Raw genomic sequence first — 98,210 nt, 5'->3', positions numbered from 1 at the left:
CCCGTTTGGGGCGGAGGCGGCGGCAACTCGTTGAGATACGAGAGCGGGTCCGCGCACCCGGTCACGTCGACGAACCGACCGCCCACCGAACCGCAGAGCGTCGCCTCGGCGCTCGGCGGATTCGCGTTCACCAGTCCCGCGGCGAAGAGGGCCGCAGCAGCGCACAGCAGTACCTTGCGCACATCTTCTCCCTTCGGCGACGTGCCAAACGCCGTCGCCGACCCCGATTGTGGCAGTCACGCGCACGCCTCGGGGGCAGAACAGCGGATCGGCGAGTCGCCGTAACGAACCCCTCTGCCGCATCGATGTCTACTGCGATGCCCGAACCATTCCTTCCTGTATGGTGGCCGCATCCGGCTCCGGACAGGGTCATCAATCGTACGTCTAGACCGACTATTCACCATTTGCTCGACTTTCGCGCTCCCGTGCGGTGCGCCGTTGTGACGCCGGGCGCCACACACAGCCCTCACCCGCGCAATCCGTGGCACCAGCGGTAATTCGATGCTAAGCTCGACGAGCGTCGTGACTCTGTATTTGCGTTGTGGCAAAAGAATTCTCACGCCTCCCCGCGCTCTTGATCAACTCCTGGTCAATGCGCCGATGCCTGGACGACGCGTTCATCAGGCATGCCGAAGCAAAGCATAGGGAAACACCTGATTGCGGGTGACCTGTCACTGACTAGGTTTGCTATGGCGTCCGGTGCGCGACATCCGAACCCGATCCGTCGATGGTTTCCAGCAGAGGGGACTAGCAGTTGTGACCGTGAACACCGAGCTGTCGAGCGACCGGCACCGCGTGCGCAGGATTCTCAGCCGGATGACGGCCGTACCCCTCGCCTTGGCGGCGGGTTTCGCGATCTGCGCGGCCCCGGCGAACGCGGCCGAGGCGTGGCAGCGCAAGAGCCCGCCATTGTCGACACCGTGGACGCATCTCGTCGGCCCCAACAACGCGCTACCGGAATACCCTCGTCCGCAGATGGTGCGGGCGCGGTGGCTGAACCTCAACGGGGTGTGGGCCTACACCGGCCGATCCCAGGCGACGGCGCTGAGCACACCGCCGTCGGCCGACAAGTTCGAGGAGAAGATCCTGGTCCCCTATCCCACGGAGTCGGCGCTGTCAGGGATCAAGCGTCATGACGACCAGATGTGGTACCGCAAGAAGTTTCAGGTACCCGGTGCCTGGCGCGGGCAGCGGGTGCTGCTGCACTTCGGCGCGGTCGACCAGACCGCCACGGTGTGGGTCAACAACAAGCGCGTCGCGCACCACGAGGGTGGTTTCACCGCGTTCAGCGCGGACATCACCGATGCGCTGCGCTGGACGGGCACCCAGGAGATCGTCGTGCGCGCCGAGGACCGCAACGAAGCCGCTCCGTTTGCCGTCGGCAAGCAGCGCAACCGCCCCGGGGGTCTGTTCTACACCGGCGCGTCCGGCATCTGGCAGACCGTGTGGATCGAACCCGTGCGCGCCGCCCACGTCGACAAGCTCGATGTCACAGCGGATCTGAAGGGTTTCACGGTCACGACCCGTGCCACCGGGACGACTGACGAACGCGCCGAGGTGATCGTGTCGGCTCCGGACGGTCCGACGCTGGCCCGCGGCTCCGGTGCACCGGGCAAGCCGGTGCGTGTGCAGGTACCGGACCCGCACCTGTGGACACCGGATGACCCGTACCTCTACGACCTGAAGGTGCGGCTTGTCACGCCCGAAGGCAAGGTCGTCGACGAAGTCGCCAGTTACGGCGGTCTGCGGACCATCAGCACGGTCAGGGATCCGCAGGGCCGTCCGCGGATTGCGTTGAACGACAAGATCACGTTCCTGCACGGCCCGCTGGACCAGGGTTACTGGCCGGACGGCATCTTCACCGCCCCCACCGACGACGCGCTGAGGTTCGATCTCGAACGAACCAAGGCGCTCGGCATGAATTTCGTCCGTAAGCACGCGAAGGTGGAACCGGCGCGCTGGTACTACTGGACGGACAAGCTCGGGTTGATGGTGTGGCAGGACATGCCGTCGATGGACGTCTCCCTCGACGTTCCGGTCGGCCCGGCGCCGGAACCGCCGCCGCAGGCGAAGGTCAACTTCGAGCGCGAACTCGTCGAGATGATCCATCAATTACGAAGCGTCACTTCGATCGTCGGCTGGGTCCCGTTCAACGAGGGGTGGGGCGAGTTCGACACCGCGAGGATCGCGGGTGTGACCAAGGCCGCCGACCCGACCCGGATGGTGAACGCCAACAGCGGGGTGAACTGCTGCAAGTCGAGGCCCGACAGCCGGGCCGGCGACGTCTACGACGACCACACCTACGTCGGCCCGGGCCGCCCGGTCCTGCACGACAACCCGGCGACCCCGCGCGACGAACGGACAATGCTCGGCAACCGTCCGATCCCGCTCGAGCATCGGGTCGTGGTCAACGGCGAGTACGGCGGCCTCGGGTTGCTCCCCCACGGCAACCGCTGGCCGGGCAGACCGCAGGCCTATGAAATGACCGACAGCAGAGCACGATTGACGGAACGCTATGTCCAGGTGAGCCGCGACCTCGAGGACGAAATCCGCAAGGGGGGACTGTCCGGCGCCGTCTACACCCAGACCACCGATGTCGAAAACGAGGTCAACGGGTTCATGACCTACGACCGTTGGCTGGTCAAGATGTCGCTGCGAACGGTCGCCGCACGCAATCGGGCCGTGATCGCCGCGGGGGCTCAGGTGAACGAACCGGTCGAGCGGCGTTGAGTCACAATGTCCGGATGCTGACGAAGTCGCGTTGACGGCCGCTCACCGGATCACGAAACTCGAACCGCTGCGCCAGAAGTTGCAGCGGCCGCGAGAAGTCTTCCGGCGCAACGTCGATCACCTGCGGGTACAGCGGGTCGTTCACGATCGGCAGACCCAGCGACGCCATGTGCACCCGCAGCTGATGTGTGCGCCCCGTCCGCGGCGTCAACCGATACCGTCCGTCGCCAAGATGCTCGACCAGCGTCTCGGCGTTCGGCTCACCCGGCTCCTCCACCGCCTGTAACTGTCCGCGCCGCTTGCCGATTCGGCTGCGCACCGTTATCGGAAACGCCAGCTCCGGATCGACGCCTGCCCGCGCCAGATACGTCTTGTGAACTTCGCCGCGCGCAAACATGGTCTGATACGCGCCCCGCACCTCGCGCCGCGTCGTGAACAGCAGCACGCCCGCCGTCAACCGGTCCAGTCGATGCGCCGGCGACAACTCCGGTAAGTCCAATTCACGACGCAGCCGCACCAGCGCCGTCTGGGCGACATGGCGCCCCCGCGGCATCGTCGCCAGAAAATGAGGTTTGTCCACCACAACGATGTCGTCATCGCGATACAGGATCGGCATGTCAAACGGCACCGCAACCTCTTCGCGCAGTTCGCGGTACAGATAGACGAACGACCCCGGCGGCATCACCGTGCCCGCGGTCACGACGTCGCCCTCGGCGGTCACCACCTCGCCCGCAAGCACTTTGGCGGCCGCCGCGTCACCGAACCGGCTGGCCAATTCGACCAACACCGCACCGCCGCGCAACCGCACCCGCGCCGGCCCCAGTCCGTCGCGCACGGGCAGTGGCGGCGGGCGTCTCAAAGTCCGGGCCTCAATTCAGCGGCACCGGTTCGAGGATCTCAGCGCGCGCTTCCGGCGCCGCCACGCGCAACGCATCGGCCGATTCGTCATCGGGTTCCTGCTGCGAACGCTTCTCCGCATCCACCCGCGCCAGGTACGTGTTCACCTCGCGGTCGACGTCCGCCTCGCTCCAACCCAGCACCGGCGCAACCACTTCGGCGACCTCGCGGGCACAGTCCACGCCGCGGTGGGGATACTCGATCGAGATTCTCATCCGCCGGGCCAGGATATCCTCCAGATGCAACGCGCCCTCGGCGGCCGCGGCGTACCACGCCTCGACCTTCAGGTATACCGGCGCCTCGGTGATGGGGGTGAGCAGTTCCGGATTACCCTCGGCCATCTGCAGCACCTCGCCGATCAGCGAGCCGTACCGGTCCAGCAGGTGCCGCACCCGATAGGGATGCAGATCGTAATGCTTTCCGACACTCTGGGTTTGATTGATCAGCGCGAAGTAGCCGTCGGCGCCCATCAGCGGTACCTTCTCGGTGATCGACGGCGCCACCCGCGCCGGAATGTACTCGGCTGCAGCATCGATGGCGTCCTCGGCCATCACCCGGTACGTCGTGTACTTGCCGCCGGCGATCGCGACCAGCCCGGGAGCGGGCACCGCGACGGCATGCTCACGCGACAGCTTCGAGGTCTCCTCGCTCTCCCCGGCCAGCAGCGGCCGCAGGCCGGCGTAGACGCCGTCGATGTCGTCGTGACTCAGCGGCGTCGCCAACACCGTGTTGACGGTTTCGAGGAGGTAGTCGATGTCGGCCTTGGTGGCCGCCGGGTGGGCCAGGTCGAGATTCCAGTCGGTGTCGGTTGTGCCGATGATCCAGTGCGTTCCCCAGGGGATCACGAACAGCACGGACTTCTCGGTGCGCAGGATGATCGCCACCTCGCTGACGATCCGGTCGCGCGGCACCACAATGTGCACACCCTTGGAGGCGCGCACCCGAAAACGCCCGCGCTGCTTGGACAATGCCTGAATCTCGTCGGTCCACACGCCGGTGGCGTTCACGACGACATGCCCGTGCACCTCGGTCACTGCGCCGTTCTCGGAGTCGCGGACCTCCACGCCGGTGACACGGTCACCCTCCCGAAGCAACGCGACCACCTGTGTCGATGTTCGCACCACGGCGCCGTAGTGCGCGGCCGTGCGGGCCACGGTCATCGTGTGGCGTGCGTCGTCGACCACGGTGTCGTAATACCGGATGCCGCCGATCAACGACGACCGTTTGAGTCCCGGCGCCAGGCGCAACGCCCCGGACTTCGTCAGATGCTTCTGCGCAGGAACCGATTTCGCGCCGCCCAGCTGGTCGTAGAGGAAGATGCCCGCAGCGACGTACGGACGCTCCCACCATCGATTGGTCAGCGGAAACAGAAACGGCAGCGGTTTGACCAGATGCGGCGCCAACGTCGTCAGCGACAGCTCGCGCTCGTGCAATGCCTCGCGCACCAGCCCGAACTCCAACTGCTCGAGATAGCGCAGCCCGCCGTGGAACATCTTCGAGGACCGGCTCGATGTGCCCGATGCGAAGTCGCGCGCCTCGACCAGCGCGACCTTCAAACCGCGCGTGGCCGCATCCAGCGCAGCACCCGCGCCGACGACTCCCCCGCCGATCACGACGACGTCGAACTGCTCGCTGCCGAGCCGCTCCCAGGCCTCGGCCCGCTGCTGGGGCCCCAGGAGCGTCTGCCCGTTCGCCGGGATCGGGTCACTCACCGGATTGGCTCCTAGTTACTCGTCGGTACGCTCGCCCATCCAGGCTACGTGGAGTCAGTCCAGATCGTCGTGCGCCATCAGGCGGCGGCCCGCTTCGGCGATCGAACCCGACAGTGACGGGTACACCGAGAACGTCTGCGCCAGATCCTCGACGTCGTTGCCGTTCTGCACCGCCAAAGCGATCGGCATGATGAGCTCCGACGCGATCGGCGCGACCACCACACCGCCGATCACCACGCCCGTCGCCGGACGGCAGAAGATCTTGACGAAACCGCGCCGCAGGCTGGACATCTTGGCGCGGGCGTTGGTGTTGAGCGGCAGCGTGATCGTTCGCGCCGCGACCGACCTGTCGTCGATCTTGGACTGCGGCACTCCGACGGCGGCGATCTCGGGTCGGGTGAACACCGCCGCGGCGACCGTCCGCAACCGGATCGGTTCGAGCCCCTCGCCCAGCACGTGATACATCGCGATACGGCCCTGCATGGCGGCCACCGAAGCGAGCAGCATCAGGCCGGTGCAGTCACCGGCGGCGTAGATGCCGGGCACGCCGGTGCGCGACACCCGGTCGACCTTCAGATAGTCACCCTCACCGAGCTCGATGCCGACCCGTTCCAGGCCCAGGCCGCTGGTGTTGGGCACCGACCCGACCGTCATCAACGCATGGCTGCCCTCGACAGTGCGGCCGTCGGTCATCGTGACCAGCACGCCGGAGCCGTTACGCGTGACCGACTGGGCACGCGCATTCTTGACCAGTGTCACCCCGCGTGAGATCAGCGCGTCCTCGAGCACCGCGGCGGCGTCGGAGTCCTCGTGCGGCAGGATCTGGTCGCGGCTGGCCACCACCGTCACCTTGACCCCGAGCTCGGTGTAGGCGTTGACGAACTCCGCGCCGGTCACCCCGGAGCCGACGACGACGAGATGTTCGGGCAGGTCCTCGAGGTCGTAGAGCTGGCGCCAGTTCAGGATGCGTTCGCCGTCGGGTTCGGCGCCGGGCAGCACGCGGGGGCTCGCTCCGGTGGCGATCAGCACGACGTCGGCCTTGATCGTGCTGACGGTGCCGTCGTGCTCGGTCACCTTGACGGTGTGCGTGGCCATCCCCGGCATGTCGTCGACGAGTTCACCGCGGCCGGCGATCAGTGTGACGCCGTCGTTGCGCAGCCGTTCGGCGATGTCCGCCGACTGCGCGGCCGCCAGCCTCTTGACCCGCTGGTTGATCTTGGGCAGCGAGATCTTCGCGTCTTCGAACTCGAGCGCATACCCCAGATCCGGGGCGCGGCGCAGTTCGGTGCGCACGCCCGTCGACGCGATGAACGTCTTGGACGGGACGCAGTCCCACAACACGCAGGCGCCGCCGATGCCGTCGGAGTCGACGACGGTGACCTCGGCAACTTCGGGGCCGCTGTTGGCGGCGACCAGTGCCGCCTCATAACCGGCGGGCCCGCCGCCGATGATCACGATGCGGGTTGCCACGCCCCCAACCTAACGAAGCGGTAGGTCGATCGCCCAGGCGGCGCGCGAACGCTTAGTCTTTCTGGGTGCCGCTCTACGCCGCCTACGGATCGAACATGCATCCGGAGCAGATGTTGCAGCGCGCACCTCATTCTCCGATGGCAGGAACGGGCTGGCTGCACGGCTGGCGTCTGACGTTCGGCGGGGAGGACATCGGCTGGGAGGGTGCGCTCGCCACAGTCGTCGAGGATCCGACGTCGAAGGTCTTCGTCGTGCTCTACGACATGACGAAGGACGACGAGGCCAACCTGGACCGGTGGGAAGGATCGGAACTCGGTTTCCACAAGAAGATCCGCTGCCGGGTGCATCGCATCTCGTCGGACACCGACTTCGAACCCGTGCTCGCCTGGCTGTACGTCGTCGATGCGTGGGAGGGCGGCCTGCCGTCGGCACGCTACCTCGGAGTGATGGCCGACGCCGCCGAAATCGCAGGCGCCCCACCGGAGTACGTGCACGATCTGCGCACCCGGCCCGCACTCAACATCGGCCCAGGCTCCTAGCTCTCCTTTTCCGCGAGCGACCGCGTCTGTGCGCCGACACGCCGTATCTCGCGGACATGCTGCGGTCGCTCACGCCGCGCGAGCGCGCCGAAGCTGTCTGTCGATGCGGCCGACGAACTCCCGCGGCCGCTGACGGACATCCTGGCTAACGATGGGGATGACCACCCAGTCGATGTCGAGCAGCGCTGCATTGCGCCTGCGGTCGCGCCGCATCGCCTCGGGGTCGCTGTGCCAGTCGACGCCGTCGTACTCCGCGGCCACGCGCTCGCCGGGCCAGGCGAAGTCCAGACGGCGTAACTCACCGTTTCCGTCGATGACCTCATACTGCAGTTCCGGCGCGGGGAGCCCACCGTCGATCATCGCGAGCCGCGCTTCGCTCTCCATCGGCGATTCCGCGCGGGCGTCAGCCAGGGCGATCAAGTCCCGGACGGCGACGATCCCGCGCCGCCCGGCCTGGGCGACCGCGGCGCGCCACAACTCGGTCCGATTGCAGGAGCCGCTTCGGAGCGCGGCATCCAAGGTGGCCAGCGCCCTCGGCCGGCGCTGCGACCGGGCCACCTCCACGGCGGTCCAGGCCGGCGCGGTTGCCGGCCTGCCGTCGACGACGGTCAGCGGGGCGCCCTCACGACGGTGTACCACTAGCCCGTCCGTGGACCGCAGCCGGGAACCCGGTGGGCTGAGCACATGGAGATCGGCCGGCTCCTCGGTATCGAAGCCGTACATCGCCGCCGCGGTGTGAAGGCAAGCAGCGACCGGCTTTCCGCAGCGGAAGTCCAGTCCTCGCAGTCGCAGCATGTCGTCGGGTTCATCCAGACAGTAGATGCCCGGCCAAAGTCGTTGCAGTGGACCGGTTTCGAGTGCCGACTCGAAGCCCCGTCTCGTCATGTGTTGCAGGATCTGGTTGGTGGTCGCCAGTCCTGCCTGGGCGCTGAAGAGTCGCAGCAACTCTGGGTTCACACGCTGATCGTCAACGACGGTCGACCACTCACCGCGTGTGTCGCACGCGATTGTGGATGAAGCGCGGTTTGGGGACGATCAACCCGCGCGAGCGACCGCGAACTGTCCGGTCAGGACGGCGTGTCGCGGTACAAACACGGTCACTCGCGGGGGAGAAGGGAGGCAACCGTAGCTAGAAAGCGGCGGCCTGGTCGACGATGTTGACCAGAACGCGCACTCCGACCGCGAGCGACCGCTCGTCGAGGTCGAACGTCGGCTGGTGCAAATCCAATTGGGGTCCACGGCCGGTCCAGACACCCAATCGCGCCATCGCACCGGGAACCTCCTCGAGATACCAGGAGAAGTCCTCGCCGCCGCCGGATTGCCGGGTGTCGGCCAGCACGTCAGGGCCGATCGCCTCGATCGCGTGGGTGAGGATGCGCGTCGAGATCTCCTCGTTGACCACCGGCGGCACGCCGCGACGGTACTGCACGGAGTAGTCGATGTGCAGCGGCGCCAGCAACGACGAAATAGCTTCCCGCACAATCGATTCGAGGCTATCCCAGGTGTCGCGGCTCGCGGTGCGGATGGTACCGGCCAGCGTGCCGGTCTGCGGGATCGCGTTCGCGGCGACGCCCGCGTTCACCGCCCCCCACACCATCACGGTGCTGTTGCGGGGATCGATGCGACGCGACAGCACGCCGGGCACACCGGTGATCAACGTGCCGAGCCCGTAGACGAGGTCGCCGGTGAGATGGGGCCGCGAGGTGTGACCACCCGGCGAATGCAACGTCACCTCGAGTTGATCGGCGGCCGAGGTGATGGGCCCGGGCCGCATCGCCACCTTGCCGACGGCCAGCCGCGGGTCGCAGTGCAGCGCGAAGATGCGCGACACCCCGGTCAGCGCCCCCGCGGCGATCGCGTCGATCGCGCCGCCCGGCATCAGCTCCTCGGCGGCCTGGAAGATCAGCCGCACCCCGACCGGGAGTTCGGGTACCGACGCCATCGCCAGCGCGGCGCCCAGCAGCATCGCCGTGTGCGCATCGTGCCCGCACGCATGCGACACGTTAGGCACCAGCGACGCGTACGGCGCGCCGGTCCGGTCGGCCATCGGCAACGCGTCCATATCGGCGCGCAGCGCGATCCGCGGCGCGTGCTCTGGCCCGAAGTCGCACGTCAACCCGGTGCCTCCGGGCAGCACCTTCGGGTTCAGGCCCGCATCGGCCAGCCGCGACGCGACGAACTGAGTGGTGCCGAACTCCTGGCGTCCCAACTCCGGATGCATGTGAATGTGGCGGCGCCACTCGACGAGATCGTCGTAGTGGGCCGAGAGCCACCGGGCGGCGGCGTGCGGCAGCACGCTCATGACGCGCGCCTCGCCTGTGACTCCAGCACCCGGTCGCGTTCGTGCGGCGTCTCCGCCAACCGCACGACGGTGCGGGCCAGCATGATCGCACCCTCGACGACCGCCTTGTCGGCGCTCGGGCCCGCCGCGGCCTCGGCGAACGCGGGTTGATGCACCGACGCGCCGCCCGCGTCGATGCCGACGATCGGATGGATGCCGGGCATCACCTGGGTGACATTGCCCATGTCGGTGCTGCCCAGCGGCAGCGCCGCCTCGAGCTCGACCGACACCGGCTCGCGGCCCACCCGCAGCATCTCGGCGCGAAACGCCTCGGCCAGCCATCGGTCGGGAGTCAGTTCGGAGTAGCTCGGTTCGGTCTCGGTGACCTCATGGCCGCAGCCGGTAGCCACCGCGCCGGCCAGGAAACAGTCCGCCATGCGCTGTTCGAGTTCGCGCAACGAAGCCGCGTCGTTGGCCCGCATCGTGTACTGCATCTCGGCACGCGCCGGGATGACGTTGGTGGCCTGACCGCCGTCGGTGACGATGCCGTGCGCCATCTGGCCCGGTGCCATCTGTTGGCGCAGCAGTCCGATCGCCACCTGCGCGACGGTGATCGCGTCGACCGCGTTGAGGCCGAGGTAAGGCGCCACGGCGGCGTGCGCTTCCCTGCCCTCGTACCGGACGGCGACCTGCGACAGCGCCAGCGACCGCGCGGCGGCGATGTCGAGGGGGCCCGGGTGCAGCATCACCGAGGCGGCGATGTCGTCAAACGTCCCGGCGTTCAACAGCAACACTTTTCCGCCACCGGCCTCCTCGGCCGGTGTGCCCAGGAGCACGACCGTCAACCCGAGGCGGTCGGCGACGTCCGCCAACGCCAGGGCGGTGCCGACGGCTGAGGCCGCGATGATGTTGTGCCCGCAGGCGTGGCCGATGCCGGGCAGCGCGTCGTACTCGGCACAGACGCCGATGACCAGCGGCCCGCTGCCGTAGTCGGCTCGAAACGCCGTCTCGAGCCCCCCGGGCGCCTGCGTGATCGCGAACCCATACTCGGCGACCAGCGCCTGCGCCTTGGCGCAGCTGCGGTGTTCGGCGAACGCGAGTTCAGGCTCGGCGTGAATGGAATGGGAGAGTTCGACCAGGTCGTCACGACGCCGGTGGACGGCGTCTTCGACGGCGTCCGACGCGGTGGGTGCTGGCATCCTGGCAGTATCTCACTGCGCCATCTCATTCGGGTCGGGCGCTGGTTGCGACAGATAGGCTCGCCCACTGTGACCGATGCGCAGGCACTGGCCGCCGAGTCGGCGGAAGCACTCGCCGAGCGCACGGGCGTCGACCACCATGACGTCGCGGTCGTGCTCGGTTCGGGCTGGGCGCCGGCGGTGCAACGACTGGGGGATCCGGTCGCGGTGGTGCCGGTCGACGAGCTGCCGGGGTTCAGGCCGCCGACCGCCCGGGGCCACGGCGGCCAGGTGCTCTCGATGCGCATCGCCGATCACCGTGTGTTGGTGTTCGTGGGCCGCATCCATCCCTACGAGGGGCACGACCTGCGCCACGTCGTGCACCCGGTACGCACCGCCTGCGCGAGCGGCGTGCACACGGTCGTGTTGACCAACGCCGCGGGCGGCCTGCGCGAGGACTTCACCGTCGGCCAGCCGGTGCTGATCAGCGACCACCTCAACCTCACGGGCCGATCGCCGCTGGTCGGGCCCTGCTTCGTCGACATGGTCGACGCGTACGCGCCGCGCCTGCGCGACCTGGCCAGGGAGATCGACCCGGCGCTCGCCGACGGCGTCTACGCCGGGCTGCCCGGACCGCAGTACGAGACACCCGCAGAGATCCGGATGCTGCGCACCCTGGGTGCCGACCTCGTCGGCATGTCCACCGTGCACGAGACGGTCGCCGCGCGCGAGGCCGGGGCCGAGGTGCTGGGGGTGTCGCTGGTGACCAACCTCGCGGCGGGCATGACCGGGCAGCCGCTCAACCACGAAGAGGTGCTGGAGGCCGGGCGTCAGTCGGCGACCCGGATGGGCGCCTTGCTCGCGGCCGTCGTCGCCCGGCTCTGAAGTCCCGCGCAAGCCGGAATATGCGGCAGTGAAATTGGGCACACTACCCGCATGACTGCGTCGCCGGCCACAAGTACTGCGCAGGAGTGGATCGCTCACGACCCGGATCCCCAGACCGCCGCCGAGCTGTCGGAGTGTTCCGAAGAAGAGCTCGAGCAACGGTTCGCACGCCCCTTGACGTTCGGCACCGCGGGTCTGCGGGGCCCGTTGCGAGGGGGACCCAGCGGAATGAACCTCGCCGTCGTGCTGCGCGCCAGTTGGGCGGTGGCCAAGGTGCTCAAGGATCGGGGCCTGGCCGGGCAGGACGTGATCGTGGGTCGCGACGCCAGGCACGGGTCCGACGACTTCGCGTTGGCCGCCGCTGAAGTGCTTGCCGCACAGGGCTTTCCCGTAACCCTGTTCTTCACCGCCGTGCCGACTCCCACTCTCGCGTTCGCCGTGCGCCACCGCCCCGCGGCGGCGGGCATCCAGATCACCGCTTCGCACAATCCGCCGTCCGACAACGGCTTCAAGGTGTACTTCGGCGGCGGCTTTCCGATCAACTCGCCGACCGATCGCGAGATCGAGGTCGCCATGGCCGAAGCCCCGCACGCCGACGAGATTCCCCGCGCGGCGGTCACCCCCGGCGGCGTCGACGAGGTGCAGCGCTATGTCGAGCGCGCGGCGAATGTGCGGCACACCCACGGTTCGGTGCGGATCGCGTTCACTCCTCTGCACGGCGTGGGCGGAGAACTGGCGCTCGACGCGTTCGTGCGTGCCGGCTTGAACGACGTGCACGTCGTCGAAGACCAGTTCGCGCCGGACCCCGACTTCCCCACGGTGGGCACGGCCAATCCGGAAGAACCCGAGGCGGTCGAAGCTGTCCTCAGATTGGCCGCCGGCGTCGACGCCGACGTCGCAATCGCGTTGGATCCCGACGCCGACCGGTGCGCGGTCGGCGTTCCCACATCAGACGGGTGGCGCATGCTGTCCGGCGACGAAACCGGTTGGCTCCTCGGGGATTACATCATCTCCCAGGTCGAGCCCGGACCGGTGAGGGAGACGACGGTCGTAGCCAGCTCCCTGGTGTCCTCGCGCATGCTCTCCGCGATCGCGAATGAGCACGGCGCGCGACACGTCGAGACACCCACCGGCTTCAAGTGGCTGTCTCGGGCCGACGTCGATCTGCCCGGCTGCACGCTGGTGTACGCCTACGAAGAGGCGATCGGGCATTGCGTCGATCCGTCCGCGGTCCGGGACAAGGACGGCATCAGCGCGGCGGTGTTGATCTGCGACCTGATCGCCGCGTTGCGCGACCGCGGACACACCCTGCTCGACGCGCTCGACGACCTGGCACGCCGCCATGGTGTGCACACCACGACCGCGGTGTCACGCCAAGTGGAGGACGCCGACGAGGCGGCCGCGGTGATGACACGTCTGCGCGAAACACCACCCGAGCGCCTCGCCGGATACGACATGACGGTCACCGACCTGCTGAGCGACGACGGCACCGACGCACTGATCATGTCCGGCGGCGACGACGACGTCTCGGTGCGCATGGTGGTGCGCCCCTCCGGTACGGAGCCAAAGGTCAAGTCCTACATCGAGGTTCGCTGCGGTCAGGTCACCGATCTTCCCGCCGCCCGGGAGCGGGCGCGGCGGGTACGGGACGAGGCGGCCGACTTCGCCGCGCACCTCTAACGGGGACCGAACTGGCGGTCCCCCGCGTCGCCGAGACCCGGCACGATGTAGGCGATGTCGTTGAGACACTCGTCGATGGTCGCGGTCACCAGCCGAATGTTCGGAGCCGCCTTCTCCAGTGCGGCAAGGCCTTCGGGGGCGACGACGACGCAGACCGCCGTGATGTCAACGGCGTTGCGGCAATACAGCAGTTCGACCGTGTGCACCATCGACCCGCCTGTCGCGAGCATCGGGTCGAGCACGAAGACCGGCCGCGCGCTCAAGTCCGCGGGCAGCGACTCCAGATACGGCGTCGGCTGATGCGTCTCCTCGTTGCGCGCGACCCCGACGAAGCCCACGCGCGCTTCGGGTATCAACGCGTGCGCCTGGTCCACCATGCCGAGGCCGGCGCGTAAGACGGGCACGAGCAACGGCGGGTTGGCCAGCCGGCACCCGGTCGTCTCGGCCAGCGGCGTGCGCACCGCAACGGTTTCGACGGCGGCGTCACGGGTGGCCTCGTACACCAGCATCAGCGTGAGATCGCGCAGTGCGGCGCGGAACGCGGCGTTGTCGGTGTTCTCGTCGCGCAGTGTGGTCAGTCGTGCCGCCGCCAGCGGATGATCGACGACGCGCACGTCCATGGGCTGACCATAGCGGGAACCGAGGCGCGTCGCGCCGCGTCCTATCGACATGCACGCTGACACCGACGCCGTGCGGGTACTGGCCGCGACGGCCTCCGCGCACGCCGACGAACTGGGCGCCATCGCCGCGACGCTGGCTGCGCTCCCCATCTCCGCGACCGGATTGGGTCCCGTCGCCCAGCCGTTTCTCGCGGCCTTGGCCGATGCCGTCGCCGATGAGGCCCGCGTAGTGGCCTCGCTGCGCGATGACGCCTCGGCGAGCGGTGGCGCCGCATACCGGGCGGCCCTGGCCTATGACGACGCCGACGACCGCGCGGGCGCACGGGTCCTCGGCGTCTGACGATGCCGAGTGCGTTGGTCGCCGGTCTTACCGCGCCGCTGCGGGAGGTCCAGTCGCTGGTCGGCTCAGGTTCTGGGGCCGAGCTTGCGACCGCGCTTCGCGATGTGCACAACGCGCTGCGCGAGGTATCGGCCTCGACCAGCCAGGCATGGGGGCGTGCAGCGCAGCACTGGACGGGTGCGGGTGCGGACGCGGCGGCAGGCGTGTTCACCGGGGCCGTTGCGCAAACCGAGGACCTCGCGGAGCGGGTTGGGCGACTCGGCGCGGCGGCTGAGGCGGCCGGCGCCGCGGTGGCGCGCGCTCGTGAGCGCCTGAGCGACATCGTGGACACCTTCGAGGCGCGGGCGGCCGCGCTCGAGCCGTTTCTCGACTCGCCCGGTGTGGCCGAGGAGCTGGTCGCCGAGGCGCGGCGCTCGCTCGCCGAGGCCGTCGCGGTGGTCGACGAATTGCGCGCCGAACTGGACGGGCATGCCGCGGGCCTACCCGTCGCGGGATCGCCGCCCGCCACGGAAGCAGCGTCCACGGCTCCCGCCGGGTTCACCGCCCCCATGACGTCGTCCCCGGGATTCGGTGGCGGCGCTGGACTTCCGAGCGGCACCGGTGGGTTCGGCTCGAGCGCCGGCGGGCTCGGTGCGAACACGGCCGGGCTCGGCTCGCTGGTGCGTGACGTCGCGGAGCTGTCCCGCCCCGGGACGCCCACCCCGGACGCGGCGATTTTCGGCGACGGCGTCGCGGTGCGGCTGCCGGACGGCAGCACCGCAACGGCACCGAACGCGACTGCCGCGAGCGCCGTCAGGTACGCCCTGACCCAGTTGGGAGTGCCGTACGACTGGGGCGGCACCACGCCGGGCGTCGGCCTCGATTGCAGCGGGCTCACCCAGTGGGCGTATTCCGAAGCGGGACTCAACCTTCCGCGGTTGGCCCAGGAACAGGACGTCGGTGCCCCCGTATCGGCGGGCGACCTCCGGCCTGGCGACCTCGCGGTCTGGGACGGCCACGTCGCGATGGTCGTCGGCAACGGCCAGATGATCGAGGCTAATCATGAATAAGGGTGCATAATGGACCCGTGCGCGCCATCATCTACACGCGGGTTTCCAGTGACCCGAAGGGCGACGGGCGGTCTGTTGAATCTCAAGAGTCTGAGTGCCGCGCTATCTGTGAACGCAACGGCTGGGAAGTCGCCGAGGTTCTTGTCGACAATGACCTCGGCGCGTCCCGACACAGCGCCAAGGACCGGCCTCAATACAAGAGGCTGTTGAACGTGCTCAAGCCTGGAGACGTTCTCGTGACATGGGAGGCGTCTCGGGCGCAGCGTGACCTCGCCACCTACGTTGAGCTGCGGGAAATCTGTGCCGAGCGCGGGGTTCTGTGGTCGTATTCTGGCCGTACGTATGACCTCCGACAGGGCGACGCTCGTTTCTCCACTGGTCTAGATGCGTTGCTTGCCGAGCGTGAAGCGGAGCAGATCCGTGACCGTGTTCTGCGAGGCAAGCGTGCCGCCGCACTCGCCGGTCGCCCGGGAGGTCGTCCCGCGTGGGGCTACAAACGGGCTATCAACCCCAACACTGGAGCAACGGACGGGTGGGTCATCGATACCGAAGCCGAGCCGCTGGTGCGCGAGGTCTTCGATCGCGTCTTGGCGGGCGAGTCCCTGTGGGCCATCACCCGCGACTTCACCGCCCGGGGCCTCAAACCTCCGCAGCTGCAACGTAATGCCCGGCAGGAGTGGAAGCCCCAGGCGCTGCGGGTGACCATCTCTTCGCCCACCTACGCGGGGTGGAGGACTCATCAGGGAGAGCCATTAATCGACGCCGACGGCAACCGGGTAAGGGGCAGGTGGCAGCCGTACATCACCCATGCCCAGCATGAACGTCTGCTGGCACTCTTCTCCGATCCTGTTCGCAGGGCTACGAGTCACCGAGGACACGAGCCTCGCCACCTGCTCACCGGCATTGCCAGATGCGGCGTTTGCGGCTCGGGCATGCGCTACTCCAACCCGCCTAGCCATCGCTCCCGCGCCGGGAGGTACCTCTGCGAGAAGCGCACGTGTGTTGGTAGGCGGGCAGATGCAGTAGATCTTCTTGTCGAGGAGACGATTCTGGAACGGCTCGGACGACCCGACGCAAGGAAGTTGTTCGCAGACGCCGGGAATGACGCGGCGGTCCAGGCCCTGGAGGAGGCCGACACGCTACGCAAGCGCCTGGCATCCTTCCTCGACGAAGCCGCTGACGGCAAGATTTCAGCGGCATCACTAGCCGCCCTCGAAGCAAAGCTCCTGCCCCAGATCGCGGCCGCAGAAGCCAAGGCGCGGGCGACGAGTTCATCACCCCTGGTGGTGAAGGTGGCCGGACCGGAGGCCCGCGAGCAGTGGCAGCAGTTCTCGGTTAAGGACCGCCGCGCCGTCATCGCCTCGCTCCTCGACATCACGATCAACAGAGCCGTCTACGGCAATACGCGGCGATTCGACCCACGTGACCTCGACATTAGGTTCAAACGGCCCAGGTCAGCGCATAGAACTGACCATGCGGTCAAGCTATAGTCATCACAAAGAGGAATGAAAATTGTTATGGCGCAGGCTCTTACGCTTCCGCGCGGTTGACGGGACGCAGTTCGCGGCCTTACTCTAAGTAGAGTAAGGCGCTGTTTAACCGCCATGGCAGCGCTCACTTATCACTCTCGTTTTCTGCGACGGGAACCCGCGCTCGCGGCGACACACAGACACTCACGGCCAACTCATGGCGTTGACCGAGAGGTCGTGGTGTGTCCGCCTTTACCCGTGCACGTGCGCGTGTAGCCCTTCTCAGCCAGTCGCTGCCTCCCGACGATCCCGTCGTGGTGGAAGCGCGGCGCTTGATGCGCGAAGCTTTCGTCGTCGAGAAAATTTCGGCAGTCCTTGGGGACGGCCCTACGCTCACGCCAGAGCTTCGTTCTCAGATCGATGAGGTGTTGTCCAGCCGCGAGAAGCAGGTGCTCGCGTGATGGACGCCGAGGTCGTGGCCGCAATCCGCGCACGCGCCAAGGAGTTGGCCTATGCCGCGCCACCGCTGACCACGGAGCAGGCGGCACTGCTCGTCTCCGTGGTTCGTCGTCATCAGGACCCATCGGCCTCAGTGGGTGCCGCATGACCGCGCTCACGTGTCCCCGGCACCGGCGCTGCGCCTACACGGGCGACGAGCCTGAACTCTGCGCGATCTGCCACGCCACGACGGCTAAGTGTGCCGGTTTCCACGGCCAGGTCCCCTCAGATGGAAGCTGGCGGCGTGGGGTTGCAGCAGGCAAGACTCATGGCACCTTGTGGCCGGGTCAAGCCCTCCACCCCGACGACGTCGGTTCGTCGAAGCTTTCAGTGCGTCAGCGTCCGCAGCGCCGTTTGCAGCGCCCGGTCGACAACAATCAAGGGTGACTTGTGAGTCGCCGTCTATTCGACGTCATCGCCCCCTTTAAGGGTGAGCACAACCCGCTGCGCGGCGGGTGGAGCGATGAACAACTGGAGATAATGCGCAAGGGTTTGAATCTGACCGGTCCTGGCTCACTCGACACCGCATTGGTGGCCTGCTCATTGGTAGCGGAGAAGCGGACCACTGACATGCCGTTGCGCTACTCCCGATCACCGAAGAGTTATAGCTACTTCCATGCCTATCAGGGCGACCCCATGTTGACGTATCGACGCGTGGTGCGGGCCGCAGACTGGTTGATGGCTAATGGGTACGCCGATGGCCACACGGGCCTGTGGTGGTTCAAGAAGCAGTCCATCATCCAGGCCACCGATAAGCTCATGTTGCTCGCGCACCTGGTTGACGTCAGCAGCCGCCGGGGCGCGATGCTCAAAGACGAGATCATCCTGCGTGACAAGGACGGCAAGTCGATCGGTTTTAGGGACACCTCGACGATCCAGCGCATGCGCCGCGACATCAAGTTCGTCAACGCCCACCTCGCCAGCCAGCGGTACTTCCTTGACGACACCGAGTTATACATCCCGCCCGCAGCCCGCATCTTCAACCGGACCTTCCGCAGGGGCGGACGCCTTTATCACCAAGGCAGCAGCTATCAGCAGATGCGCAAAGAGGTGCGGGCCAGAATCGTCATGATGGTCGACGGCGAGCAGTCGCAGATGGTGGAGCTGGACTACACCAGCTTGCACATGCAGCTGGCGTACCAACGAGCCGGGAAAAAGATGCCCGAAGGCGACCTCTACGAGATCGACGGTTTCTCCAGAGCACTGGTCAAAGTCGCCACCCTGGTGGCGCTGAACGCTGACGGCGGCACCGAGGTTGGTGCGGTCACCGCCTTACTGACCGACAATGACGATCTGGCCCTGGAGAACGGCCTCTACGGACTGGCCCGGTCGGAGCTGTCCGTGGCCGTGGAGAGGCTGATCGCGGCGATCAAGCACAAGCACTACAGGATCTCCGAGGCTTTCGGCACAGGCATTGGTGCTCAGCTGATGCGCACCGACAGTGACATGGCTGTGAAGGTATTGCTTGCCATGATCGACGAGACCGGTCGGTGTCCCCTGATCGTGCACGATAGCTTCTTAGTCCCAGTCTGCGATAAGCAACAGCTACAGGAAGTAATGGACAAGGTTCTGTCTGATGCTGTTCGTACTCCCTCTAGCAAGAGCTATCAAAGCAATCCACCCCTGCTCCCTATCCACTTGGGGAAACACACTGTTGACCAGGGACGACTTGTTCCCTCCAAGCTCTTGATGGAAAGGGCATATCTCCACTCGCGCGTCGACCACCGATATGCCGGACTCGACCCGCCAGGACACGACCCGAAAGGAATGGCGGAGGGCCATCATGAGGGGCCGGATGAGCCGAAACACGCCGAGGACCAGCATCTCGGTCGGGAAGCTGCGGGCGTCGCGGCACAGCTAAGGCTTGCACGCGCGCCCACGCCTACGTGAAGGCTCACAGGCGGGACGCCCGCTGGTCGCCCGTATAGGGGCGGGGGGTAGCTGCGCGAGGCGCGTCGGTGGGGCGCGCCGTGACCCCTGGAGCAGGGTCTAGCACCCGCTCGATACCGACGGCACGGGGCCGGATAACGCTGCAGCCCATCGCCCAGCGCTGAGGCTCTCGACTCATCAAATTGGTTCGGGGACAAAGTCATAACGCTCTGAGATATTTGTGCCCACGTGATGGGTAGGTGTACTGTTGTGGACGGAACACCGGCAACGGTGGACCAGATCATCGAGGCCTTGACATGCCCGGTCGGCACTCGATGGCGTGAATCCCGAGGACCGTGGCGACCAGATGACTCGCCCTGTCCGGTTTAACTCTCGGGAGTTTCATGTCCACGTCTCTGTCCTTTACGCACGGTCAACTGGCGGCGTTGGCTCGTCACCGCGCTGCCGATGATCCCCACCTCCTCGCCGCCCGCACCAGGCTCCGTGCGGAGGTGCCACTCCGCGCCCTGGAAAAGGCCCTCGCCAAGGCTGCACCGCTGACTGTTGAAGCTCGTCAGCAGATCCACACGCTGCTGGCAGATCTGCCGAGCGATCCGGCATGAGGAGGTACCGCGCCAGGGAGCTGAGCGACCAACAGCTTCTGGCTGATGCATGGCGTGAGCTTCGAGACGCTCCGAGAGCTACCACCGGGCGAGCCTCATCGACGCGCACGAGAGCGTTCAGCGCCCGCTATCGCAGTCTATGTGGGAGGTGTGGACGCTGGATCAACCGTGGTGACGATGTCCGCTTCCATGAGGACTTCACCGGGGTCGTCCATTCCGGCTGCCGCGCACCATCGGTCACTGTGAAGCACGTCCAGAAGCCCGTGGTGCCGAAGGAGGCGAAGGTTCGGGGGTCGAGGCTCTGCCGCGACTGCCACCTGGAGCATGCGGGAGAATGCTTGTAACTAGTAATCGACAGTGGCTCAGGCCGATTCACTTCAGCCTGTAGAGGATACAAAGTGGATGACGCGCAGGTAGGTCATCTACAACCGCACCGAGAGGTTGCTGCTAATGCACCTAGCTGCTGAACAGTTGGTATGCGCAAATGCCGGTGCACATGAAGTACCCGCCAGTCCAGCACTCGCTTTCGGCTTTAGGCCGCTTGGTGTCACATCGCTTGACGCGCACCGTGATCGAACCTTATGCGGCTCTGCTCTCGCGGCGCACGCACCGTTTCGCGGAGCACCGCGTCATGCCCAGCAACCACGTCATTCCGAGAGTCTCGAACCCAACGTCACCGTGGCCTGAGCGTTGATCAGCGCGGCGGGGACACACCACTCTCGGTAAGGCTTGCCGTCTTCAATCACCTCGAACTCATCGAGGTCAACGTCGTCGCCGAATTCGACGCGAAGAACCTCGTCACCTTTTGCCCCCTCATTGATGTCCATCGGCCTGTCTCCGAGCCATACACCGGTCAGTTCGAGGCCGATCAACGTGTACGAGCCAGTGGCATCCCGAAATCCGGCTGAGGATGATATCGGCTGCGTCGGTGGTGTGGTAGTAGATCATTGTCGGTCCTCCGAGAAGCTCAGGGTCAGTAGCCCTGCTTCGGTGAATGATCCCGGCCTGCGGGATTGACCTCCGGGGCGACCACCTGCCGCAGAACATCGGCAAGTCTCACGCAGCTCCGGCGCTGGGCGGCAGCAGAACCCCGCGCACGTCCGTGACGTCGTGCCTTATGCCCTTCCAGGAGGGATGCCGCAGGAGGCCGGTCAGCTGCCGATACTCGACATCGCCGATGAGTGCTGCGGACACCCATCGTGCATGACTGGCTATGGAGGGCGGCAGGGTGCTGTCAAAGGGCGACTTCGTCGCCGCCAGGGGCGTGAGGAGCCTCCCAAGGAACCGGCGATGCGCGGCGCTCAAGCCGGTCCCGACTGCCCCGCAGAAGATCAACCGGCCCTCGTTGTCATGTGCACCGACCAGCAGCGCACCGATCGTGTGCCGGTTGATCCTCTCACCCGGTAGCCAACCTCCAATAACGAACTCACTCCGGAGCCGGTGACAGGTCTTGATCCAGTCCCTGGACCGGACTCCTGGCATATAGGGAGAGTCCAAACGCTTACAGACAATGCCCTCCAAACCCGCGTCCGCTGAGGCCGCCAGCACGACATGCGGGTCGACGCCGCTCCAGTGCGGGGGGAACTCGATGATGCGGCTCCGTACTGGCTCTGCAAGATCCATCAGAAGGTCGCGACGCTCGGCGTACGGCTTGCGCTTGGTTTCGTAGCCGTCGAGCTGCAGCACGTCGAAGGCATAGAACTTCACCGGGACATCGCGCAGCAATGCGGCATGGGGACGGCGGATCTGCGGCCACCGGCGCTGTAGTCGGGAAAAGGAAGGCACACCCTCGGCATCCAGAGCGACGATCTCCCCGTCAAGGATGACGCGTCGGCGACCGAGCGCCCTGGACAGTGCAGCTGCAACTTCGGGAAAGGTCCTCGTGATGTTCGCGCCGTTGCGGCTTTGGAGGGTGACGCTGGCCTCGTCGCACACGGCGATCCCGCGTTGGCCGTCGTACTTCGCCTCGACCGCGAAGTCGGTGAACCGGGAGGGCGGCTTGCCCAGCGTGGCCAGCATGGGGCTGATTGATTCGATCTTCATGAAACCGGACCGAGTCTAGTTGGCTGCGACAGCGCGTCAGCTCTCAGCCTGCTGTAGACCACTCGGGCCAGGCGGCGCTTCAAGCGGCGCAAAGCGGGCATGGGTGGTTCTCCGGCCTCGATGCGCTCGCGATAGTAGGCGCGGGCTGCTCCGTCTCGTCGTATCTGGGTCAGGGCGATTCGGTGCAGTGCGGCGTTGACTTGGCGGTTGCCCGTCTTGACGTATCGCCACCGGCCTCGGGTCGATCCCGACCACGCCGGTGATGGTGCGACGCCAGCGAATCGGGCGAAGGCGGCCTCAGTTGGGAACCTCTGCACCCCTGCGGTTTCGGCGACAATCTTGGCCGCCGACAGCGGCCCGCAGCCCGGAACAGCTAGGAGACGCGGGGCGGCTTGTTCGACGAGATCTTGGATCCTTTTCTCAAGGGCACGCGCATCTTCGGACTGCCGGTCAATGTCGGCCAGTTCGTCGCGGGCTATCTCGGCGACCAGGCCCTGCTGACCCGTGAGCCACGAGGCGGTGGTGTCGCGGTTGACCCTCGAAGACAACGCCTTTGGCTCGATGATGCGGTCAGGGTCTAGCTCGTGCAGCCGCCACAGCAGGCGACAGGTCGTTGCGTTGCGTTGGTGGATGAGGTCCTCGCGGCGGTCAACGAGCAACTTCAGGTTTCGGGAGGTCTGATCGGTGTAGGCAGTCGGCAAGTTCGGCTCGCGCAGCGCGGCCCGCGCTATCGCCAGTGCATCGATGGGATCTGACTTGCCGACGGTGCGTGCAGAGGCACGAGTGCGAGCCATCAGCCGGGTGGGGACTCTGATGACGGTGTACCCGGCGGCCAGTAGATCTTGTTCGAGGAGCCTCGACACGTTACGGCAGTCTTCAACGGCCCACGTGATGTCAGCGCCAAACCGGCTGCGTGCCCACCGAATTGCAGCCAAGTGTCCCAGGCTGTTTGTGTCCGAGACCTTCTGGCCGATCTTGCGGCCCGAGTCGTCTATTGCCACGAAGGTGTGGCTGCGCTTGTGTGCATCAATTCCCACGACGGCCACAGCGATCGCGTCCTTCCGCGCGGACCGAGCGCCGGACACCGGTCATATAGAGCCACCTGCTGGCGGCAGCTTCCTGCGAAAGTCAGGCGCTCGGTGATGCGCACATTCGACCGATTCACCGGTCGAACACATCATGAACCCGTAGTGGGTCCTGCACTTAGCGCTGTCGACAACTGCCGTAGCTAGCCTGCACAGCGGCGGGCAAGTTTTTATCAAGAGTCGATCAGCGCGAAGCACTTCGACCGTACCCCCGGATTGGACGTTCGGGTAGTGGCACCTGGATGCCGAGGCCCCCTTGCTCTCCAAGCGAGCACGCCCTGACCCTGTACCAGAGCGAAGCAGCGAACCGAGGCCGCCAGCTGATCTGATGAGCCAGCGAGCGTCTCAACGTAAGGGGATGAACCCCGCTGGCCGCCTTGGAAGAAACGTCAGAGTCGTCCCTTTCCGCCGTCGCCCACTGCGGGAGTTGTGCCCACCCGCTTCTGAGCGAAACAGGTCAATCACGAAAACAGAGAAGGCCAGTGCTGTAGATCACACAGCCACCCTGAACTCGGGTAATCAGCCCCCACAGTCATCACTTAGCTGGTCAAAGAGGTTTCACTTTGGCGCGCCTTGGGCAAAACAAGCCTCCGCAACGAGTGCGTCAGCAAACCTGCTGAGTCTGGCGACTAGAGCGCCCTGGTCCCCGTTTCGCATGCGGCGGTCTTTCGGGACCGACCAACACCTACATGGAGAGAAAATGCAGAAGCCACTTGTCATCGGAGCCACGACTTTGATCCTGCTGTTCGGCGGAGCCGGTATCGCCAATGCGGACATAGTTGAAGGACCCACGACCACGACGACAACGCTCGCCCAGGAGCAGCAAGCTAACGATGACAGCGGCGACAATGGCCTGTGGGGCCTGGCCGGGCTGTTGGGCCTGCTTGGCCTGGCCGGTCTGAAGCGGCGCAAGGACGCCGATTACCCGGCCAATCGCGGCGGTGGCACCATCACGAATCCGCGCACCTAAGCAAATCAATTACTCCACGACCGACCGGGTCCCCCGTCAGCGATGCTCCCTGGCGGGGGACTTCGGTCCCCAAGGCTTATCGCCGGGGCTGTACTCACTTCGGCGAGAGGGTCAGGACTCGGTGGGCACGGGATCTTCGATCGCTTGGCTTGGCCTGCGTGTCGATCATGATGTCGTGTGTTCCCCCTGCCGCCGAGTGAGGCGCTCGTTAGGCTGTGCCGCTCAACGCTTCCGGGCAGCGCTGAGCCTGGCGTGACGGGCTACCTGACCTGAACGGAGTGCACGAGTGCGTCGCAATTGGCCACCGTGAGTGTGAGATTTGGGTGCAGTAGCAGCCCGAAAGGGTCGATACCGCGTATAGGTTCAACCATGGTTAGGCAGACGCCGCGATCCCCGTTGGTCGCGAAGGTCAGTCCTCTGTCGGCGAGAGATAAGTGTGCGGGACCGGCGGTCTTGATGAAGGTGTAGGGGCCGGTGATGGACGCATCGGCGATGTTGTCTAGGGCAGTCTGAACCTGCCACGGGCCGAACCGGGCAGTCAGCTGACCGGCACTCAGTCGGACCTCACACGTCGAAGGCCTGATACCGAATGGCAATCCCGCCAACCGGTACGGAGTGGTGAAGCGGAACCCGAAGTTTCGGTCAGGCACGCCGCCGGTCTACCCCTGCTGAGGTCGGTTGAAAACCGCAACCGTTCCGTTCCGAAGCAGGCGGTGGCATGCCAAACCACGTCTCAGCGCGGATACCCACCCGTCAGCTCTCGCAAGCGACGCCATCGCTGTCTCGGTCCAGCGCGGGGCGATATCCAGGTTCTCCCGCCATCAGGGGTGCCGCGCCAGCTCGACGCGCTGCAGCACAATTGGAGTAATACACGGTCGAACTCTGTGGTGGCGTTACGTCACCGGCTGGCGGTGGCGCTGCAATCAAGGGAGCAGACGCTGGGGGCACGGCCTCTGTGGCATCGACCGATGCAGTGTTCCCGTTGCACGGTGGACCCCACAGTCCGCGGAGAGCGCCTCGAGCTTCAGCTTCAGCCGCCGCTATCGCGTCTTGACGGGCGACTGGCGTCCCGCCGTAGACATAGGACCTGGCCGCACCGGCGCGGGCTGCTTCGACTGAGTAGTCCCACCCATCTGCCCGCACCAGATATGCCAGTGTGCGGCCATAGCGGTCTGTCCGGTCCTGCGTGGGGTCGATGACTAGCGCGATTCGTTGCCCGAGCAGATTCGACTCCGCGAACCGGGTGGCCTCTGGTCCCCAGCATTCCACTGGCGTGCCGGGTTTCTTCGTCTCGGGCGTGTCGATGCCGAGTGCCCGTATGCGAAGCCGTCCCCGGACATCGTCCCGGATGTCGATGGTGTCGCCGTCAACCACCCTCAGCACTTCGGCGGTCGTGGTCACCGGATCGGCTTGGGCCGCGACGCACGGCAGTCCGATGATGGCAATCACCACGCCTGCTAGGGCAGCAGCAAGCCTGCAGCGTGTGATCTTCATGAGATGGCACATCTATGGGCTGAGGTTCTCGGGGCAGTAGATCACCCTGCCCGCCGATACGATTCTGCTCGCAACGTCGAACGAGTATGCGCCTTCGCGCATCAGGTCAATGACGACTAGCGCCCCCCGCATGCCTTCGCTGCTGCGTTGGCATGCCTGTAACGCCTGCGTCCGCACAAGGGGCCGATCCGTCACGGTGATGCCCGGCGAGTTCTCAAAGTCTTCAGTTAGCAAGCGATAGAAGCGTTCGTCATCACCCGGTGAGTACGCACCGGGTTCGGAATGTGCAACCGGAGCAACCATGAGCGCGGCGAGGATCAGCGCGGCGCAACCAAGTAGCTGCCGCGTCACGACTCGCAGCCGATGCCGTCCAGGTCCCGGTCCAAGTGCTCGCCGTAGTACTCGGAGGTAGACGGGATGTCGGTGTCACCGTTCGCGCGAGCCTCGCTGCAGTTCTTGTAGGGCACATTTGCGACGGCCATCGGCGAGATAGCGATAGAAGCCCCGGCAATGGCTCCGGCAGCGGCGGCGGTGAGAACGAAGGCGCGAAACATGAAGGCACTCCTAGTGGTAATAGTCGGCGATCGCCGATCCGGAGGCAGACTAGCTAACAACTACTTTGGGACACAAGTCCCATTTTTGGGAGAATCGCACCGCCCCGCCAGACTCGCTCTCGTGAGCGAGCGCTGAAGACTGTCAAGCCACCGGCAGGCAGCTTTCCCGAGCCAGCAATTGACCCCCTGCCGGTGGTGGTTGGTGATTATTCCTCAGTGGTGCCTACGGCGGCTGGTGTGCGGCCTGGCCGGGTCTGGCGGCAGATACCGGTCGCAACTCGGCCACCCGTGACGAGAGCACTCGGATGGAGCGCTGCCAGCCGATCCGCTCGGCGCTCACCCTGGCCGGGCATGGTCGGATAGACCTGCAGCAGCTCGCGGATCCGCGGCTCGACCGCATCGACGATCGAACCCCGCGGCGGTCGTTCGTATTTCGGCGGCGCATCGTCAGCCAGCGCCGACTTCACGGTCCTCTTCGAGATCTTCAACGTCCGCGCGATCACCTTGATCGGCAGGCCCTCGGCCCGACGCAGCCGGCGAATCTCCGCCCAATCCTCCACAGTAATCACTCTCCAATCAGACGGGTGCTCACTTTTCGACCGGAACTACCTGCTCACTTTTCGACCGGAGCCGACATGTCCCCACAGGACGCCGGGGTCATCTTCGACGCCGTCACCACGTACTTGTGCTGACGCGATACGAAGCGACGTCCGTACTAAGGTCATTCGGCCCACCGGTCCACCGCAGAGGCCTAACGTTTACACCACTGCAAAAGCTGAGGGTTGGTTGAGGGTCTCCATGAAAACTCCTAGGACCACGCGGACATACTTGCTACCGACCGTAGGGGTATTAGCACTCCTGCTCGCCTCGATGGCCACCTGCCCGTCACCAGCGGCACAACCTAACCGCTGTCCAGCTCCGTCTGGCTCGTCCACCACTGCGGTAATTGGCTGTTCCTGCAATTGGGGAAGTGACCCCGCCCAGACCGCAGGCGGGGCCTCCGCCTTCTGTCGGTATGTCGTAGGAGTGGACACGCCGGTAGGTTTCTGGACATACACCGACGTAGACATCTTCCTGCCGCCAGGTCCGATCGACATCAACATGTACGTCTGCCAGTCGCAGACGAACCGTTCCCCGGATGAGTGCGCGGTGTCCCTGTCGCAACCTAGCTATGCGGGCAACGGGGTTGCTCACTACTGAGGCAGGCGAGCCACCGACTCGTGAGGGACGACTCCGGTCGCACCAGGTCGCGCGCCCTCACCTCGGTGGCCTCCATTCCGCGCGCGTGTACTCGGTCGCACGGCCCTGTACGGAGCGCAGGAAGGCGAGCCGTGCCTCTGGTGTCTTCCCGGTCACCGCAATGACCGCTTCGCGCAGAGGATGATGACTGGAGATGAGCGTCTCGTTGCGCCGCCATAGCCGTTCAAGGAAGTCGCCGTGTGGAAGTCGGTGGAACTTGCCTGCCTCACCCCGGTTGCATACGGCGCAGGCCAGCACAAGGTTCCAGACGTCGTCCAAATCGACAAACAGACCTCGCGCCATCAGGGAGTGCGGAAAATAGTGGTCGACATCAGCGGAGTGTTCGAGGCCCAGAAGAGGTGTCACCGGCGCGCCGCAGTAAAAGCATGTCCCGGCTTGGTATCCGCTTAGACCCGGTCGCACCCAGGTGATGGAGCGGCGGTGGCCGAGCATGCCGCGCACGATCATCTCCGAGGGCCGGTCGTAGGCCACCCGCAGGAGCGAGCCGGTCGATCGCTTTTCGTGCCAGGTGCTCTCGACCAGACGCCAGCGGGACTCCGCTTCGGCCTCCAGCGGCTGTTTCGCGTGTTGGTTGGAGGCTAGGGCGAGCAACTCGTCGGTGAAGCGGATCCCGCGCAGCGACTGCTTGCGCTCGTCGTGGAAGAAACGGGTCTCGACATCGCTGGTGCCGACCACGTGGAAGGCGTCGATGACGTTCTCGAAGCCGAGCAGCGTAGTGGTGGTCACCAGTTCCTCTTGGGTGATGATGCCCGCGTTGAAGTGACGGCACGCATCGAGGAATCGGCTCGTGGCAGCGGTGGACTGTGTGTCCACCCGCTGGATGTGGGCGCACAACTCACGACTGAACGGGACCGCCAGTTCCTCCAGCGATGCCGACGTCGCGCCCGACTCGGCCAACGACAGGATGGACTTCGCCAGGGCGAACTTGAAGGAGGCCACATTGCGGCCTCGGAGGACAACACTGCGGAAGTCCTCCGAGGAGGCCGAGGTACTAGCCGCCATGAAGGTGACCGTACCGGTTTATCCAGACAGATCAGAGACGCGGCAATCGAGGCCACCACGCTGTGGTGCGGCGCTGCTGGAGGAGGACAGGAAGCAATCTCGGCGGCTGATCAGAATCAATGTCGGTGTCCGTCGTTAACCTGAGGAACATGGGGGACTCGACCGACGGCTTCACAAGGCCACCAGATCAATCCGAGCCGGGAGCAACGGGCGAGCCGAAGAATGTGAGGGCCATCGTTCGCACCGTCGCTCGCGCCCACGGGTGGCAGGTGCTTACTGCTGACGAGATCGAAGACACGTACTCGCTTCCCGGTGCGCCTGCCAAGAAGATCAGGCTGCAATGGGCCTTAGGCGGCCATGTCCTCCTAGCGTACGGAGGTGGTGGCGTCAAGAACTGGCTGACACGATTCGACGGCTACCCTGACCACCTAGCTAAGACGGAAAGCGTCCTGCGAGCCCTCGCGGGCCGAACTGACGTGTTCCCTGCGCCATCCTCGTTGGACGCAGCGGTCAGGTACGTCATATCACCGAGCCTGCTGCTTCCACCCGCCCCGGCGGTGCCCATGCGTTGGTACGCCCGGCCCGAGGGTGAAAGCTGGGAGCTTTCGGCCAAGCCGCGTCTGGCGTCGTGGGAGAAGGCCGATAATCCAGCTCAGGTGTGCCTGCAGGCGTACCTCGACGACACCGAGGCGCTGCTTGCGGACTCGCGCATCGATGGCCCTTGGGCACTTCGGCTCGACGTCGGTCTTCCGCCCGCACGAGATCTGCTCAACTTGGCAGACCTCGACAACTACGCATACCCACTCGCCCGCCGTCTACAGGACTCCGGCCTGGTGTCGGTGTGGTGCACCAAGCAGCACGCTGAGCACTCCTTCGTGCGGATTGAGCCTGCCAAGGAAGTGATCCAGCCTCCGACCGATGTGCTCATAGCGCCAACTACGGCTTCAGCCTCGACTCTCGCCTTTAAGGAGCAGGTCTACACCGCCGTTGCCGGGGCCGCCGAACTTCCACCCGGCCCCGTCAGGCTGGAACTCGCCTTCGTCGTCGATCCCAGGACCAACTGGCTGAACCTGTGGAAACAAACGATTGACTCCCTCGACCCAATTCTCGGGCGCACCACCTCGGACCGTGACTGGCATCCGCTCGACGGCAGGATCACCGAGCTGGGAATGCACCTCACCGTTGACTCCACTCTTGGCTACAACCGTGTGATCGGCATAGCCGCCAGCCCGGCGCGGCGCGCAGGCTCGATGGAGGAGATTGCATGAATCCCGGTCTCGACGAAGTCTTCCCGCCGACGCCGGAAGCGTGGACGGAGTTGGCGCGGCACGAGATGGTTGGTGATCACCAGTTCGGTAAGGCGGTTCGGTTCATGGAAGAGGGTGGCACCGACGCGCGTCTGCTAGCGGAGCGACTAGGCATCAAAGTCGACTACGCCAACTGGCTTCTGACCCACGCCCGGAAGATGAAGCGCGGAACTATCCGCGTCGTCGTCAGCGAGAAGAACAACGGTGGAGAGACGGCGAGTATGCAAGCTCACCACTATCGCTACGTGCTCGACGACGACCTCAGCCCTGAAACCAGGCACTATGTCGAAACGGTGATACGGAAGTTCCGGACCGTTAACCCTCACATTCCCATGAAGGCCGCGAAAGCCCAAGGCGCTCAAGGGGTCTTACGAGCGAGAAGACAAACCCGAACCGGCGCAGTGCATGAATCCTGATTGTGAATGGGCTTGGACTCGGCACAGTGGTGAATGCTCATGAACTCACACCAAGCACCGGACAGGGCGCGCCCCTCGCCCGTCGCGTCACGGGCCGTCTTGGGATGACGCCATGCGGTGCAGACTGCACCACCATCAGAACCCCATTCTGGACCGCCGATGCCCACCTACAAGACAGCAATTGGGTCGCTACCTACCCGCAGGTGCCGTGTGTCACTCCTCTATCGAAATCGTTTGGGCCAGGGACGATAACGACCACTTTCGACAAGAACACCCTCGCTGGAACCCTGTCCACGGTCCATGTACCAGGATCGTGCCCGGGAGGGTCTGAAGCGCCGATGACCATGAACATCGTTCTGACCAAACGTTGACGTAACCCGTCCGAGGCCCGGTCATGCCCCAGCTGCGTCAGCAGGGCCGTACTGCGACTTCTTCGACCCCCGGGTTCTGCGATGTTGCGACGCGCTGGGGCGCGCCAGGCGTACCCCGCAGGAGTGCGAGAGGTATTCGCAGGACCCGTCACGGTTGCATGCCAGCTGATCGCGCGCAGTCGCCGCCACCGATGTGGACGTGGACGGGTTCACGAGGACGACCGGGTCTAGTTGGCTGCGCGAGCGTCATCTTTCAAGCTGCGGTAGACCACCCGGGCAAGGCGGCGCTTCAAGCGGCGTAAGGCAGGCATGGGCGGTTCTGGCCTCGATACGGTCGCGGTAGTACTGGCGCGCTACCGCGCTCCTCGAAGCGAACCTTCTTCCCGCAGTCTGGCTCGCGTCGAGTCTCATGCATTATTCGTCCGCGACAGGCCTAATAAGCGGCTACGCCCCGCCCCGCGCTCACGACATAGCGTGGACGGTGGATGTCAACAACCACCTGCTAGCACCGGCGCTCGTATTCGCTGACCGGGTAAGTATAAACTGCCGGGTCTTTGAAGCCTTCGCATCGTTCGGTGATACAGCGCCAGCGCTCCTGGCGCTTCTCGACGGGATCGCAGTAGGTCACGCGCGACTCAAGCTTCGCCAGCCCACCGCAGTGTTTGCACATCGGAGCCGGTTTGCCATCGCCCGCAAGTGGCCTGCTGACTGGTGGAATGGGCGGGGCTTGTCGTGCGGCAGTATTTTCAGCTCCGCGCGCGGCACTGACCGACGTGTTGTTGCGTTCCACCTGAGATTGAGTTTCGACCTGACTAGATGGGTGTCGTGTTGACCGAAACCCAGCAGCGATTCGCGCTAACCGTCTCTCTAGACGGGGTCGGCGGCGCTCCAAGAGGGCCAACTCTTCCGTACTCAGGCAGGACTTTCGGTCGTACGACGCGGGTGTCCACCCTTTGTGGACTATCTGGCCAGGCGTCGCCAGAGTGCCTTCGGCACTGCTTCGCAACCTTCCCGGCGTGTCACGGACACGACTTTGAGCCTTCTTCTGGTGGCGTCGTGCCATGTCGTTCCCCTGTCGTCACGAGCTGACTGTGAACCAGGTTACACAACCCGCTCGACTAGCGGTCTGGGTAGTTTCCTGGAAAGCGTCGTGCCAACGAGCTGAAGACGAGGCGGCGGATTCGCATTAACCACGGACCCGGATCGGCGAACCCTTTTTCTGCAGCGGCCTCGAAGCGCTCCTGCACCAAGGTATAGGAAGCGCAGTCCACTCATACCGTTCCTCACGGGAGTGAGGCTTTTTTCCTACCTATGTCCTTTCCGTACGGGCGCAAGGTTGGGTCCGTGCCCGCAATGAGAGACAAGGTTGAAAACTCCGGGTTCCGGGCAGTGAGTTCGAGGGTCATCGTGTTCGGTACTAGTGCTCTGACCAACGATCTGTTCCCATTTGCGAACAGAGGCGAGTGGCTGGAAGATCGGTGAGCGTCGGTTCGCGTCTGGCGGGGATCTCGCCCTGCGTGCCCGTGTCGTCTATGTATGTGAAGTGTTGCTCCACATAGTCCACTCGAGCTTGTCTCGCTCATGTATCGCGAGGGTACGCGTGCTCCGGCGCGGGGGACTTCTTCACCGAGCCGTGAGTGTTCACCGCAGCGTATACGACGAACCCGCCATCGCTCCGGTGGCAGTGAGCCATATCGCGGTCAGCCATTTCAGAGATGAAGTGGTCGCTCGGCTGCTGAGAATTAGGCACACTTCACCGCTGCGCGTGGGGCACGTCGAAAGTGTTGTGGCACTTCGAGCAAGTAAACGAGCGGTTAATTACGGGCACAAGGTTCGGCGCGTTGCACTCGGGGCAAGACACCTCCCGATGCCCTGGTACTGGGGCGGGTTTCGTCCTTTGTACGTCTCCCACCGCCTGGGACTGCGCTTTACGTCTCAACCTCGTGTTGCATTGTCCACATTGCCAAACCTGTTGACCGCCAGGTACCTGCTGCGTGTGGTCGCACTTATAGCACCGCATATTCTCCGTGAGAAAGCGGTATCCGCAGTGCTTACACACCTTCGCATCGGCGAGGATCGCCTCCGCGCAGTCGGGGCACTTTTTCGTACGTGATTCCGCCGAGGCGCGGTCAACGAACCCATCGGCAGTTGACGTGTGGATCGCGTGATACGCGCTATAAGCCAACACCCCCGATCCAAACACGGCTGCGGCGACTCCAACGCTAGCGACATAGATCGCGATACCGAAGCTAGCTAGTTCTCCCGGTTGGGTGGTGTCAGCCACTCCGTCCTTAACCGGATACAGAGTACGCGACTCTTTGTTGTTGGCCCAGTAGATGAGATACCCCGTTGCGATGACGGAATTGATGATGGGGTAGCCCCAATTGGTCGGCTTGTGGAAGCACACCTGATAGCCCGTACCGGCAATGAATGCTGCGAGCACGATGAACCACCAACCGCCGCCCTGAATTATCGTGTTTTCTTGGACAGTCGAGAAGGTGCTCGTCGGTTCGATGAACGGCAAGAACGTGGCGATGACCATTGCAACGGCTCCAACGATCAGCAGCCCGAACCCGACAGGCCCCTCAGCTCCCACTTTGCTCTTCATCACCGGCCCTGTCGTCCCTCGGGGATCAACCCGCCCGGGATCGATCCGACCGCTGCTACCCCCGGCGGACCCCGACGGCGGGTCCGTAACCCTCTGGTTGGTGCCGGTTGAGGTTGCGGATCTGTTGTTACCGAACGCGCCAGCGAAATTGCTGTCGCCCCGTGCAAGTGCGCGGCTGTTACTGCCGAACACTGAGGCCCGGTTGTCGGTGCCGTACGCATCCGCACGGCTGTTATTTCCAATCGTAATGGCCTGGTTGCGATTACCATTTTCGCCGCCTGAGCCTGCGAGGCTGCCGTTGCCGAACACAACCCCCCGGTTGTTGTTCCCGCCCCCTGCAATTACTTGGCTACCGTTGCCGAAGGTGAATGCTCGGTTGTTGTCACCGCCTCCTGCCGAAGCACCGGTTGAGGTGCCGCTAGGGAAGGCGGCATTAGGTGGTCGGGCTAGACCCTGCAATGGGTAAGGCGGCCTGGGTCAGCTGTGAGCTGTTCCTAAACGGCAGCCCGACAATGAGCGACGCCGCCCTTGCTGGTGACGGATCGGACGTCACCTGTTTCACGGTGCTGTGATTAGGTTTATCCCACCCTTGCCCACCTTGCGCCTCTAGTAGCCCGAACCGCGAAGGATAAGCACTATGATTTCGATTCCAACTCCCTTCGCTTCACGCCTTTCAGCCCGACGAGGTGCCGCAGCAATAGCCGCGGGTCTTGCCGCCCTCGCCATCGGAGTGGGACTTCCAGCCCAGGCCGAGGCCAGTCCGGTGCCCGACGACTGGTTCATGGACGACGGCATCGGCGTCGGCCTGCGGACGACCGGAGCGCCCTGCTCCGAGATGCACGTGTGGGCCAGTTCCGGTGGCCGCTGGGCACTCTGGTGCAACCCCAGAACAGGCGTCTGGGAGCAACCGCGATAAACGGGCAGACTCCGGCACTGCGGGTATCAGCAACTTACGGTTCGACATTCTTGCCCATTCCCTGCAGTAATCGGTCGCGACTAGTCGGGCCGGAGCGGCGCAACGACTTCGGGCCGGAGCAGGTAGCGCTTGAACCTCAAGAGCAGGCCATGTCCTGAGCGTTGATAAACAGTCCCTGGCCTGCCTTGCTTTCGCTTATCCCGAGGTCTTCAGCCAGGAATTTGACGATGTAATTGGGCGACGTCCCGCCCGCCAGCGACTGACAGATCCCACGCCCGATTTGGAGCAGCCGGTCACGATCACTTGGGATGCCTGCGATGTTGTAGCTGAGCGTTTCGTTGATGAACGCTACCTCGCCTGGACGCGCTGGGCTAACGTCAGACCAGCAGTTCCACGAGCTGGTATGAGCGCCGCAAAAGCCTGGGTCATCGGGACCAGGAGGTACCGCGGGCGGTGCGGCAGCGGCGACTCCGCCTGCTGCCAAAGCAACAGCCGCCATGGGAATGGTCAGCAAAATTCTCCACGGATGTCTTGCCATGGTCTCGTCCCCTCGGAGCGCGTCTCCATAAGCCCATGCATAGGCAATAAGCAGCAGTCTCGCATGTTTGATTGGGCACCACAGTGACAACAGCCGCGATGGTTCCCTAACACACGGGGCAATGGAGGCTGCAACCGTTGAGCTGTCCCGGCGTCGACTTCTGCAGGCCAGCAAACAAGTTATAGGGAAACACCCGATTTCTTTGCGCTGACCGCCGCCATATCCTCAGGCAAAAGGACACGGGGATTAGGAATCATGATGAACAGGACGGGGACTTTACTCGCTAGCACGTTGACTGCGGTCGGACTCGCAGCGCCAGCGCAGGCGCAGGACGACTGGGGAACCATTGACAGCGGCCAGCCTGCGGTGACCTACGTCTACTGGACTGGAGCGCCGTGCATCGCAGTGGTAGTGGCTGCACGTCATGACCCGACGCAGGTGGAGGGTCGGTCGGTATGCGGTGGCGAGTGGCGGTACTCAGAGTCCAATATCTGGCCCGGTGATGCGTTCGGCGTCGACCCCGTCATGGGTGCCGCCAACTTCATCGAATGCGCCATATTCCGAGGCGGTGGCCGCGTCTGGTATGACTCTGCCGTCCGCGGCGACGGAAGCGACGTCAACTGCCTACGGCGGGCAATGTGATGGGCACTGGATCGCCCCACCGGCTTCTCGGGAAGACAAAGCTGACCGTCATCGCAGTGACATTTTGGTGGTGTACCGCTCTTTCGATCGGAGCCGTAATGTTGGCAGCCCCAGCCGCCGCCTGTACAGACTCCGACGACGTAAACACCTTGTGCGTTAACGAGCAGGCGTTCGTGCATGATCTGGCCGCAGCCGGTATCACTCCTACACAAACACCAAGGATCATGCTTAACCAAGCAAATGGATTGTGCGGCCTGCTCGCAAATGGAGTCCCCCGCACCGTCGTGGTTCAGAAGGTGTACGGCAGCGCGGCGATGCACCTGAACCAGGCTGAGGCCATCGTCACCGCAGCCCAGAAGCACCTCTGCGCCTTCACCCTCAACGGAGGATGATGACACCGCGTTTCAATGGCCGTAGTGCCGCCGCTGTTCGTCTACGACCTCAGCAAGTGACGAGTATGAGAACTCACAGGGCGACTGCATCCTTCGACCCGCGCGGACTCCTCGCAGCCCCCCGAGGGCGCGACCTTCGTGTGTGAGGACGCGGGTTTCCTCGCCCAGGCGCGCACCCTGCCGGCCTACGGCCTGGTGACGAAATCTTCTGACTGTTCCCGCTCCGACTGCAGCAGCATGCGCCACCGACGACAACGTCCTCGCGCTCGGAAATCAGGCATGCAAGGCAATGGACCTCTATCCCCACGACAGCGTCGCCGCGACCAGTCTGGTGTGTCCGAACTATCCCTCTAGCTCCTCCTACGACCAGTCTCTGTTGATGATCTACACCGCCGACTATCTGTGCCCCGAGCACGCGAACATGTGGGCGGACTTCTGACGCCTGGCTATTCGGTTGACGGCTGCGAGAAGCCTTGCTGCGAGCGGACGGAGACTAAGGAAGACGCCCCGCTCCTCACGGAGGTCCGGTTGAAGGCGGGGCGTGGTCTTTTTGAGATCAGTAGTACTCGTCACTGCCTCTCGGAGCGTGCGGAGGCTTACCCAGTTCGGGGATGTGGGCACGGGAATAGACGCTGCGTCGGACCCTCTCGTGACCAGCAGCGTGCTGAGCACCGTCGTCGCACCGACCACTGCTCTGGTGCCTCGAGGCGGTCGCCAGTCCGCACGCGCAGGTCATCCAGTGGCTCGGACTGGTTCGACCCCAGCATGAACCGACAAGAACTTCGCATCCGGCGAATACGCAACGTGCGACCCACATCGCTGTAATCTCTCACTCTGTCCAGGTCACAGCGCAAGACGGATCGGTGGGGGCGCATGACTTCAGCAGGACCCGAACCCGGCTGGTACCTCGATCCCGACAACAACGACCACGAGCGTTATTGGAACGGCGACGCCTGGACTGAGCACCGGCGGAAAGCGATTTACGACCACTCCCTGTCCACGCGGACGGAGAACGTCGGCGGGCGTGGAGATGCGTCGCCAGGCGAAGCCACCGGTCCTGTGACGCCACCGGACGTGTCATCGCCCCTCAACGATAAGCAAGGACTCGTCAGCATCGACGCTATGGAGCTGTACAGACTTGTACAGGCTCAGCAACACGAACTTGCTCGACTGCCGACCGGGCAGCCGGTGAGCCGGTCTTTTCTCGACCGCCTCGCTATCGGTGTGGCGGTGCCGCTCTCACCATTCGCTGCTGAGATTGCGAAGGATGCCGCGATTTTGTACGCGAGTGCCCAGCTTTATCAACTGGGCCAGCGTCTGGAAGATCGCGAGATGGGGGTGCCGGAGCTGTATCGGTATCCGCGTGAGGTACGAAAGCGGGTTCGCGCAGCGTATCCAGCACTCAAAGCGGAGATGCGCCGCCAGGAAGCCGAAAAGCGCCGCCAGGAGAAGGAGGAGCGTCAACGACACGAGCAGCTCTTGACGCAGAAATACGGCAAGAGATGGCAAACCCACGGCAAGAAGTGGTGGCAGGTATGACTTGGCCGACGTCATGGCGCTGAAGACCGGGAAGACGTTCGCGGAGTACAAGGGCCTGCGCCTCTTTCGGATCAGATCCGCGCTACGAACCGGGAATGCCCGCCGGTCCACCCGACCCGCTCGGCGATCACCGGCGCTGGCATCCCGGGATACACCGAAAGCAACGCCCGGATCCGCGCGGCTCGACCTCGTCGATCTCCGAAGGCGAGGAGGGTCGCACGTACTTCGGTGGACCCTCGCTGGCCAGCGCATTGGCCACCGTGTCTCGCGCGATGCTCAGTTGCCGTGCGTTAGCCCGCTGCGACATTGCTTCGCTGCGGTGAAGAGGCCTGGCAGATCGCGGCTGCCGACAAAGCGCCGACGATGGACATGATACAGCGCAAGTACGCACACCTCCGAGAGGCCAAGCGCCGCGCTGAGGCCGAGGCCGCCGGGCGAGCTGCTGTGGCCGATCTCTACGAGTGATACGGGAGTCATCCGCTCGCGGAGCGGGCAAGGTCGGGATCGTCGCAACACGAACTTTGCCCATTGCGCAGTGATCAAACCCTATAGGCGGTCAGGATGATGCCATGGGGAGAACATCAGCGGTTGCTGCAGCCTTGTTATTGGCGGTGGCGGTGTCGCTGGGTGTCCTAACCGGCGCTCAACCCGCCTGGGCCGATATGACACAGGAGGACTACAAATTCCTAACGACATTGGAGTCCATCGGTTGGACGATCCACGATCCGGCAGTTCTTATCAGCCAAGGCCACATGGTCTGCAACGAGGGCTTAGCGCACGGGGTGTCGTGGCTTGAGATGCGGTCGACGCTTATGGGCTATGGATACTCGCGGGACGATGCCTCACTCCTGATACACAACGCGGTCCTCGCTTACTGCCCGACCTACAGCCACGTTTCGGACGAGATCTACGAGGACCTAATGGGAGGCGGGCGTTGAGTCATTACTCGGAACACTGCACGCCGACCGGGGGATGTCGTCTTTGCTCTCCTGGTCCGCTCGTCCAAGCATGCGCGTCGACCGCGCCTGCCCGGCTAGCCAGGTGGCTGACATTAGCCGGAGGCCTGGCTTTCGTGGCGCTCACGCTGGCTGCATGCGGACGCTCTCGTGACGAGACGTCTTATCAGCTCGGATACGAACAGAGCAATATGGCCGAAATCTACTTCAAGGGCAAATGCGGGATGCTCGGGAACTGTGACTACCCCGCCGCAGCCGAGGATTCATGCCGATACTTGGTCAAGCAAGAACGCGATAAGAGTCCGAACCGGGAAGACCTCGTTCTTGAGGACATGGTCGCCGGCTGCATAGATGGCCTTCCCTCGGAGCCAAGGTGAACAGCGGCCTGCGACTTGCCTCCAAAATGTCTGGCAGGAAGACGAAAACTTCACTCTGGCAGGTCGCGGTGGTCAAGGGGTCCTACGCCGCCCTAATCCTGACAATTGTCGTCTGTGGGTTCAGAACGGGCCAGGCATCTGCTGACCCCTCCGTTATTGCTGACCGTTGCACGAACCAGATCAACTATGTGTACGACCTCCGCAACAACGCCGAGATCAACAGCATTGGTGCCAGCACGGGCATCTGTCCTCGCCCGCAGATGTACGGGCCAGATGCCTGGTCCGACCCCTTCATTGTCGGGCAGTCCTACATCGCCTATTGGGCACGGCAGTTGCAGCGGCTGGACCCGAAGTACGGTGATGGCGCGGTGGATAGCTCTGACTCAGGGGTATGCACACGTGCGGTGCACGCGACAACCATTCCTCAAGTCGCCCGTCTTGACGATGACGAGATGGTCGCGGGGTGCTTAGACGCCTTGAAGGTGGGTTAGACCGTTCTCATCGAACGAGCGTCTTAACGACTTCAAAGAGCGTTTCTGCGGGTCGGACGGTAGTCGGCGATGCTGCCGACATACGGTGGCCGTCTCCGTCTATAGGACCGCGTCTGACAGGTGGTCCCAGAGACCAGCAAATAAGTCATAGGGAAACGCCTGATTGGTCCCCGGCTGTTGTGGCCATATCGTCGCTCGAAGAAGGCGGGGCGCAGGCGGGGCTGGGCGCGCCTCGACGGACTACGTCACTTCCGGTACGAGCATCGCCCGAGGGATTCGGGCCGGGGAGGGTTCATTCCATGAAGAATTTTTGGTGCAAGCTTCTCTTGTTAGGCGCTGCGGCAGCAACCGCTTCGACGGTTAGCGCAGCCGTCGCCAACGCCTACGACAGCATCGACTTCGGTACAAGTAAGGCAGCCTGCCAGGCTGCAGAAAAGCAGGCGAGGGCCGCTGGTATCCGGTATGCGAACTGTCACGAAACCGGGCCTGGACATTACTCGCTCTCATGGGATGACTGACTGCGTCGATGACGTGCATTCTTCGTATCGGCCCGAGTGTGGGTCTGCCGCCAGGTCGACCAACGAGGCAGCCGGGGATGGTGGATGTCGGTGACCGATGAGCGCTTTGGGCCGGCGAAGGTTAGCGAGCACACATCGCAGTTGCTGACGATTCTGGAGGAGGCAACGGGGCTTCCGGGAGAACTCCACAAAGGCGGCGGAATGATGTCCCCTCGTGGCACGCCCTTGTCGCCGTCAGCCTGTGTCAAGTTTCCAGAAGATCAGGTGTTCATTACCGACCGGGTCAGCTTCTGGGTTGTCGGGGGGCATACCTACCTGGGTATGTGGCCCGCAGAGGTCCAGACCCAATACACACGATTCTATTCAGACCCGATGAAAGTCGAGGCTGTCATTGCCCTAGGCGGCAGTGAGGGCTGGCAGGTCAATTCGAACTTCCATATCGCGTACTGGCATGCCCAACCAGCACACCGTTGGTACCCAGATCTGAGCGAGTCAGGAAATATTCGCCGATGGATTGTCGACTTTCGTCGCGGATGTGCCAGAGCGCGAAGCCGCGATGAGGTTGAAGAACCGAGTTTTCGCCGGTGGCTCGTAGAACGGGGATATGTCAGCGAGAGTGAAATCCCGACGCTCGACAGTTGGCTGAACGATCATCCCACTGTCGAACAGTTCTTCATCCGCCCGGGTGTCCAGGTACTGAGAACCTGGGTTGTGACCGACACGGTCTCCCCGGAGCGAAGGAGTGAGTTCGTCGCCGAAGTCCGTGACGCGGTTAATCAGGTCTTGTCCGCCCTCGGTGAGCCAAAGCTCTCGGCCCTCCAGCCGTACACCAGAGTGAAGAAAGCCCGGGCCAAGCTTGAGCCGCTCAAGGTGTGCCCGACCTGCTTCACGGTCCTGCCGGTGACCGGCATATGCGACAACTGCGCATAGACGTCAAGCGACTTGGAGGAACCCGGTGGGGTTATCAGATTACGAACGGCAAGAGTTGGAAAAGGTTCGCGAGCACCGAGAGCGCGAGCTGTGTCGGTCCCCCCGTCGGCTAGTACCTGAATCCGTGAAGGACAAGGGGCGCGACTGGTATGGCAGGGCGCTCAACGCACCCGGTGCAGCCAAGGTCAAAGATGGCGGAGCGGCAGCGTTGAAGGCGACCGCTGAGGGGGCGGGCAAGTTCATGACTCGCACGGGTCAACTGACGACATCAGAGGCCCGGGTCGTCAAGGCCTATGCCAAGCGGGGCCATCTTGTCGATCACCTGGACGACATCCGCAAGCTGGACCTCCGGGCCATCGACAAGACCGCCTCTTTCACCCGGCTGCACTATGCCTACTCGGTGTCCGCCGCTGCAGAGGGAGCCGCCGCCGGATTGGCGGTGAGCGGTGGTCAGGCACTAGCAGCAGCCGGTGGCGCAGCAGGAGCAGGAGCAGGTGCCGCAGCAGGAGCGGGAGTGGGTGGGATAGCAGGAATAGGAGCGGGAGCCGCACCTGGACTGGGTGCCATTGCGGCTGCAATGGGCGTGGATGCCGCCGCGCTCCTGACCATATGCAGCCGAGTCATTGCGCACGATGCGCTTTACTACGGATATGACCCTCGTGACCCCGCTGAGGAAGTTTTCATGATGCAGGTCATCGGGCTTGGGCTGGCGGTGACGCCAGCCGCGAAAGCTGTTGCCTACCAGCAGCTTGCCATTCTGACGCGCAGCCTCGCGACAAACATGGCATGGCGGCAGCTCAACCAGCAGACCCTTGTCAAGGTCGTGCAGAAGTTCGCCACCCAATTTGGACAGAAGCTCACCAAGAAGAAGCTCGGGCAGTTCGTGCCCGTTGCAGGCGTTGGTATCGGTGCCGCCCTGAACTGGAAGATGGTCGACGACGTGGCCAATGCTGCCTACTGGGCATACCGGGAGCGCTTCCTCTACGAGAAGGGCGGGACCCTTGAGCCGATCATCGTCGACGTCAAGGCAGATGACGATGCCGACCAGGGTGATGCGGAGTCCTCAATTGATGTGATCGGCCTCCTTGAATCCGAAGGCATGGTCCTCGAAGACGAAAACGACTCCCACACCAGTGACGCCGACGAGGACGAGTAGGCCTGGAAGCAAAAGTGAGTCCGGGAGTCAGGTCATACAGGATGGGTAGTCGGGAACGCAGGCCAGTCGGTTCGAAGTCGTTTCTTTCTAATTGACGAGGTGGTCATCCAGTGACTGATATTGATGGTTTCGAGGCCGACCTGTGGGAGGGCATCGAGGAGTCAAAGCGGCTTGGCTACAACCCAACCCGTTTCGTTCAGATGGTGAAGCAGTACGGACCTGTGGCGGCAACGAATAAGGTCGTGGACACCGACCAACCAAGCGATGGTTTCGTCAAGCTGGCCTATCTCATGAAGCCGCCTCGGCCCGACCTAACCAGTGAGCAGCTTGTGCTGAACTATCCCCAGCTTTTCGACGATGCTGTGGTGCAGAAGGCAGGGCGGAGAATCGGTCGCTCATGACAGAGGGGCTGCTCAGATCGCCCGGTTATTATGCCGCTAAGAATCGGTGAGACCTTCGCCGGGTACCGGGTCCTGCGGCTGCTCGGCTCCGGAGGCATGGGCGAGGTCTACTTGGTCCAGCACCCCCGCTTACCCCGCCAAGAGGCCCTCAAGGTCCTCCGCCCGGACATATCCAGCGACCCCTCTATCCGGGAGCGGTTCATCCGCGAGGCCGACCTAGCCGCAGGACTTCATCACCCCCACATCGTCGGGATACACGACCGAGGTGAGCATGACGGCCAGTTGTGGATCGCCATGGATTACATCGACGGCACCGACGTCGCTCACCTTCTGGAGCAGAAGTATCCGGCGGGCATGCCGGTCGATCTTGTCCTGCCAATCATCACCGCAGTCGCCAGTGCGCTGGACTACGCCCACAAGAAGGGGTTGCTCCACCGTGACGTCAAGCCCGCCAACATCATCGTCGCCGAACTCTACACCGATGGCCCAAGTGTCTTCCTCGCAGACTTCGGTATCGCCCGGCCTCTCGATGACATCAGCGGCATTACCGCGACCAACATGACGGTCGGCACCGTTGCCTACGCCGCTCCAGAGCAGTTGATGGGCGAGCAGATGGATGGGAGGGCTGACCAGTACGCCCTCGCCGCCACTACCTACCACTTACTGACCGGCCAGCAGCTGTTCCCACACTCCAATCCGGCTGTAGTCATCAGCCGACACCTCAACTCACCGGTGCCTGCCCTTGCTGAGAGACGACCCGAACTAGCCTCGCTCGACCCGGTTCTGGCTGCCTCACTGGCCAAGAATCCGAAGGACCGCTTCGCATGCTGCACGGACTTCGCCCGTGCGTTCACCGAAACCGCTGCGACGACCCCGCGAGTTGCTGCAGCGCCGACCACCCCGGCCCCGGCATCTCGCAGGCCCCACGTCCCGCGTACCCCTTCGAGAACCAGTGGTGTTACCGCCGACCGCGACTCTGATGCCTCCGTCAAGCGGTGGCTGATTGGAATCTCGGTTGCAGCGGTAGTGCTACTGCTCATTGTGGCTGGGGTGCTGTGGCGGCCATGGCAGCACTCGCAGTCTGAAACCAGCGCCACTTCATCGAGTAATGCACCGACTCCACCCGCCCCCAGCGCGAGGACGACGCCACCCGCGCCGTCTCCGGCCGTCCCGCCACCGATGACAATTACGGCATTACCGACGACAAGCACCGCTGAGGTTCCCAGTGGCCCGACCATTGGTGACGAGTGCGACGACTGGATGAAGTTTTCCATCGACCCGTTGTCGGGCCAGGAAATGCTGTGCAGCGGCTACTCGGGGGTTCTCAGCCGCGGTGAACCCATGAGGTGGTTTTCCGCCGAGGAGGGTGCGGTGGGGCCGTCACACGGGACGGCTGACTTACCCCGTGTTGGCCGGCTCGGCAGTTCTTGTGATGGCGAAGCGTCACTCACGATGGGACGGTCCAGCGATGGATACATGGTGATGTGCGTAGGCGGGGGGCCTTACGACAGGCCCGGCACCAGACCGGTGTGGACCAAGTACAGCCCTTAGACGCTCGTCTCGAAAAGGATCTTCGCTTTCGAAATGGCCAAAGGCATCTGCCGACATACGATGCTGAGTGTTTTGGAGGCAACCGGGGAACGGGGTGTCGTGAACGGACCGAGGCCGGGCGCAGTGGTTCCGCCGCAGTGAGGGGACGCGATTGATGGACGACGTTCGTGGCAAGTGGCCACACGACTACCGAAGGCTGCCCCCCTAGATCGGACAAGAGATCGCCGCCACCAGGCCGCCGAATGTCCTGACGCACAATGCTCGGGCGTTCTGGAAGCTCACCGAGGCCGACAGTGGCGAACTCACCTGGCTCGCATTCACCCGGCCTGATGCGCGGTCGGCACTCGCGCGGCGCAAGGTCTGGACTCTCATCCCGCCCCTGCAGGAATTCATGGCGAACTGGTTCGTGAGCGTCGACCACGAGTCTCATCGATCAGAACCAGTGGATACACACCAACATCGACGTTTATGAGGCACGAAAACTGGCGCTGCTGGTGCCGCAGCCGAAGGTCGAGGATATAAAGCGGATCACCCGACCTGAAGCGGTGCTGACCCTCGACGACATCGACCGGCACAAAGTGACGACCGTGTTGGGCAAGGGAACTGCTCAAGCGATGAGGACTCGACGATGACTCGCCCGAACAAACAGGGATTCTGGGAGTGGGCGTACGGCGACCTGCTGTCTAACACCAACCGCGGCGTGCTGGCCGAGTACATCGTGGCGACAGCACTCGGCATTCACAACACGACGCGCGTGGAATGGGACCGGTGCGACCTTGTCATCGGTGATATCGGTGTCGAGGTGAAGTCGGCTGCGTACGTGCAGACGTGGAAGCAAACCCAGCTATCAAAGATCGTGTTCGGCGTCCGCCCCGCAATGGGCTGGGACGCCCGCACCGACACCTTTGCGGAGAGTGCGGGGCGAAGCGCCGACGTGTACGTATTCTGTCTGCTCGAAGGTGACGACCACGATGCCATCAACCCGCTCGATGTCGCACAATGGACCTTCTATGTGCTACCTACCAGCAGACTCCCCGAGCAGAAGACGATTCGGCTCGGACCGCTGAAAGCCCTCGGCCCGTATGAATGCGCCTACGACGAACTCAAGTCCGCCATTCACGGGGCAGCAGCGGAGAATCGCGGCGAGGCCCAAGGCGTCGTCCGCCGTCAGCATCGACGCCCATAGAGATGCGGTGCCGGCGTTGCGGGCCGCGGCGTGACTCGGGCCGGAAGGTGACAAAATGCCGCTATCCCCGTGTCTCGAAAACGATGCAAGAAGCCTTCGAGGCCGAGGAGATCACAACTTTCCCACTCCTGACCGACCTTTTCTCAAGCCGCAGGACCGAGTTTGCATGCTGGACGCCAACAAGCCTATTGCGGGGTTGGCTCCGCAGCGTGAACTCCTGCCCACCGAGAAGGGTCTGCAGGCATGGATCTAAAAACGGCGGGATCACCTGGAGGAGTTCCGGAAGCGCGGCCTGACGCGGTTCCAGCAGCAAGCCACCCTCGACGGAGGTCGTCGCGTAGACATGTTGTGCAAGAGGCCAACTCAGAACCAGTTGGTGGCCATCGAGCTAAAAGCCGCTACTCAACCCGACGATCGCTCCACCGGTCAGATCCAGCGCTACCTCGACGATCTGGCTCGTCACGCCGAACGACGCGGCTACGACGCCCACCAGGTCGTCATCTCTGGGCAGCCGGACACCTCGGTTCGAGAGCTGGTGGAACGTCATGCCCAGTCACGCGGACTTACCGTTGAGTTCCTCTTACCGGGTGCAAACCAAACTCCTTCCACACCCCTGAGGGCCTCGGCTACCGCCCACCTGTTCCCCGGCATTCGCAGGATGAGGCTGCGCTTTAAGGGTGCATTACCAAAGTCGACGCGGGCGGCGCTGAACGACCCGCTATTGATCGCTCAGTCCACTACTACTCCGCCAGTGCCATGGCGACGTCCTCCACGTCCAAGCCCCAAGCCACCAGGCAGCCGTTCTGATCAGCCAAGGCATAGGGGCCGTAGTCACCAAACCAACGACTGTCCTGGCGATACTTCACCAACTTGAGTCCCTGCGCGTGGGCGCGCCGTCGAAGCGCACGTTCTGAAGACATAGCTGATCCCTTCGGGTCGAGTGACTGGAGTCGATCCCTAGCCAAGCCATGTCCAGTGTTGAAGGAGCAACCGAAGCCGCTCTTCCACCTCAACGACGTTGATGATCAAGTTTGTTCCTGAAGGCATGCCCGTTCTGCCTAGCCACCCAAGCCGCAATAGGGGTTCCGGCCGATGGGCCGCGCTGGGACGTGAAGAGACCCCGCCCAGATCAACTGTGGCGGGGTCCTAATGATGGGTGCTAGCTGCGGCTACATGAACGTCCGGATCAACCGGTAGGTAGTCCCGAGTATCTTGATGGCGAGCATGCCGAGCAACACCACCGTCAGCTTCTCGGCCGTGTGCTCGGAAAGGTCGCCGAAGTGGAGTGCCGTGGCGAGACCGAGCGTCGCCCAGTCGGTGACCCGATGTACGAAACGGAACACCTGCCCGACAGTGGACTGGGTAGCCGGGTCATTCTTGCCGAAGAACAGGCAGACCACGATGGCCAGTTCGAGCAGGAAGAGTCCGCCCGTGATCAGGGGTGGAAAGTGCGCCAGGTGACCGATCAGCACGACGGCCGCGATCAAGTAGTGAACGATGTTAGCGCAGATGCGGAGGCGCGGACGCCGCGTGAACTCGCCGATCTCCTTGAGGTGATAGGCGAGTGGATTTCGTCTACGCTTCATAGTGAGAGCCTCGATTCGGAGTTTGGACGCTGCGGGTTGGGTTTCTCACGGAATGCGCCGCCGGTTGCAACGGGGGCGTGTCGATCAAGTGGCGGGCGGCCTCGGTACCAGCGAGGTCGCCCGTCGTCGTGTTCGGCGGATCCATCCGGTCCCTCCACGGGAAGTTGGTGCAGTAACAACTTCAAAGCTACCGGCGATTCAGCCTTTGTGTGCGGTGTAAGAATCCGACACACCAGCATCACTGTTATGTCTCGGATGCGTCGGGCCGATCGAAGGGCCACTGTCGCACAACCGACATATCCAGGTCACCGCGTCACGGCAGCTCTTGTTGCCTGGCGGTGTCGCGGCCGGTTCTGACGAGCCCAACGGGATCCTTGAAGTACATGACTTGCCGCTAAGCGCTGTTCGTTCGGTGTAGGCGTAACTGAAATTGACCCTCCGGGCGGGTGTTGGCGTAGATGAAGCCACCAGCTCGACGTCGTCAGGGGTCAGGTCGAGGACTCGCCCACTCCAACTGCGAGCGAGTACTCGCGGTACAGTTCCTCGTGGAGCGGCCCCCGCTGCGGGAGATCAAGTACATCTCGTCGAAGAGCACGATCACCGGGAGTGCCCTCCGACGTCGCTGCCCGGCACCGTGCGGGAATTCGCAGGACAGGAAGCGGACCGAGGCTAGGAATCGCCAAAATCATGGACTCGATCGGTAGAGTCCTCGTTCCCGACGGAGACGCCGAGGCGGACGCATGACGTCGAGACGTAGAGACGAAGGACAAGGTCACCCTGCGTGTAACAAGCCGCCCATCGAGTTCCGAAACGCACCGTCTGCGGCAGGCTCGGCGGCTTTATTGGCGCTTTGGGTGGGCGTCAACCAATGGCCGGGTACAGCCAGCGGCGGTCAGGCGAAGAGCCACCGCCACAGGCTGTCGTGCCCGTGCGTATCGGAGACCAAGTCAAGCTAGGTCGACTAACCCGTATTCGCCGCGCATAGCGTGTTCTTGGACGCGTAGCGGGCTCGCACGGAGGTCGTTTAGGAGTTCAACCGACGGACCACAGACCTCTATGTGAACCCATCGCTTCCTCCAGCATGATTTCTTTGATCTTCATCCCGGATGGCACATCAAACCCGACCTTGCCCCTAGTCAATTGCCCTTGGGAAAGTTCCCCAGACATTAGTATTGGTTCGACTAGAGCCAGCCCTGCTGACAGGTTGGTCCCATCTACTGTAAGTGCACTGAAACTCAATGGACTGACGTTGATAGTCCCCTCCAGCACTTGGATCGTCACGTCGATGGAAAATACGGTTCCTTGAACCGGCACGTACGGGTCCGATATCTCAACCGGTCGCAGATTGGCTACGGTATACGCGGCCTTGGTAGGAACGTCGGTAAAGAGGTTCGTTCCGCTCACTTCCAGAGTCGCACCTATCGGAGCTCTCGACTCGCTCGGCGGAGTCATAGACACGCTGGGAACTCCAGTTGTGGCAATGACTCTGCTGGAACTGGAGCTACCGTGATCGGTCGACGTGCAAGCCACTGCAGAGCCGATGACTAGGGCAGCGAGTGTTAAGGCTTGCGACCGCATCAGTCAGACATTACGCGAATGACGGTTTATCGACTCGGCGAAAAGGCCGAGGCCGCGCAACTGCTCGTCTGTGGACGGTGGCTGGTTCATCGACTGAAGCATTTGGTCCGTCAGCCCCGTTCAGGGGGTCGCCACGCGCCGGACTTGAAGCATCCCCTGCAGCATGCGCGCTCATACTGCCCGGTCGGCAGGTAAGGCGTTGGCCCGCACGGTGTTGAGGATGTCGACGATGTTGTCGACGTCGCCTTCGGTGAACATCGACTCGGGTCCGGTGGCGGCGTAGTCCCGGTAGGGGGACTCGTAGAGCCGGGCTGCTTCCATGACACCGTTGGCGGTCAGCTCGTCGACGATGAGGTTGATGAAGTGCAGCTGGTTGGTGTTGAACTTGGTGCCATCGAGGTAGCGCGCGAAGGCCTCTAGAGCGGCGTGGCGGTCCAAGCCAACAAGAGACCGGATGAACAATCCAAGGCCGTGTGACTGTTCCTTGGCTCGGGCGATGACTTCGGCATCTCCCGCCCCACTATCCACCAGCATCTGTTCAAGGGCCGCCAAGTCCTCCGGGGTGAGCGCCTTATTGCGGCGCAGTCTCTGAAGTGCCATATGGTCCTGGTGCTGCTTCAGGTATGCAGCGGCCTTGGCGCGGAATCGCTCCCAGTCTGTGCCGGGGGTAATGCCGGGCAGCTCGACGATCGTCGACTCGGTCAGCTCGTCCTGGAAGGACGTGTAAACCACGTCCTTCCTGCCCTTGTCGAGGAACTGCAGCAGGCCGCGCAGTCGTCGGCGGGCCACTTCCAGCATGGGCAGCGTGACGTCGACCCACCACTGGTCGCTGGCTACCTCGTCGAGCAGCTCCTGCTGGCCGGCCACCGAAGGAATCGTCGTCTTGCCCAGCAAGCCGTTGGCGATGTTCTGCACTTGTTCACGTAACCGTTCGGCGGCCCCGCTGTCACCCTGAAGCTGAGCGAGTTGGCGGCGAAGGATCAGTAGGTCGAACCGTTTGGCGTCCTCCTCGTCGTCCTTATGCGTCGAGGGCAGCCCGGCCAGATTCTGCGCGATCATGTCGGCGGCGTCGGAGGTCATCGGAGTCCAGGCCGACCACTGGGCGTAATGCTCGACGAGCTTGCGGTGTGGCCGCACCAGAAAGTTTTCCAAGTTCATCCCGGCCACGGTGGTGTGAAGCTGGCGAGCGATGTCGAAGCGCAAGCCGCGTTCGGTTTCGATGCCCGACCCCTCGGGCGGCTCCTCGCCCTCAGGCTTGTCTCGAGCATCCAACTCGGTGATCAAGCCCAGCCGGGTCTCGAACAGCCGCTGGTTCAGCGACTTCTGCAGTGAGCCTTCTGATCCAGGTAGGTCTTGACTGAAGAACTCCAGGTTCCCGCAGAAGTCGAAGACGTAGAAGTTCTGCTTGTCCTTGCCGGGGCCGAACAGGTCGGGGCGCAGCCGGGTACCACGTCCGATCATCTGCCAGAACTTCGTCTTGGACCGCACCGGCTTGAAGAACACGAGGTTGACCACCTCGGGCACGTCGATGCCGGTGTCGAGCATGTCAACCGAAATCGCGATGTGGGGTGCCTTCTCGGGGATCGAGAAGTCGTCAATCAGACTCTGCGCGTAGCTCATCCCGTGGGTGATTACCCGCGCGAAGTGTCCGGCGTACTCGGGGTACTGGATGTCGAACCGCTGCTGGATGAACTCCGCGTGCCGCTGGTTCTTGGCGAAGATGATGGTCTTGCCCAACCGGTCGCCGTCGCTGACCTTCTGCCCCTTGTCCATCAGGGTGGCCAACACCTGGTCAACGGTGTCCTCGTTGAACAAGAAGCGGTTGATCTCGTCCGCCGAGACTTCGTCGGGTGGGCCGTCCTCCCCCCACTCCAGGGCGTCCCATTCGTCTTTTTCTTCCTCGGACAGGTCGGCATACTTGATGCCCTGCCTCAGGAACTTCGTGCCGACCGAAACACCGACCGCTGGAACCAGAAACCCCTCGTTCACGGCGTCGTCGAGGCTGTAGGCGTCGGTAGGCACCCCGTCTTCGAGGTTGAACAGCCGGTAGGTGTTGTGGTCGACCTCATCTTTCGGGGTGGCCGTTAGTCCGACGAGGAGGGCGTCGAACCAGGAAAAGATGGCCCGGTACTTCTGGTAGACCGAGCGATGCGCCTCGTCGATGACCACGAGGTCGAAATGGCCGGGTCCGAAGATCCGAGTACCGGCGTCGGTGTTGTTGATCAGGTTCATCATGGTCGGGTAGGTGCACACGTACACTCGCCCGTCGCTCACCTTTTCGGTCAGAAGATTCACGGTGGTGATGTCTGGTAGGTGCGCTTTGAAGGCGTTGCCGGCCTGGACAACTAGAGCGGTGCGGTCGGCTAGGAACAACACGTTCTTAACCCAGCCGGCCTCCATCAACTGTTTCACCAAAGCGATGACAGTCCGGGTCTTCCCAGCCCCCGTAGCCATTACCAGCAAGGCCTGGCGCTGCTTGGCCGTGAAGGCGTCGTCGATGGCTCGGATGGCGTGGTGCTGGTAGTGCCGCTCCACGATGGCCGAGTCGATTAGCGCCTCGGTCAACGACTTTCGGGCATGGCGGCGGTGCAGCAGCAGCTCCAGCTCGTTGCGGGTGTAGAAGCCGTGGACCTCACGCGGCGGGTAGCCGCCCGCGTCGTCCCACAGCCAGTGTTGGTAGCCGTTGGTGTAGAAGATCACCGGACGCCGCCCGAATATCGCCTCCAGCCGGTCGGCATACAGCTTGGCCTGCTGCTGGCCTAACTGGGGACTCTTGCTGGTGCGCTTGGCTTCAACGACCGCCAGCGGCAGGCCGTCGGCACCCCACAGCACGTAGTCGACGTAGCCCTTGCCGTCCTGCGTGGGCATGCCGGTGACCTCGAACTCCCGGTCCTGCTTGTCGGTTAGTGGCCAGCCCGCCTCGGCCAGCAGCACGTCTATGAACCGGTCGCGGGTCTCAGCCTCGGAGTAGTCGCGGTCGTCGACTTTCTGGTTGGCGGCCTGCGCCGCCTTGATCTGCTCACGCAGCGCAGCTATCTCGACGTCCTTGGCTACCGCCAACTCGTCCTTCTCTGCCAGCGCCTTGGCGTACGCCTCGTCCTGCTCCTGGAACTTCTTGGCCAGCTGGGCCACCTCCTGCCGAGTCAGCGGGGCCGCCTTCTTGGCCAGCGCGGGATCGAACACCGCCTTCAGCGGCACCGCCTGCGGGTTGGTCGAGTGGTGAAAGGCCGCCCAGACCATCACATGGTGCAGCTCGCGAAGCGCGTCTAGGGCGGCCCGACGCGGGATCGGCTTCTGATCGTGCACCGCGTGGTTGCCAAGCTTGCGGATCAGGTTCAGCTTCGTCGCGACCCCAGTCCCAATCTTCGCCTTGAAGCGCGCGTCGTTGATTCGCGCCGACAGGTCGTCCTGATACGGCACCGGCAGCGCCAAGACGCCGTATAGGTACTTCACCAGGTGCTCAACCGCCCGGCGGCTGTAGATGCAGGCCGACCGGGGGTCGCCGAGAGCGTAGCTTTCGGCGCGGGCGCAATCAGCATGTACCTCCAGCCAGCCGACCCTCTCAAGGAAGCCGAAGTTGCTCATCAGTGCCCCGCTGCGCACAGTCGGCCTGAAAACGCAGATGAGCAAACAGACTGGAAGTGGTAATGCAGCAGTGATAACGACTCTTCTGCTCGAACTTTGGCACGAAGTACGGACTCAATGCGTGCACTGAACTCTGTCTGAAGTTCGATGGGGGGCCAAAGTAGATCAATTTCCGCAGCCTTTGCACTGCTGAAATAAGAGATTGTTGAAGTCCCCGCAAGTGACGCGAAGAAACTAGGGTGCTTGGCCTGGAGACTTACAGCAATGTAGAGAGTCGACGCACGATCGGCGGGAACGATTCCATAAAATTGCTGATTTACGAACACTGGCACACGATTCACCGCAACCCGACCTAGCGATCCCGCACAGCTTAGCAACACACTGTCCGGCGGAATGAGTCGGTTCGAGCGCACACGAACACCGTCGATATCGACTTGCAACTGCGATCTTGATATTTCGAGACCCTCCAGGTCAGGAAGCGTGACCCATGGAACAGCACCACCGAACTCCAGCGGCTTATCTCTCGTAGGGACAATGATTTTCGCGACTTCGCCAATCGTGGTTTTCGGAAACCCGAAGCTGTTCGACCGGTCGTCGTTGAACATGTCGTAGTAGATCGACGAAACAAGGCGATCAAACTCGACAAGTGTCTGGCGACGTTTGGCCCTGAGGGCGTCGGCTTGGTCGAGTATCGTGGCGATCCGCCGCTGCTCGTCAAGTGGTGGCAATGGAATGACGAAGTTCTCAAGTGCTTTAGGGCTGAGGCGGGGCAGGTTGGCACCCGTCGCCCGCGAAGCTGCGAAGGCGACAATGTCGGGCTGGTTCAGGTAATGGAACAGAAAGTCTCGATCCAGTTCCGGACCGGGAAGCACTGGAAGGATGTCAGTGCTGCACACTCCGGATTCGTTGGGCCGCGCTATTTTTCCAAGGTTTGGTCGTAGCTTCCCATAAAGCAGATGCTCGGGGGAGAATCGAAACTTCGTACTCTTGATGCCGGCGCTCCCTAGCGTCTCGTCGCCGAGGATGCGGCCACCCCGCTCAATGTGTTCCAACCCGATATAGCGGGTCGCAGGATCAACCTTCCTGGGATCAACCGCGCTTCGGCTGATAGTCGCGACCTGACCCAGAGGAAGTCTTTTCACGACAACATCGCCTTCAAATCAGCGAGGCCCTGGATGATCTCCTGTTCGAGCTTCTCGATGTCGGTGATGATTTCCAGGGGTGGTCGATACTCGACGTCGTCGTAGACGGTCTCCTTATAGCGGCTGATGGATAAGTCGTAGCCCTCTGCCACGATGTCGGCCTTTGACACGCAGAAAGATTGCTCGGTGCGCGCCCGGCCCCGCTCGGCGGTTGTTCGCTGCTTCCAGCAGGTGAGGACGTCCGGTAGGTCATTGGTCTCCACGGGGGTCCGCTTGTCGTCGAGGGAGTAACCGTCGGCTCGGACGTCGTAGAACCAGACGTCCTCGGTGCCGCCAGAATTGGTCTTTGTGAACAGCAGGATGGCGGTCGACACTCCCGCGTAGGGCCTGAAAACCCCGGACGGCAGCTTGACCACGCCATCCAATTTCTGATCCTCGACGAGGGTGCGCCGCAGTGCCTTATGGGCACCCGTCGATCCGAACAGGACACCCTCGGGGACGATGACCGCCGCTCGGCCTCCCGCCTTCAGCAACCTCAGAAACAAAGCAAGGAAAAGAAGCTCGGTCTTCTTGGTCTTGACCACCCGCTGGAGGTCCTTGGACGTTGATTCGTAGTCCAGGCTCCCGGCGAAAGGAGGGTTGGCCAGGATCACGGTGTACTTCTCCGCCTCGCCACTGGCCCCCTCGGATAGTGAGTCGCGGTAGCGGATGTCAGGAGCCTCTACTCCATGCAGCAACATGTTCATGCTGCCGATCCGCAGCATGGTGGCGTCGAAGTCGTAGCCGTGGAACATACTGCGGTGGAAGTGCTGGCGCTGGGCGGCATCGGTCAAGACATTGGAGTGGTTGTCGCGCAGGTACTCGGCGGAGGCCACGAGGAAGCCCGCCGTGCCGCAGGCTGGGTCGCAGATCTCGTCCGTCGGCTGCGGGGCGACCATGTCGACCATCAGCTTGATGATGTGGCGTGGGGTGCGGAACTGGCCGTTCTGACCGGCGGTGGCGATCTTGGACAGCATGTACTCGTAGAGGTCGCCGTTGGTGTCGCGCTCGGCCATCGGGATCTCGTCGAGCATGTCGACCACCCGCGACAGCAGCTGCGGGGTGGGGATGGTGAACCGGGCGTCCTTCATGTGCTCGCCGTAGGTGGACCCGTCGCCGCCGAGGGTGCGCAGGAATGGGAACACCTTCTCGCCGACGGTCTTGTACATCAGCGCCGGTTCGTTGTTCTTGAACACCGACCAGCGCAGGTTCTGCTGATCGGGGCCGAAGGTGAGGCCCTCGGCGGCCTTGCCGGTGCGGCGGGCTTTCTTCTCGGCCAAGACGTCGAGGTCGTCGAGGCGGCGAATAAAGAGCAGGAAAGTGATCTGCTCGATCACCTCCAGCGGGTTGGAGATGCCACCGGACCAGAAGGCGTCCCACACCCGGTCAACCTTGTTCTTCAGCTCCCCGGTGATCACCCCACCACCCCCATGTGTCTAATAGGCATTGAACCGGACTTTATACATTGCGTGGGCGACAGATGGGCGTGCAGGCCGAACGATGCGAAGCATTCGCATCCATCGACAAGGGGCGGTTTCGACAGCCACGGGGAGGCCATTCAGGCCCACTTGTTCTGGGTGTCACGACGTTTTCAATATGTTGATTCGCCAGCACCCTGCTTCTCGCCTATCTGATACTTGCCGCGCTGGCCCAACTTTCTCGGTGGAGGATAGATGCGAGACGCCAAAGGCGGCACCGACAAGTGGTGCCCCTCCTGCGAAAAAGTACGAGTCGTCAAAGCGGTAGACCCCACGACCCTGTTCGAGGATCGCGGCCAGCACAGATTCTTCACCGACCATCCCGATATTCACTGGTTCAGGCGAGGCCAGATTTGCCAAACGTGCGGGCTTGATTGGACTTCAGCTGAACTTCCAGAGTCTTTCCTCGACGAACTCGTTCGCCTCAGGGACATGGTTTCCAAACTGAAGTCAAACATTGAAGCGTATGTCGAAGCCGCCGATCAAGCCGAAAGCAGATTGGCTGATGTACGCGCAACGATGAGCGACCTGGACAGAGCAACGGAAGCGCGACTGATCAAGATCAACCCCTAGGCGTGACCGTGTGATGAGCCGCTTGACAATCGGTCGATGTGATTCGCCCCCATCCGCAATGACACGAGCATCGTGTGACAGATGTCGTCGATCATGGACGGTGGTATTCGAACGCCTGGTTGTCCCTCTTCTTGATGAGGACTCCCACTGGGATGGGACGGTCGAGTCGACCGGGATGCGGCTCCGCAGGACGGCGCGCAAGCGCACCCAATGACGCCTGCGCGATCGTGACGAGGTACCGGCTGCCGTCGCCATACGGATCGATCGCGAGCCAGAAGGGGCTGGTGTCCTTACGCTTCCGAACCTCGACCACCCACGGGCTGTCCTCGTGCCCGTCGACGTAGAAACCGTTGAGCCGTGGCGCGGACCGGCGCAGGCCGAGGTAGACCTGAACGTTGTTCCACAGGTCCTTCTCGTAGGTGGTGTTGATGGTGCCCACCTCCTGCCAGTGCGATCCAGGGCTGGCACTGCCGAGGACGACGTCACGGGTGGTGGTCGAAATCCAGACTTTCGGGGTGGTCATGAACCCATCATGCTGATCCAGCCCGACACGAAGCCGCGTCTCGCAAACGATCACATCTGAGACTGGGCGGTCCCAGATCCCGCATCGCTCGGAGCACCAGGTCGTAGTGTCTTAAATGTTGGTCTCAGAAATAGATGTCTCGATACGCGCGTTGCGACCGTTATGAGTCAGGGCGAGAACGGGTCCCGCAAGCCGACGGGGACCCGCATCGGATACACCCGGGTCTCGACCGTCGCCCAGACGCTTGATCAACAGAACGAGGCCCTCGCCGCCGCTGGGGTCTCCAAGGTTTTCTCTGACGTCATGTCCGGCGCACGTGACGACCGGCCAGGCCTCACGGCACTCCTGGGCTACGTCCGCGAGGGCGACGCGGTCGTGGTGTGGAAGCTCGACAGGCTGGGGCGCAACATGCTGCACGTCTTGCAGACCGTCAAGGCGCTGACGAATCGAGGCGTCACCCTCGTCTCGGTCACCGATGGCATCGACTCCTCCACTCCCGCCGGGCGGATGATGATCGGCGTCCTTGGGTCGCTCGCCGAGTATGAGCGCGAACTGGTCAAGGAGCGCACGGCGCTGAAGCGGACAGCATCGCGGGCCAACGGGACGAGGTTCGGTAGGCCTCGCAAGGTCACCGACGCCGAGCACATCGCCACTGCGAGGCGGATGAAGGCCGATGGTCACACCGCCCGAGACATCGCCAAGTACCTCGGGGTCAGTCGAGCGACCTTATATAGGTATCTAGACGAATCCCTCGTGACAAAGGCGTAACGGGCTGCATTCAGCCGGGGGCATGTCCGACATGAGCGTGGGCCGCGTCGCTCGTGACCGTTCGGCACGGACTCCTCACACCACTAACCCAACTCGCCTTTCAGCAGTCCCATTGATTCCGTCGTGGAAGCGAGTCAACCTGCGGGTACCTTCGTTTAGGAGGGAGGGAACTACGACACCGCCGCCTCTTTCCTCAGGTGAGCGACCCTCGCACGGGCGGCAGGAAAGCCTCGTCCGTCTTCAGCCCTCGATTTTGGTCAGCCGGTTGTCGTCCGCTCTAACCCGAACGGGTTCCTGAATGTGGCTGCCGAACTTGATGACCGCAACGGCGTCATGGCCCTGCCCATCAACTTCGATTACTCGACCGTCCCCAAAGGACGAATGGGATACTTCATCGCCTGGCGCTAAATCCAACGGACGTTCCCATCGCGGGTGTTGACCCAAGCGTTCAGCCGATCGCGGGGCGAAGAATACGTCGAAAGCTCGGTCTCCTGCCCTAGGCGCTTCGCGCTGCATCCACAGCCAGTTCACGAGATTCTGCGTATCGGACTGGCTGGCGGCCGCCCCCTGGTCTCGTGCGATGTCGCGCACCAAGGTGAGTATCTCGTCGAGGACATCGTCCCTGTTTCTTGGCGGCGTCGGGGTTTCTGCCTTCACGGCGACCCTGGCTTCGTTGAAGCGTTGCTCGTATTCATTCCAAGAACGGCCAAAGCGCCGCTTCACCGAGTCAACGTCCACGCCTACAACCTTCGCGACCTCGGTCAAGATGTACTCGACGCCGTCCCTGTTGAGCAGGCTCGCCTGGAATTGCGCGAGTGGTCCCGTGACCTCACTCTTGCGCTCGAAGTCCACTAGACACGGCGCAACTCGAACCGCTGCGTTTCCAAGGTTCTTAGAAAGCGCTCCGGCCTCGTAGTTAAGCCACTGTGAAGTCTGATTTTGCTGAGTGACGACGATGATGCCGAACGACGTGCCGTCCAACTCCTCTGCTATTTTGGCCAGGTTTCGCTCGCCAGCCCCGATGTTCTCCTCGCTCATGAACGGCTCTACGGCATCGAAGGTTTCTTTGATCAACTCCTGCCATATGCGAGCAACCCCCTTTGCTAACTCCCCCGACCACGAGATGAACACCTTGAACTTGTCTCCCGCCACGGGGAGAAAGTACAACGCGAGAGCGGCTCAGAAGCGAAGACGGGCCGGTCCTGGTTGATCTGCTTCCAATGCCGGGGTCACGGCAGCGGCTACACAATCTGGCACTGCGGACCTGCGCACCTGACGATATTGCTATCTACGGTCCGCCGCTGCGGGCCGCATTGCTGTAATTTGAGGCGGCGACGTCTAGAACTAATGCACACTCAGCAGTTGTGCGGGGCGATGTCCCTGACCATGTAGGGGTCGTAACCGCCACTTACGACGTACTCAGTCACGGAACTGATGCAGTTGGTGTCGTCACTGGTCAGCGTAAGGTCAGCAACTATTGCGCAGGAAGCGTCGCGGTAGGTGCCCGCATGGTCCACCACCTGTCGAATGAGCAGTTGCCAAGTTCGCAGTAGGCATCAGCATGGGCAGGGGGAACCGCCCACGGCGACGGCATCAACAGGGCAGAATCGGCGGACAAGAGTTAGACATCAGAAGTTTTCGTCATACTCACAGTTCCCGGGGAGGCGCATTTCAGTGATGACCTGCAACGCCTCTTGACTGGAAACGCCATATCGATTCGAGAGATTGTCGAGGATTTGGCCATCCGACCAGCCCAGCAGGATGTCCTCGCAGGCGTTTGTGGTGATCATGCTGTCATGGTTGGGAGTGATGTCAGCGTGAGCCGAGGCAGGTAGACCCAGGCCAATTACCACAGCCGATATCGTCCCGGCTACAACAACTACCGCCTTCATGAGCGTGGCCCAACCCTTCGCCGTGGCAAAGGTGGTTACACCGGATTGACAACCCACTGACCGTCCTTCCAATAGATCTCCACCGGGTACGAGTCAACGCCACCGCCCAGCCCAGCCGGACGGTAGTGCCGGGCGGTCCCGTGTCCAAGCGGCATCCACCTATTCTCCGCGTGGGACCAATGCGAGACGCCGTCCCAACTGATGTTCTCCACCGTCAGCTCGCACATGATCTGAACATGATCGGGATAGTCGAGGGAGGTGGCGTAGTAGTTCGACTCGACCGTTGGTGTCCATGCACATGCCACCGCTGGCGCACTTGTGGAGATCAATCCGCCGCCTACTGCTACAAACATCATCGCGGTAGCGACGGTTCGATTGACCAACGTCTGATTCACTGGGCCATCTCCGGGCAGACGTCGAGGTAGACAGCGCGAGCGATCTGTTCAGCGGTTGCGAGGCCGAAGTCGTACTCATCGGCGATGCCATAGGCCGACGATCCCTTGCATACGGCTTCGGCGGCCAGCGCCACAGGGATGCCGCGACTATTGACCAAGTAACCCAGGTCGTGGTTTCTCAGCGCATCGACGTATGGGTCTGCCCAGTCGAACTCGCCTTCGCAGCAGTTCCCCTGCGCTACCGGAGCGAGCCACAGAGAAAGAGATGCACCGGCGAGCGCCATGATGGACAAGTTCTTCATAAGCAGTCCCCCCTTTGCCGCGAGCACGCTTGGCGGCCTTGCAGCAAATTCAAACAGTCCCCGTATTAATCGCCCCCCGACAATTTCATGTTACGACCGTCGCCAGCGAAGTTCGAGGACTCGTATAGGAAGCACCTTCGCATCTGACCTTCGATGTCGTCAGGGTTCGCTACATTCCCGTCGTGGCACTTTCCGACATCACTCGCGAAGCCGTCCTCCGAGCGATGGACGAGTACGACGAGCTAGGTGCCGATCAGTTCCTAGCCCGCTACGGGTTCGCAGCCGCGAGGCTGTATCGCGTCGCCGAGCACGGACGACAGTACGACTCGAAGGCGATCGTAGGCGTCGCGCACGGCTACGCCACCGGGCAGTTCCTTACGGCGAGCGACTTCTCTGGCGGTCAGCAGACAGTCGTAAAGACCCTGCGAGCACTTGGTTTTAGCTTCTCGCCCGCTAGGGTCGACGACACCCGCGCCTGGCTGGTGACCACCAAGTCGGATTACCGACGCTTGGGCGGCTACACGAAGTACGACGACGACCCGTCCAGCCACTACAGCTACGACAGCAACGTCGCCAACTCGAAACAGGTAGCTGTCGGCGACCGCTTGGTCTTCTGGGACGAGGTGAGCCTCATCGGCGCTTCAGCAATAGCCAGCATCCACGAATGGCCAGGCACCAAGATGATTAGCCGATGCCCGAACTGCTCGACGACGAACATCGCGGCGCGCAAGACCAAATCACCGCGATTTCGCTGCGATGACTGCCGCGCCGAGTTCGAGGTGCCCGTCGTTGAGGAGGTCGAGGTAACGCGATACCGGACCGATCACCAGCAGGGCTGGGTTGACCTGGCCGGTGTCTTGGACGGCTCGACACTGAGAGAGTTAACTGGCTACTCGCAAAACAGCATCCGACGCATCGACTGGAGCCTATTCGCAGCAGCTGTTGAGGCGGGCGCTGGACCCAGCGCCCTCACTCCAGTAACCATCGCTCACGCTCAAACCATCAGCGGCGGGCACACCGTCCGTCAGGTGAGCGTGCGCATTGGCCAGCCCGCCTTCCGAGCGGAGCTGGTGCGCAAGTACGGGGCAGTCTGCGCCTTCTCCGGACCGACTCCCGCTGAGGCGCTGGAAGCCTGCCATTTGTACAGCTACGCCGAGATCGGGCGTCACGACGTCGAAGGCGGGTTGCTGTTGCGCCGCGACCTGCACCGCCTCTTCGACCAGGGCCTCCTCGCCGTCACGAGCGACGGCACTGTTGATGTGGCGGACTCGCTCAAGCCCTACACGCTGTACTACGAGATGCATGGCAAGAAGCTCCACGTCGCCACGACAGCACGCCAGCGTGTGTGGCTCGCCCGGCACTGGGCCGAGTGGAGGAACCTGTCCAGCGTGCTGTCGCCTATGACGGCCTTAAGCCATTGACAGACGGCAGCAGATGCTCAAGTACTCACTATCCGATTGCGCTCGTCGAGGAGCTGGTCGATGACGGTGGAAGTCAATGGACCGCCCTGCTCAACGATGGAGCGCCGGACGAGGGCAACCAGCCGGATCTCGTTGTCGACCGCCTCAACATCGCGCACCCTCCGAGCCTACGATCAACGTGAGCGGGTAGCGCGCACCCTGTCGTCCGCCAAGGTTCGAAGAGTGCGGAACCGTTATTGACACCCAGTCGAGGCGGGCGACCCGGTGCAGCTTTCGCCGATCCGAACGACCAATCTGAACCAAGGTTTTCAGGGCTTTTGGCGACCCACGGCGTGATCGCCGACATCACGCCATCGTCACCGCAGCCGATGGACCGCGGCGGCCAGCTCGTCGTATACCGACAGCTCCGCCCGTAGCGGCGAAAGGACGAACTCCTCGCCGACCGCCTCGACCCGCCGGCCCAGTTCGGCTCTCGCACGTCGCCTGCGCCGGGACGCGCCGAACGCGACGAACGGTCTGATCAGAATACGCAGCGCCAAGCCCGCCGCGAGTCCTCCGACCAGCAGCACTGTCGGCCAGGAGAACGGGCCGAGGAGGGGCGCATCGAGATCGATCTGCAGGTATGCGAGGACGGCGAGCACCCCGAGCCACACGGCGCCTGCAAGTGCAGCCACCAGGAGCACCCACTGGACCGCCCCCGCCGCACGCCACCATCGCGGCGGCCGATTCGAGCCGAGGTCCGCGCCACCGACCGCTCGGTCCAAGGCATCAGGCACGGCACCCACGTGTGACTTGGCCGCTTCGAGAAGTAACCGCGGCCAGGGTGCCGGTAACCCGCCCGACGCGGTGTCGGCGAGTGAGCGGACAGCGCTGTCCACGCCCGCGCGCGAGACCGCAGATGCCGAAGGCAACGAGGTCCGGCGGAGTATTTCATCTCCGGCGCTTGACTGCCCTATGCCCAAGCGACGCAACGGGTCCGGCCGCAGATGATGTATCCACCGCAGCGGCGGCCAGCCAACCGCCGCCAGACCGCGTCGCTCGTAAGCGCGGCCAACGGCACCGACTACGACGGGAACGCCTGCAGCCTCGGCGAGGGCGGCTTGCAGGCGCTGCTCGCCGTCGCGCAGTCTGGGTACGGATCTCCGCTGCGGTACCAGCGGTGCGAGGCGTGCAGCCTTCGAGTCCAGATCTGCACTCACCCTTGCCGTTCGCACCTTATGGTCGGCCACGGTCGACGCAAGAAATTCGCGCAACGGCGCCACCCCATCCGGTGTTACCGCCGACGTCGCGAGGACAGGCACGCCGCCCAGCCCGTCTTCGCCGAGCAGTCGGGTGAGGTCTCGTATACACGCAGCCAAATCGGTGTCGGACAGCCGATCCGACTGATTGAGGGCTACGACCATCACGTCACGGTGTGCGGCCAGCGGGCGCAAGTAGTCGTCATGGAGGACAGCGTCGGCGTACTTCTGCGGGTCCAACACCCAGATGAAGGCGTCGACGAGACGGACCAGCCGATCCACTTCAGCCCGGTGCGAGAACTGGGTGGAGTCGTGGTCGGGTAGATCGAGAAGCACCAACCCGGCAAGCTCCGGTGCAGCTGCTGGATCGCCATACTGCCGGGTCTTGATCTCCAGCCAGTCCAGGAGTTCCGTCGCACCATCGCGGCCGAAGACAACCGCTTGAGTCTCGGAGGTGGTCGGCCGTCGAACGCCGACAGCGGCCAGCTGCGCGCCGGCAACAGCATTGAACAGAGAAGACTTTCCGCTGCCCGTCGCCCCGGCCAGCGCGACGACGGTGTGCTCGCCCGACAGGCGCAGTCGGCTGCCGGCCCGCTCGTCCAGATCGCGCAGCTCGGAAAGGACATCGTCGGAGAGCCGACCGGACCCCAGTGTCACTACCGACGACAGCGCCGCCAGCCGGTCGACGAGCGTCACTGCAGCACCGCCGCGACGCGATTTGCGGCCGCCCGCAGTTCGTCGCCCGACACCAGCGCCGAGGCGGAACTCAGCACGTCGCCGTAGCGGGCGGCGTCTTGGCGCAGCAGCCCGTCGACTCGAGCCAGGAGTTCCTCGCGGGCCTGGCGGGCCAGTCCGCGGACCGCTTGTTCGCCGAAGATCGCTTCCAGCACTTTCTGACTGGCGACGGTCGTTCCCCCTGCGACCGCGATTTCGGCGCCGGTCAGTCCGGCTGTCTGGCTGAAGACTGCGAGCATGACGACCAGCCCGGCGCCGTTCACGCCGTACGAAGCCAACCGCGCCCCCGAGCGCTTCGACGCGCCTTCGGTGCGAACAAGCTCCAGCACGAATTCCTGCCAGTCGCGGACGAGCCGCTCGACAGCATCCTCGAGGCCGGCAGCCGGCCGCGCCAGCTCGTCGGTCAGCAGCGGGGCGCCGGCCTGGTGCCGCGCCCAACACGCGTACGTCACCTCCGCGGCCTCTTCCGCTGCCGCCCGGACGACTGTCGCGATGCCTGTCTCCAACGCCTCCCCGAGTTCCTCCACCGGTGTCGACCGCCCCGTGACCGCCGCCAACATGCGGTCCCGAATCCGCCCGACCCGCGATTCCAGCTTGCGCAGAAACTCCCCCGTACCGACCACGTCCTGCCAGCGGGCCAGCACCTCGCCGCGCAGCAGCGTCCCGTCGCGAACCGCCTCGTCAACGCGCGCGAGCGCGTCGCCGTACGCCGACGACACGCACGACTCCAGTTGCGAGCGCACCGCGAATTGATCGTCGGCCGCTTCGGCCAGTGCATACGTGCGGGGCGCCAGGCTGCGCAGCGCTCCGTCGAGCGTGTAACGCACCACGGCCACCCGTTGCTCAGCGTCGGCGGTGAGACTGTCCAGCCACGAGCGAATGGGTGTTGTCGCCTTGTCCCGCAACCGCCCGGCGCGCAGGCCCTGCTCGGCGATCACGAACAGCGGCGCGCCGCCCAATCCGTTCGCTGCCAGCATGTCGGACAAGTGCGCCGCCACATCCCTTACCGCCTCCGGCGGGCATCGATTCAGCACGATGGCGATCGCGGTACCCCGGTCGCGGGCGGTATGAAGCAGTTGCCACGGCACCGCATCGGCGTACCGGGCCGCGGTTGTCAGGAAGATCCACAGGTCGGCCGCGGCCAAGAGAGTGGACGCCAACTCGCGGTTGGTACTCACGACGCTGTCGATGTCGGGGGCGTCGAGCAAGGCCAGACCGGGCCCGATACCTTCGTGCGGCACCAGGCGCAGACCGTCCGGCCCGGACGATCGCGGTAGTTGCGGAAGAATCCGGTCGTCGGTGAACCACCTTAGGTCTGACGGGTGGCACACGATTGCGGGGCCGCGGGTCGTGGGCCGCAGCACTCCGGCCGGGCTGACGTCGGCGCCGACCAGCGAATTGACCAGCGTGGACTTCCCCGCGCCAGTCGAGCCGCCGACCACCGCCAGCAGTGGGGCGTCGATGCTCCGCAGCCGCGGAACGAGGTAGTCGGCCAGCTGCCCGGTCAGCTCGCGCGCGTCACGTTCGGCCGACCAGGCCGACGGCGCAGGCAGCGGGAACGACGTCCGGCCCAGTACTTCACCCAGAGCGGTTACCACGTCGACGAGGTCGGTGGCTTCCGTCATCGCTTCAGCCTGCCCTACGCGCGTCGCTGAGGCGGTCTCGTTCGCCGCGAAAGGTGCCGGTCAGGTCACAGCAGCATCGTTGACTAATCGGATTCCAGGTCCGCGCCGGCGCCGTAAACACCGAGCAGGTCGCGTGCCGAGACGATGCCCACCAGCTCGCCGTCCTGCTCCACCAGGACGTGGCGGATGTAGCGGTCCATCATCTGGACCGCCACCTCGTTGACCGTGGCGTCGGCGTCGCACCACACCAACTTCTTGCTGGCCACCTCCAGTGCCGGCCCCGACAGATCCTGACCGGCGGCCACGGCTCGCACGACGTCCCGCTCCGACACCAGTGCCGAGGGTCGCTCGTCATCTCCGACCACGATCGCACCGACTTCGTGCCTGACGAGGGCATCGGCGGCCTCGACGATCGTGGCGCTCGCCGGCACTCGAGCCACCGGGTCACCGATGACGTCAGAAACCAGTGTCGAGCCTGGGGAAGGAAGATTGTCGGTCATGTCCGCCATGCTGCCATCCCGGCCCGGCATCACGCGGCGGTGAGCACCAGCTTCAACGCGCTCCGCTCGGGCGTCGTCACCTGCTGGACGAACGCACTCGCAGGCAGGGTGGCTATTGTGTGCCGCATGGCTGCTGACATCGTGCCGATCCGGCTCGGCTTGACCAAGGGCGACCTGTACACGTTATGGGCTCCACGGTGGCGTGATGGCGGCGACGAATGGGAGGCCTTCCTCGGCAAGGACGAGGATCTGTACGCGTTCGAGTCGGTCGCCGACCTGGTCGCGTTCGTCCGAACCAACAAGGACAACGACCTGGCCGACCATCCCACGTGGGCCGAGTTCACCGAGGCGAACGCGCACCGCCTGGATCCGGCCGAGGAGCACCGGTACGACGTCATCGGTGTGCCGGAGATCGTCGCGGAAAAGGTCAGCGAGGACGCCGTGCGGCAGCTGCACCGCACACTGGCGATCGTCTCCTCGCTCGGCTCGGTGTGCGAATTACCGGTTGTCACAAGGTTTTTCAACGGTAATCCGGTGCTGGGCACGCTCGGCGGCGGGATCGACGCCTTTTCCGGCCGCAGCGGACGCAAGCGGTGGGGCGAAATCGAGGCGGTCATCGCCCGGGCCTGGGACAACGTCGTCGACGCCCTTGACGGGGTGGTCACCACGCCCGACGTCGACGCCACCGCCTCGCAGAAGGCGGAAGCCGAATTGGCCGAGCCGGCACCAGAGCCCGAAGACGAGGTCTCCGAGGACGACGAGAGCTCCGAGGTCTCGGAGAGCTCCGAGGGCTCCGAGGAGGACGCCGCCGAAGAGGAGTCCGACGCCCTGACCGCCCAGGCGCAGAGTCAGGTGCTGGGCAGCGACGAGGACTTCTGGCTCAAGGTCGGCATCGACCCGGTGCGGATGATGACGAGCGCGGGCACTTACTACACGCTGCGCTGCTACCTCGACGATCAGCCGGTCTTCCTCGGCCGTAACGGCCGCATCAGCGTCTTTGGCTCCGAGCGGGCGCTGGCGCGCTACCTGGCCGACGAACACGACCACGACCTGTCCGGGCTGGCCACCTACGACGACATCCGCACGGCCGCCACCGACGGCTCACTGCAGGTCGAGGTCACCGAGGACAACATCTACGTGCTGACCGGCATCGTCGACGACCTCGCGGACGGACCCGACGCGCTGGACCGCGACCAGTTGGAGCTCGCCGTCGAACTGCTTCGCGATGTCGGCGACTACTCGGAGGACACGACCGTCGACCAGGCCCTCGATCCGGATCAGCCGCTCGGAAGGCTGATCGCACACGTCCTGGACCCCGACACGGTGCGCGCGCCGAGCCCGCCGTACGCCAAGGCCGTCGAACAGTGGGAGGCGCTGGAGGCGTTCGTCGAATCCCGGCTCCGCCCCGAATAAGGGCCACTCGTCAACCGCGAGCGACCGCGAACTGTCACGCGCACGCGGCGTGTCCGTGGGCAAACGCGGCCGCTCGCGGAGGGATAACTCAGCCGATCAGCACGGCGTAGCGCGGCTTGATGACGTCGTCGATGAGCGACAGGCGCTCGTCGAACGAGATGAACGCCGACTTCATCGCGTTGATCGTGAACCGCTGCAGATCGCTCCAGCCGTAACCGAACGTCTCGACCAGCCGCAGCATCTCCTGGCTCATCGTGGTGTCGCTCATCAGCCGGTTGTCGGTGTTGACGGTGACACGGAAGCGCAGCCGCGCCAGCAGATCGAACGGATGCTCGGCGATGCTGGCCACCGCGCCGGTCTGAACATTGGACGACGGGCACATCTCGAACGGAATCCGCTTGTCGCGCAACAGCGCCGCGAGCTGGCCCAGCTGCGGGGTGCCGTCGGGTGCGACGGTGATGTCGTCGACGATCCGCACCCCGTGGCCGAGGCGGTCGGCACCACAGAATGCGATCGCCTCGTGGATCGACGGCAGACCGAACGCTTCCCCCGCGTGAATCGTGAAGCGCGCGTTGTTGCCTCGCATGTACTCGAACGCGTCGAGGTGTCGCGTCGGCGGGTGGCCGGCTTCCGCGCCTGCGATGTCGAAACCGACCACGCCCTTGTCGCGGAACCGGATTGCCAATTCGGCGATCTCCAAGGAGCGTGCCGCGTGCCGCATCGCGGTCACCAGACAGCGCACGGTGATGGTCCGCCCTTCGGCGCTGGCCGCCTTCTCGCCGTCGGCGAACCCGGCCATCACCGCGTCGACGACCGCGTCCAGCGACAGGCCGCCGTCGATGTGCAGCTCGGGGGCGAAACGGATCTCGGCGTAGACCACGTTGTCGGCGGCCAGATCCTCGACACACTCGTAGGCCACCCGGTGCAGGGCCTCGGGTGTCTGCATGACGCCGACGGTGTGGGCGAACGGCTCCAGATAGCGCACCAGTGACCCGCTGTGCGCGGCGGTGCGGAAGAACGTCGCCAGCTCGTCGACGTCGGTGGCCGGCAGGTCGTCGTAACCGGTCTCCTCGGCCAGCTCGAGGACGGTCGCGGGGCGCAGGCCGCCATCCAGGTGGTCGTGCAGAAGCGCCTTGGGTGCATGTCTGATCGAGTCCAGCGTCAGGGGCGTGGTCATCTCGCTCTCCGGTTCTAGTCTCCGCTCGTGATTCGGTCGATGATCAGCGGACGCGGCGGCGGTGCGGCGTCGCCGACGGCCCAGCCGCCGTCCAGTTCGGCGATCGCCGCCTCGAAACGCTCGGGGGTCTCGGTGTAGAGGGTGAACAGCGGCTCCCCGGCCCTGACCGGTTCGCCAACCCGCCGGTGGATGTACAACCCGGCACCCGGCTGGACCCGCTCACCAGGAGCGGAGCGGCCCGCTCCGAGCCGCCACACCGCCAGACCCACCGCCATCGCGTCGATGCTCTCCATCCTGCCATCGCGCGGCGCCGTGACGGTCTCGGCGTGCGGACCCACCGGCAGAGCCTGGGCGACGTCCCCGCCCTGCGCGGCGACAAGATCGCGGAACCGGTCCATCGCCGATCCATCCTGCAGCGTTTGGGCCGGGTCAATGCCGTCGATGCCGGCGGCGTCCAGCATCTCGGCGGCCAGAGCCAGCGTGAGCTCCACGACGTCGGACGGACCGCCGCCGGAGAGCACCTCCAGCGATTCGGCCACCTCCACGGCATTGCCGACGGCGTGGCCCAGCGGGGTGGACATGTCGGTCAGCACCGCCCGGGTGGACAGGCCGTGCGCGACGCCCAGTTCGACCATCGTGCGGGCCAGTTCCCGTGACTGTTGCTCAGTCTTCAGGAAGGCGCCTGAACCGACCTTGGTGTCCAGCACCAGCGCTCGGGCCCCCTCGGCGATCTTCTTGCTCATCACCGAACTCGCGATCAACGGCAGGGACTCGGTGGTCGCGGTGATGTCGCGCAGCGCGTAGATCTTCCGGTCGGCAGGGGCCAACTCGCCCGCCGCGAAGATCGCCGCGCCCAGCCCGCAAAGTTGTTGTCGGATCTGGTGTTTGGAGATCTCGGCGGTGAAGCCGGGTATGGACTCGAGCTTGTCAAGCGTGCCGCCGGTGTGGCCGAGACCGCGCCCGGCGGCCTGCGGCACCGCACCGCCGCATGCCATCACCACCGGCACGAGCGGGATGGTGATCTTGTCCCCGACACCGCCGGTGGAGTGCTTGTCCACCAGCGCGAGAGGCTTTCCACCCCGGCGAAGATCTGTGAAGTCCAGCCGCTCGCCGGAGTTCACCATCGCAGCTGTCCACCGGGCGATCTCAGCCGACGTCATACCGCGCAGGAAGATCGCCATCAACAACGCCGACATCTGCTCGTCGGCCACCCGGCCGTGGGTGTACGCGTCGATCACCCAGTCGATCGCCGCGTCCGAGAGCACTCCGCCGTCGCGCTTCGTCCGGATGACGGTCGGCGCATCAAATGTGAACTGCGTCACCGAGTTTCCCCGCCCCGCGCCCGATCCCGTCGGGCCAGGTCGTGAGGGCCGAACGCATCGGGCAGCAGATCGGCCAGCGGCCGCGGTCCGCTCGGATGGTCGATCAGCATCTCCGGTCCCCCGTGTTCGAGCAGCACCTGGCGGCACCGGCCGCACGGCATCAGCACCTCCCCCGCGGCGTCGACGCACGACAGCGCGATCAGGCGTCCACCACCGCTGGAATGCAGGTCGCAGACCACCGCGCACTCCGCGCAGAGACCAAGGCCATATGAGACATTTTCCACATTGCAACCGGTGACCACCCGCCCGTCGTCGACCAGCGCGGCAGCACCGACCGCGAAGCCTGAATATGGTGCGTAGGCCGTCTCTGATACCTGGGTTGCCTTGTACCGCAACGAATTCCAGTCGATATCGGACATCATCCCACCTCGCCGGACCGGTTCTGAATGCATTCCGATGTCCCCTCCGCGAAGCCGGGAAACGGAGTAGGCCATCCTAACTTCGGCGTTTTCGAAGACATCGACGGCTAAACCGTAGTTCGTTTAGCAGTACAACTGGGTTTAGAGTCGCCCCGAGGTTTGGGTGAAGTCGCGAACCGGACCGACCGCCAGGAAGGACCCCTGCCGCCCGGTGCAGCTCGGAAGCCCAATCGTCCACCGAAGGCGTTGGAGGCCAGATGAGTACTCAGATTTCGGGGGGACCGCCCGGGCCCTCCGCGGCTCCACGACCGCGACCGTCTCGCAGACGGACCCTCTACCGCGGCGATCCCGCGATGTGGTCGTGGGTCCTGCACCGCATCACCGGTGCGACGATCTTCTTCTTCCTGTTCGTCCACGTGCTCGACACGGCGCTGGTGCGCGTCAGCCCGCAGGCCTATAACGAGGTCATCGAGACCTACAAAACTCCGCTGATCGGGCTGATGGAGATCGGTCTCGTCGTCGCGGTGCTCTATCACGCCCTGAACGGCATCCGGGTGATTCTCATCGACTTCTGGCAGCACGGCGCGCGCTATCAGCGGGCGATGCTGTGGATCGTGATCGGCGTCTTCCTGGCGATCTTCATCCCGTCCGTCGGCATCATCGGCATGCACATGGCGGAGCGGTTCCTGTGAGCGCGCCGGCCGGGCCCTCGAGAGCCTGGACGCCGCACCACCGCGAGGGCCGCATCGCCCCGGTGATGCAGAAGGAGCATGACCGGCCGGCCGGCCTGGACCATCCGCGGGCACCACGCCGACCGCGCGGCATCCCCTATTTCGAGAAATACGCGTGGCTGTTCATGCGGTTCTCGGGCGTGGCGCTGGTCTTTCTTGCCTTGGGCCATCTGTTCGTGATGCTGATCTGGGAGGACGGCGTCTACCGCATCGACTTCAACTACGTCGCCGAGCGCTGGGCGTCGCCGTTCTGGCAGATCTGGGACATGGCGCTGCTGTGGCTGGCCCAACTGCACGGCGCCAATGGCCTGCGCACCATCATCGGCGACTACGCGCGCAAGAACACCACGAAGTTCTGGCTGAACTCGCTGCTTCTGTTGGCGACGGGATTCACCCTGGTGCTGGGCAGTTACGTGCTGGTCACCTTCGACGCGAACATCTCATGAGGGCGAGCTTCACATGATTCAGGAACATCGCTACGACGTCGTCATCGTCGGCGCGGGCGGCGCGGGTATGCGCGCCGCGGTGGAGGCGGGTCCGCGGGCCCGCACCGCGGTGCTGACGAAGGTGTACCCGACGCGCAGCCACACCGGCGCGGCGCAGGGCGGCATGTGCGCCGCGTTGGCCAACGTCGAAGAGGACAACTGGGAGTGGCACACGTTCGACACCGTCAAGGGCGGCGACTACCTCGCCGACCAGGACGCGGTCGAGATCATGTGCAAGGAAGCCATCGACGCGGTGCTGGACCTCGAGAAGATGGGGATGCCGTTCAACCGCACCCCCGAGGGCCGCATCGACCAGCGCCGCTTCGGCGGGCACACCCGCGACCACGGCAAGGCTCCGGTGCGCCGGGCGTGTTACGCCGCCGACCGCACCGGCCACATGATCCTGCAGACGCTCTATCAGAACTGCGTCAAGCACGACGTCGAGTTCTTCAACGAGTTCTATGCGCTCGACATCTCGATCACCGAGACGCATTCCGGCCCGGTGGCCACCGGCGTCATCGCCTACGAGCTGGCCACCGGCGACATCCACATCTTCCACGCCAAGGCCATCGTGTTCGCCACCGGCGGGTCGGGCCGCATGTACAAGACCACCTCCAATGCGCACACGTTGACCGGCGACGGCCTGGGGATCGTGTTCCGCAAGGGACTTCCGTTGGAGGACATGGAGTTTCACCAGTTCCATCCGACCGGTCTGGCCGGCCTGGGCATCCTGATATCCGAGGCAGTGCGCGGCGAGGGCGGCCGGTTGTTGAACGGCGACGGCGAGCGCTTCATGGAGCGCTACGCGCCGACGATCGTCGACCTGGCGCCGCGCGACATCGTCGCCCGGTCGATGGTGCTCGAGGTGCTCGAGGGTCGCGGCGCGGGGCCGAACAAGGACTACGTCTACATCGACGTGCGCCATCTCGGCGAGGACGTCCTCGAGGCGAAACTTCCCGACATCACCGAATTCGCCCGTACCTACCTCGGCGTCGATCCGGTCAAGGAGTTGGTGCCGGTCTACCCGACGTGTCACTACGTGATGGGCGGCATCCCGACCAACGTCAAGGGTCAGGTGCTACGCGACAACACGACGATCATCCCCGGCCTGTACGCCGCCGGTGAATGCGCCTGCGTGTCCGTGCACGGCGCCAACCGCCTGGGGACCAACTCGCTGCTGGACATCAACGTGTTCGGCCGTCGCGCGGGCATCGCCGCGGCCAACTACGCTCTCGGTCACGACCATGTTCCGCTGCCGGAGAATCCGGCGGGCATGGTGGTCGAATGGGTGGGTGACATCCTCTCCGAGCACGGCAACGAACGCGTCGCCGACATCCGCGGCGCTCTGCAGCAGTCGATGGACAACAACGCCGCGGTGTTCCGCACCGAGGAGACGCTCAAGCAGGCGCTCACCGACATCCACGCACTCAAGGAACGGTACTCGCGAATCACGGTGCAGGACAAGGGCAAGCGCTACAACAGCGACCTGCTCGAGGCGATCGAGCTGGGCTTTCTGCTCGAGCTCGCCGAGGTCACCGTGGTCGGGGCGTTGAACCGCAAGGAGTCTCGGGGCGGGCACGCCCGTGAGGACTACCCCAACCGCGACGACACCAACTACATGCGCCACACCATGGCCTATAAGGACGGCACGGACCTTCTGTCCGACATCCGGCTGGACTACAAGCCCGTGGTTCAGACCCGCTATGAGCCGATGGAACGGAAGTACTGATCTATGACTTCTGACGAGCACTTGTGTGAGGAAAAATGACCATCGCGCCTGACGTCGAGACGCGCGATCCCCAACTGCCGCCCGTGCCGGAGGGCGCGGTGATGGTGACGCTGAAGATCGCGCGGTTCAATCCGGAAGACCCGGACGCCTATGCCGATTCGGGAGGCTGGCAGAGTTTCCGCGTTCCGTGCCTGCCCACCGACCGGCTGCTCAATCTGCTGCACTACGTGAAGTGGTACCTCGACGGCACGTTGACGTTCCGGCGGTCGTGCGCACACGGTGTGTGCGGTTCGGATGCGATGCGGATCAACGGCGTCAACCGGCTGGCGTGCAAGGTGCTGATGCGCGACATGCTGCCGAAGAATCCCAAGAAACAGCTCACGATCACCATCGAGCCGATCCGCGGGCTGCCCGTGGAAAAGGACCTCGTGGTGGACATGGAGCCGTTCTTCGACGCCTACCGCGCGGTCAAGCCCTACCTGGTCACGAGTGGCAATCCCCCGACGCGCGAACGCATTCAGAGCCAGACCGACCGGGCCCGCTACGACGACACCACCAAGTGCATCCTGTGCGCGTGTTGCACGACGAGCTGCCCGATCTACTGGAGCGAGGGGTCGTACTTCGGTCCCGCCGCGATCGTCAACGCGCACCGGTTCATCTTCGACAGCCGCGACGAGGCCGCGGCCGAGCGGCTCGACATCCTCAACGAGGTCGACGGGGTGTGGCGCTGCCGCACGACGTTCAACTGCACCGAGTCGTGCCCGCGTGGCATCCAGGTCACACAGGCCATCCAGGAGGTCAAGCGCGCGCTGATGTTCGCGCGCTAAGAACGACGCATCGCGTCGGCGAGCTGGATGTGTCCCTTGAAGCCGAGTGATACGGCCAGGGCGCGATAGCGCTCGACGAGGTCGCGGAAAGCCCCAGCGTCACCCTGAGCTTCGGCCAACCGGGCACGCATGCGCAGCAGCTGGATCTCGTTGATTGCGACGCCGGGTTCGGTGGGCATGCCCGCGAACCGGTCGACGTGCTCGGCCGCCTCCCGGAGATCGTCGGCGCCGCCGCGCCGAAGCAGCGACTCCACGAGAACAGCGGTGGCCTCTACAGAGAAGAGCTTCTCTTCGTTTCGGACGAGCGTGTTGACGATCGATCTCAAGTCCTCGATGGCGTCGTCGAGGTCGCCTAAAGCGGCGGGGATCTCGGCGATGCGAACTCTGGCGCCGACCGCGGGCGCGAAAATCGAATTGGGCTCGTACAGCTCGCACGACTCGCGGAGAGCCTCTAATCCGCGTCGCCGCTCGGCTTCCGTCGCCTGCGAAGTGAGAACCAGGCCCAGGGCCGAACAAGCAGTGGCCAGCGCGAGGACGTCGCCGATCTCGCGTCCCTTTCGGACCGCTTCCTCCGTATCCGCGACGGTGCGGTCGTCGGGAACGATGGCCTTCGTGTGCATGCCGAACGAGTAGCAGATGCCGATGATGAAAACCAGAAGCGTCCGAACCGGGTGAACTTCGCGTTCCAGCGCGGCACTGCGCCGCGCGCTCTGCAACCAATCAGATTCGCCGAGAACACATTTGGCGACTGACCCCCAGATCAAAGCCGTCGCCAGCGCCGTGCGGACTTGGTCGTCGCTCATGTCGGCGCCGGTGTATCCCTCGAGCAGTCCGGCCGCCCAATCCGCGATGTGGCGTGCCTCTCGCGCCTCTCCCGCGAGAACCTTCGCCATCACTCCCGCATGGATGTACGCGAGCGCCGTCACCGCACCGTCGCATCTTTGAAGCAACTCGAATTGCTCGGACGCCAGCGCGGACGCTTCGCGGTGGCGATGTTGGAAACTCAGCAAGGCGATCTGGCCGTACATGCCGATCGCCAGCGAGAGGCCGTCACCGGAACCCTCACACAGTTCCCTGAGTTCTTCGAAGCCGGTCTCGGCCAGGCCACCGCCGACTCGCCAGGTCGACATGCACAGCATCGTCTTCGGCACGATGCGCAGGGCCGTGCGGTTCGGGTCGCCCTCGGGAAACGCGTCGGCGGCTCTTGCGGCGCGCTCCCAGCTTGCCCGCGCGCCTCGGACGTCGCGCTGCATCGACCAGGAGGCCGCTCGCAGGTGCCAGTTGTACGCGCCCGCCAGATCGCCGGCCGCTTCCAGGTGTTCGGCGATCAACGCCGCGTTCTCACCCGCCGGGCCACGCTCTTCGATGGCGGCGGCCAATCGTCGATGCAGTTCGGCGCGTTCGGATTTCAGCTGCGACTCGAGTGCCACCGTGCGGATCAGCGGATTGCGGAAGACGAATTCAGGCCGACGGCCGAACCTGATCTGCTCGATGAGCTGCGCGTCGAGCAGATCCTCCACGGCGGGTTCGACCCCGAGCGCGCTCACGAGATCCAAACCGAATTCCGCGCCGACGACCGCCCCGGCGCTGAGCGTGCGCTTGGCCTTCGCGTCCAGACGGTCGATGCGCGCCGCGATCGTCGTCTGCAGGGTCGCGGGCACGCTCACGTCGGCGTCGTCCGCCGCGTTGCGATACTGTCCGGGCTCGCCGTCGAGCACGCCGCGATCGGCGAGTTCGCGTACCATCTCCTCGGCGAACAGCGGATTGCCGGCTGCCCGTTCGCAAATGGTCTCCCGCAGCTCCCCGACCGAATCGGCCGCTCCGAGCAGGCCGTCGACGATCGCGCGCACATCCGCGTCGCAAAGCGGCGCCAGCGCGATGGTGTGCCCGCCTCGGACCCGCGTCAAAATCCCCTGGTACTCAGGTCGATACGTGATCAGTGTCAACAGATGTGTCTGAGGGACCACCGTAAGGAAGTCCGCCAACATCGACTCACTGACCTCGTCCAGCCAATGCACATCCTCGATGACGTACACCGCAGGAATCTTGCGAGCCAGGCAGTAGGTGTTGACCATCGCGGTCAACCGCCGCCGCCTGGCCTCCGGGGTGATGGTCGCCGACGCGGCATGCGGCTCGCCGATGCCCAACAGATCTTCGAACAGCAGCACGTCCTCGGCGTCGACATCGGGCAGGGCAGCGCGGAGCCGGGCGCGCGCAGAGGCGCCGTCGAGACGCTCCACGCCGGTAGCCGCCCGGAGGAACGCGGCCAGCGCATGGAACGGGACCTGTTTGGTGTGCGACTCGCAGAAGGAGCGGACCACCTCGATTCCGCGCCGATCGGCAAGCGCCGCGACCTCGCGCGCGAGCCGGCTCTTGCCGATACCCGGCGGTCCGACCAATCCGACCACGGCGCCGTGGCCCTCGATAGCGCCATCCAGGAGCCCCTCGGCGGCCGCCAGCTCCCACCGTCTGCCGACCAACGGCGATTCGTCGCGCCGATCGGGGCGGTGGACCCTGCCGATACTGATCAATCGGCGCGCCGCCACCGGTTCGTCGACGCCCTTGATGCGTACCCGCTCGGTGTCCCCGAGGACGGCTACGCCGTCGACCAGCCGCGCCGTCGACTCGCTGAGCATCACCGCCCCGGGTGCCGCGACCGCCTCCATGCGTTGCGCGATGCCGACCTGCTCGCCGATGGCGGTGTAACCGAAGGCGCCGGAACTTATGTCGCCGGTGATCACCCTGCCGGAGTTGAGGCCGACGCGGACCCGGAGCTCGACACCGTCGCGTCGTGCGACCTCGGCCGCGAGACGTTCGGTCTCCTCCTGCAGCCCCAGGGCCGCCAGGCAGGCGCTCGCGGCGTGGTCCTCCAGCGCGACGGGCGCGCCGAACACCGCCATCAACCCGTCACCCGTGAACTTGTCGACCGTGCCGTCGTATCGCCGGATCACCGCGGCGCAGCGCTCGACAAGGTCGGTGATGATCTCCCGCAACCGTTCCGCGCCGAGCGCCGCCGCAATGTCCATGGACCGCACCACATCGGCGAACAACACCGTCACGTGCTTGTACTCGGCGGATCGGGCGGATTCCACGACCGCGGCTCCGCACTCACTGCAGAATTTCGCGGTCGCCGCGAGCGGCGCCTTGCAGCCGGCGCAACGAAGATCCGTGGCGGTCGCTGTCCCGCCCGGGCCCCGCCCTGCGTCCACGTGAACATCGTCTCACCAGCGCGGACGCTGTGTCGGACATTCGCTGTCACACTTCGCGCCGCTGTCTCGTCCCATGGGTATGACCGACAACGCACAGAGAACTCGCATCGACCCCCTGCCCCCGCAACGCGCCTCGCTGCTCACCAAGCTCTTGTACCGGGTCGCCAAGCGCCGGTTCGGCGAGGTACCCGAGCCGTTCAGCGTGGCGGCGCACCATACGCGGCTGCTCGTCGCCAACGCGGTCCACGAAACGCTGTTGCAATCGGCGTCGAAGAAGCTGCCCACGAGCGTCCGCGAGCTCGCGGTGTTCTGGACCGCCCGCACGATCGGATGCTCGTGGTGCGTCGACTTCGGCTCGATGCTGCAACGCCTCGACGGCCTCGACGTCGACCGCCTCAAGCACATCGACGACTATGCGACGTCACCGCTGTTCTCCGACGACGAGCGCGCCGCGATCGCGTACGCCGACGCGATGACCGGCGATCCACACACCATCACCGACGAACAGGTCGACGATCTTCGCCGACGGTTCGGCGATGAGGGCGTCATCGAGCTGACGTATCAGATCGGTGTCGAGAACATGCGGGCGCGGATGTACTCGGCGCTGGGCATCACCGAGCAAGGCTTCAATTCCGGTGACGCCTGCCGGGTTCCGTGGGCGACCGACGACTCAGATCCCGCAACGGCGAACCGGTGAACTTGTCCGGATTGGCGATGTCCCAGATCGCACAGACCTTGCCGTCGCGCACCGTGATCGCGATGACGCGCGGCATCATCTCCGGATGGCCGTCGCGGGCCGGTGATCCCGGCGTCCAACTGCCGAACTGACCGTTGATCAATGCAGGCACGCCTGTCTCGAGCCAGCCCGGCCCGTAGCGACGGGCCAGACCGAACAGGAAGCGGGCCACCTTGTCCGGGCCGTGGATGACGCGGGGCGCCGTCGGGGCGCGGCGGTTCGAGTCGCCGGTGAAGGTGACGTTTGGATGCAGCAGTCGCACAACGGCTTCCATGTCACCCGCGGCGAGTGCCGACATCAGCGCGCCGGCCACCTCGTTGTGCGCAGCGTCGGGCGCCGGGGGCGGCGCGTCGGCGACGGCACGCCGCGCGCGCGACGCCAGTTGCCGCGCCGCCGCCGCGCTGACCCCGAGCACCTCGGCCACCTCGCCGAACGGAACCGAGAAGCCGTCGTGCAGCACGAACGCGACCCGCTGATCCGGGTTGAGCCGCTCGAGCACCACCATCGCGGCGAACCGGGCGTCCTCGCCGGCGACCACCGCCGCCAACGGATCGTCGCCGTCCAGCCGGGTGACCACCGGCTCCGGAAGCCATTCGCCGACATAGGTTTCGCGGCGATGCGCCGCCGAACGAAGCCGGTCCAGACCCAACCGGCTGACCACCGTCGTCAGCCATGCCCGCAGATCGTTGATCGATTCCTGCTCGGCGGCACTCCAGCGCAACCAAGCGTCCTGCACGATGTCCTCGGCGTCGGCCATCGTGCCCGTGAGCCGGTAGGCGACGGACAGCAGGTGCGGGCGCAGCGCCTCGAATTCGTCGACCCGCATGCCGGCGGTCATCCCGCCAGCCTACCGATCCGCTTGCTTGGTTCGACCTCATCAAGAGCGGACTTGTCGACGACGCGCCGCAGACGATGCGCCCGCCCTGGCCAACGGCGGGACCACGCGATCCCTACGCCTTCCCGTAGCCGGACGCGCCTCGCACGAGTGATTCCATGGTTGTGGTTGCTTCTCGCGACGGATTCCGTGCACAATCACTGACATGCCTTCACCGGGTGCTACGCACGGCCTCGGCCCCGTTTCGTTTCGCCTCAACCATTCCCGCCCCGGCGCCGCGTTCCAACTCGACGACCTGAGCAAGCAGATCATCGAGATGCTGCAGCAGGACGGCCGCCGCTCCTATGCGGGCATCGGCAAATCGGTGGGATTGTCGGAAGCCGCCGTCCGGCAGCGCGTGCAACGCATGGTCGACGCGGGCGTCATGCAGATCGTCGCCGTCACCGATCCGATGCAGCTCGGCTTCGCCCGTCAGGCGATGATCGGCATCCGCTGCACCGGCGACACGACCAAGGTGGCCGAGAAGCTGGCCGCCATCGAATCCGTCGACTATGTGGTGCTCACCGCCGGATCCTTCGATGCCATCGTCGAAGTCGTCTGCGAAGACGACGACGACCTGCTCGACCTGCTCAACACCCAGATCCGCGCCCTTCCTGGAGTGATATCCACCGAAACGCTTGTGTACTTGAAACTCGTCAAACAGCAATACAATTGGGGTACCAGATGACGACAACCCTTTCGTCGGAGCTCAGCGCGAAGGCCGACCGCCACCTGTGGGGTCACTTCGCCCGGCACGGCGCCGGCATCATTCCGCCGATCATCACACGCGGCGAGGGTGTCACGATCTGGGACAGCAACGGCAAGAGCTACATCGACGGGCTGTCAGGACTTTTCGTGGTCCAGGTCGGCCACGGCCGTCAGGAGCTGGCCGAGGCCGCTGCCAAACAAGCCGAGCAGTTGGCGTTCTTTCCGCTGTGGTCCTACGCCACACCCACGGCGATCGAACTCGCCGAGCGGGTGGCCAACTACGCCCCCGGCGACCTGAACCGGGTGTTCTTCACCACCGGCGGCGGCGAGGCCGTCGAGACGGCGTGGAAACTGGCCAAGAACTATTTCAAGCTGACCGGCAAACCCGGTAAGCACAAGGTGGTTTCGCGGTCCATCGCTTACCACGGCACGCCGCAGGGCGCACTGGCCATCACCGGGTTGCCGGTGTTCAAGGCACCGTTCGAGCCGCTGACACCGGGCGGCTTCCGGGTGCCCAACACCAACTTCTACCGGGCGCCGGCGCCGTATCAGAACGATGAGAAGGCGTTCGGGCAGTATTGCGCCGACCGCATCGCCGAAGCCATTGAGTTCGAGGGACCCGACACCGTCGCGGCCGTCTTCCTCGAACCGGTGCAGAACGCGGGCGGCTGCTTTCCGCCTCCGCCAGGCTATTTCGAGCGGGTCCGGGAGATCTGCGACGAGTACGACGTGCTGCTGGTGTCCGACGAGGTCATCTGCGCCTTCGGACGGATCGGTTCGATGTTCGCCTGTGACGACTTCGGCTACGTGCCCGACATCATCACGTGCGCAAAGGGTTTGACGTCGGGCTACTCGCCGATCGGCGCGATGATCGCCAGCGACCGGCTGTTCGAGCCGTTCAACGACGGCAAGACGACGTTCGCGCACGGCTACACCTTCGGCGGGCATCCGGTGTCGTCGGCGGTCGCGCTGGCCAACCTCGACATCTTCGAACGCGAGGGGATCAACGACCACGTCAAGGAGAACGCCCCGCGGTTCCGGTCCACCCTCGAGCAGTTGTACGACCTGCCGATAGTCGGTGACATCCGCGGCGAGGGCTACTTCTACGGCATCGAGTTGGTCAAGGACAAGGCGACCAAGGAGACCTTCGACGACAACGAGTCCGAGCGGCTGCTGCGCGGTTTTCTGACTCCAGCGCTGTTCGAGGCCGGCTTGTACTGCCGCGCCGACGACCGCGGTGATCCGGTCGTGCAGCTGGCCCCGCCTCTGATCAGCGGCCAGAAGGAGTTCGACGCGATCTACCGGATCGTGCGCGACGTGCTTTCCGAGGCGGGGCGCCGCATCTAGCTCGCCGGTTTTCCGCCAGAGTGCATTCCAGCAGCGAAAGTACGAGTAACTGTCTGCTGGAATGCAATTTCGGCGAGACTGGCAACGTGCCCACCAACTCGAAGCCGCCGAAGCCGCCGATCGATCCCGTCCGCTGGCAGCCTCCGCCCGTCGATCCGCTTCCGGATCTACCGTCTGCCGAGCTGACCGTCGTCCCGATGCCCGGCAACGCACCCGAGGACGTGGTGGTCGACGCCGACGGCGCGCTATGGGCGGGCGTCGACGACGGCCGCATCGTGCGCATCGCGCCCGGCGGTGGCGACCCGGCCGTCGTCGCCACGACAGAGGGCCGGCCGCTGGGCATGCATGTCGCGCACGACGGCCGCATCCTGGTCTGCACCAGTCCCGGCGGCCTGCTGTCCCTGGATCCGGTCGGCGGCACGCTGGAGACGCTCGTGGCAGAGGTCGACGACCGGCGGTTGATGTTCTGCTCGAACGTCACCCAATCATCGGACGGCACAATCTATTTCACCGAGTCGACGAGCGCGTTCAGTTACGCCCACTTCAAGGGCGCGGGCTTCGAGGCGCGGCCGCGGGGAAGCCTGTTCCGACGTGACGCCGACGGCACAGTGCTCACCGTGGTGGCTGGGCTGTACTTCGCCAACGGCGTCACCCCGACAGCGGACGGGTCGGCGCTGGTGTTCGCCGAGACGCTGGGACGACGCCTGTCGAAGTACTGGCTCACCGGGGAACGCGCGGGATCGGTGACCCCGTTGGTTGAGCATCTGCCCGGTATGCCCGACAACCTGTCCACCGGCGCCGACGGGCGCATCTGGTGCGCGATGGTCTCGCCACCCAACGCCGCGGCCGAATGGCTCGCCCCGCGTTGGCCCGGGTTGCGCAAGCTGTTGTGGAAGCTGCCCGACAGGCTCCAGCCTCAACTGAAACCCGAGGTGTGGGCCGTGGCGTTCGACCCGGTCAGCGGTGACGTCGTCGCGGGCATCCGCTGCAAGCACCCGAAGTTCGGCATGGTGACCGGTCTGGTCGAAGCCGACGGCCTGCTGTGGATGGGCAGCATCGCATTCCCCGCCGTCGCGCACGCCGACCTCGCGTCTCTGTCGGTCCGCTAAGTCACAGACGAAACTCGGATAACACCAGTCACAGCGCGCCTACGCGGGATCGGCCCTTTCGCGGCTTATTGTGCGGTCACGATGGCGAAGTTTCGAGAACCGCTGCAACGCGCCGCCGTGCTGGCCACCGCCTTGTTCGTGGCGGCGGGACCGGCTGTGGCGAGTGCGCAGGAGCCTGCGGCGCCGGAGGCGAGTGCATGTCCGTACCGCGAGGTGACCCCGCCCGCGGTCGACGCGTCCGAGGTACCCAAACCCGGGCAGGCGCCGCCAGCTCCGTTGCCGGTGCCCGCGTCCCCGATGGGCGGCGAGAAGCTCTCCGGCTGTGGCGTCATCACCGCGCCGGGAACCCCGCCCCTGCCCAACGACGTCTCAGCCGAGGCCTGGCTGGTGGCCGACCTCGACTCCGGCGACGTCATCGCGGGCAAGGATCCGCACGGCAGGCACCGGCCCGCCAGCATCATCAAGGTGCTCACCGCCATGCAGGCGATCAACGAACTGCCGATCCACAAGGTCGTCCCCGGGACCGCCGAGGATGCCGCGCAGGAGGGCACCAAGGTGGGCGTCGGGGAGGGCGGCCACTACTCGATCAACGACCTGCTGCACGGGCTGCTGATGTACTCGGGCAACGACGCCGCGTTCGCACTGGCTCGACAGATGGGCGGGTGGGACGCCGCGCTGCACAAGCTCAACGACCTGGCCCAGAAGTTGGGCGGCCTCGACACCAGGGTTGCGACGCCGTCCGGGCTCGACGGTCCCGGCATGAGTACTTCGGCCTACGACATGGCGCTCTTCTACCGGTACGCCTGGCGCAACCCGACTTTCAGCGACATCGTGGCGACCCGTGCGTTCGACTTCCCCGGCCGCGGCGATGTCGGCTATCCCATCGAGAACGACAACAAGCTGCTGCTCAACTACCCCGGCGCCATGGGCGGTAAGACGGGCTACACCGACGACGCGGGCCAGACGTTCGTCGGCGCCGCCAACCGCGACGGCCGCCGACTCGTCGCCGTGCTTCTCAAGGGCACCCGTCAGCCGATCGCACCGTGGGAGCAGGCCGCGCATCTGCTCGACTACGGCTTCGCCACGGCGCCAGGCACCAGCGTCGGCAAGCTGATCGAGCCCGACCCGTCGTTGCTCGGGACCGAGCCGGGGGCCGACGGCACCAATCCCGCCGTCAACGCCGCCCCGATGATGTCGGACATCGACGCGATGCCGGTGCGCGTGGGCGTCGCGGTGGTCGGCGGCATGATCGTGTTCTCGTTGATCATGGGCGCACGGTCGCTGAACCGGCGGCCGCAGCACTAACCCCAGCGGCGCAACAGGTGCTCGGCCTCGGCGCAGAGCCGTCCGACCACCTCTGCCGCAGAGCGCGATTCTCGGACCATGCCAACGCCCTGCCCGGCGTTGACGGGTGCCACCCGGTAGTCCTCGGCGGTCGCGGCAGCAGCGAGTGCCGCGCGGGCGTCAGCATCAAGGAGGTCCTCGCGACCGTCGAAGCGGTCGACGAACTCGTTGCGTAGCACGCGTTCGGGAAGCTTTGCGGGCCAAGGGTATCCGAACGCGACATCGAAGACGCGCGTCGTCACCGTCTGGTCGCCGGACGCGCGCAGCAGCTGGTCCCGCGCGGCGGGGGAGGTCGCGGCTTCGGAGCAGGTGCTGAACGCCGTACCGAGCCAGGCGCCCGAGGCTCCGGCGGCCAGTACCGCCGCCAAGCCTCGGCCCGTGGCGATCCCCCCGGCGGCGAGCACGGGCACCGTCACCGCGTCGAGCACCTCCGCGAGCAACGGCAGGGTGCCGATGCGCGCCTCGCCGTGCCCGCCGCCTTCTGCTCCGCGCGCGACGACCACGTCGACGCCGGTGTCGACTGCTCGCAGCGCCGCCGTGACGTCGGCGACCTGGGCGGCGACCGGCACGCCGGCGTCGTGGGCTCGCTGTACCCACGACCAGTCGTCGCCGAAGCTGACGGCCAGCAGCGCGGGTTTCGCCGTGAGCGCGACGTCGAGCAGTTCGGGCTCGGCCGCCATCACCCAGTGCACGAGACCGATACCGAAGGGGCGCTCGAGCCCCCACACGTGCGGCAGTTCGGCCGCCAACTTCGCGGCGGTAGCCGAACTGCCCATCCCGATCATGCCGAGGGCACCGGCCCGCGACACCGCCGCCGCCAGCACGCCACCGGCGGTACCGCCCATCGGGGCATTGACGATTGGCGCGGCGAGGCCCATCCGCTCAGACCACGGCGTCGACAAGGGCACAGGGGGACGTTACGCCTTTGCTACCGTCGTGAGGGTCAGCAGGTGACACCGGACGAGGGACGCCGTACCCGGCCAGCGACAAGACGGCGTGGGTGGAGATGTGTCATGGCTTGGTTGATTCTCATCGTTTCCGGGGCCTTCGAATCGGTGTTCGCGATCGCCCTGAGCAAGACGGAAGGGTTCACCCGACCCATTCCTATCGTCATCTTCCTTGTCGCCGTGACGATTTCGATGGGCGGACTCGGCCTTGCGCTGCGCGACCTGCCGGTCGGGACCGGCTACGCGGTCTGGGTGGGCGTCGGCGCCGCCCTCACCGTCGTCTACTCGTTGGTGACCGGCGAGGAGAGTGCTTCGGTGATCAAGGTGGCGCTCCTGCTGGGCATCATCGGTTGCGTGATCGGCCTGCAGCTGGTCAGCCAGGGTCAATGACGCCGGCGAAATCGCGAAACCCCTAGCGCGCCAAGCGCTCCCATCGCAGCAGCGGTCAACACACCGCCGACACCGACGCCCTCTCGCACCTGCACCCGCGGTGTGATCTGCGCGAGGCCGGGCGGTGGGACCGGCGCGGCGTCCATGTTCTCGATCGACGTGGCCGCCCACGCCGTGGCGAACAGGATGAGCCGAGCGGTGATGTAGGCGAACACCATCAGACCGAGCACCGGGCCGAAGGTCGCCCCGGCCGGGCCGGTCACCACCGAGCGCAGGTAGATAGAGGCCACCTGCTTGAAGACTTCGAACGCCACCGCCGCGAGCACTCCTGCCCGCATGGCGGAGCGAAAGCTGATCGATTCGCGTGGCAACCGCGCGATGATCCAGGTGAACAGCAGCCAGCTGATCAACACCGAGACCGCCAGCGAGATCACGCGCAGCAGGATGCTCATGCCCGGAACATCCCCCAAACCAACCCATTCGACCGCTTTGCGGGCCAATCCTGAGCTGCTCACCACGGTCAACGCGATGGTGACCGCGATCGCCAGGAACAACCCCGCGATGGCTGTCAGATCCGACAGCTTCGTGCGCACGAAACCGCGAGGCTCGCGCCGCATCAGGCCCCACATCTGGCTCAGTGCCTCGCGCAGGTTCGCCATCCAGCCGAGCCCGGCCCATGCCGCGGTGGCCAGCCCGATGAGCCCGACCGAGGTGCGGGACTCGATCGCCGAGTCCATCAGTTCGACGAGCTGCCTGGCGACGTCGCCGGACATCGACGCCCTGATCCGGTCCTGGATGTCGGCGAGCAGTTCGGGCTGGCTGACCAGGACGAAACCGGCGACGGCGAAGCCGACCATCAGCAACGGGAACATCGCGAACACCGTGAAGTACGTGATGCCCGCTGCGTAGAAGTCGCCCTTGCTGTCGTTGTAGCGTTCCTGCGCGCGCATGACGTGGTCGAACCATTCGTACCGCCCGCGCAGCCGGTCGACGAACCCCTGCTTCTCGCCGGGCTCTTCCTGCTCGGCCGGAGGTCTCCTATCAGGCTCCGCCACGTCAGCTCCCCGGCCGCAGGAACCCCAACCGGTCGTACACCCGTCGCAGTGTCGTCGCCGACACGTCGCGGGCACGTTCGGCGCCCACGGCCAGAACCGATTCCAGCTCGGCGGGATCGGTGAGCAGTTCGTCGACCCTGGCCTTGATGGGGGTGACGAACTCGACGACGGCGTCGGCGGTGTCGGCTTTCAGGTCGCCGTACCCGCGGCCCGCGTAACCCTCGACGAGCTTGTCGACGTCGGTGCCGGTGACCGCCGCCTGGATCGTCAGCAGGTTCGAGACGCCGGGTTTGGCGTCGGGGTCGTAACGCACCTCGCGTTCGCTGTCGGTGACCGCGGAGCGGATCTTCTTCGCCGACGCCTTCGGATCGTCGAGCAAGCCGATCAGGCCGGCCTCGGTTCCGGCGGATTTGCTCATCTTCGACGTCGGGTCCTGCAGGTCGTAGATCTTGGCCGTCGCCTTGGGGATCATCGGCTCGGGGATGACGAAGGTGTCCGGGAAGCGGGAGTTGACCCGTTGCGCGACATCGCGTGCCAACTCCAGATGCTGACGTTGGTCCTCTCCGACCGGCACGAGTTCGGTGTCGTACAACAACACATCGGCGGCCATCAGCACCGGATAGGTGAACAGCCCGACCGTGGTGGCCTCGCTGCCCTCCTTCTGCGACTTGTCCTTGAACTGCGTCATCCGCGATGCCTGCCCGAAACCGGTGAAACACCCGAGCACCCAGGCCAATTCGGCGTGTGCCGGAACGTGGCTCTGCACGAAGATCGTGCTGCGGCCCGGGTCGATGCCGAGCGCGAGATACTGCGCCGCGGTCACCAGGGTGCGCCGCCGGAGCCGTTCGGGGTCTTGCGGGAGCGTGATCGCGTGCAGGTCCACCACGCAGAAGAACGCGTCGTGATCGTCCTGAAGGCCGACCCACTGCTGGATCGCTCCCAGCGCGTTGCCGAGGTGCAGCGAATCGGAGGTGGGTTGCACGCCGGAGAAGACGACGGGTCTGCGCGGACTGCTCATGATCGACCGATCATTTCACGCGATCAGTATTCGACGGTCACCGGCGCGTGGTCCGACCAACGCAGCGCGTAGGCCTCGCTCCGACGCACTTGCGGTACCGGCGGTATCACCTTTACTGTCGGGCTGATGGCTAAGAGATTGCCGCGCGACCCGATCCACGTCGGCTCAGGCGAGCCCATGCTGCTCCTACACCCGTTCATGATGTCGCAGAACGTGTGGAAGAAGGTCGCGCCGCTGATCGCCGACACCGGCCGCTACGAGGTGCTGGCGCCGACGATGCCCGGGCACAACGGCGGGGTGAAGGGGCATCGTTTCCTGGACACCGCCGAGCTCGCCGACGACGCGGAACGCAGGATGGATGCGCTGGGCTGGGACACCGCCCACATCGTCGGCAACTCGCTCGGCGGCTGGGTGGCCTTCGAGCTCGAGCGCCGGGGCCGCGCACGCACGCTGACCGGTATCGCGCCGGCGGGCGGGTGGAGTCGGTACACGCCGGCGAAGTTCGAGATCGTCGGCAAGTTCCTGGCCGGCTTCCCGGTGTGGCTGTTCACGCTCGCGTTCCGGCAACGCGTGCTGCACTTGCCGTTCACCCGATACCTCGCGCACTTCCCGATCAGCGCCACCCCGGACCGGCTGAGCGACGAGGACCTCATCGACATCATCGACGACGTCACGCACTGCCCGGCCTACTACCAGCTGCTGGTGAAGTCGCTGCTGACACCGGGTCTGCTGGAGTTGGCCGAGGGCTCGTGCCCCACCCACCTGGTGATCTGCGAGAAGGACCGGGTGCTGCCGCACCCGCGGTTCACCCGGCACTTCACCCGGCACCTGCCGGAGAGCACGGAAATCACCCACCTCGACGACGTCGGACACATCCCGATGTACGAAGCGCCGCAGCGCGTCGCCGACCTGATCGTCGAGTTCGTCGACCGGCACGCCGCGCCGCCGCGGGAGGCGCTCGGCGGTTAGAGCTTGGTCACCGGCTCGGTGGTCGCGCCCTCCAGCACCGAGTTCAACGTCTTGCTGGGCCGCATCACCGCGGTGGTCTTCTCCGGGTCCGGGTAGTAGTACCCGCCGATGTCGACGGAGTCGCCCTGCACCTCGACGAGTTCGTTGACGATCGCATCCTCATTGTCTGCCAACGACTTTGCGAGGTCGGCGAAGTGGTCGGCGAGCTCGCTGTCGTCGGTCTGCTCGGCGAGCTCCTGCGCCCAGTACATCGCGAGGTAGAACTGACTGCCCCTGTTGTCGAGCTCGCCGGTCTTGCGCGACGGGCTCTTGTTGTTGTCCAACAGTTTTCCGATGGCCGAGTCCAGCGTCTTGCCCAACAGAATGGCGCGCTTGTTGTCGGTCTTGCGCCCGATGTCCTCGAAACACGCTCCGAGGGCGAGGAATTCGCCGAGCGAATCCCACCGCAGGTGGTTCTCCTCGACCAGCTGGTGGACGTGCTTGGGCGCCGAGCCGCCCGCACCGGTCTCGTACATGCCACCGCCGGCCATCAGCGGCACGATCGACAGCATCTTCGCGCTGGTGCCCAGCTCGAGGATCGGGAACAGGTCGGTCAGGTAGTCGCGCAGGATGTTTCCGGTCACGGCGATGGTGTCCTGGCCGCGGATCAACCGTTCCAGCGTGTACCGCATGGCCCACACCTGCGGCATGATCTGGATGTGTAAGCCCTCGGTGTCGTGCTCCTTGAGGTACTCCTTGACCTTCTTGCGCAGTTCCACCTCGTGCGGACGCTCGGTGTCGAGCCAGAACAGCGCGGTCATGTCCGATGCACGTGCCCTCGTCACGGCCAGCTTCACCCAGTCACGGATCGCGGCGTCCTTGACCACCGGCATGCGCCAGATGTCGCCGGTCTCGACGTTCTGGGTCATCAGCACCTCACCGGTGTCGACGTCGACGATGTTCGCGACGCCGTCCTCGGGAATCTCGAACGTCTTGTCGTGGCTGCCGTACTCCTCGGCCTTCTGCGCCATCAGCCCGACGTTGGGCACGGTTCCGATGGTCGTCGGATCGAACTGCCCATGGGTCTTGCAGAAGTTGACCATCTCCTGATAGATCCGGCTGAACGTGGACTCGGGGTTCACCGCCTTGGTGTCCTTGGTCCGCCCGTCGGCGCCGTACATCTTGCCGCCGAGCCGGATCATGGCAGGCATCGATGCGTCGACGATCACGTCGCTGGGCGAGTGGAAGTTCGTGATGCCGCGGGCCGAATCCACCATCGCCAGTTCGGGCCGGTGTTCGTGCACGGCGTGGATGTCCTGGATGATCTCCTCACGCTGCGAGGCGGGCAGCGCCTGGATCTTGTCGTACAGGTCGGACATGCCGTTGTTGACGTTCACGCCGAGTTCGTCGAGCACCTTTTGATGCTTGGCGAACGCGTCCTTGTAGAAGACTTTCACCGCGTGCCCGAACACGATCGGATGCGACACCTTCATCATCGTGGCCTTGACGTGCAGCGAGAACATCACGCCGGTCTTGTAGGCGTCCTCGATCTGTTCTTCGAAGAATTCGCAGAGCGCCTTCTTACTCATGAACATGCTGTCGATGATGTCGCCGTCGTCGAGCGCCACCTCCGGCTTGAGCACCAGGGTTTCACCGCTCTTCGTCTCGAGCACCATCTTGACCGTGCGGTCCTTGTCGAGCGTCATCGACTTCTCACCGTGATAGAAGTCGCCCTTCTTCATGGTCGCCACGTGCGTGCGCGACGCCATCGACCACTCGCCCATGCTGTGCGGATGCTTACGTGCGTACTCTTTGACCGCCTTGGGAGCACGCCGATCCGAATTGCCTTGCCGCAGAACGGGGTTGACTGCGCTGCCGAGAACCTTGGCGTAGCGATCCTTGATCTGCTTTTCTTCGTCGGTCTTGGGGTCGCCGGGGTAGTCGGGAAGGTCGTAGCCCTTGGCCCTGAGCTCCTTGATGGCGGCCAACAGCTGCGGGACCGAGGCGCTGATGTTCGGCAGCTTGATGATGTTGGTGTCGGGTTTCTCGGTGAGCTCTCCCAGCCGGGCCAGGTTGTCGGGCACGCGCTGCTCGTCGGTGAGGCGGTCGGAGAACTCCGCGAGAATGCGTGCGGCCACCGAGATGTCACTGGTCTCGACGTTGATGCCCGCCGGTTCGGTGAAGGTGCGAATGATCGGCAGGAACGCGTAGGTCGCCAGCAGCGGCGCCTCGTCGGTCAGCGTGTAGATGATGGTCGGCTGCTCGGCAGTCATGTGGGGTTCTCCCGGCTCGCTAATCGGTCAGGCCTCGGTCAGTCGACTACCAGTATTGCGCCGTACCCGGCGGCTTGTGTGAGCCAGGGGGTCCGGCACTTGGACTGTGATCCGCTACCGGTCGGTAGCCAGGACCCGGCACCGCCGAGATCGCCTCGCTGGCACGACGGCGGTGACGTGCGATACGCTTCTCAGCGGTCATGAGTGCCAGCGACAAGCCCCGGCTTGCTGGTCGGCAACCCTCCAACCGCGGTGGGGTGCCCCGGGTGATGACCAGGTTGAGTACCCGCTGACAGGCGGTACCGGCAAGCGCGGGTCCGTTGTGACGGGCCCCAGAGACAGATGGAGGTCCGTTTCGCATGAGCACGCCAGAGTCCGACGGTCGCCCGGACGAGCCCCGCTCCGCGCGGTGGGCGTTCGAAACCAAACAGGTCCACGCCGGACAGACCCCCGACAGCGCGACCAACGCGCGGGCGCTGCCCATCTACCAGACCACGTCGTACACCTTCGACAGCACCGAGCACGCCGCCGCGCTGTTCGGTCTGGCCGAAACCGGCAACATCTACACGCGGATCATGAACCCGACTCAGGACGTCGTCGAGCAGCGCATCGCGGCCCTCGAGGGTGGTGTCGCCGCACTGTTCCTGGCCTCCGGTCAAGCGGCCGAGCACTTCGCGATCCTGAACCTGGCCAACGCCGGTGACCACATCGTGTCCAGTCCGCGGCTCTACGGCGGTACCTACAACCTGTTCCACTACACGCTGCCCAAGATCGGCATCGAGGTCAGCTTCGTCGAGGACCCCGACGACCTCGAGTCCTGGCGCGCGGCGGTGCGTCCCAACACCAAGGCGTTCTTCGCCGAGTCGATCTCCAACCCGCAGATCGACATCCTCGACATTCCCAACGTCGCCGCGGTCGCCCACGACGCCGGGGTGCCCCTGATCGTCGACAACACGATCCCCACGCCCTACCTGATCCAACCGTTGAGCCATGGCGCCGACATCGTCGTGCACTCGGCCACCAAGTACCTGGGCGGCCACGGCGCGGCCATCGCAGGCGTGATCGTCGACGGCGGCACGTTCGACTGGACCAACGGGAAGTTCCCCGGGTTCACCGAACCCGACCCCAGCTACCACGGTGTCGTGTTCGCCGAGCTGGGCCCACCGGCCTTCGCTTTGAAGGCACGCGTGCAACTGCTGCGCGACCTGGGTTCGGCGGCGTCACCGTTCAACGCGTTCCTGATCGCCCAGGGCTTGGAGACGTTGAGCCTGCGCGTCGAGCGCCACGTCGCCAACGCACAGAAAGTGGCCGAGTACCTCGCGGGACACGATGACGTCATCTCGGTGAACTACGCAGGGTTGCCGTCGTCTCCCTGGCATGAGCTCGGAAAGAAACTGGCGCCGAAGGGAACCGGCGCCGTGCTCGCCTTCGAGCTGGCGGGAGGGGTCGACGCCGGAAAGGCCTTCGTCAATGCGTTGACCTTGCACAGCCACGTCGCCAACATCGGCGATGTGCGGTCGCTGGTGATCCATCCGGCTTCCACCACGCATGCGCAGCTCTCACCGGAGGAGCAGTTGGCGACCGGGGTCACGCCCGGGCTGGTGCGCCTGGCGGTCGGCATCGAGGGCATCGACGACATCCTGGCCGATCTCGAGCAGGGCTTCGCCGCCGCCAAGCCGTTCAGCTCGGCGGGCAGATCCGATCCGAACACCACGGCGGCGTTCTGATGACCCTGTCCGACCTGGAAGTCGAGGTACCACTCCTGAACCTGCCCGCGGAAGGCGAGATCGGCGTGGTCGACATCGGCCCGCTGAAGCTGGAGAACGGCGCGGTCATCGACGACGTGTCGATCGCCGTGCAGCGCTGGGGCGAGTTGTCGCCGGCGCGCGACAACGTCGTCGTCGTGCTGCACGCGCTGACCGGCGACTCGCACATCACCGGTCCGGCAGGGCCCGACCACCCGACCCCCGGCTGGTGGGACGGTGTCGCCGGTCCCGGCGGACCCATCGACACCGACCGCTGGTGCGCGGTGGCGACCAATGTGCTCGGCGGGTGCCGCGGCTCGACCGGCCCCAGCTCACTGCATCCCGACGGCAAGGCCTGGGGTTCGCGCTTTCCGCTCGTCTCGGTCCGGGACCAGGTGCGAGCCGACATCGCCGCGCTGGAGGCGTTCGGCATCACCGAGGTCGCCGCGGTGATCGGCGGCTCACTGGGTGGTGCCCGCGCGCTGGAGTGGATGGTCGGCCATCCGGACAGGGTGCGCGCGGGGCTGGTGCTGGCGGTCGGCGCGCGTGCCACCGCCGACCAGATCGGCACCCAGAGCTCGCAGGTCGCTGCGATCAAAGCCGATCCGAACTGGCAGAACGGCGACTACTACGGCACGGGTCTGTCCCCCGATGTCGGCATGGCTATCGCCCGCCGGTTCGCCCATCTGACCTATCGCGGGGAGCTCGAGCTCGACACCCGCTTCGCCAACGATCCGCAAGGCGATGAGGAGCCCGGTCTCGGCGGCCGCTACGCGGTGCAGAGCTATCTGGAACATCAGGGCCGAAAGCTGGTGGCGCGGTTCGATGCGGGCACGTATGTGAGCCTCACCGAGGCGCTGTCGAGCCACGACGTCGGACGCGGCCGCGGAGGTGTCGAGGCCGCGTTGCGCGGCTGTCCGGTGCCGGCGGTGGTCGGCGGCATCACCTCCGACCGGCTCTACCCACTTCGGCTGCAGGAGGAGTTGGCCGAGTTGCTGCCGGGCTGCGCCGGGCTGGACGTCGTGGAGTCGATCTACGGGCATGACGGCTTCCTGGTGGAGACCGACGCGGTCTACAAGCTGATCCGCCGCACGCTGGAGCTGGCAGCAAAATGAGTCTGCGGTGAGCCGGCCGGAACGCGATCGATCGCTGTCCTTCGGCGCGGAAGCCGCCGCCTACGAACGCGGGAGGCCGTCGTATCCCCCCGACGCGATCGACTGGCTGCTGCCGTCGGATGCCGCCAAGGTGCTCGACCTCGGGGCCGGTACGGGCAAGCTGACCACGCGTCTCGTGGAGCGCGGCCTCGACGTCGTCGCCGTCGATCCGATCCCGGAGATGCTCGAGCTGCTGAGTCGTTCGCTTCCCGAGACGCCCGCTCTGCTCGGCACCGCCGAGGAGATTCCGCTGCCCGACGACAGCGTGGACGCCGTGCTGGTGGCTCAGGCCTGGCACTGGTTCGACCCCGAGATCGCGGTCAAGGAGGTGGCCCGCGTGCTGCGCCCCGGCGGTCGGCTGGGCCTGGTGTGGAACACCCGCGACGAGCGGCTGGGCTGGGTTAAAGACCTCGGCCGCATCATCGGTCACGAGAACGATCCGTTCAGCAACACCGTGTCGCTGCCCGAGCCGTTCACCGGTGTCGAACGTCATCAGGTCGAGTGGACCAATTACCTGACCCCGCAAGCGCTCATCGACCTGGTCGCGTCCCGCAGCTACTGCATCACGTCGCCGGAGAAGGTGCGCGCCAGGACGTTGGACCGAGTGCGCGAGCTGCTGTCAACCCATCCGGCGCTGGCCAACTCGACCGGTTTGGCGCTGCCGTACGTCACGGTGTGTATCCGCGCTTCGCTGGCCTGACAGTCGCATCGAAGCCGACGCTTTGGCGGAAAAAGAGGAGTAAAACCCGCCAAAACGTCGGGCTCGGCGAATGAAACCGGATTCAGCTCGTGCCCAGCGGGTCGATGGTCCAGGCAACGTAGAGCATCGTCGCGCTGACGGTCGCGGTGGTGACGAAGTCGACGCCCCGGCTGCGCACCGCCAGCAACCCCGCGCGGTCGTCGCTCAACAGCAGACGCAGCGCGGCCGCCACGCCCACCCCGATCGCCATCACCAGCGCGCCGCGTCGCCAATAGCCCGCGACGACGAGGACGAACGCGGCGGCGAAGATCAGGCCGACCGACCAGAACGGCCATTGACCGGCGAAAACCTTGCGCGCGAACTCCTTGGGCGTCACGAGCCGGCCAGTACCTCCGCGCGTTCGACCACATTCGTCAGCAGGAACGCACGGGTCAGCGGCCCGACGCCGCCCGGATTGGGCGATACGTGCCCGGCGATATCCCAGACGTCGGGATGCACGTCGCCGACGAGCTTGCCGTTCTCGTCGCGGCTGACCCCGACGTCGACGACCGCCGCCCCGGGCCGCACCATCTCGGCGGTCACCATGTGCGGCATGCCCGCCGCGGCGATGATGATGTCGGCCTCCCGGGCCAACTCCGGAAGATGACGAGTCGCGGTGTGGCACAACGTGACCGTCGCGTTCTCCGAACGACGCGTCAGCAGCAGCCCGAGCGGGCGACCGACCGTCACGCCGCGCCCGATGATCACGACCTGCGCGCCGGCGATCTCCACCTCGTAGCGGCGCAACAGGTGCACGATCCCGCGCGGGGTGCACGGCAGCGGGGCGGGTTCGTTGAGGACCAGCCGGCCGAGGTTTCTCGGGTGCAGGCCGTCGGCATCCTTGCCCGGATCGACGCGCTCCAGTGCGGCGTTCTCGTTGAGGTGCTTGGGCAGCGGCAACTGCACGATGTAACCCGTGCACTCGGGGTTGGCGTTGAGTTCGTCGATCGTCTCGTCGAGAGTGGCCTGACTGATGTCTGCGGGCAGATCGCGGCGGATCGAGTTGATGCCGACCTTCGCGCAGTCGGAGTGCTTGCCGCGCACGTAGGCATGCGAGCCGGGGTCGTCGCCGACGAGCACGGTGCCCAGTCCCGGCGTGCAGCCCGCCGCGGTGAGCGCCGCGACGCGTTCTTTGAGGTCGACGAAGATCTCGTCGCGCGTAGCCTTGCCGTCCAGCGTGATCGCACCCACGGGTGCCAGTCTGGCATGCTCACTTTCTATGAACACGGCGATGAGCCTCTCGGGCGAACAGCACAGCAACCTGCCCAATGTGTTCGCCCCCGCCAAGCTCGGCCCGGTGACGCTGCGCAACCGGATCATCAAGGCGGCGACATTCGAGGCGTCGACGCCGAACGCGCTCGTCACCGACGATCTGATCAACTACCACCGGCTGCCCGCCGCCGGCGGAGTCGGGATGACGACGGTCGCCTACTGCGCGGTCGCCCCCGGTGGGCGCACCGACGGCTGGCAGATCTGGATGCGTCCGGAGGCGGTGCCGGGACTGAAGCGGCTGACGGAGGCGATCCACGCCGAGGGCGCCGCGATCAGCGCCCAGATCGGCCATGCCGGCCCCGTGGCGAACGCGCGGACCAACAAGGCCAAGGCGCTGGCGCCGATCCGTTTTTTCAACCCGCTGTCGATGCGGTTCGCCAAGAAGGCCACCCGTGACGACATCCGCGAGGTCACCGAGGCGCACGCCAACGCCGCGCGCCTGGCCATCGAATCCGGTTTCGACGCGGTCGAGATCCATCTCGGCCACAACTATCTCGCCAGCTCGTTCCTCAGCCCGTTGCTCAATCGGCGCACCGACGAGTTCGGTGGCTCGCTGGAGAACCGCGCGAAGGTGGCGCGTGGGGTGGTCACGGCCGTACGGCGCGCCGTCGAGAAGGAGGGCAACCCGATCGCGGTGACCGCCAAACTCACCATGTCCGACGGTGTGCGCGGCGGGATCAGCATCGAGGAGTCGTTGCAGACCGCGAAGTGGCTGGAAGAAGACGGCGGCCTGGACGCCATCGAGTTGACGGCGGGCAGTTCTCTGGTCAACCCGATGTACCTGTTCCGCGGCGAAGCCCCGGTCAAGGAGTTCGCCGGCGCGTTCAAACCACCACTGCGGTGGGGCATTCGGATGACCGGCAAGAAGTTCCTTCGTGAGTACCCCTATCGCGAGGCGTTCCTGCTGCGCGACGCCAAGCTGTTCCGCGCCGAGCTCAAGCTGCCGCTGATCCTGTTGGGCGGCATCACCAATCGCGAGACGATGGACCTGGCGATGGCCGAGGGTTTCGACTTCGTGGCGATGGGCCGCGCGCTGCTGGCCGAACCCGATCTGCTCAACCGCATCCAGGCCGACAGTTCGGTGCGGTCGATCTGCGATCACTGCAACAAGTGCATGCCGACGATCTACAGCCACACCCGCTGCGTGCTGACGGGTGCGCCGGACAACTATCAGCCGTCGACGGCGGACCGCGGCTCGACGTAGGCCACCATCGGTTCGGTCACCAACACGCGGTCTCCAGCGGTCACGACGAGTTCCTTCGCCGAGAACGTGTACGTGGCGCCCTCGTTCTCGACGGTGAAGACGCCGTCATTGTTTTCGACCGCCGGCGCGGTCAGCACCAGACCGTCGCTCATCCGCACCCCGCGGTACTCGTAACTGCCGCCGCGTTTGCAGATCGCGACGAGCGCGAACTGCGTACGGCCCAAAGCCGTTGGCTGCCACGGCGCCTCGCAACGGGCTTCGGAGTCGACGAACCCGTGCGCGTCGATGGCAATGGTGCTCTGCGCGTCGACCGTCGGCGCCAGGAACGCCGCCGCCACACAGAGTCCGCCAATGCCGACGACCAGAAACGGCGCCCGAGACACCATGACCTATGGTGACCACGTTTGGGCGCCATCCGCGCGCGACTCGCCGGGCGACGGCTAACTTTCGTCAGTGGGCCGCGGCGTGCGGACCGGCAGGCAAGCGCCGCGGTCGACCGTGCGGGTGACGCACCGCGTGGTCGGACCATCGCGTTCGAGGTGCCTACCGTTAGAGTTGGCGTCGATGAACCGACCCGCCCCACCCGCGCTGACCGTTCGGTACGACGGATCGACCCGAACCTTCGCGGCGGGGAATGACGTCGTCATCGGCCGCGACCTCCGCGCCGACGTTCGCATCGCCCATCCACTGATCTCCCGTGCGCATCTGGTGTTGCGCTTCGATCAGGGCCGCTGGGTCGCGATCGACAACGGCAGCCTCAACGGGATGTTCGTCGACAACCGCAGGGTCCCCGCGGTCGATATCCACGACGGTCAGACGGTCAACATCGGCAATCCCGACGGTCCGCGACTGACCTTCGAGATCGGGCGCCATCAGGGTGCGGTGGGCCGGACACCGACCGTGGCGGTGCCGATCGGCAACCAGCGACCCGTGGGCAACTACCCCACCCCTCCCCCGTCGGTTTCGGGGCCGCACTCGACTCCCCACACCGCGCGGTCATACGGCCCACCGCGGGGGCAGGCGCGTCCGCAACCGAGCTATCCGGGCGGGCCTCCCCCGCCCCGCTATCCCAGCACGCCGCAGCCCGCGGCCTATACGAGCCCGCCGCAGCCGGTACGCCAGCCGATATCGTCACCGGCGCTCGAATCGGCCACGGCGATGGGACCGACCGCCGCCCCGCGCTCCAGCGAGGGCAACCTCGCCACGAGCATGCTCAAGATCCTGCGGCCGGCCGGCAGGCCCGCCGACAACGTCCCCGGCGCAGTCAAGATCGGTCGCGCCACCGACAACGACATCGTCGTACCGGACGTGCTGGCCTCGCGCCACCACGCCACCCTGGTTCCGACGGCGGCCGGCACCGAGATCATCGACAACCGCAGCATCAACGGCACGTTCGTCAACGGTGCGCGTGTGGAGTCCGCGGTGCTCCGCGACGGCGACACGGTCACGATCGGCAACGTCGACCTCGTCTTCTCCGGCGGCACACTGGTCCGCCGCACGGAGACCGAGGCCGCCACCCGCACCGGCGGGCTGGAGGTACACGGCGTCACGTGGACCATCGAGAACGACAAGACGCTGCTGGAAAACATCTCGATCGCCGCGCGGCCCGGCACGCTGACGGCCGTCATCGGCCCCTCGGGCGCCGGCAAGTCGACGTTCGCGCGGTTGGTCGCCGGCTACACCCATCCGACGACGGGCACGGTGACCTTCGAGGGCCACAACGTGCACGCCGAGTACGCATCACTGCGCTCCCGGATCGGGATGGTTCCGCAGGACGACGTCGTCCACGGGCAGTTGACCGTACGTCAGGCGCTGATGTACGCCGCCGAACTGCGCCTGCCGCCCGACACCACGAAAGCCGACCGCGAACAGGTCGTCATGCAGGTGCTCGAGGAACTCGAGATGACCAATCATCTGGAGACCCGCGTCGACAAGCTCTCCGGCGGCCAGCGCAAGCGCGCCTCGGTTGCGCTCGAACTGTTGACCGGCCCGTCGCTGCTGATCCTCGACGAGCCGACCTCGGGCCTGGATCCCGCGCTGGACCGCCAGGTCATGACGATGCTGCGGCAACTGGCCGACGCCGGACGCGTCGTGCTGGTCGTCACGCACTCGCTGACCTACCTCGACGTCTGCGATCAGGTTCTGCTGTTGGCGCCCGGCGGCAAGACCGCGTTCTACGGCCCGCCCAGCCAGATCGGCCCGTCGATGGGCACGACCAACTGGGCCGACATCTTCAGCTCGGTGGCCAGCGATCCCGATGCGGCCAACGAGCGCTTCCTTTCCAGGCACGGGTCCCCGCCGCCGCCACCGCCGACCGAAGAGCCCTCCGATCTGGGCAGCCCGACGAGTACGAGCGTGTGGCGACAGTTCTCCACGATCGCGCGCCGTCAGGTGCGGCTGGTGGTGTCCGACCGCGGCTACTTCGCGTTCCTGATGTTGCTGCCGTTCATCATGGGCGTGCTGTCGTTGTCGGTGCCCGGCGACGTCGGATTCGGTGTGCCGGTGCCCGCGATACAGGGTGGCGCGGCGCCCAACGAGCCGGGTCAGATCCTGGTCATGCTCAACGTCGGCGCGATCTTCATGGGCACCGCGCTGACCATCCGGGCGCTGATCGGGGAGCGGGCGATCTTCCGCCGCGAGCAGGCCGTCGGATTGTCCACGACGGCATACCTTTTGGCGAAGGTCTTCGTGTTCACGATGTTCGCGATCGTGCAGTCGGCGATCGTGACGGCGATCGCGATCATCGGGAAGGGTTGGGGGCCCGGCGCCGTCGACAGCGGTGCGCTCATCGGTAACCGCAGCATCGAGTTGTTCGTCGACATCGCGGTGACGACGGTGGCCGCGGCGATGGTCGGGCTGGCGCTCTCGGCACTGGCGAGGTCCAACGAACAGATCATGCCGCTGCTGGTGGTGGCGATCATGTCGCAGCTGGTGTTCTCGGGCGGGATGATCCCGGTGACGGACCGGATCGTGCTCGATCAGATGTCGTGGTTCACCCCTGCCCGTTGGGGTTTCGCGGCTTCGGCGTCGACGATCGACCTGATCCGGTTGGTTCCCGGCCCGTTGACGCCCAACGACCGACATTGGGAACACAGCGCCGGAACGTGGCTGTTCGACATCGCGATGCTCGGGCTGATCTGCATCGGCTACACGGCGTTCGTGCGCTGGCGTATCCGGCTGGCCAGCGCCTAGCGTCCGTGCACCTCGGGATGGATCGCGTTCAGCTGCGCGCTGTCCCAATAGCCGCGTTGATAAGCGATCTTGCCGTCGCGCACCAGAAAGAACCCGCACCCGCGAAACCCGTCGGGGTCGGTCCATTCGAGCGCGCCCCACTCGCCATCGACAAGCAGGTTGACGGGGGTGCAGGTGAGAGGACCGGCATCGAATGTGTCGCGGTGAAACCGCTCGATGGCGTCGCGGCCGACGGCGGGCTGCAACGCGATCTGGTGGTTGACGGCGTCCTCGGCGTACAGGCCGGAAAGGGCTGCCGCGTCACCGGCATTGAAGAGTTCGACCCATCGTTCGACGACCTGCCGGGTAGCGCTCATCGGGCCGGGGCCAGCCGCTTGAGCGCCAACCCTCCTTCGAAGGGGCGATTACCGAAGGCGGGCGGAGAGATATAACCCGTATCTTCCAACGGCGTATGCACTTCGGCGACCGTCGGACCGATCTCCGCTGCGACCGGGACGAGGGCGGTGAGGTCGAACCGGTACAACCGGGCGGCATTGCCGGCGAGGATCTTGCGGCACACGTCCTCGGGCTGGTCGTGCAGCGCCCAGCGGATCGCCAGCTTGGAGTGCGGCGCGAAGCCCTCCTCGTGCGGGTAGTCGCTACCCCACATGACGTGGTCGGCGCCGATGTAGTCGATTGTCGAGGACTCGTACGGCGTCAACTCCGATGCCAGATAACAGTTCCGCTTGGCGTAATCGCTGGGCGCCATGGTCAGTTCGTCGATCGACGAGCCGCCGAACATTCCGTACGTTCTGTTGCCCGCTTCGGATTTCATCGAGGGCACCATGATGTCGAGCATCATCATCTGGTTCTGCAACCACAGCGTGCCCTGCTCCGTCGGCACGAACCGCAACGTCGGATGCCGCTCGAACACACCGGCG

Annotated in this window: 88 protein-coding genes, 4 pseudogenes and 2 riboswitches (1 of these 94 only partly in view); of the genes and pseudogenes, 44 read left to right on the top strand and 48 right to left on the bottom strand. The window is 64.9% G+C overall.

Annotated features, from left to right (window positions below; translation table 11 throughout):
- A pseudogene (locus AU193_RS14985) lies at positions 1–182 on the bottom strand (RNA-binding protein); the annotation flags it as partial.
- Positions 183–816: 634 nt separating this feature from the next.
- Here AU193_RS14985 and AU193_RS14980 point away from each other — a divergent pair.
- A complete protein-coding gene (locus AU193_RS14980; RefSeq protein WP_064423166.1) occupies positions 817–2,730 on the top strand; it encodes a glycoside hydrolase family 2 protein in 1,914 nt (637 codons plus the stop codon).
- Position 2,731: 1 nt separating this feature from the next.
- Here the strand turns inward: AU193_RS14980 and AU193_RS14975 are convergent, their stop codons facing one another.
- From AU193_RS14975 to AU193_RS14965, 3 genes are read right to left on the bottom strand one after another with little or no spacing between them, the layout of a single operon-like run.
- On the bottom strand, positions 2,732–3,589 hold the full coding sequence (locus AU193_RS14975) for a pseudouridine synthase (RefSeq protein ID WP_082682989.1): 858 nt from the start codon (positions 3,587–3,589) through the stop codon (positions 2,732–2,734).
- Positions 3,590–3,599: 10 nt separating this feature from the next.
- On the bottom strand, positions 3,600–5,339 hold the full coding sequence (gene glpD / locus AU193_RS14970; RefSeq protein ID WP_064423133.1) for a glycerol-3-phosphate dehydrogenase: 1,740 nt from the start codon (positions 5,337–5,339) through the stop codon (positions 3,600–3,602).
- 54 nt (positions 5,340–5,393) lie between these two features.
- Positions 5,394–6,809: an NAD(P)H-quinone dehydrogenase gene (locus tag AU193_RS14965; RefSeq protein WP_064423132.1), complete on the bottom strand. Its 1,416-nt coding sequence runs from the start codon at positions 6,807–6,809 to the stop codon at positions 5,394–5,396.
- Between the two features lie 65 nt (positions 6,810–6,874).
- Here AU193_RS14965 and AU193_RS14960 point away from each other — a divergent pair, with 65 nt between their 5' ends.
- Positions 6,875–7,348 carry a gamma-glutamylcyclotransferase gene (locus tag AU193_RS14960; RefSeq protein WP_064423131.1) on the top strand — a complete coding sequence of 158 codons (474 nt, stop codon included), beginning with the start codon at positions 6,875–6,877 and terminating at the stop codon, positions 7,346–7,348.
- A 69-nt stretch (positions 7,349–7,417) separates the two neighbouring features.
- Here AU193_RS14960 and AU193_RS14955 read toward each other — a convergent pair whose 3' ends face one another.
- From AU193_RS14955 to AU193_RS14945, 3 genes are all read right to left on the bottom strand, one after another.
- Positions 7,418–8,305: a hypothetical protein gene (locus tag AU193_RS14955; protein WP_064423130.1), complete on the bottom strand. Its 888-nt coding sequence runs from the start codon at positions 8,303–8,305 to the stop codon at positions 7,418–7,420.
- Positions 8,306–8,477: 172 nt separating this feature from the next.
- Positions 8,478–9,650 (bottom strand): amidohydrolase, encoded by a 1,173-nt coding sequence (locus AU193_RS14950; RefSeq protein WP_064423129.1) that lies wholly within the window; start codon positions 9,648–9,650, stop codon positions 8,478–8,480.
- Positions 9,647–10,828 carry a M20 family metallopeptidase gene (locus AU193_RS14945; protein WP_064423128.1) on the bottom strand — a complete coding sequence of 394 codons (1,182 nt, stop codon included), beginning with the start codon at positions 10,826–10,828 and terminating at the stop codon, positions 9,647–9,649. Before AU193_RS14945 ends, AU193_RS14950 begins: the two co-directional genes overlap by 4 nt.
- Before the next feature lie 69 nt (positions 10,829–10,897).
- Between AU193_RS14945 and AU193_RS14940 the strand changes: the two genes are divergently transcribed.
- The gene (locus AU193_RS14940) at positions 10,898–11,692 is read left to right on the top strand and encodes a purine-nucleoside phosphorylase (protein WP_064423127.1); all 795 of its coding nucleotides are present in this window, start codon (positions 10,898–10,900) and stop codon (positions 11,690–11,692) included.
- A 51-nt stretch (positions 11,693–11,743) separates the two neighbouring features.
- The gene (locus AU193_RS14935; protein WP_064423126.1) at positions 11,744–13,372 is read left to right on the top strand and encodes a phospho-sugar mutase; all 1,629 of its coding nucleotides are present in this window, start codon (positions 11,744–11,746) and stop codon (positions 13,370–13,372) included.
- On the opposite strand, the gene upp is transcribed toward AU193_RS14935, so the two are convergent.
- The gene (upp, locus tag AU193_RS14930; RefSeq protein WP_064423125.1) at positions 13,369–13,992 is read right to left on the bottom strand and encodes a uracil phosphoribosyltransferase; all 624 of its coding nucleotides are present in this window, start codon (positions 13,990–13,992) and stop codon (positions 13,369–13,371) included. The two genes, AU193_RS14935 and upp, sit on opposite strands and share 4 nt — an antisense overlap.
- A 49-nt stretch (positions 13,993–14,041) precedes the next feature.
- Here upp and AU193_RS14925 point away from each other — a divergent pair, with 49 nt between their 5' ends.
- The 7 genes from AU193_RS14925 to AU193_RS23170 all read left to right on the top strand — a co-directional run bounded on the left by AU193_RS14925 (position 14,042) and on the right by AU193_RS23170 (position 19,840).
- Entirely contained in the window at positions 14,042–14,332 is a 291-nt protein-coding gene (locus tag AU193_RS14925; protein WP_064423124.1) for a type VII secretion target, read from the top strand.
- A gap of 2 nt (positions 14,333–14,334) precedes the next feature.
- Positions 14,335–15,381: a C40 family peptidase gene (locus tag AU193_RS14920; RefSeq protein WP_064423123.1), complete on the top strand. Its 1,047-nt coding sequence runs from the start codon at positions 14,335–14,337 to the stop codon at positions 15,379–15,381.
- 17 nt (positions 15,382–15,398) lie between these two features.
- Positions 15,399–16,871 (top strand): recombinase family protein, encoded by a 1,473-nt coding sequence (locus AU193_RS14915; RefSeq protein WP_064423122.1) that lies wholly within the window; start codon positions 15,399–15,401, stop codon positions 16,869–16,871.
- A gap of 221 nt (positions 16,872–17,092) precedes the next feature.
- Positions 17,093–17,311: a hypothetical protein gene (locus AU193_RS14910; protein ID WP_064423121.1), complete on the top strand. Its 219-nt coding sequence runs from the start codon at positions 17,093–17,095 to the stop codon at positions 17,309–17,311.
- The gene (locus tag AU193_RS23175) at positions 17,308–17,457 is read left to right on the top strand and encodes a hypothetical protein (RefSeq protein ID WP_156425226.1); all 150 of its coding nucleotides are present in this window, start codon (positions 17,308–17,310) and stop codon (positions 17,455–17,457) included. The genes AU193_RS14910 and AU193_RS23175 overlap by 4 nt, the downstream gene beginning before the upstream one ends.
- Before the next feature lie 281 nt (positions 17,458–17,738).
- On the top strand, positions 17,739–19,238 hold the full coding sequence (locus tag AU193_RS14905; protein WP_064423120.1) for a hypothetical protein: 1,500 nt from the start codon (positions 17,739–17,741) through the stop codon (positions 19,236–19,238).
- Positions 19,239–19,621: 383 nt separating this feature from the next.
- On the top strand, positions 19,622–19,840 hold the full coding sequence (locus AU193_RS23170; RefSeq protein WP_156425225.1) for a hypothetical protein: 219 nt from the start codon (positions 19,622–19,624) through the stop codon (positions 19,838–19,840).
- Between the two features lie 647 nt (positions 19,841–20,487).
- Here AU193_RS23170 and AU193_RS14895 read toward each other — a convergent pair.
- The 3 genes from AU193_RS14895 to AU193_RS14885 form a co-directional block, all read right to left on the bottom strand.
- Positions 20,488–20,712: a hypothetical protein gene (locus tag AU193_RS14895; protein WP_064423118.1), complete on the bottom strand. Its 225-nt coding sequence runs from the start codon at positions 20,710–20,712 to the stop codon at positions 20,488–20,490.
- 184 nt (positions 20,713–20,896) lie between these two features.
- Positions 20,897–21,883, bottom strand: coding sequence for a non-homologous end-joining DNA ligase (gene ligD / locus AU193_RS14890; protein WP_064423117.1), 987 nt, complete (start codon positions 21,881–21,883; stop codon positions 20,897–20,899).
- Positions 21,880–22,884 carry an IS110 family transposase gene (locus AU193_RS14885; RefSeq protein WP_371259208.1) on the bottom strand — a complete coding sequence of 335 codons (1,005 nt, stop codon included), beginning with the start codon at positions 22,882–22,884 and terminating at the stop codon, positions 21,880–21,882. The genes ligD and AU193_RS14885 overlap by 4 nt, the downstream gene beginning before the upstream one ends.
- 784 nt (positions 22,885–23,668) lie before the next feature.
- Here AU193_RS14885 and AU193_RS14880 point away from each other — a divergent pair.
- Positions 23,669–23,938, top strand: a complete 270-nt coding sequence (locus tag AU193_RS14880) for a WGxxGxxG family protein (RefSeq protein WP_064423116.1) — start codon at positions 23,669–23,671, stop codon at positions 23,936–23,938.
- A 753-nt stretch (positions 23,939–24,691) separates the two neighbouring features.
- On the opposite strand, the gene AU193_RS22875 is transcribed toward AU193_RS14880, so the two are convergent.
- From AU193_RS22875 to AU193_RS14855, 5 genes and pseudogenes are all read right to left on the bottom strand, one after another.
- Complete coding sequence (locus AU193_RS22875) at positions 24,692–25,432, bottom strand: thermonuclease family protein (RefSeq protein WP_156425224.1); 741 nt, start codon at positions 25,430–25,432, stop codon at positions 24,692–24,694.
- A gap of 12 nt (positions 25,433–25,444) precedes the next feature.
- Complete coding sequence (locus AU193_RS14870; RefSeq protein ID WP_064423114.1) at positions 25,445–25,783, bottom strand: DUF732 domain-containing protein; 339 nt, start codon at positions 25,781–25,783, stop codon at positions 25,445–25,447.
- Positions 25,780–25,986: an excalibur calcium-binding domain-containing protein gene (locus AU193_RS14865; RefSeq protein ID WP_064423113.1), complete on the bottom strand. Its 207-nt coding sequence runs from the start codon at positions 25,984–25,986 to the stop codon at positions 25,780–25,782. Before AU193_RS14865 ends, AU193_RS14870 begins: the two co-directional genes overlap by 4 nt.
- A 246-nt stretch (positions 25,987–26,232) precedes the next feature.
- Positions 26,233–26,555: pseudogene (locus AU193_RS14860) on the bottom strand (IS21 family transposase); the annotation flags it as partial.
- A 688-nt stretch (positions 26,556–27,243) separates the two neighbouring features.
- Positions 27,244–28,248 carry an HNH endonuclease domain-containing protein gene (locus tag AU193_RS14855; RefSeq protein ID WP_064423112.1) on the bottom strand — a complete coding sequence of 335 codons (1,005 nt, stop codon included), beginning with the start codon at positions 28,246–28,248 and terminating at the stop codon, positions 27,244–27,246.
- A gap of 149 nt (positions 28,249–28,397) precedes the next feature.
- On the opposite strand from AU193_RS14855, the gene AU193_RS23615 reads away from it, so the two are divergent.
- Complete coding sequence (locus AU193_RS23615; protein ID WP_253867834.1) at positions 28,398–29,516, top strand: hypothetical protein; 1,119 nt, start codon at positions 28,398–28,400, stop codon at positions 29,514–29,516.
- Entirely contained in the window at positions 29,513–29,971 is a 459-nt protein-coding gene (locus tag AU193_RS14845) for a hypothetical protein (RefSeq protein WP_064423111.1), read from the top strand. Before AU193_RS23615 ends, AU193_RS14845 begins: the two co-directional genes overlap by 4 nt.
- A gap of 2,124 nt (positions 29,972–32,095) precedes the next feature.
- On the opposite strand, the gene AU193_RS14840 is transcribed toward AU193_RS14845, so the two are convergent.
- On the bottom strand, positions 32,096–33,259 hold the full coding sequence (locus tag AU193_RS14840) for a zinc ribbon domain-containing protein (protein ID WP_156425223.1): 1,164 nt from the start codon (positions 33,257–33,259) through the stop codon (positions 32,096–32,098).
- Between the two features lie 743 nt (positions 33,260–34,002).
- Positions 34,003–34,404 carry a DUF732 domain-containing protein gene (locus AU193_RS23165; protein ID WP_156425222.1) on the bottom strand — a complete coding sequence of 134 codons (402 nt, stop codon included), beginning with the start codon at positions 34,402–34,404 and terminating at the stop codon, positions 34,003–34,005.
- Positions 34,405–35,219: 815 nt separating this feature from the next.
- Here AU193_RS23165 and AU193_RS14825 point away from each other — a divergent pair.
- The 3 genes from AU193_RS14825 to AU193_RS22870 all read left to right on the top strand — a co-directional run bounded on the left by AU193_RS14825 (position 35,220) and on the right by AU193_RS22870 (position 36,977).
- Positions 35,220–35,438: a DUF732 domain-containing protein gene (locus AU193_RS14825; protein WP_253867832.1), complete on the top strand. Its 219-nt coding sequence runs from the start codon at positions 35,220–35,222 to the stop codon at positions 35,436–35,438.
- A 289-nt stretch (positions 35,439–35,727) separates the two neighbouring features.
- Entirely contained in the window at positions 35,728–35,877 is a 150-nt protein-coding gene (locus AU193_RS23160) for a hypothetical protein (protein WP_156425221.1), read from the top strand.
- Between the two features lie 434 nt (positions 35,878–36,311).
- On the top strand, positions 36,312–36,977 hold the full coding sequence (locus AU193_RS22870; protein WP_082682985.1) for a DUF2510 domain-containing protein: 666 nt from the start codon (positions 36,312–36,314) through the stop codon (positions 36,975–36,977).
- A 74-nt stretch (positions 36,978–37,051) separates the two neighbouring features.
- On the opposite strand, the pseudogene AU193_RS23865 reads toward AU193_RS22870, so the two are convergent.
- Positions 37,052–37,284 (bottom strand): annotated as a pseudogene (locus AU193_RS23865) (IS21 family transposase); the annotation flags it as partial.
- A gap of 262 nt (positions 37,285–37,546) precedes the next feature.
- Here AU193_RS23865 and AU193_RS14815 point away from each other — a divergent pair.
- The 7 genes from AU193_RS14815 (at position 37,547) to AU193_RS14775 (ending at position 44,543) form a co-directional block, all read left to right on the top strand.
- Entirely contained in the window at positions 37,547–37,915 is a 369-nt protein-coding gene (locus tag AU193_RS14815) for a DUF732 domain-containing protein (protein WP_082682983.1), read from the top strand.
- Positions 37,916–38,306: 391 nt separating this feature from the next.
- Positions 38,307–38,801 (top strand): hypothetical protein, encoded by a 495-nt coding sequence (locus AU193_RS14805; RefSeq protein WP_064423103.1) that lies wholly within the window; start codon positions 38,307–38,309, stop codon positions 38,799–38,801.
- 602 nt (positions 38,802–39,403) lie between these two features.
- Positions 39,404–40,249 carry a hypothetical protein gene (locus tag AU193_RS14800; protein WP_064423102.1) on the top strand — a complete coding sequence of 282 codons (846 nt, stop codon included), beginning with the start codon at positions 39,404–39,406 and terminating at the stop codon, positions 40,247–40,249.
- Between the two features lie 124 nt (positions 40,250–40,373).
- Positions 40,374–41,405: an EcsC family protein gene (locus AU193_RS14795; protein ID WP_253867830.1), complete on the top strand. Its 1,032-nt coding sequence runs from the start codon at positions 40,374–40,376 to the stop codon at positions 41,403–41,405.
- A 110-nt stretch (positions 41,406–41,515) separates the two neighbouring features.
- A complete protein-coding gene (locus tag AU193_RS14790; protein ID WP_064423100.1) occupies positions 41,516–41,806 on the top strand; it encodes a hypothetical protein in 291 nt (96 codons plus the stop codon).
- 30 nt (positions 41,807–41,836) lie between these two features.
- Complete coding sequence (locus AU193_RS14785; protein WP_064423099.1) at positions 41,837–43,357, top strand: serine/threonine-protein kinase; 1,521 nt, start codon at positions 41,837–41,839, stop codon at positions 43,355–43,357.
- Between the two features lie 628 nt (positions 43,358–43,985).
- Entirely contained in the window at positions 43,986–44,543 is a 558-nt protein-coding gene (locus AU193_RS14775) for a hypothetical protein (protein ID WP_064423098.1), read from the top strand.
- Positions 44,544–44,931: 388 nt separating this feature from the next.
- Here the strand turns inward: AU193_RS14775 and AU193_RS23155 are convergent, their stop codons facing one another.
- The 6 genes from AU193_RS23155 to AU193_RS14755 all read right to left on the bottom strand — a co-directional run bounded on the left by AU193_RS23155 (position 44,932) and on the right by AU193_RS14755 (position 53,891).
- Entirely contained in the window at positions 44,932–45,090 is a 159-nt protein-coding gene (locus tag AU193_RS23155) for a hypothetical protein (protein ID WP_156425220.1), read from the bottom strand.
- A 622-nt stretch (positions 45,091–45,712) separates the two neighbouring features.
- Complete coding sequence (locus AU193_RS14765; RefSeq protein WP_064423096.1) at positions 45,713–46,129, bottom strand: hypothetical protein; 417 nt, start codon at positions 46,127–46,129, stop codon at positions 45,713–45,715.
- Positions 46,130–47,161: 1,032 nt separating this feature from the next.
- Positions 47,162–47,533, bottom strand: a complete 372-nt coding sequence (locus tag AU193_RS22860; RefSeq protein ID WP_172798310.1) for a DUF1942 domain-containing protein — start codon at positions 47,531–47,533, stop codon at positions 47,162–47,164.
- A 345-nt stretch (positions 47,534–47,878) separates the two neighbouring features.
- Positions 47,879–51,292 (bottom strand): DEAD/DEAH box helicase family protein, encoded by a 3,414-nt coding sequence (locus AU193_RS14760; protein WP_064423095.1) that lies wholly within the window; start codon positions 51,290–51,292, stop codon positions 47,879–47,881.
- Entirely contained in the window at positions 51,292–52,434 is a 1,143-nt protein-coding gene (locus AU193_RS22855) for a restriction endonuclease subunit S (RefSeq protein ID WP_082682981.1), read from the bottom strand. The genes AU193_RS14760 and AU193_RS22855 overlap by 1 nt, the downstream gene beginning before the upstream one ends.
- Entirely contained in the window at positions 52,431–53,891 is a 1,461-nt protein-coding gene (locus tag AU193_RS14755) for a class I SAM-dependent DNA methyltransferase (protein ID WP_064423094.1), read from the bottom strand. The genes AU193_RS22855 and AU193_RS14755 overlap by 4 nt, the downstream gene beginning before the upstream one ends.
- Positions 53,892–54,146: 255 nt before the next feature.
- Between AU193_RS14755 and AU193_RS23150 the strand changes: the two genes are divergently transcribed.
- Positions 54,147–54,524, top strand: a complete 378-nt coding sequence (locus AU193_RS23150; RefSeq protein ID WP_156425219.1) for a hypothetical protein — start codon at positions 54,147–54,149, stop codon at positions 54,522–54,524.
- 91 nt (positions 54,525–54,615) lie between these two features.
- On the opposite strand, the gene AU193_RS14750 is transcribed toward AU193_RS23150, so the two are convergent.
- Complete coding sequence (locus AU193_RS14750) at positions 54,616–55,047, bottom strand: hypothetical protein (RefSeq protein ID WP_156425218.1); 432 nt, start codon at positions 55,045–55,047, stop codon at positions 54,616–54,618.
- Between the two features lie 162 nt (positions 55,048–55,209).
- Between AU193_RS14750 and AU193_RS14745 the strand changes: the two genes are divergently transcribed.
- Entirely contained in the window at positions 55,210–55,815 is a 606-nt protein-coding gene (locus tag AU193_RS14745; protein ID WP_064423092.1) for a recombinase family protein, read from the top strand.
- A gap of 240 nt (positions 55,816–56,055) precedes the next feature.
- On the opposite strand, the gene AU193_RS14740 is transcribed toward AU193_RS14745, so the two are convergent.
- The 4 genes from AU193_RS14740 to AU193_RS14725 all read right to left on the bottom strand — a co-directional run bounded on the left by AU193_RS14740 (position 56,056) and on the right by AU193_RS14725 (position 58,404).
- Positions 56,056–56,967 carry a TIR domain-containing protein gene (locus AU193_RS14740; RefSeq protein WP_064423091.1) on the bottom strand — a complete coding sequence of 304 codons (912 nt, stop codon included), beginning with the start codon at positions 56,965–56,967 and terminating at the stop codon, positions 56,056–56,058.
- 476 nt (positions 56,968–57,443) lie between these two features.
- Complete coding sequence (locus AU193_RS14735; protein ID WP_156425217.1) at positions 57,444–57,605, bottom strand: hypothetical protein; 162 nt, start codon at positions 57,603–57,605, stop codon at positions 57,444–57,446.
- Between the two features lie 137 nt (positions 57,606–57,742).
- Positions 57,743–58,102 carry a hypothetical protein gene (locus AU193_RS14730; RefSeq protein WP_156425216.1) on the bottom strand — a complete coding sequence of 120 codons (360 nt, stop codon included), beginning with the start codon at positions 58,100–58,102 and terminating at the stop codon, positions 57,743–57,745.
- Positions 58,099–58,404 (bottom strand): hypothetical protein, encoded by a 306-nt coding sequence (locus AU193_RS14725; RefSeq protein WP_156425215.1) that lies wholly within the window; start codon positions 58,402–58,404, stop codon positions 58,099–58,101. Before AU193_RS14725 ends, AU193_RS14730 begins: the two co-directional genes overlap by 4 nt.
- Before the next feature lie 182 nt (positions 58,405–58,586).
- On the opposite strand from AU193_RS14725, the gene AU193_RS23435 reads away from it, so the two are divergent.
- Complete coding sequence (locus AU193_RS23435; protein ID WP_064423087.1) at positions 58,587–59,825, top strand: HNH endonuclease; 1,239 nt, start codon at positions 58,587–58,589, stop codon at positions 59,823–59,825.
- Positions 59,826–59,842: 17 nt separating this feature from the next.
- On the opposite strand, the gene AU193_RS23145 is transcribed toward AU193_RS23435, so the two are convergent.
- From AU193_RS23145 to AU193_RS14705, 4 genes are all read right to left on the bottom strand, one after another.
- A complete protein-coding gene (locus tag AU193_RS23145; protein WP_156425214.1) occupies positions 59,843–59,983 on the bottom strand; it encodes a hypothetical protein in 141 nt (46 codons plus the stop codon).
- A gap of 198 nt (positions 59,984–60,181) precedes the next feature.
- On the bottom strand, positions 60,182–61,759 hold the full coding sequence (locus AU193_RS14715; protein ID WP_064423086.1) for a GTPase: 1,578 nt from the start codon (positions 61,757–61,759) through the stop codon (positions 60,182–60,184).
- Positions 61,756–63,423, bottom strand: coding sequence for a dynamin family protein (locus AU193_RS14710; protein ID WP_064423085.1), 1,668 nt, complete (start codon positions 63,421–63,423; stop codon positions 61,756–61,758). Before AU193_RS14710 ends, AU193_RS14715 begins: the two co-directional genes overlap by 4 nt.
- Before the next feature lie 83 nt (positions 63,424–63,506).
- Positions 63,507–63,923 carry a CBS domain-containing protein gene (locus AU193_RS14705; RefSeq protein WP_064423163.1) on the bottom strand — a complete coding sequence of 139 codons (417 nt, stop codon included), beginning with the start codon at positions 63,921–63,923 and terminating at the stop codon, positions 63,507–63,509.
- Positions 63,924–64,049: 126 nt separating this feature from the next.
- Here AU193_RS14705 and AU193_RS14700 point away from each other — a divergent pair, with 126 nt between their 5' ends.
- Positions 64,050–65,336, top strand: a complete 1,287-nt coding sequence (locus AU193_RS14700; protein WP_064423084.1) for a hypothetical protein — start codon at positions 64,050–64,052, stop codon at positions 65,334–65,336.
- 88 nt (positions 65,337–65,424) lie between these two features.
- Here AU193_RS14700 and AU193_RS14695 read toward each other — a convergent pair whose 3' ends face one another.
- The 3 genes from AU193_RS14695 to AU193_RS14685 are packed head-to-tail and all read right to left on the bottom strand — an operon-like array spanning position 65,425 to position 68,254.
- Entirely contained in the window at positions 65,425–66,513 is a 1,089-nt protein-coding gene (locus tag AU193_RS14695) for an adenosine deaminase (RefSeq protein ID WP_064423083.1), read from the bottom strand.
- A gap of 14 nt (positions 66,514–66,527) precedes the next feature.
- Entirely contained in the window at positions 66,528–67,835 is a 1,308-nt protein-coding gene (locus tag AU193_RS14690) for a thymidine phosphorylase (RefSeq protein WP_064423082.1), read from the bottom strand.
- Complete coding sequence (locus AU193_RS14685; protein ID WP_172798309.1) at positions 67,832–68,254, bottom strand: cytidine deaminase; 423 nt, start codon at positions 68,252–68,254, stop codon at positions 67,832–67,834. The genes AU193_RS14690 and AU193_RS14685 overlap by 4 nt, the downstream gene beginning before the upstream one ends.
- Before the next feature lie 353 nt (positions 68,255–68,607).
- Between AU193_RS14685 and sdhC the strand changes: the two genes are divergently transcribed.
- From sdhC to AU193_RS14665, 4 genes are read left to right on the top strand one after another with little or no spacing between them, the layout of a single operon-like run.
- Positions 68,608–68,946 carry a succinate dehydrogenase, cytochrome b556 subunit gene (gene sdhC / locus AU193_RS14680; RefSeq protein ID WP_064423080.1) on the top strand — a complete coding sequence of 113 codons (339 nt, stop codon included), beginning with the start codon at positions 68,608–68,610 and terminating at the stop codon, positions 68,944–68,946.
- Positions 68,943–69,431 carry a succinate dehydrogenase hydrophobic membrane anchor subunit gene (locus AU193_RS14675; protein WP_064423079.1) on the top strand — a complete coding sequence of 163 codons (489 nt, stop codon included), beginning with the start codon at positions 68,943–68,945 and terminating at the stop codon, positions 69,429–69,431. The genes sdhC and AU193_RS14675 overlap by 4 nt, the downstream gene beginning before the upstream one ends.
- Positions 69,432–69,444: 13 nt before the next feature.
- Complete coding sequence (gene sdhA, locus AU193_RS14670) at positions 69,445–71,199, top strand: succinate dehydrogenase flavoprotein subunit (RefSeq protein ID WP_064423078.1); 1,755 nt, start codon at positions 69,445–69,447, stop codon at positions 71,197–71,199.
- Positions 71,200–71,234: 35 nt separating this feature from the next.
- Positions 71,235–72,026 (top strand): succinate dehydrogenase iron-sulfur subunit, encoded by a 792-nt coding sequence (locus AU193_RS14665; protein ID WP_064423077.1) that lies wholly within the window; start codon positions 71,235–71,237, stop codon positions 72,024–72,026.
- Here AU193_RS14665 and AU193_RS14660 read toward each other — a convergent pair.
- On the bottom strand, positions 72,023–75,118 hold the full coding sequence (locus tag AU193_RS14660) for an adenylate/guanylate cyclase domain-containing protein (protein ID WP_253867828.1): 3,096 nt from the start codon (positions 75,116–75,118) through the stop codon (positions 72,023–72,025). The genes AU193_RS14665 and AU193_RS14660 overlap by 4 nt on opposite strands.
- Before the next feature lie 199 nt (positions 75,119–75,317).
- On the opposite strand from AU193_RS14660, the pseudogene AU193_RS14655 reads away from it, so the two are divergent.
- Positions 75,318–75,932: pseudogene (locus tag AU193_RS14655) on the top strand (carboxymuconolactone decarboxylase family protein); the annotation flags it as partial.
- Here the strand turns inward: AU193_RS14655 and AU193_RS14650 are convergent.
- Positions 75,862–76,809 carry a sigma-70 family RNA polymerase sigma factor gene (locus tag AU193_RS14650; RefSeq protein ID WP_064423075.1) on the bottom strand — a complete coding sequence of 316 codons (948 nt, stop codon included), beginning with the start codon at positions 76,807–76,809 and terminating at the stop codon, positions 75,862–75,864. The pseudogene AU193_RS14655 and the gene AU193_RS14650 overlap by 71 nt on opposite strands.
- Positions 76,810–77,011: 202 nt before the next feature.
- Here AU193_RS14650 and AU193_RS14645 point away from each other — a divergent pair, with 202 nt between their 5' ends.
- From AU193_RS14645 to AU193_RS14630, 4 genes are all read left to right on the top strand, one after another.
- Positions 77,012–77,533, top strand: a complete 522-nt coding sequence (locus AU193_RS14645) for an Lrp/AsnC family transcriptional regulator (protein WP_064423074.1) — start codon at positions 77,012–77,014, stop codon at positions 77,531–77,533.
- Complete coding sequence (locus tag AU193_RS14640) at positions 77,530–78,900, top strand: aspartate aminotransferase family protein (RefSeq protein WP_064423073.1); 1,371 nt, start codon at positions 77,530–77,532, stop codon at positions 78,898–78,900. Before AU193_RS14645 ends, AU193_RS14640 begins: the two co-directional genes overlap by 4 nt.
- An 86-nt stretch (positions 78,901–78,986) precedes the next feature.
- Positions 78,987–80,009, top strand: coding sequence for an SMP-30/gluconolactonase/LRE family protein (locus AU193_RS14635; RefSeq protein WP_064423072.1), 1,023 nt, complete (start codon positions 78,987–78,989; stop codon positions 80,007–80,009).
- Positions 80,010–80,090: 81 nt separating this feature from the next.
- Positions 80,091–81,314 carry a D-alanyl-D-alanine carboxypeptidase family protein gene (locus AU193_RS14630; protein ID WP_064423071.1) on the top strand — a complete coding sequence of 408 codons (1,224 nt, stop codon included), beginning with the start codon at positions 80,091–80,093 and terminating at the stop codon, positions 81,312–81,314.
- Here AU193_RS14630 and AU193_RS14625 read toward each other — a convergent pair.
- On the bottom strand, positions 81,311–82,231 hold the full coding sequence (locus tag AU193_RS14625) for a nitronate monooxygenase family protein (protein ID WP_172798315.1): 921 nt from the start codon (positions 82,229–82,231) through the stop codon (positions 81,311–81,313). The two genes, AU193_RS14630 and AU193_RS14625, sit on opposite strands and share 4 nt — an antisense overlap.
- 59 nt (positions 82,232–82,290) lie before the next feature.
- Positions 82,291–82,354: riboswitch (guanidine-III (ykkC-III) riboswitch) on the top strand.
- 12 nt (positions 82,355–82,366) lie between these two features.
- Here AU193_RS14625 and AU193_RS14620 point away from each other — a divergent pair.
- Entirely contained in the window at positions 82,367–82,690 is a 324-nt protein-coding gene (locus AU193_RS14620; RefSeq protein ID WP_064423069.1) for a multidrug efflux SMR transporter, read from the top strand.
- Here AU193_RS14620 and yhjD read toward each other — a convergent pair.
- Positions 82,684–83,745 (bottom strand): inner membrane protein YhjD, encoded by a 1,062-nt coding sequence (gene yhjD / locus AU193_RS14615; protein ID WP_064423068.1) that lies wholly within the window; start codon positions 83,743–83,745, stop codon positions 82,684–82,686. The genes AU193_RS14620 and yhjD overlap by 7 nt on opposite strands.
- A 1-nt stretch (position 83,746) precedes the next feature.
- Positions 83,747–84,763 carry a tryptophan--tRNA ligase gene (trpS, locus tag AU193_RS14610; RefSeq protein ID WP_064423067.1) on the bottom strand — a complete coding sequence of 339 codons (1,017 nt, stop codon included), beginning with the start codon at positions 84,761–84,763 and terminating at the stop codon, positions 83,747–83,749.
- A 126-nt stretch (positions 84,764–84,889) separates the two neighbouring features.
- Here trpS and AU193_RS14605 point away from each other — a divergent pair, with 126 nt between their 5' ends.
- Positions 84,890–85,732, top strand: a complete 843-nt coding sequence (locus AU193_RS14605; RefSeq protein WP_064423066.1) for an alpha/beta fold hydrolase — start codon at positions 84,890–84,892, stop codon at positions 85,730–85,732.
- Here the strand turns inward: AU193_RS14605 and AU193_RS14600 are convergent.
- On the bottom strand, positions 85,729–87,984 hold the full coding sequence (locus tag AU193_RS14600) for an NADP-dependent isocitrate dehydrogenase (RefSeq protein ID WP_064423065.1): 2,256 nt from the start codon (positions 87,982–87,984) through the stop codon (positions 85,729–85,731). The genes AU193_RS14605 and AU193_RS14600 overlap by 4 nt on opposite strands.
- A 196-nt stretch (positions 87,985–88,180) precedes the next feature.
- Positions 88,181–88,302: riboswitch (SAM riboswitch) on the top strand.
- Positions 88,303–88,343: 41 nt separating this feature from the next.
- Between AU193_RS14600 and AU193_RS14595 the strand changes: the two genes are divergently transcribed.
- Genes AU193_RS14595 through AU193_RS14585 form a run of 3 tightly spaced genes read left to right on the top strand, consistent with a single transcriptional unit; the run spans position 88,344 to position 91,583 of the window.
- Positions 88,344–89,711 (top strand): bifunctional o-acetylhomoserine/o-acetylserine sulfhydrylase, encoded by a 1,368-nt coding sequence (locus AU193_RS14595; RefSeq protein ID WP_064423064.1) that lies wholly within the window; start codon positions 88,344–88,346, stop codon positions 89,709–89,711.
- Positions 89,711–90,844 (top strand): homoserine O-acetyltransferase, encoded by a 1,134-nt coding sequence (locus AU193_RS14590; RefSeq protein WP_064423063.1) that lies wholly within the window; start codon positions 89,711–89,713, stop codon positions 90,842–90,844. Before AU193_RS14595 ends, AU193_RS14590 begins: the two co-directional genes overlap by 1 nt.
- A gap of 7 nt (positions 90,845–90,851) precedes the next feature.
- Complete coding sequence (locus AU193_RS14585; protein ID WP_064423062.1) at positions 90,852–91,583, top strand: class I SAM-dependent methyltransferase; 732 nt, start codon at positions 90,852–90,854, stop codon at positions 91,581–91,583.
- An 82-nt stretch (positions 91,584–91,665) separates the two neighbouring features.
- Here the strand turns inward: AU193_RS14585 and AU193_RS14580 are convergent, their stop codons facing one another.
- A complete protein-coding gene (locus tag AU193_RS14580) occupies positions 91,666–91,959 on the bottom strand; it encodes a DUF3017 domain-containing protein (protein ID WP_064423061.1) in 294 nt (97 codons plus the stop codon).
- Positions 91,956–92,813, bottom strand: a complete 858-nt coding sequence (locus tag AU193_RS14575) for a bifunctional methylenetetrahydrofolate dehydrogenase/methenyltetrahydrofolate cyclohydrolase (RefSeq protein ID WP_172798308.1) — start codon at positions 92,811–92,813, stop codon at positions 91,956–91,958. Before AU193_RS14575 ends, AU193_RS14580 begins: the two co-directional genes overlap by 4 nt.
- 40 nt (positions 92,814–92,853) lie before the next feature.
- Between AU193_RS14575 and AU193_RS14570 the strand changes: the two genes are divergently transcribed.
- On the top strand, positions 92,854–94,098 hold the full coding sequence (locus AU193_RS14570; RefSeq protein ID WP_156425213.1) for an NADH:flavin oxidoreductase: 1,245 nt from the start codon (positions 92,854–92,856) through the stop codon (positions 94,096–94,098).
- Here the strand turns inward: AU193_RS14570 and AU193_RS14565 are convergent.
- The gene (locus AU193_RS14565) at positions 94,065–94,481 is read right to left on the bottom strand and encodes a hypothetical protein (RefSeq protein ID WP_156425212.1); all 417 of its coding nucleotides are present in this window, start codon (positions 94,479–94,481) and stop codon (positions 94,065–94,067) included. The two genes, AU193_RS14570 and AU193_RS14565, sit on opposite strands and share 34 nt — an antisense overlap.
- A gap of 181 nt (positions 94,482–94,662) precedes the next feature.
- Between AU193_RS14565 and AU193_RS14560 the strand changes: the two genes are divergently transcribed.
- The gene (locus AU193_RS14560) at positions 94,663–97,290 is read left to right on the top strand and encodes an FHA domain-containing protein (protein ID WP_064423058.1); all 2,628 of its coding nucleotides are present in this window, start codon (positions 94,663–94,665) and stop codon (positions 97,288–97,290) included.
- Here the strand turns inward: AU193_RS14560 and AU193_RS14555 are convergent.
- Both AU193_RS14555 and AU193_RS14550 read right to left on the bottom strand, forming a co-directional pair.
- Positions 97,287–97,646: a nuclear transport factor 2 family protein gene (locus AU193_RS14555; protein WP_064423057.1), complete on the bottom strand. Its 360-nt coding sequence runs from the start codon at positions 97,644–97,646 to the stop codon at positions 97,287–97,289. The two genes, AU193_RS14560 and AU193_RS14555, sit on opposite strands and share 4 nt — an antisense overlap.
- Positions 97,643–98,210, bottom strand: the 3' portion of a protein-coding gene (locus tag AU193_RS14550) for an amidohydrolase family protein (RefSeq protein ID WP_064423056.1). Its footprint extends 704 nt past the window's final position; only the last 568 of its 1,272 coding nucleotides appear in the window; the start codon falls outside the window, past its right edge; its stop codon occupies positions 97,643–97,645. The genes AU193_RS14555 and AU193_RS14550 overlap by 4 nt, the downstream gene beginning before the upstream one ends.

Origin of the sequence: Mycobacterium sp. GA-1285, from assembly GCF_001499905.1 — a bacterium.
Taxonomy (GTDB): Bacteria; Actinomycetota; Actinomycetes; order Mycobacteriales; family Mycobacteriaceae; genus Mycobacterium.
Note: the sequence above shows the minus strand (reverse complement) of the source record. Positions and strands in the feature narration are given on the sequence as shown.

What these genes read in the sequence shown, in the direction of transcription:
- AU193_RS14855 (WP_064423112.1), bottom strand. Translation starts at nt 28,248, where the DNA reads ATGGCGGCTAGTACCTCGGCCTCCTCGGAGGACTTCCGCAGTGTTGTC.
- AU193_RS23150 (WP_156425219.1), top strand. Translation starts at nt 54,147, where the DNA reads ATGCGAGACGCCAAAGGCGGCACCGACAAGTGGTGCCCCTCCTGCGAA.
- AU193_RS23160 (WP_156425221.1), top strand. Translation starts at nt 35,728, where the DNA reads ATGGACCTCTATCCCCACGACAGCGTCGCCGCGACCAGTCTGGTGTGT.
- AU193_RS14700 (WP_064423084.1), top strand. Translation starts at nt 64,050, where the DNA reads ATGGCTGCTGACATCGTGCCGATCCGGCTCGGCTTGACCAAGGGCGAC.
- AU193_RS14920 (WP_064423123.1), top strand. Translation starts at nt 14,335, where the DNA reads ATGCCGAGTGCGTTGGTCGCCGGTCTTACCGCGCCGCTGCGGGAGGTC.
- AU193_RS14750 (WP_156425218.1), bottom strand. Translation starts at nt 55,047, where the DNA reads ATGACCACCCCGAAAGTCTGGATTTCGACCACCACCCGTGACGTCGTC.
- AU193_RS14605 (WP_064423066.1), top strand. Translation starts at nt 84,890, where the DNA reads ATGGCTAAGAGATTGCCGCGCGACCCGATCCACGTCGGCTCAGGCGAG.
- AU193_RS14845 (WP_064423111.1), top strand. Translation starts at nt 29,513, where the DNA reads ATGAATCCCGGTCTCGACGAAGTCTTCCCGCCGACGCCGGAAGCGTGG.
- sdhC (WP_064423080.1), top strand. Translation starts at nt 68,608, where the DNA reads ATGTGGTCGTGGGTCCTGCACCGCATCACCGGTGCGACGATCTTCTTC.
- AU193_RS23155 (WP_156425220.1), bottom strand. Translation starts at nt 45,090, where the DNA reads ATGACGTTCCACCAGCTCTCGAACCGAGGTGTCCGGCTGCCCAGAGAT.
- AU193_RS14665 (WP_064423077.1), top strand. Translation starts at nt 71,235, where the DNA reads ATGACCATCGCGCCTGACGTCGAGACGCGCGATCCCCAACTGCCGCCC.
- AU193_RS14650 (WP_064423075.1), bottom strand. Translation starts at nt 76,809, where the DNA reads ATGACCGCCGGCATGCGGGTCGACGAATTCGAGGCGCTGCGCCCGCAC.
- AU193_RS23165 (WP_156425222.1), bottom strand. Translation starts at nt 34,404, where the DNA reads ATGGCAAGACATCCGTGGAGAATTTTGCTGACCATTCCCATGGCGGCT.
- AU193_RS14640 (WP_064423073.1), top strand. Translation starts at nt 77,530, where the DNA reads ATGACGACAACCCTTTCGTCGGAGCTCAGCGCGAAGGCCGACCGCCAC.
- AU193_RS14590 (WP_064423063.1), top strand. Translation starts at nt 89,711, where the DNA reads ATGACCCTGTCCGACCTGGAAGTCGAGGTACCACTCCTGAACCTGCCC.
- AU193_RS14925 (WP_064423124.1), top strand. Translation starts at nt 14,042, where the DNA reads ATGCACGCTGACACCGACGCCGTGCGGGTACTGGCCGCGACGGCCTCC.
- AU193_RS14695 (WP_064423083.1), bottom strand. Translation starts at nt 66,513, where the DNA reads ATGACCACGCCCCTGACGCTGGACTCGATCAGACATGCACCCAAGGCG.
- ligD (WP_064423117.1), bottom strand. Translation starts at nt 21,883, where the DNA reads ATGAAGATCGAATCAATCAGCCCCATGCTGGCCACGCTGGGCAAGCCG.
- AU193_RS14685 (WP_172798309.1), bottom strand. Translation starts at nt 68,254, where the DNA reads ATGTCCGATATCGACTGGAATTCGTTGCGGTACAAGGCAACCCAGGTA.
- AU193_RS14595 (WP_064423064.1), top strand. Translation starts at nt 88,344, where the DNA reads ATGAGCACGCCAGAGTCCGACGGTCGCCCGGACGAGCCCCGCTCCGCG.
- AU193_RS14765 (WP_064423096.1), bottom strand. Translation starts at nt 46,129, where the DNA reads ATGAAGCGTAGACGAAATCCACTCGCCTATCACCTCAAGGAGATCGGC.
- AU193_RS14865 (WP_064423113.1), bottom strand. Translation starts at nt 25,986, where the DNA reads ATGTTTCGCGCCTTCGTTCTCACCGCCGCCGCTGCCGGAGCCATTGCC.
- trpS (WP_064423067.1), bottom strand. Translation starts at nt 84,763, where the DNA reads ATGAGCAGTCCGCGCAGACCCGTCGTCTTCTCCGGCGTGCAACCCACC.
- AU193_RS14570 (WP_156425213.1), top strand. Translation starts at nt 92,854, where the DNA reads ATGAGCCTCTCGGGCGAACAGCACAGCAACCTGCCCAATGTGTTCGCC.
- AU193_RS14710 (WP_064423085.1), bottom strand. Translation starts at nt 63,423, where the DNA reads ATGACGGAAGCCACCGACCTCGTCGACGTGGTAACCGCTCTGGGTGAA.
- upp (WP_064423125.1), bottom strand. Translation starts at nt 13,992, where the DNA reads ATGGACGTGCGCGTCGTCGATCATCCGCTGGCGGCGGCACGACTGACC.
- AU193_RS14600 (WP_064423065.1), bottom strand. Translation starts at nt 87,984, where the DNA reads ATGACTGCCGAGCAGCCGACCATCATCTACACGCTGACCGACGAGGCG.
- AU193_RS14560 (WP_064423058.1), top strand. Translation starts at nt 94,663, where the DNA reads ATGAACCGACCCGCCCCACCCGCGCTGACCGTTCGGTACGACGGATCG.
- AU193_RS14555 (WP_064423057.1), bottom strand. Translation starts at nt 97,646, where the DNA reads ATGAGCGCTACCCGGCAGGTCGTCGAACGATGGGTCGAACTCTTCAAT.
- AU193_RS14625 (WP_172798315.1), bottom strand. Translation starts at nt 82,231, where the DNA reads ATGGGCCTCGCCGCGCCAATCGTCAATGCCCCGATGGGCGGTACCGCC.
- AU193_RS14945 (WP_064423128.1), bottom strand. Translation starts at nt 10,828, where the DNA reads ATGCCAGCACCCACCGCGTCGGACGCCGTCGAAGACGCCGTCCACCGG.
- AU193_RS14620 (WP_064423069.1), top strand. Translation starts at nt 82,367, where the DNA reads ATGGCTTGGTTGATTCTCATCGTTTCCGGGGCCTTCGAATCGGTGTTC.
- AU193_RS14880 (WP_064423116.1), top strand. Translation starts at nt 23,669, where the DNA reads ATGCAGAAGCCACTTGTCATCGGAGCCACGACTTTGATCCTGCTGTTC.
- AU193_RS14815 (WP_082682983.1), top strand. Translation starts at nt 37,547, where the DNA reads ATGGGGAGAACATCAGCGGTTGCTGCAGCCTTGTTATTGGCGGTGGCG.
- AU193_RS14935 (WP_064423126.1), top strand. Translation starts at nt 11,744, where the DNA reads ATGACTGCGTCGCCGGCCACAAGTACTGCGCAGGAGTGGATCGCTCAC.
- AU193_RS23615 (WP_253867834.1), top strand. Translation starts at nt 28,398, where the DNA reads ATGGGGGACTCGACCGACGGCTTCACAAGGCCACCAGATCAATCCGAG.
- AU193_RS14775 (WP_064423098.1), top strand. Translation starts at nt 43,986, where the DNA reads ATGACTCGCCCGAACAAACAGGGATTCTGGGAGTGGGCGTACGGCGAC.
- AU193_RS14745 (WP_064423092.1), top strand. Translation starts at nt 55,210, where the DNA reads ATGAGTCAGGGCGAGAACGGGTCCCGCAAGCCGACGGGGACCCGCATC.
- AU193_RS14980 (WP_064423166.1), top strand. Translation starts at nt 817, where the DNA reads ATGACGGCCGTACCCCTCGCCTTGGCGGCGGGTTTCGCGATCTGCGCG.
- AU193_RS14645 (WP_064423074.1), top strand. Translation starts at nt 77,012, where the DNA reads ATGCCTTCACCGGGTGCTACGCACGGCCTCGGCCCCGTTTCGTTTCGC.
- AU193_RS14725 (WP_156425215.1), bottom strand. Translation starts at nt 58,404, where the DNA reads ATGAAGAACTTGTCCATCATGGCGCTCGCCGGTGCATCTCTTTCTCTG.
- AU193_RS14705 (WP_064423163.1), bottom strand. Translation starts at nt 63,923, where the DNA reads ATGACCGACAATCTTCCTTCCCCAGGCTCGACACTGGTTTCTGACGTC.
- AU193_RS14950 (WP_064423129.1), bottom strand. Translation starts at nt 9,650, where the DNA reads ATGAGCGTGCTGCCGCACGCCGCCGCCCGGTGGCTCTCGGCCCACTAC.
- AU193_RS14760 (WP_064423095.1), bottom strand. Translation starts at nt 51,292, where the DNA reads ATGAGCAACTTCGGCTTCCTTGAGAGGGTCGGCTGGCTGGAGGTACAT.
- AU193_RS22875 (WP_156425224.1), bottom strand. Translation starts at nt 25,432, where the DNA reads ATGAAGATCACACGCTGCAGGCTTGCTGCTGCCCTAGCAGGCGTGGTG.
- AU193_RS23170 (WP_156425225.1), top strand. Translation starts at nt 19,622, where the DNA reads ATGTCCACGTCTCTGTCCTTTACGCACGGTCAACTGGCGGCGTTGGCT.
- AU193_RS14785 (WP_064423099.1), top strand. Translation starts at nt 41,837, where the DNA reads ATGCCGCTAAGAATCGGTGAGACCTTCGCCGGGTACCGGGTCCTGCGG.
- AU193_RS22870 (WP_082682985.1), top strand. Translation starts at nt 36,312, where the DNA reads ATGACTTCAGCAGGACCCGAACCCGGCTGGTACCTCGATCCCGACAAC.
- AU193_RS14630 (WP_064423071.1), top strand. Translation starts at nt 80,091, where the DNA reads ATGGCGAAGTTTCGAGAACCGCTGCAACGCGCCGCCGTGCTGGCCACC.
- AU193_RS14800 (WP_064423102.1), top strand. Translation starts at nt 39,404, where the DNA reads ATGTCGGTGACCGATGAGCGCTTTGGGCCGGCGAAGGTTAGCGAGCAC.
- sdhA (WP_064423078.1), top strand. Translation starts at nt 69,445, where the DNA reads ATGATTCAGGAACATCGCTACGACGTCGTCATCGTCGGCGCGGGCGGC.
- AU193_RS14735 (WP_156425217.1), bottom strand. Translation starts at nt 57,605, where the DNA reads ATGATCACCACAAACGCCTGCGAGGACATCCTGCTGGGCTGGTCGGAT.